The organism is Pseudomonas sp. ASL3 (assembly GCF_056680425.1).
This window is the reverse complement of record NZ_CM155281.1, coordinates 2,739,418-2,854,760: the sequence shown is the minus strand read 5'-3', so window position 1 is coordinate 2,854,760 and position 115,343 is coordinate 2,739,418. Positions and strand designations below refer to the sequence as shown.

The 115,343-nt window shown below is 60.0% G+C and carries 102 protein-coding genes (2 of these 102 only partly in view); 41 read left to right on the top strand and 61 right to left on the bottom strand.

Features of this window, described 5'->3' with window-relative positions; genetic code table 11:
* The 3 genes from AC1MEE_RS13095 to fdhA all read left to right on the top strand — a co-directional run.
* On the top strand, positions 1–209 hold the end of the coding sequence (locus AC1MEE_RS13095) for a methyl-accepting chemotaxis protein (RefSeq protein WP_480415749.1). The gene continues 1,750 nt to the left of window position 1, outside the view; only the last 209 of its 1,959 coding nucleotides appear in the window; its start codon lies beyond the left edge, outside the window; its stop codon occupies positions 207–209.
* Positions 210–331: 122 nt separating this feature from the next.
* Positions 332–1,183: a TauD/TfdA dioxygenase family protein gene (locus AC1MEE_RS13090; protein WP_480415748.1), complete on the top strand. Its 852-nt coding sequence runs from the start codon at positions 332–334 to the stop codon at positions 1,181–1,183.
* 57 nt (positions 1,184–1,240) lie between these two features.
* Complete coding sequence (fdhA, locus tag AC1MEE_RS13085) at positions 1,241–2,440, top strand: formaldehyde dehydrogenase, glutathione-independent (RefSeq protein ID WP_480415747.1); 1,200 nt, start codon at positions 1,241–1,243, stop codon at positions 2,438–2,440.
* 371 nt (positions 2,441–2,811) lie between these two features.
* Here fdhA and AC1MEE_RS13080 read toward each other — a convergent pair whose 3' ends face one another.
* The 10 genes from AC1MEE_RS13080 to AC1MEE_RS13035 form a co-directional block, all read right to left on the bottom strand.
* Positions 2,812–3,639: a helix-turn-helix transcriptional regulator gene (locus AC1MEE_RS13080; protein ID WP_480415746.1), complete on the bottom strand. Its 828-nt coding sequence runs from the start codon at positions 3,637–3,639 to the stop codon at positions 2,812–2,814.
* A gap of 213 nt (positions 3,640–3,852) precedes the next feature.
* Positions 3,853–4,035, bottom strand: coding sequence for a hypothetical protein (locus tag AC1MEE_RS13075; protein WP_480415745.1), 183 nt, complete (start codon positions 4,033–4,035; stop codon positions 3,853–3,855).
* Positions 4,036–4,161: 126 nt separating this feature from the next.
* Entirely contained in the window at positions 4,162–5,487 is a 1,326-nt protein-coding gene (locus tag AC1MEE_RS13070; protein ID WP_480415744.1) for an MFS transporter, read from the bottom strand.
* Positions 5,488–5,517: 30 nt separating this feature from the next.
* Complete coding sequence (locus AC1MEE_RS13065) at positions 5,518–7,185, bottom strand: GMC family oxidoreductase (protein WP_480415743.1); 1,668 nt, start codon at positions 7,183–7,185, stop codon at positions 5,518–5,520.
* 44 nt (positions 7,186–7,229) lie between these two features.
* Complete coding sequence (locus AC1MEE_RS13060) at positions 7,230–7,763, bottom strand: 2,4'-dihydroxyacetophenone dioxygenase family protein (RefSeq protein WP_480415742.1); 534 nt, start codon at positions 7,761–7,763, stop codon at positions 7,230–7,232.
* 47 nt (positions 7,764–7,810) lie between these two features.
* The gene (locus AC1MEE_RS13055) at positions 7,811–8,461 is read right to left on the bottom strand and encodes a nuclear transport factor 2 family protein (protein WP_480415741.1); all 651 of its coding nucleotides are present in this window, start codon (positions 8,459–8,461) and stop codon (positions 7,811–7,813) included.
* A gap of 199 nt (positions 8,462–8,660) precedes the next feature.
* Entirely contained in the window at positions 8,661–11,138 is a 2,478-nt protein-coding gene (locus tag AC1MEE_RS13050) for an efflux RND transporter permease subunit (protein WP_480415740.1), read from the bottom strand.
* On the bottom strand, positions 11,135–12,286 hold the full coding sequence (locus AC1MEE_RS13045; protein ID WP_480415739.1) for a WD40/YVTN/BNR-like repeat-containing protein: 1,152 nt from the start codon (positions 12,284–12,286) through the stop codon (positions 11,135–11,137). The genes AC1MEE_RS13050 and AC1MEE_RS13045 overlap by 4 nt, the downstream gene beginning before the upstream one ends.
* Before the next feature lie 40 nt (positions 12,287–12,326).
* On the bottom strand, positions 12,327–13,682 hold the full coding sequence (locus AC1MEE_RS13040) for a DUF1329 domain-containing protein (RefSeq protein WP_480415738.1): 1,356 nt from the start codon (positions 13,680–13,682) through the stop codon (positions 12,327–12,329).
* 14 nt (positions 13,683–13,696) lie between these two features.
* Entirely contained in the window at positions 13,697–15,298 is a 1,602-nt protein-coding gene (locus AC1MEE_RS13035; protein ID WP_480415737.1) for a DUF1302 domain-containing protein, read from the bottom strand.
* A 243-nt stretch (positions 15,299–15,541) separates the two neighbouring features.
* On the opposite strand from AC1MEE_RS13035, the gene AC1MEE_RS13030 reads away from it, so the two are divergent.
* The 7 genes from AC1MEE_RS13030 (at position 15,542) to AC1MEE_RS13000 (ending at position 22,411) form a co-directional block, all read left to right on the top strand.
* Complete coding sequence (locus AC1MEE_RS13030) at positions 15,542–16,075, top strand: nuclear transport factor 2 family protein (protein ID WP_480415736.1); 534 nt, start codon at positions 15,542–15,544, stop codon at positions 16,073–16,075.
* A gap of 10 nt (positions 16,076–16,085) precedes the next feature.
* On the top strand, positions 16,086–16,550 hold the full coding sequence (locus AC1MEE_RS13025; protein WP_480415735.1) for a nuclear transport factor 2 family protein: 465 nt from the start codon (positions 16,086–16,088) through the stop codon (positions 16,548–16,550).
* A gap of 63 nt (positions 16,551–16,613) precedes the next feature.
* Positions 16,614–17,555, top strand: a complete 942-nt coding sequence (locus AC1MEE_RS13020) for an SDR family oxidoreductase (protein WP_480415734.1) — start codon at positions 16,614–16,616, stop codon at positions 17,553–17,555.
* 325 nt (positions 17,556–17,880) lie between these two features.
* Positions 17,881–18,711 carry a p-hydroxycinnamoyl CoA hydratase/lyase gene (locus AC1MEE_RS13015; protein ID WP_480415733.1) on the top strand — a complete coding sequence of 277 codons (831 nt, stop codon included), beginning with the start codon at positions 17,881–17,883 and terminating at the stop codon, positions 18,709–18,711.
* A 210-nt stretch (positions 18,712–18,921) separates the two neighbouring features.
* On the top strand, positions 18,922–20,826 hold the full coding sequence (locus tag AC1MEE_RS13010) for a feruloyl-CoA synthase (RefSeq protein WP_480416225.1): 1,905 nt from the start codon (positions 18,922–18,924) through the stop codon (positions 20,824–20,826).
* A 348-nt stretch (positions 20,827–21,174) separates the two neighbouring features.
* The gene (locus AC1MEE_RS13005) at positions 21,175–21,777 is read left to right on the top strand and encodes a helix-turn-helix domain-containing protein (protein ID WP_480415732.1); all 603 of its coding nucleotides are present in this window, start codon (positions 21,175–21,177) and stop codon (positions 21,775–21,777) included.
* A complete protein-coding gene (locus AC1MEE_RS13000; protein ID WP_480415731.1) occupies positions 21,722–22,411 on the top strand; it encodes an ISL3 family transposase in 690 nt (229 codons plus the stop codon). The genes AC1MEE_RS13005 and AC1MEE_RS13000 overlap by 56 nt, the downstream gene beginning before the upstream one ends.
* A gap of 45 nt (positions 22,412–22,456) precedes the next feature.
* Here AC1MEE_RS13000 and AC1MEE_RS12995 read toward each other — a convergent pair whose 3' ends face one another.
* Positions 22,457–22,948, bottom strand: coding sequence for a MarR family winged helix-turn-helix transcriptional regulator (locus AC1MEE_RS12995; RefSeq protein ID WP_480415730.1), 492 nt, complete (start codon positions 22,946–22,948; stop codon positions 22,457–22,459).
* 78 nt (positions 22,949–23,026) lie between these two features.
* Entirely contained in the window at positions 23,027–24,799 is a 1,773-nt protein-coding gene (locus tag AC1MEE_RS12990) for a sigma 54-interacting transcriptional regulator (RefSeq protein WP_480415729.1), read from the bottom strand.
* A gap of 292 nt (positions 24,800–25,091) precedes the next feature.
* On the opposite strand from AC1MEE_RS12990, the gene AC1MEE_RS12985 reads away from it, so the two are divergent.
* From AC1MEE_RS12985 to AC1MEE_RS12960, 6 genes are all read left to right on the top strand, one after another.
* The gene (locus AC1MEE_RS12985) at positions 25,092–26,567 is read left to right on the top strand and encodes a benzaldehyde dehydrogenase (RefSeq protein ID WP_480415728.1); all 1,476 of its coding nucleotides are present in this window, start codon (positions 25,092–25,094) and stop codon (positions 26,565–26,567) included.
* Between the two features lie 67 nt (positions 26,568–26,634).
* Positions 26,635–27,402, top strand: a complete 768-nt coding sequence (locus AC1MEE_RS12980) for a coniferyl-alcohol dehydrogenase (RefSeq protein WP_480415727.1) — start codon at positions 26,635–26,637, stop codon at positions 27,400–27,402.
* A 77-nt stretch (positions 27,403–27,479) separates the two neighbouring features.
* Positions 27,480–29,129 (top strand): DUF1302 domain-containing protein, encoded by a 1,650-nt coding sequence (locus tag AC1MEE_RS12975; RefSeq protein ID WP_480415726.1) that lies wholly within the window; start codon positions 27,480–27,482, stop codon positions 29,127–29,129.
* Positions 29,130–29,144: 15 nt separating this feature from the next.
* On the top strand, positions 29,145–30,506 hold the full coding sequence (locus AC1MEE_RS12970; RefSeq protein WP_480415725.1) for a DUF1329 domain-containing protein: 1,362 nt from the start codon (positions 29,145–29,147) through the stop codon (positions 30,504–30,506).
* A gap of 70 nt (positions 30,507–30,576) precedes the next feature.
* Entirely contained in the window at positions 30,577–31,680 is a 1,104-nt protein-coding gene (locus AC1MEE_RS12965; RefSeq protein ID WP_480415724.1) for a WD40/YVTN/BNR-like repeat-containing protein, read from the top strand.
* A 211-nt stretch (positions 31,681–31,891) separates the two neighbouring features.
* Entirely contained in the window at positions 31,892–34,315 is a 2,424-nt protein-coding gene (locus AC1MEE_RS12960) for an efflux RND transporter permease subunit (RefSeq protein WP_480415723.1), read from the top strand.
* 117 nt (positions 34,316–34,432) lie between these two features.
* On the opposite strand, the gene AC1MEE_RS12955 is transcribed toward AC1MEE_RS12960, so the two are convergent.
* The 13 genes from AC1MEE_RS12955 to AC1MEE_RS12895 form a co-directional block, all read right to left on the bottom strand.
* Positions 34,433–35,593, bottom strand: a complete 1,161-nt coding sequence (locus tag AC1MEE_RS12955) for an alpha/beta hydrolase family protein (RefSeq protein ID WP_480415722.1) — start codon at positions 35,591–35,593, stop codon at positions 34,433–34,435.
* 43 nt (positions 35,594–35,636) lie between these two features.
* Entirely contained in the window at positions 35,637–36,614 is a 978-nt protein-coding gene (locus AC1MEE_RS12950) for a VOC family protein (RefSeq protein ID WP_480415721.1), read from the bottom strand.
* Positions 36,615–36,837: 223 nt separating this feature from the next.
* Positions 36,838–37,581, bottom strand: coding sequence for an SDR family NAD(P)-dependent oxidoreductase (locus tag AC1MEE_RS12945; RefSeq protein ID WP_480415720.1), 744 nt, complete (start codon positions 37,579–37,581; stop codon positions 36,838–36,840).
* A gap of 46 nt (positions 37,582–37,627) precedes the next feature.
* The gene (locus tag AC1MEE_RS12940) at positions 37,628–38,866 is read right to left on the bottom strand and encodes an ISL3 family transposase (protein WP_480410596.1); all 1,239 of its coding nucleotides are present in this window, start codon (positions 38,864–38,866) and stop codon (positions 37,628–37,630) included.
* Positions 38,867–39,117: 251 nt separating this feature from the next.
* Positions 39,118–40,560 carry a carbohydrate porin gene (locus AC1MEE_RS12935; protein WP_480415719.1) on the bottom strand — a complete coding sequence of 481 codons (1,443 nt, stop codon included), beginning with the start codon at positions 40,558–40,560 and terminating at the stop codon, positions 39,118–39,120.
* Positions 40,561–40,740: 180 nt separating this feature from the next.
* Positions 40,741–41,979, bottom strand: a complete 1,239-nt coding sequence (locus AC1MEE_RS12930; protein ID WP_480415718.1) for an MFS transporter — start codon at positions 41,977–41,979, stop codon at positions 40,741–40,743.
* 55 nt (positions 41,980–42,034) lie between these two features.
* Complete coding sequence (locus tag AC1MEE_RS12925; protein WP_480415717.1) at positions 42,035–42,976, bottom strand: NAD-dependent epimerase/dehydratase family protein; 942 nt, start codon at positions 42,974–42,976, stop codon at positions 42,035–42,037.
* Positions 42,977–42,978: 2 nt separating this feature from the next.
* Positions 42,979–43,965 carry a fumarylacetoacetate hydrolase family protein gene (locus AC1MEE_RS12920; RefSeq protein ID WP_480415716.1) on the bottom strand — a complete coding sequence of 329 codons (987 nt, stop codon included), beginning with the start codon at positions 43,963–43,965 and terminating at the stop codon, positions 42,979–42,981.
* Positions 43,962–44,417 (bottom strand): VOC family protein, encoded by a 456-nt coding sequence (locus tag AC1MEE_RS12915; protein ID WP_480415715.1) that lies wholly within the window; start codon positions 44,415–44,417, stop codon positions 43,962–43,964. Before AC1MEE_RS12915 ends, AC1MEE_RS12920 begins: the two co-directional genes overlap by 4 nt.
* 14 nt (positions 44,418–44,431) lie before the next feature.
* Positions 44,432–45,184 (bottom strand): SDR family NAD(P)-dependent oxidoreductase, encoded by a 753-nt coding sequence (locus AC1MEE_RS12910; RefSeq protein WP_480415714.1) that lies wholly within the window; start codon positions 45,182–45,184, stop codon positions 44,432–44,434.
* Between the two features lie 12 nt (positions 45,185–45,196).
* Positions 45,197–46,480 (bottom strand): histidinol dehydrogenase, encoded by a 1,284-nt coding sequence (hisD, locus tag AC1MEE_RS12905; protein ID WP_480415713.1) that lies wholly within the window; start codon positions 46,478–46,480, stop codon positions 45,197–45,199.
* A gap of 52 nt (positions 46,481–46,532) precedes the next feature.
* The gene (locus AC1MEE_RS12900; RefSeq protein WP_480415712.1) at positions 46,533–47,549 is read right to left on the bottom strand and encodes an SMP-30/gluconolactonase/LRE family protein; all 1,017 of its coding nucleotides are present in this window, start codon (positions 47,547–47,549) and stop codon (positions 46,533–46,535) included.
* A 25-nt stretch (positions 47,550–47,574) separates the two neighbouring features.
* Positions 47,575–48,702: an FAD-dependent oxidoreductase gene (locus AC1MEE_RS12895; protein ID WP_480415711.1), complete on the bottom strand. Its 1,128-nt coding sequence runs from the start codon at positions 48,700–48,702 to the stop codon at positions 47,575–47,577.
* Positions 48,703–49,028: 326 nt separating this feature from the next.
* On the opposite strand from AC1MEE_RS12895, the gene AC1MEE_RS12890 reads away from it, so the two are divergent.
* The gene (locus AC1MEE_RS12890; RefSeq protein WP_480415710.1) at positions 49,029–49,946 is read left to right on the top strand and encodes a LysR family transcriptional regulator; all 918 of its coding nucleotides are present in this window, start codon (positions 49,029–49,031) and stop codon (positions 49,944–49,946) included.
* Here the strand turns inward: AC1MEE_RS12890 and AC1MEE_RS12885 are convergent.
* Positions 49,937–50,380, bottom strand: coding sequence for a winged helix-turn-helix transcriptional regulator (locus AC1MEE_RS12885; RefSeq protein ID WP_480415709.1), 444 nt, complete (start codon positions 50,378–50,380; stop codon positions 49,937–49,939). The genes AC1MEE_RS12890 and AC1MEE_RS12885 overlap by 10 nt on opposite strands.
* Before the next feature lie 160 nt (positions 50,381–50,540).
* Between AC1MEE_RS12885 and AC1MEE_RS12880 the strand changes: the two genes are divergently transcribed.
* Entirely contained in the window at positions 50,541–52,133 is a 1,593-nt protein-coding gene (locus tag AC1MEE_RS12880) for a phytoene desaturase family protein (RefSeq protein ID WP_480415708.1), read from the top strand.
* Between the two features lie 2 nt (positions 52,134–52,135).
* Complete coding sequence (locus AC1MEE_RS12875; protein WP_480415707.1) at positions 52,136–52,381, top strand: hypothetical protein; 246 nt, start codon at positions 52,136–52,138, stop codon at positions 52,379–52,381.
* 477 nt (positions 52,382–52,858) lie between these two features.
* On the opposite strand, the gene AC1MEE_RS12870 is transcribed toward AC1MEE_RS12875, so the two are convergent.
* From AC1MEE_RS12870 to AC1MEE_RS12850, 5 genes are all read right to left on the bottom strand, one after another.
* On the bottom strand, positions 52,859–54,400 hold the full coding sequence (locus AC1MEE_RS12870) for a DHA2 family efflux MFS transporter permease subunit (RefSeq protein WP_480415706.1): 1,542 nt from the start codon (positions 54,398–54,400) through the stop codon (positions 52,859–52,861).
* Entirely contained in the window at positions 54,393–55,607 is a 1,215-nt protein-coding gene (locus AC1MEE_RS12865) for an HlyD family secretion protein (protein WP_480415705.1), read from the bottom strand. Before AC1MEE_RS12865 ends, AC1MEE_RS12870 begins: the two co-directional genes overlap by 8 nt.
* Positions 55,600–56,064 carry a MarR family winged helix-turn-helix transcriptional regulator gene (locus AC1MEE_RS12860; protein ID WP_480415704.1) on the bottom strand — a complete coding sequence of 155 codons (465 nt, stop codon included), beginning with the start codon at positions 56,062–56,064 and terminating at the stop codon, positions 55,600–55,602. Before AC1MEE_RS12860 ends, AC1MEE_RS12865 begins: the two co-directional genes overlap by 8 nt.
* Positions 56,065–56,242: 178 nt before the next feature.
* Entirely contained in the window at positions 56,243–57,442 is a 1,200-nt protein-coding gene (locus AC1MEE_RS12855) for a DUF1501 domain-containing protein (protein WP_480415703.1), read from the bottom strand.
* A 74-nt stretch (positions 57,443–57,516) separates the two neighbouring features.
* Positions 57,517–59,055, bottom strand: a complete 1,539-nt coding sequence (locus tag AC1MEE_RS12850; RefSeq protein ID WP_480415702.1) for a DUF1800 domain-containing protein — start codon at positions 59,053–59,055, stop codon at positions 57,517–57,519.
* A 230-nt stretch (positions 59,056–59,285) separates the two neighbouring features.
* Here AC1MEE_RS12850 and AC1MEE_RS12845 point away from each other — a divergent pair, with 230 nt between their 5' ends.
* Positions 59,286–59,633 carry a YXWGXW repeat-containing protein gene (locus AC1MEE_RS12845; protein ID WP_480415701.1) on the top strand — a complete coding sequence of 116 codons (348 nt, stop codon included), beginning with the start codon at positions 59,286–59,288 and terminating at the stop codon, positions 59,631–59,633.
* 20 nt (positions 59,634–59,653) lie between these two features.
* Here AC1MEE_RS12845 and AC1MEE_RS12840 read toward each other — a convergent pair whose 3' ends face one another.
* On the bottom strand, positions 59,654–60,559 hold the full coding sequence (locus AC1MEE_RS12840; protein ID WP_480415700.1) for a LysR substrate-binding domain-containing protein: 906 nt from the start codon (positions 60,557–60,559) through the stop codon (positions 59,654–59,656).
* Positions 60,560–60,714: 155 nt separating this feature from the next.
* Between AC1MEE_RS12840 and AC1MEE_RS12835 the strand changes: the two genes are divergently transcribed.
* The 4 genes from AC1MEE_RS12835 to AC1MEE_RS12820 all read left to right on the top strand — a co-directional run bounded on the left by AC1MEE_RS12835 (position 60,715) and on the right by AC1MEE_RS12820 (position 65,847).
* Positions 60,715–62,460, top strand: coding sequence for an amidohydrolase (locus tag AC1MEE_RS12835; protein ID WP_480415699.1), 1,746 nt, complete (start codon positions 60,715–60,717; stop codon positions 62,458–62,460).
* Entirely contained in the window at positions 62,460–63,407 is a 948-nt protein-coding gene (locus AC1MEE_RS12830) for a CobW family GTP-binding protein (RefSeq protein WP_480415698.1), read from the top strand. Before AC1MEE_RS12835 ends, AC1MEE_RS12830 begins: the two co-directional genes overlap by 1 nt.
* A gap of 5 nt (positions 63,408–63,412) precedes the next feature.
* Positions 63,413–64,195: a class II aldolase/adducin family protein gene (locus AC1MEE_RS12825; RefSeq protein WP_480415697.1), complete on the top strand. Its 783-nt coding sequence runs from the start codon at positions 63,413–63,415 to the stop codon at positions 64,193–64,195.
* A 692-nt stretch (positions 64,196–64,887) separates the two neighbouring features.
* Positions 64,888–65,847 (top strand): alpha/beta fold hydrolase, encoded by a 960-nt coding sequence (locus AC1MEE_RS12820; RefSeq protein WP_480415696.1) that lies wholly within the window; start codon positions 64,888–64,890, stop codon positions 65,845–65,847.
* Positions 65,848–65,905: 58 nt separating this feature from the next.
* Here the strand turns inward: AC1MEE_RS12820 and AC1MEE_RS12815 are convergent, their stop codons facing one another.
* From AC1MEE_RS12815 to AC1MEE_RS12775, 9 genes are all read right to left on the bottom strand, one after another.
* Positions 65,906–66,397, bottom strand: a complete 492-nt coding sequence (locus AC1MEE_RS12815; protein ID WP_480415695.1) for a MarR family winged helix-turn-helix transcriptional regulator — start codon at positions 66,395–66,397, stop codon at positions 65,906–65,908.
* Positions 66,398–66,591: 194 nt separating this feature from the next.
* The gene (locus AC1MEE_RS12810; RefSeq protein ID WP_480415694.1) at positions 66,592–67,209 is read right to left on the bottom strand and encodes an RraA family protein; all 618 of its coding nucleotides are present in this window, start codon (positions 67,207–67,209) and stop codon (positions 66,592–66,594) included.
* Complete coding sequence (locus tag AC1MEE_RS12805) at positions 67,206–67,601, bottom strand: RidA family protein (protein ID WP_480415693.1); 396 nt, start codon at positions 67,599–67,601, stop codon at positions 67,206–67,208. Before AC1MEE_RS12805 ends, AC1MEE_RS12810 begins: the two co-directional genes overlap by 4 nt.
* 58 nt (positions 67,602–67,659) lie before the next feature.
* A complete protein-coding gene (locus AC1MEE_RS12800; RefSeq protein ID WP_480415692.1) occupies positions 67,660–68,985 on the bottom strand; it encodes an OprD family porin in 1,326 nt (441 codons plus the stop codon).
* An 85-nt stretch (positions 68,986–69,070) separates the two neighbouring features.
* Complete coding sequence (locus AC1MEE_RS12795; RefSeq protein WP_480415691.1) at positions 69,071–70,405, bottom strand: MFS transporter; 1,335 nt, start codon at positions 70,403–70,405, stop codon at positions 69,071–69,073.
* 177 nt (positions 70,406–70,582) lie between these two features.
* Entirely contained in the window at positions 70,583–71,821 is a 1,239-nt protein-coding gene (locus AC1MEE_RS12790) for a Zn-dependent hydrolase (protein ID WP_480415690.1), read from the bottom strand.
* 22 nt (positions 71,822–71,843) lie between these two features.
* Positions 71,844–72,773: a 2-hydroxyacid dehydrogenase gene (locus AC1MEE_RS12785; RefSeq protein ID WP_480415689.1), complete on the bottom strand. Its 930-nt coding sequence runs from the start codon at positions 72,771–72,773 to the stop codon at positions 71,844–71,846.
* The gene (locus tag AC1MEE_RS12780) at positions 72,770–73,528 is read right to left on the bottom strand and encodes a class II aldolase/adducin family protein (protein WP_480415688.1); all 759 of its coding nucleotides are present in this window, start codon (positions 73,526–73,528) and stop codon (positions 72,770–72,772) included. The genes AC1MEE_RS12785 and AC1MEE_RS12780 overlap by 4 nt, the downstream gene beginning before the upstream one ends.
* A gap of 12 nt (positions 73,529–73,540) precedes the next feature.
* Positions 73,541–74,836 (bottom strand): MFS transporter, encoded by a 1,296-nt coding sequence (locus tag AC1MEE_RS12775; protein WP_480415687.1) that lies wholly within the window; start codon positions 74,834–74,836, stop codon positions 73,541–73,543.
* A 156-nt stretch (positions 74,837–74,992) separates the two neighbouring features.
* Between AC1MEE_RS12775 and AC1MEE_RS12770 the strand changes: the two genes are divergently transcribed.
* Positions 74,993–75,988: a LysR family transcriptional regulator gene (locus AC1MEE_RS12770; protein ID WP_480415686.1), complete on the top strand. Its 996-nt coding sequence runs from the start codon at positions 74,993–74,995 to the stop codon at positions 75,986–75,988.
* A gap of 36 nt (positions 75,989–76,024) precedes the next feature.
* On the opposite strand, the gene AC1MEE_RS12765 is transcribed toward AC1MEE_RS12770, so the two are convergent.
* Positions 76,025–76,657: a response regulator gene (locus AC1MEE_RS12765; protein WP_480415685.1), complete on the bottom strand. Its 633-nt coding sequence runs from the start codon at positions 76,655–76,657 to the stop codon at positions 76,025–76,027.
* 69 nt (positions 76,658–76,726) lie between these two features.
* Positions 76,727–78,085: a cache domain-containing protein gene (locus tag AC1MEE_RS12760; RefSeq protein ID WP_480415684.1), complete on the bottom strand. Its 1,359-nt coding sequence runs from the start codon at positions 78,083–78,085 to the stop codon at positions 76,727–76,729.
* Between the two features lie 243 nt (positions 78,086–78,328).
* On the opposite strand from AC1MEE_RS12760, the gene AC1MEE_RS12755 reads away from it, so the two are divergent.
* From AC1MEE_RS12755 to ltrA, 3 genes are all read left to right on the top strand, one after another.
* A complete protein-coding gene (locus AC1MEE_RS12755; protein ID WP_480415683.1) occupies positions 78,329–80,386 on the top strand; it encodes a carbon starvation CstA family protein in 2,058 nt (685 codons plus the stop codon).
* 39 nt (positions 80,387–80,425) lie between these two features.
* Entirely contained in the window at positions 80,426–80,629 is a 204-nt protein-coding gene (locus tag AC1MEE_RS12750; RefSeq protein ID WP_480415682.1) for a YbdD/YjiX family protein, read from the top strand.
* A 614-nt stretch (positions 80,630–81,243) separates the two neighbouring features.
* A complete protein-coding gene (gene ltrA, locus AC1MEE_RS12745) occupies positions 81,244–82,527 on the top strand; it encodes a group II intron reverse transcriptase/maturase (protein WP_480412114.1) in 1,284 nt (427 codons plus the stop codon).
* Positions 82,528–82,986: 459 nt separating this feature from the next.
* Here the strand turns inward: ltrA and AC1MEE_RS12740 are convergent, their stop codons facing one another.
* Together AC1MEE_RS12740 and AC1MEE_RS12735 are read right to left on the bottom strand one after the other, a co-directional pair.
* Complete coding sequence (locus AC1MEE_RS12740; RefSeq protein ID WP_480415681.1) at positions 82,987–83,706, bottom strand: glutathione binding-like protein; 720 nt, start codon at positions 83,704–83,706, stop codon at positions 82,987–82,989.
* Positions 83,699–84,316, bottom strand: a complete 618-nt coding sequence (locus AC1MEE_RS12735) for a TetR/AcrR family transcriptional regulator (protein WP_480415680.1) — start codon at positions 84,314–84,316, stop codon at positions 83,699–83,701. The genes AC1MEE_RS12740 and AC1MEE_RS12735 overlap by 8 nt, the downstream gene beginning before the upstream one ends.
* A gap of 200 nt (positions 84,317–84,516) precedes the next feature.
* On the opposite strand from AC1MEE_RS12735, the gene AC1MEE_RS12730 reads away from it, so the two are divergent.
* Entirely contained in the window at positions 84,517–85,224 is a 708-nt protein-coding gene (locus AC1MEE_RS12730; protein ID WP_480415679.1) for a glutathione S-transferase family protein, read from the top strand.
* Positions 85,225–85,395: 171 nt separating this feature from the next.
* Entirely contained in the window at positions 85,396–85,821 is a 426-nt protein-coding gene (locus AC1MEE_RS12725) for a 3-isopropylmalate dehydratase (RefSeq protein ID WP_480415678.1), read from the top strand.
* A gap of 31 nt (positions 85,822–85,852) precedes the next feature.
* Here the strand turns inward: AC1MEE_RS12725 and cynS are convergent, their stop codons facing one another.
* Together cynS and AC1MEE_RS12715 are read right to left on the bottom strand one after the other, a co-directional pair.
* On the bottom strand, positions 85,853–86,323 hold the full coding sequence (gene cynS / locus AC1MEE_RS12720) for a cyanase (protein ID WP_480415677.1): 471 nt from the start codon (positions 86,321–86,323) through the stop codon (positions 85,853–85,855).
* Between the two features lie 55 nt (positions 86,324–86,378).
* Positions 86,379–87,041 (bottom strand): carbonic anhydrase, encoded by a 663-nt coding sequence (locus AC1MEE_RS12715; protein WP_480415676.1) that lies wholly within the window; start codon positions 87,039–87,041, stop codon positions 86,379–86,381.
* Positions 87,042–87,372: 331 nt separating this feature from the next.
* Here AC1MEE_RS12715 and kdpF point away from each other — a divergent pair, with 331 nt between their 5' ends.
* Genes kdpF through kdpE form a run of 6 tightly spaced genes read left to right on the top strand, consistent with a single transcriptional unit; the run spans position 87,373 to position 95,318 of the window.
* Positions 87,373–87,465, top strand: a complete 93-nt coding sequence (kdpF, locus tag AC1MEE_RS12710; protein ID WP_480415675.1) for a K(+)-transporting ATPase subunit F — start codon at positions 87,373–87,375, stop codon at positions 87,463–87,465.
* Positions 87,462–89,234, top strand: a complete 1,773-nt coding sequence (gene kdpA / locus AC1MEE_RS12705; protein WP_480415674.1) for a potassium-transporting ATPase subunit KdpA — start codon at positions 87,462–87,464, stop codon at positions 89,232–89,234. Before kdpF ends, kdpA begins: the two co-directional genes overlap by 4 nt.
* A 10-nt stretch (positions 89,235–89,244) precedes the next feature.
* Positions 89,245–91,323 carry a potassium-transporting ATPase subunit KdpB gene (kdpB, locus tag AC1MEE_RS12700; RefSeq protein WP_480415673.1) on the top strand — a complete coding sequence of 693 codons (2,079 nt, stop codon included), beginning with the start codon at positions 89,245–89,247 and terminating at the stop codon, positions 91,321–91,323.
* A 12-nt stretch (positions 91,324–91,335) separates the two neighbouring features.
* Positions 91,336–91,908, top strand: a complete 573-nt coding sequence (kdpC, locus tag AC1MEE_RS12695) for a potassium-transporting ATPase subunit KdpC (RefSeq protein WP_480415672.1) — start codon at positions 91,336–91,338, stop codon at positions 91,906–91,908.
* A gap of 24 nt (positions 91,909–91,932) precedes the next feature.
* Positions 91,933–94,632: a two-component system sensor histidine kinase KdpD gene (kdpD, locus tag AC1MEE_RS12690; RefSeq protein WP_480416224.1), complete on the top strand. Its 2,700-nt coding sequence runs from the start codon at positions 91,933–91,935 to the stop codon at positions 94,630–94,632.
* On the top strand, positions 94,629–95,318 hold the full coding sequence (gene kdpE / locus AC1MEE_RS12685) for a two-component system response regulator KdpE (RefSeq protein ID WP_480415671.1): 690 nt from the start codon (positions 94,629–94,631) through the stop codon (positions 95,316–95,318). The genes kdpD and kdpE overlap by 4 nt, the downstream gene beginning before the upstream one ends.
* A 12-nt stretch (positions 95,319–95,330) precedes the next feature.
* Here kdpE and AC1MEE_RS12680 read toward each other — a convergent pair whose 3' ends face one another.
* The 11 genes from AC1MEE_RS12680 to AC1MEE_RS12630 form a co-directional block, all read right to left on the bottom strand.
* Positions 95,331–96,737 carry a lipid II flippase MurJ gene (locus tag AC1MEE_RS12680; protein ID WP_480415670.1) on the bottom strand — a complete coding sequence of 469 codons (1,407 nt, stop codon included), beginning with the start codon at positions 96,735–96,737 and terminating at the stop codon, positions 95,331–95,333.
* A complete protein-coding gene (locus AC1MEE_RS12675; RefSeq protein WP_480415669.1) occupies positions 96,737–97,558 on the bottom strand; it encodes an acyltransferase in 822 nt (273 codons plus the stop codon). Before AC1MEE_RS12675 ends, AC1MEE_RS12680 begins: the two co-directional genes overlap by 1 nt.
* A complete protein-coding gene (locus AC1MEE_RS12670) occupies positions 97,555–98,952 on the bottom strand; it encodes an O-antigen ligase family protein (RefSeq protein ID WP_480415668.1) in 1,398 nt (465 codons plus the stop codon). Before AC1MEE_RS12670 ends, AC1MEE_RS12675 begins: the two co-directional genes overlap by 4 nt.
* Complete coding sequence (locus tag AC1MEE_RS12665) at positions 98,952–100,055, bottom strand: glycosyltransferase family 4 protein (protein ID WP_480415667.1); 1,104 nt, start codon at positions 100,053–100,055, stop codon at positions 98,952–98,954. Before AC1MEE_RS12665 ends, AC1MEE_RS12670 begins: the two co-directional genes overlap by 1 nt.
* On the bottom strand, positions 100,046–101,260 hold the full coding sequence (locus AC1MEE_RS12660) for a glycosyltransferase family 4 protein (protein ID WP_480415666.1): 1,215 nt from the start codon (positions 101,258–101,260) through the stop codon (positions 100,046–100,048). The genes AC1MEE_RS12665 and AC1MEE_RS12660 overlap by 10 nt, the downstream gene beginning before the upstream one ends.
* Before the next feature lie 25 nt (positions 101,261–101,285).
* Complete coding sequence (locus AC1MEE_RS12655) at positions 101,286–102,638, bottom strand: cellulase family glycosylhydrolase (RefSeq protein WP_480415665.1); 1,353 nt, start codon at positions 102,636–102,638, stop codon at positions 101,286–101,288.
* Positions 102,635–103,816 carry a glycosyltransferase gene (locus AC1MEE_RS12650; protein WP_480415664.1) on the bottom strand — a complete coding sequence of 394 codons (1,182 nt, stop codon included), beginning with the start codon at positions 103,814–103,816 and terminating at the stop codon, positions 102,635–102,637. Before AC1MEE_RS12650 ends, AC1MEE_RS12655 begins: the two co-directional genes overlap by 4 nt.
* Positions 103,816–105,804, bottom strand: a complete 1,989-nt coding sequence (locus AC1MEE_RS12645) for a GumC family protein (protein WP_480415663.1) — start codon at positions 105,802–105,804, stop codon at positions 103,816–103,818. The genes AC1MEE_RS12650 and AC1MEE_RS12645 overlap by 1 nt, the downstream gene beginning before the upstream one ends.
* A 63-nt stretch (positions 105,805–105,867) precedes the next feature.
* Positions 105,868–106,671: a polysaccharide biosynthesis/export family protein gene (locus AC1MEE_RS12640; RefSeq protein WP_480415662.1), complete on the bottom strand. Its 804-nt coding sequence runs from the start codon at positions 106,669–106,671 to the stop codon at positions 105,868–105,870.
* A 7-nt stretch (positions 106,672–106,678) separates the two neighbouring features.
* The gene (locus AC1MEE_RS12635; RefSeq protein WP_480415661.1) at positions 106,679–107,590 is read right to left on the bottom strand and encodes a glycosyltransferase family 2 protein; all 912 of its coding nucleotides are present in this window, start codon (positions 107,588–107,590) and stop codon (positions 106,679–106,681) included.
* Positions 107,581–107,889, bottom strand: coding sequence for a hypothetical protein (locus AC1MEE_RS12630; protein WP_480415660.1), 309 nt, complete (start codon positions 107,887–107,889; stop codon positions 107,581–107,583). Before AC1MEE_RS12630 ends, AC1MEE_RS12635 begins: the two co-directional genes overlap by 10 nt.
* 211 nt (positions 107,890–108,100) lie before the next feature.
* Here AC1MEE_RS12630 and AC1MEE_RS12625 point away from each other — a divergent pair, with 211 nt between their 5' ends.
* Both AC1MEE_RS12625 and AC1MEE_RS12620 read left to right on the top strand, forming a co-directional pair.
* The gene (locus tag AC1MEE_RS12625; protein ID WP_480415659.1) at positions 108,101–109,333 is read left to right on the top strand and encodes an MFS transporter; all 1,233 of its coding nucleotides are present in this window, start codon (positions 108,101–108,103) and stop codon (positions 109,331–109,333) included.
* Between the two features lie 445 nt (positions 109,334–109,778).
* Positions 109,779–110,816, top strand: a complete 1,038-nt coding sequence (locus tag AC1MEE_RS12620; protein ID WP_480415658.1) for a zinc-dependent alcohol dehydrogenase family protein — start codon at positions 109,779–109,781, stop codon at positions 110,814–110,816.
* A gap of 189 nt (positions 110,817–111,005) precedes the next feature.
* Here the strand turns inward: AC1MEE_RS12620 and AC1MEE_RS12615 are convergent, their stop codons facing one another.
* Together AC1MEE_RS12615 and AC1MEE_RS12610 are read right to left on the bottom strand one after the other, a co-directional pair.
* Positions 111,006–111,335 carry a DHCW motif cupin fold protein gene (locus AC1MEE_RS12615; protein ID WP_480415657.1) on the bottom strand — a complete coding sequence of 110 codons (330 nt, stop codon included), beginning with the start codon at positions 111,333–111,335 and terminating at the stop codon, positions 111,006–111,008.
* 33 nt (positions 111,336–111,368) lie between these two features.
* A complete protein-coding gene (locus tag AC1MEE_RS12610) occupies positions 111,369–111,674 on the bottom strand; it encodes an NIPSNAP family protein (RefSeq protein ID WP_480415656.1) in 306 nt (101 codons plus the stop codon).
* A gap of 100 nt (positions 111,675–111,774) precedes the next feature.
* On the opposite strand from AC1MEE_RS12610, the gene AC1MEE_RS12605 reads away from it, so the two are divergent.
* The gene (locus AC1MEE_RS12605; protein WP_480415655.1) at positions 111,775–112,788 is read left to right on the top strand and encodes an alpha/beta hydrolase; all 1,014 of its coding nucleotides are present in this window, start codon (positions 111,775–111,777) and stop codon (positions 112,786–112,788) included.
* Here AC1MEE_RS12605 and AC1MEE_RS12600 read toward each other — a convergent pair.
* Positions 112,748–113,509 (bottom strand): GntR family transcriptional regulator, encoded by a 762-nt coding sequence (locus tag AC1MEE_RS12600; protein WP_480415654.1) that lies wholly within the window; start codon positions 113,507–113,509, stop codon positions 112,748–112,750. The genes AC1MEE_RS12605 and AC1MEE_RS12600 overlap by 41 nt on opposite strands.
* Positions 113,510–113,654: 145 nt before the next feature.
* On the opposite strand from AC1MEE_RS12600, the gene AC1MEE_RS12595 reads away from it, so the two are divergent.
* Complete coding sequence (locus tag AC1MEE_RS12595) at positions 113,655–114,494, top strand: ABC transporter ATP-binding protein (RefSeq protein ID WP_480415653.1); 840 nt, start codon at positions 113,655–113,657, stop codon at positions 114,492–114,494.
* Positions 114,491–115,343, top strand: partial view of an ABC transporter substrate-binding protein gene (locus tag AC1MEE_RS12590; protein WP_480415652.1) — the 5' portion only. Its footprint extends 149 nt past the window's final position; 853 of the gene's 1,002 nt are visible here — the first part of the coding sequence; the start codon lies at positions 114,491–114,493; its stop codon lies off the right edge, out of view. The genes AC1MEE_RS12595 and AC1MEE_RS12590 overlap by 4 nt, the downstream gene beginning before the upstream one ends.

Here is a 115,343-nt window from a genome sequence, read left to right as displayed (position 1 = left end):
TGTCCACCATCGAGCAGATGAACCAGCAGATTGCTGCCAGCGCCGTGCAGCAAAGCAGCGTCGCCGAAGAAGTCAGCCGTAACGTCACCCAGGTCCGCAACGAGGCTGAGCGCTGTGCCTGGGCCAGTGACCGAATGGTTGCGTCCAGTGATGACCTGATCCACCTGGAGCATGAGTTGCACCAGGCGGTGGCGCAGTTCCGGACCTGAGCTCGATGGCGTGCATTTCTTCAGTCCCTTTTACAGAGGACAGCAGCCCCTGCGGACTGTCCCCAAAATAGCCGGGCGCCTTACCCCTTGGCGTCAACCGCTCTATCCAAACGGAGATGTCCATGAGTTCGAACAGTACAACAATAAAAGTCAGACCGTTGCCTGCAGGCTTCGGTGCTTGGGTTGAATTCGATACCGGCAGCCCGCCGAATGAAAGCGAGGCGCAAGAGATCGCCAAGGCCTTTCATGCCCATCGGGTGCTGATTTTCGAGAAAGCCAATCTGACACTGGCGCAGCTGGCGGCCTTTGTCCGTGCATTCGGTACCCATGATGACGGCAGTGGCCGCCTGGCCAGCGACACCAATGAATATGCCGGAATCCGTGTCGTCGAAAATGTCGAGAAGGGCAAGTTCGGCCCTCGCAGCAATAGCGAACTGGATTGGCACTCCGATCGTTTCTACGATCCGGTGGTCGCCGGCCTGTTGAATTCGGTGGTTGTGCCGCAAGAGGGTGGGGACACCAGTTTCAGCGATCTGTACCGGGCACTCGACGAGTTGCCGGTAGCGCTGCGCCAAGCCATCGAAGGTCGGTGTATCAAACAGGACGTGGTGTTCGACGCGCAAGGTAAACCCGGTATGCGTCCGGGCGGTGTGACCGTCGAGGATGTGATGAACTCGCCAGGTATCGAGACCGATATCGTTCAGCGTCATCCCTTCACCCGCAAACCGTTCCTCTTTCTGGGCAATCGCCTCAATGCCTATGTACCGGGTTTACCGCTGGCTGAAAGCGAAGACTTGCTGGATGCACTCTACGCCCATGTCGACAGGCCAGAATTTCACTACCGGCATCACTGGCAAGCCAATGAGTTGATCCTTTACGACAACCGCTGCTGCATGCATCGACGTGAGACGTTCGATGTGAATGCCGAGCGCAAGCTGTACGCATCGGTGGTGGATCGCTCGAATATTCTTTAACGCTTCAATATGGCGTGGCTGCGGGCCGCGCTTGTGAACAACAAAGGAGCATTACCTATGTCTGGTAATCGTGGTGTCGTGTATCTCGGCAATGGCAAGGTCGAAGTGCAGAAAATTGACTATCCAAAAATGCAGGACCCGCGCGGCAGGAAGATCGAACACGGTGTCATCCTGCGGGTGGTTTCCACCAATATTTGCGGCTCGGACCAGCACATGGTGCGCGGCCGCACCACCGCCCAGACTGGTCTGGTCCTGGGTCACGAGATCACCGGTGAAGTGATCGAGAAGGGCAGCGATGTCGAGAATCTGAAAATCGGCGACCTGGTATCGGTGCCGTTCAACGTCGCTTGCGGCCGCTGCCGTTCCTGCAAAGAGCAACACACCGGTGTCTGTCTGACGGTCAACCCGGCACGTGCCGGCGGTGCCTACGGTTATGTCGACATGGGTGACTGGACCGGTGGACAGGCCGAATACGCGATGGTGCCGTATGCCGACTTCAACCTGCTTAAACTCCCGGATCGCGACCGGGCCATGGAAAAAATCCGCGACCTGACCTGCCTGTCGGACATCCTTCCCACCGGCTACCACGGCGCTGTTACCGCCGGTGTCGGGCCAGGCAGCTCTGTGTACATCGCGGGTGCGGGGCCTGTCGGCCTGGCCGCTGCCGCCTCGGCACGCTTGTTGGGTGCTGCGGTGGTCATCGTCGGTGATATCAACCCGGTGCGCCTGGCGCACGCCAAGTCGCAAGGTTTCGAGGTGGTCGATCTGTCCACGGATACCCCGCTGCACGAGCAGATCGCTGCGTTGCTGGGTGAGCCGGAGGTGGATTGCGCGGTCGATGCCGTAGGCTTCGAAGCGCGTGGTCACGGTCATGCCGGCGTCCATCAAGAGGCTCCGGCTACGGTGCTCAACTCATTGATGGGGGTGGTCCGGGTCGCCGGCAAAATCGGCATTCCCGGTCTTTACGTCACCGAGGATCCAGGCGCGGTGGATGCGGCCGCGAAGATCGGTAGCCTGAGCATCCGCTTTGGGCTCGGCTGGGCCAAGTCACACAGCTTCCACACCGGCCAGACTCCAGTCATGAAGTACAACCGTCAGTTGATGCAGGCCATCATGTGGGATCGCATCAACATCGCTGAAGTGGTCGGCGTGCAGGTCATCGGTCTCGATGATGCTGCGCAGGGCTACGGAGAGTTCGATGCGGGCGTACCGAAGAAATTCGTCATCGACCCGCACCGGTTGTTCAGCGCGGCTTGATGGATCATCACTAGGTCAGCGATGCTGGCTTGCAAAAGCACCGAAAGAGCAGATTGATTTCAATCTGCTCTTTCGGTGTTTTGCCAGGTAGGAGATCCCACCCCGTCTTCGACGCCGGGCTGTCGCGCAGCAAACACAATCCCGCTTCTGCCCAAGGCGTAGGAGAGACCGGGACGCGCAGTCTTGTCTGCGAAGACCATACGGCGCGATCTGTCAGACCCACCGCGTTGAATGGCCTTCGCAGACAAGTCAGCTCCTACATGGGATGGTGTTTGACTTAAAATATATGTTTTATTTTTCAATGACTTATAAGTTGTTTGAGGGGCCCGTACCTGGGATCACTCCATCTCGAGTCGTAAGCGCAAGCTGGCCTAGCGTGCCGCCACACTGCGTTTGCGCAGTACAGTGGCAAACAGTTCGCGCCGCGACGATACGCCGAGTTTCTCGTAGGCCCGGGTGCGATAAGTAATGACGGTGGTCGGTCGGATATTCAGATCTTCGGCTATCCGTTCAGTGGTGGCGCCATCGAGAATCCGCTGCACCACCTCGCGCTCGCGTACCGTCAGTTGCGGGCATATCTCGCTCAATTCGTCGGTGACCGCCCCGCGAAAGCTCGACTCGCCGTCGGTATCGAAAGCATAGTGGCGGGCGATGCAACTGGCTATCAGGGGGGCCAGGCCGAGCAGGTGCTGGATATCCGTTTCGCTGTAGTGCCCGGCGGAGCGGTCGCGGTAGAAGTTGACCGCCAGCGATTGGGATTTGGCGACGCGTACCAGGACTGTCAGGCGGTCGATGATGTCGACGTTCTCATAGCACTGTGCACGGTAGTCCGGACATTCGATATCTTCCAGGCGCTGATGGTGCACAATCACCGGCGGCGCCTCGAAGCCCGCCGGGTAGCGTGCGATCACTCGCAGAAGATCATCCTGGCGGAAAAACGAATGGGCGTAGGCCGAAGCGGCATTGAACACATGCCAGGCGCTACGCACGCTGGCGCCAGAGAGTAAACGCGGATTGCGGTCACCCTCGAAGCTGAGCATTGAACAATGATGGGCCGATATCTGGGTGCGAACCAGATCGAGGGCCGCGCTGGCCATGGAGCTCTGATTGGTCGAGCCGATCGCACCGATGAGGCGCGAAAGGGCCGTGATGTTCAGAACGAGACTGGCGGTGCCAGGTGTGACGGTCCAATGCTGCATGTGATCTCCTTCATGGCGCCTGAACGCCTTGGAGTATTGTTATTCGACCTAACTAAATATACGCCGCGCTTCATTTTGCTACTACCTGCGTGCTGTCCCCTGAGCTGCCTGGATGACCCCGTTTTCGAGGGTTTCCGATGAGTGGATGCGCAGCCCCGGGAAAATCGCTTGATGGCAGCCATGGAGATGTTTGCCCGACTTGGGGCAGGCGATTCAGTGGAGGTTCGGCCAGCCGCTGGTAATGACCAACTGTTGAGTACAAATGGTCGGCGCGTAGGGACAGGAACTCAAGCTCGCAATGAGCTGCGAACCTGCTGGCTGTGGCCAGAGCACAAAGACAGCGCTGGCCAGTACGGTTGTGAAGGCGATACCCACGACGATTCTTGTTGTTTTCATTGCCATGTCCTGCGCTAGGTTGACTGACAGGTTTATCGATACTGCTGTATGGGCGATTCGCGAACTCCTTGTGCCCAATGTCGTCCTCTTTCTTTCAAGCAATCGAGCCTACGGCGAACCCACTGTTCAGTGGGCCTGCCATTGGCTGCGCATCAACAGCACGCTAGCGGCACAGAGCAATGCGGGCACGCAGAGCAACGCCAGGATGCTGGTGGCAGGCAGCCCCTGGCCGATAATCCAGGCGCCGGCCAACGGTGCGCTAATCGAACCGCAACTGCCGACGACACCGGCCCAGCTCATGCCCGTGGCCTTGATGGCCGATGGGTAATAGGTGGTGCACAGGGCGTTGAGAGACAGTTGGGCACCGGTGATACCGCCGCCGGTCAGCAGTAACAGCGGGATCCAGCCCGCGCCAGAGGGCACCACCAGAAACAGCCCCAGGCACAGGGCTGCGATCAGAAAGGCGACGAACAGCGCCGGCAGGGTTTTGCCCCGGTCGAGGAACAGCGCCAGCAGGATTCCGCCGATCACGCCGCCTGCCTGGATCAGCACCGCCGCGCGCAGAGCTGCGGCAGGTGCCCAGCCAGCGGACTGGAGCAGGGTTGGTAGCCAACTGATCAGTACGTAAAGGTTGAACAGGTTGAATACCAACAGGCCCCAGAGCACCAGGGTTCTGCTGCGGTAGACCGGTGTCAGCAGCGCGCGGACAGAAACCCGGGGAGCGACTGGCAGTGTCCGGCTGACCAGCTCGACCTTTCGGATATCGATGTCCGGGGCGATACGGGCGAGGGTGGTAGCGATACGTGGGTCCCCTGGATGCCGGGCATTGAGAAATTTCAGCGATTCCGGCGCCCAGCGCCACAGCAACAAGGCCACCAGCACAGGCGTTACCCCGGCCAGCAGGAAAATCCCCCGCCAGCTCCAGGCTTCGATCACCAGGGGCGCGATGAAGCCGGCACTGAAGGCGCCGATCCCCATGGAAGCATTGATCAGTACCAGGACCATGCCGCGACGACGTACCGGTATGTATTCGGCCGCCCAGGTGTTGCAGATGGGGATCGACACGCCGAGACCGAGACCGGTCAGCAGCCGCCAGATCACGAACGGCTCGGGACTGCTGGCCATGGCGGTGCAGGCGGTGCTCAGCCCGACCACAACCAGGGCGCTGATCAGTGCCGGACGTCGGCCAAAGCGGTCACCCAGGGGGGCGAGCATTGCCGCGCCGAAGGTCAGTCCAACCATCGAAGCGGACAACGCGATGCCGAAACGCGCAGCGGGCACGCTCCACTCCAGGGCCAGAGACGGCACGCTCAGGGCCATGACCTGGATGCCGAAGCCATCGATGAACATGGTCGCGCCGCACAGTACCGCCAGCAGGATCTGCAAGGGCGTCATCGGGCGCTGGTCGAGCAGATGCTCTATGTCCAGTGCTTGGGTCAGGGTGTGGTTCATGTCTGCGGTTTCCGGTGATCGGTAGAGGGTTCAGGACGTGATCAGGGGGCGCGCGGGGACGCCGACCTGTTCCTGGGCTGACGGTTCTGCTGGCAGCAGCGGGCGACCGAGGATCAGGTCCGCAGCCTTTTCCGCGATCATGATGGTGGGTGCGTTGGTATTGCCGCTGACGATGTCCGGCATCACCGACGCATCCACCACGCGCAAGCCTTGCAGACCGTGAACCCTGAGCTGTGCATCAACCACTGCGTACTCGTCGGTACCCATGGCGCAGGTGCATGCCGGGTGCATGCCGGTCTGGAGGGTGGCCTGGATGTAGGCGTCCAGTTCGGCGTCGCTGCGCACCTGAGGGCCCGGTGCCAACTCTGCCCTGACCATACTGGCCAAGGGCTCAGTGGCGAAGAAGCGGCGCAGGAACTTGAGCATGTCCCGAGCGATGCGCCGGTCCTCCTCGTGGAGACCCAGCCCAAGTCGGATTCTGGGGGCGGCCAGAGGGTCCGCGGAGCGCAGGGTGAGTTCGCCGGTGCCGTGGGGGCGCAGGCTCAACACGGCTGCGCTGAACTGGTGGCCGGCGCCTTGGCGCCAGCCAGGAAACCAGGGCCGGGCGAGCATTGAGACGTGGCTGATATGGAACTGCATATCAGGCCATTGCAGTTCAGGTTGTGAGCGGACGAAGCCCTGGATCGACAATGGGTTGATGGCCAGCGGCCCGGTGCCGCTCATGGCCCAGCGCAAGGCAGATAACACCAGACGATCGAGACGCAGGACCTGGTCGAAGGTGTTTACGCTGTTCGCCTGGTAGACGCCCCCCACTAACGGGTGATCCTGCAGGTTCTTGCCGACGCCCGGAAGATGATGACGAACCGGGATACCCAGGGCCTGCAGCTCGTCCGCCGGACCGATGCCGGATAGCAGCAGAAGTTGCGGCGAATTGAACGCACCGCCGCTGAGGATCACTTCGCGGCTGGCGCGGGCATTGTGCAGGCTGTTTCCCTGAGCGTACTCAACGCCGATTGCGCGCTGTCCGTCGAACAGGACCCGGGTCACCTGTGCATGGGTAATGACGGTCAGGTTCGACCGCCAGCGAGCTGCGTCCAGAAAGGCGGCCGCCGTGCTTTCGCGTCGTCCGCGGCGAATGGTGAAGTCAGGCAGGCCGAAGCCCTCCGCCTGCTCGCCATGGAAATCGTCGAGGTTGGCATAACCCAGGCGTGTCGCGGTTTCCAGCATGCGCGGGGTGATCTCGGGATGGGCTGGTTGGCGTGACACCGCCATAGGTCCGGAATCGCCATGAAACCGATTTGCACCGCGCCAATTGCTTTCCGAGCGTTTGAAGTAGGGCAGCACTTCGGCATAGCTCCAGCCATCCAGACCACGCGCCTGCCAACGGTCGTAATCGCCAGCATTGCCGCGGCTATAGAGCATGCCGTTGATCGATGAGGTGCCGCCCAGCAGCTTGCCACGGGGTTGCGGCAGAGCCCGCTGGTTGACCCCGGCTTCCGGTTCGCTGTTGTAACCCCAGCCCAGCGAGGGCAGGTTAGAGGCCGGCATCCAGGCCACGGGCATTGCCACCATGGGATGACGGTCGCTGCCGCCGGCTTCGAGCAACAACACTCGGTTGCCGGAATCCTCTGACAGGCGATTGGCTAATACGCAGCCGGCAGAACCGGCGCCGACGATGATGAAATCGAACTCTGCCATCTTGAAAACCTTACTGAAGATGAATGCCTGCTGCCTGAGGCTGCTCAGGGCCTGGAGTAATGCACGTGGCCGCCCTCGATAATCGATGGCACCGGCAAGCCTTGTGCGCGCAGGGCGGCTGGCCAGTCATGCAGATGACTACCTGCGTCGAGCTTGGCGACGATGTTGCCGGTCTCATCCTGAATCAGCATCGCGCCATAGATAATGAACAGCACGTCGGTTTCGCCGTGGTTGTGATCGGCGACCTTTAAGGTATGGCTGGATCCTGGTGGTTCGAACAGATAGGAACCGGCACGGCTGGGCGGCGTATCGGCATGTTCGAGGTAGCTCCATTCGCCGCTCAGGGTGAACGCATGGACTGCACCGGTATGGTGATGCGGCGGCAATTGCACGCCAGGTGCAAAACGGATGCGCACGGCGAACATTGCCCCTTCGACATCGGCGCTCAGCAACTTGAGACGCACGCCCGGAGCGCCGAAGTCCTCGGCGAAAGGCAGGTCGTCGCTGGCGATATGCAGGGACGAAATCACGAAGGCGTCGCTATGACTGTTTATTGGGGTAGGGCTAGGATGGTTCATCACATGATCCTCATTGTTGTTTTTCATGCGCCGGGCGGCAGACCGGCTCAGGGCTTGGAGGTCACACGGGTGACTGCTGCGCCAGTAATCGGATGCGGGTAGTGGTAGGGCACGAACGTGCGACCGAGCGCCGGGTTGGGTTCGGCCGAATGCTCTTGTGGTGGCAGGCTGTCGCTCGCCGGTGTACTGGCGAAGGCCAGGCTGTCGCAAGGGTGGGTGGTGTAGAAGGTCGGTACCCACCAGAGCTGGGCGATCTTCCAGACGCCGGCTTCCTTGACGTAGGTATTTTCGTAGACGCCCTCGGCCCAGAACATGCTGTGGCTGCCCGCTGGCGGGTTACCCTGGATCAGCGCACGCCAACGACCTTGAGCATGCAGGCCATCGCCTATTAGAGTGACGACACCCTGCAATTGCATGTGGTTGATGAACTCATCGCGCAACAAACCGCTACGACCCTGGCCCAGCACTTCGACAAGGAAATCCTCGATGTTGTGCTTGCCGAGGTAGCGGCCGCGCTGGCCGATTTCCATAACGGCCTCGCTATCGCTGAACAGCTCGGCCATCTCCGTCCACAGGCGGTTGTCGATGTAGTAGCCGTACATGCGTTGCAGGCGTTTGATCTGCTCGATGTCTTCGAGCTCGATGAGGCGCGTTTCCAACTGTTCGATGCGTTGCTGCAAGTGTTCCTGAGTCGACATCTGTGGCTCCTTTTGTCGCCTTCCCTACGCGTTGCGTCGAGTGGCTCTTGTTGTTGAGGGGCGTCTGTTACCGAATACTATCTGGCGTCTGGAGGGGCTAATGTCCTACGTGAAGAGGACGCCCGCCGGGTAACCCGCCCGGGCACATAGGGCACATAGGGCACATAGGGCACGGGCACGGGCGGGTGATCTGGAGGACTCAGATGGGCTCTTTCAGCGTCTGTTGCGGGTTGCGTTCGGCTTTGCGGTTACGAACGGGCTGCGCGAGCTGTGCGCTGTCATGTTGGTCGTCGGCCTGCTGCCGGCGCATCGGCTTGAGCAGGAAGCTGGCCAGAGCCGGTAGCAGAATCAGCGCGCCGAGCATGTTCCAGAGGAACATGAAGGCCAGCAGGATGCCCATGTCGGCCTGGAACTTGATAGGCGAAAACACCCAAGTGGCGACGCCGATGGCCAGGGTCGCACCGGTCAGCAGCACGACTCGGCCAGTGAACAGCAGCGAGCGGTAGTAGGCGATGGACAATGACTCGCCGTTGCGCAGGTGCAAAAGCAGGATGCTCAGCACATACAGCGCATAGTCGATGCCGATGCCCACGCCAAGCGCGATCACCGGAAGCGTCGCGACTTTTACCCCAATGTCCAGCCAGACCATCAGCGCTTCGGCGAGCACCGAGGTCAGCATCAATGGCAGGATCGCGCAGGTCACCGCGCGCCAGGAACGGAACACCAGGAAGCACAGCAGGATCACCGCGCCGTAGACCCACAGCAGCATTTCGCGGTTGGCCTTGTGCACCACGCTGTTGGTCGCGGCCTCGATACCGGCGCTGCCGGCCGCCATCAGGAAACGTTCATCGCCATGGTCGTTCGTCGCCGCGAAGGCCTGCACCTCGGCGACCAGCGCCTGCAGGGTTTCGGCTTTGTGGTCGCGCAGGAACAGCCGAAGCATCGACAGGTCGCAGTTCTGGTTGACCAGGCTCTGTGGGGCGTACTTGACCAGATTATTGATCACCGCCTGGTTGGGCAGCAGGCCAATCCACTTCGGATTACCCTCGGTGAGCTGGCTGGTCATGACCTTGATGAACGATGCAAAGGAGTCGCTGGCGACGACACCGGGTTGTTGGCGCAGGCGCCATTCGAGACGATCGATGCGGTCGAGCAGGGCATAGTTCATGCATTGTTGTGGCGCCGAGGTGACCATGACGATGAACACGTCGCTGCTGCTGCCATAGTTGGACGTGATGTAGGCGTTGTCCTGGTTATAGCGTGAGTCAGTTCGCAGCTCCGGGGCGCCGGGGTCGAGGTCACCGATCTTCAAGTGCAGGCTCACCATGAAGCCGCCAATGCCCAGGGCGAGGGCGGCGAGCAGGGTTGGCGCGGCGACCTTGCGTCGAGTGAACAGGTCGAGGAAACGCCACAGTGGCGGGCGGATCTGTTCTCCCTCCTGCGCCTGCTCGCTGCGCAGGCTGCGAGCTGCGGCCTGGCGTCCGACACCCATGTAGCTGAGCAGGATCGGTAGCAGGATCAGGTTGGTGAAGACCAGAAACGCGACACCCAGGCTGGCGGTCAGCGAGAGCTGACGGATCACCTCGATCTTGATCAACAGCAGCACGGCGAAGCCGACGGCATCGCAGGCGAGTGCCATGAGCCCGGCCATGAACAGGCGGCGGAAGGTATAGCGCGCGGCGATCAGACGGTGAGTGCCGCGACCGATGTCCTGAAGGATGCCGTTCATCTTCTGCGCGCCGTGACTCATGCCGATGGCAAACACCAGGAAGGGCACCAGAATGGTGTAGGGGTCCAGTTCGTAGCCGAGCAACGGCAGGCTGCCGAGCAGCCAGATCACCGCGATCAGTGAGCAGAACAGCACCAGCAGGGTGCTGCGGATGCAGCGGGTGTAGGCGAATACCACCAGGCCAGCGATCAGGATGGCCGCGGCGAAGAAAGCCAGCACCTGGGCGAGCCCCTCGATCAGATCACCGACTACTTTGGCGAAGCCGACGATATGCACGCGGATGTTGTCGCTCTGGTACTTGGCGCGGATATCCTCGAGCTTCGAGCCGAACAGCCCATAGTCCAATGGCCGCCCGGTTTCGGTGTCGATGTCCAACAGTGGCACCAATAGCATGCTCGACTTGAAGTCGCCGGCGACGATGCTGCCAATCTCCCCCGAGCGCTCGATGTTCAGGCGCAACTGTTCGAGGCTTTCGACTGAACCATCGTAGTGCGAGTCGATGACCTGGCCTTCGTCGATACCTGACTCGGTGATGCCGTGCCAGCGCATGGTCGGGGTCCACAGCGACTTCATGTAGGGCCGGTTCACCCCGGCGAGCAGGTAGACCTCATCGCTGATTTTCTGCAGGGTTGCCAGGTAATCCTTGTCGAGAATACTGCCCCGGGTGTTCTCGACCACCACCCGTACTACGTTGCCCTGGCCCGCGAGGCTGTCCTGGTTGGCCTGGAAATTGATGACGAAAGGGTGTTCCTGGGGAATCATCCGCTGGAAGTTGGCGTTCAGCGTCAGCTTCGGGAACTGGGCGATGAAGAACCCGGTCAGCAGCAGGCAGATCAGCATCAGCCAGGGGCGGTGGTTGAACAGCAGACGTTCGAGCAGTGAGCCCGAGCGGGTATCGAACTGGCTCAGGTCAGCGATGACCGGAGCTTCCTCGTGAGCGGCTTTCATTGACTGGGCTCCTGGGCGATCTTCGTTTGCGCGACAAGTTTTCCAGCCGGCAAAGTGACGATGCCGGCCAGACTGGTGAGGACCAGGCTGCCGTCGGTGGCTTCGGCCACGGCGGTCAGCGGCGCGCCCCAGCCGAACGGCACTGCCTGGAAGCTGCGGCCCTGGTCCCGGCTGGCATACACCCGACCTCCTTGATCAAGCAGGACGATGCTGCCGTCGCTGCGTACCAGGCCAGCATTGAAGCTGGCCCTGGCGCCGCTGATGGTGATGCGCTGCCAGTGCTGTCCGGCATCCTCGGAAAGAAACACATTGCCGCGCAGGCCGAACAACAGGAGTCTGTTGTCCGCCAGTGGCAGCAGGCCGAAGTAGCTGCCCTCGTAGGGCGAGATCAGGCGTTTGAAGTGCCCGTCACTGGCGTCGGCCGCCAGCAACAGACCTTGCTCACCGGCGGCAAACCACCTCTGACCCTGATGTTGCAAGGCATAGAGGTGTAGGCCGTCGGGATTCTCCAACTGACTGGAGAACGCCTGCCAGGTCTTCCCGCCGTCCTGGCTGCGCAACGCCAGATTGAAGGCACCGACCACATTGATTCGATCCGGGTCGTCGAGCTGCAGGGCCAGGAAAGGCTTGTCCGGGCCATCCTCGACCAACCGCCGTGCTGCCTGCAGGTAGTCGTCACGGGCAGCTTCGTCGAGTTGGCCGGCGTCCTGCCCGGCCTGAGCCAGGACCAGGCCCGCGGCCTGGACCCCATCCAGCCGCTTGCGCCAGTGTTCGCCGCCATCATCGCTGGACAGCACCACACCCTGATGACCGATAGCCCAACCGTGGTGTTCGTCGGCGAAGGCCACGGCGGTCAGGTTGACATCCACCGGAACCGCCGCCTGATGCCAGGTCTGAGCGTTATCGTCGGACCAGGTGATCAGGCCGTGCTCGCCGACTGCGACCAGGCGCTGCCCCGCACGGACGATGCCGTTAAGCAGTGCGCGTTGCGGTTGCACCACACTGGCAGCAGGGCGATTCAGCGGATCTGCCGTGGTGTTTGCCACGGCGATGTCGGTGGGTGTTGCCCCCGCTGCGGCCGACGTCGTTTGCACGACGCCGAGCGCGAGGACGCCGAAGAGCATATGTCTGAGCAGAAGACTTGCCATGGATGCATTCCTGCGGCAGGGACGAAGGGCGGCGCGAGTCTTAACGGACACCTGAGCGTTCCAGCGATTGCGGGGTGAACATGTTGCTCGGTAGTTCGTCGAACTTCACCGACCCCTTGTCGTTGATCAGGTTGAGCGCCGCGTAGTCCTTGGCTTGCAGGTTATATACAAAGGTGCTGGCGTTGTAGGTCACTGGCAATTGCGGATAGACGAACATTGTCAGGTTGTGGGTTTTCCACAGTTGGCCCTTGGCATCCCATTGATCGGTCACCAGGACCTGCCAGGTATCTTCGTCCAGGTAGAAGCGCCGTTTAGGCACCACATGCCGTGAGCCGGCTTTCAGCGTGGCATCCACGACCCAGACCCGATGCAGTTCCCAGCGCAGCAGATCAGGGTTGGCGAATTTCTCGCCGACGAGATCTTCCGGTTTGGCATAGGCAAGATCGTTGTTGTTATAGGGCACATACAGTTCTTGTTTGCCCACCAGTTTCCAGTCGTAGCGATCCATTGCTCCGTTGAAGCCGTTGCCATCGTCGAAGTTGATCACCCCGGAGGTGAAGTTGTTCGGCACGTCATATTGCACGTTGGGCGCTTTGCGCAGACGCCGTTGACCGGTCAGGTAGCTCCAGGCGTTAGTGGCCTGGTGGACGTTGTCGGAGGGACCATGGATCAGCAGTTTCTCGCCGGCGGAGTAGGCCGGAGCGGTACTGGCGACGATGACCGCACCTAGCAGTTTGCCGTCCCAGGGATCTTTACGTCCCGGAGCATAAGCCCAGGGGAAGGAGTTCTGGATGATATTGCCCGCTGTCATTGCGCGTTTGCCGGACGACGAAACGAACCAGGTGTAGGCATCGAGCGTGTTATCGGCACCACGCCAGTTCCACTGGTGATTGAGCATGGCCTGCTCGCCGTTCTGTGGAATCGGGAAGGGCGTGCCGCCATGGAATTTATCGAAACTCAGCGTGTAGTCCGCAACTTCCATGCTTGTGGCGTTCTGCCGGGTACGGTCATAAATATATTGCGGAGCCATGGCGGTACGATGGGTCGGATAGATATCCATTCGATAGCCAGGGTAGTTCTTCAGCATGTAGAGCGAGCCTTCGGAGAGCTTGCCGGCATACTGTGTGGCGTTCCCTGCATTGAGGCTCAGCAGGGGCTTTTCATCGCTGAACAGCTTGCCCGGCAAGCGTTGGTCCGTGACGGGAAGGGGCTTGCTCAGCCCACCATCCCAGGCTGGGATAGTGCCGTTGGCATTTGCGGCACGCTCCGCACCCAAGGGCGTCAGATTCTGGCCAAGGTGGGCAGCCTGATCTTCACTGACGGCGGCAAAAGCGGGCAGGTTGAACAAGGACGCGACACACAGAGCAAGCGATGTAATTTTCTTATTGGGGGTCATGGCCAATCTCCAGATCAGAACGAATAGGCTGCGTTCAACAAGACGAAGTCCCGGTCGTGGTAAGCATTATTTTTATCTTCGCCGAGGTAGTGGGTGTAGTTGATGCCGCCGCGCAGATTGCCGGCATACTTGAAGTTCAGGCTGGCACCGATATCGCCGCCATGGGCAGCACCGGTAACGTTGAAACCAGGGTCTACGGCCGAGCGCCCGGTGAAGTTGTAACCCAGGGTCACCGGTGAACTCAGATCGATACTCGGTAGTGCCTGGTACCAGGTCGGCTCGAACTGGACGCGGAAACCGGCGGCGGTGCGAGCCGTATCTTTGTCGAGGGCGTCTTCGTTTTTGGTGACCTTGTACAAGTGGTTGGCGCCCAGCTCACCGACCAGTTGGGCGTTGTCATACCAGGCCGCTCGCGGCAGTACCCAGATCGTCGAGACTTGTGCGTGGATGGTCTGGCCGACGGCGTAAACCTCGTCGGACTGATCACCTATCACCGACAGCGGGCCGCTGACCAACGGCATGTTGTCGCGGAAAGACACCTCGCCGGCGACGTTGGCATCGCCGACTTTGCTCGAGAGGCTCAGGCCGTACATCTGGATCTGTTCCGGATATTTGAAGAAGTACTCGTCAGGCGTCAGCTCGGGCGTCAGGTGAACGATGACCTGCGGTGTCTTGGCGGTGTAGCGCAGGTAATACATCCCGTAATCCATGTCGTGTTCATAGTCGCGGTACTTCAGCGCGACGCCCCATTGGCCGCTGTGCTCTGGCGGATTCTCCTGGGCGCCGCGAGGCAGGAGCACGCCGGGTGCCAACAGCAGGTTTTCGCCACCCTTGAAGCCGCCATCGAAAATGCTCCAGTAAGTGCCTGGCGCCGGGACGCGGGTTTCGCGGTATTCCAGTTGGTAGTAGCTTTCAAAGGACAGGTTATCGGTCAGCTCCAGCGCCATGGACAGCTGGTTGACCGGCATGAACACTTCCTTGGCCAGGGTGCTCGGTACCGACAACGCCTTGTAGGCATCGTTGGGCGCCTGGCCGGTCGCAATGCCATTGGTGGCGAGGAACAGGCTTTCGCCCCAGAGCAGGGTATGCCGGCCCAGACGCCAGGACAGGTTATGGCCGGCGACATCGAAGCTGCTGTGGACGAAGGCGTCCAGCAGCTCGACGTTGCGTCCGGCCTGGACCTTGGCATCGTTGGTAAAGGCCTTGTTACTGACCGAGGTCTCGTTGTAGGAGTCCTGGGGGATGCTGCGGTGGTCGCCGTCATAGACGTTGTCGTACCAGCCTGCCGCACTGACACGTAGCCCGCTGTTGGAAGCGTCCTTGAGGGTCAGGTCGAACTCGGAGAGGACGTCGACCCGGTCGGTAATCAGGTCGTTGCGTTTGAAGGCGCCGTCGCCGTCGTTGGCATTGATGTTGTTCAAATTGAGCGAAGAGGGACTTTCGGTCCGCATGCCGATTTGGTATTTCAGGGTATTGTCCCAGCGAATCTGATAGTTCCCGTTGTCCACCAGTTCAGCGGCCTGTAGACAAGGTATGGCGCTGCCACACATGGCCAGGGCGAGTAGGTGGGGAGCGGGATGCTGGCGGATACTGAGGACGCGTGTTGTTATTTTCATTTTTTCTCCTCTGGCTGCGTGCTTTATGTTTTTTATTGGCAGCGGCGGTTGGCAAGGCAGGTTGGGGTGTTGCGCTGGATACAGTGTTTCCCAATAGCCGTTACTTATGCTGTCGTATGAAAGACCGACAGCGCCCCCACGTCCTTTTTGCAGAGGACAGCAGACCCTGCGGAGATGCCCTAAGGTTTGCTCAGAACAGGGCGACACGTGGCTTGGTGCCGGTGTCGCCGACAGGAGATACAGATGAGCGTTGCCATCCCTCTGACAGTTGAAGATCGTTTCGCCATTAAGGATTTGCTGGTGCGCTATGCCTGGGCACTGGATACCGCTGATGCCGACGCCCTGGTGGGTTGCTTTACGCCCGAGGGGGTCATGATCGAAGAGGTGTTTGAAGACAACCCCGATGTCTGGGAGGGCGAGGCCGGTCTTCGCCGGCTGGTGGCCTACTATGCGGCAATCCCCAACTTTTCCGCTCGTCAGCACTACGCCGCCAATACTTTGGTGGAGGGTGGCGACGGCCTTGCCCAGGCCAAGTCCTTTGCACTGGTGACTGAATGCCTTCACGAGGCACCGCATAATGTTCGCTTCTGCGGTTACTACGATGACCAGTTGGTGTGCCAGGAGGGGCAGTGGTTGTTCGCCCGACGGACTCTGCGTTTGTGGGACGGCGAGGTACTCAAGCGCTTTCCCGGCTATGAGTCCCCGACACCCCGTCGTCGGCCGCCGGAAATGACCCTGGTGCCAAAGACCCCGCCGCGCTCTGGCGATGTCGATTGAGGAGGCCAGAATGACAACCCTGCACAGCTTGAGCGCCGCCGACCGTATCGACATCGAGGATCTTTATTCGCGCTACGCCTGGGCGCTGGATACCGGAGATGTGGAAGGTTTTGCCGACACTTTCGTGCCTGAGAGCGTGGTGGTGGTCTGTACCTATACCCGGATACCCAACCGCTATGAAGGTCGTCAGGGCGCCATCGACCTGGCCGAGAGCCTGCGGGTCTGGGATCGCTTTCCCGGTTGCCAGCACTACACCGGTCAACTTCAGGTGGTGAGCGATAGCCTCGGACATTGCCAGGCACGCTCCTATACCTTTATGACCGACTGCCGCGGTGATGCGCCCTATCAGATTCGCTTCGCCGGATGCACCCGGGATCGCCTGGTCAAACGTGCCGGAATGTGGTTGTACGAAGAACGCCTGATCCAGCTTTGGGAGGGCGATGTGTCACAGGGGTTTCCCGTTCCCGGTTTCTGAGCCAGTAGGCAAACGAAACCTTGCATCACCAACAGCCTTCATCAGAACAAGGAAAACAATAAGATGAAAATTCTCGTCACCGGCGCCTCAGGGCAATTCGGCCGGCGCGCCGCTGAACTGTTGCTCGAAATCCTCGAACCCAGCGAACTGGTGTTGATCAGCCGCCGACCGGAGGGTCTGGCCGACTTCGCCAGCCGCGGTGTGGAGATCCGCACCGGCGACTTCGACCGGCCGGAGACTCTGGACGTGGCGTTCGCCGGTATCGATCGTGTTTTACTCATCAGCACCGACAGCGTCGGAGCCAAGCGTCGCCGCCAACATGGCAACGCGATTGCTGCTCTGGAGCGGGCCGGCGTCGGGCATATCGTCTATACCTCGTTCGTCGGCGCGAGTGCCGACAACCCGGCCATCAGCGCCTCGGAGCATGCCGCTACCGAGGCCTTGCTGCTGGCCACCGGAATTCCCTGCACCTTCTTACGCGACAGCCAGTACAGCGAGGCCATAGCTCTGTTCGTTGCGCCAGATGCATTGCTCACGGGGCGTTGGCTGGCGAGTACGGGGGAGGGGCAGATCGGTCTGGTTTCGCGAGAGGATTGCGTGGCCTCGGCGGTGGCAGTGCTGACCAGCAGCGGACATGAGGGCAAGGTCTACGACCTGACAGGGCCTGAGCTGCTGACTTATCGTGATTGCGCGCACTTGACTGCTGAATTCGGTGGTCGGCCCGTGGAGTATGTCTCCTGTAGTCAGGAAGAGAAGTACGCCTTCTTCGACGCTCTGGGTGTGCCCCGGCGGATCGTCGGCGACGGGCCGATAGCGGGGCCGATTCCCTGGCCGAGTGAGGAAATGGTCAGCTTCGAGCAGGCGATTCGAGAAGGTCGTTTCGCCATTCTCAGCAATGACGTGGAGAAGCTTACCGGGCGCCCACCGACATCATTGCGCCAGATCTTTGAGCAGTATGCAGCGACTATCCAGGCGGCCGTCGTTTCTCAATCAAGCGCTCATTGATCTCATCGTCTTTGCGACCGCTTTGCGGTTGATCGCAGCCTGCGGCAACGCCTGTGTCGCAGGCGTGCGCCCGTGACGTCAGGGCGAATGCCCACCTTCCAAAGAAACTGCCGTCGGCTGCGATAAGGCCCCAGGCAGTCTGTCCGTGCGAAACCATGACCTGTTTACCTACACCCTCTGCTGCCGCTCGTTTTGAGCGCTGCTTGGGTGGCGGCTGTGCTTCACTGTGGAAACAAGTTAATTAGCATAATAGTTAATTGACATAACTATATTGGCGGGATAGTTTTGTCTCATCCACAGCGAACAACAACAGAGGGTGTGTGAAATGAGCAATTACGATGGCCGTTGGCAGACCGTTAAAGTCGAAATTGAAGAAGGCATCGCCTGGGTCATTTTGAACCGGCCCGAGAAACGCAATGCCATGAGCCCGACCCTGAACCGGGAAATGGTCGAAGTGCTCGAGGTGCTTGAGCAGGACGCGGATGCGAAGGTGCTGGTGTTGACCGGCGCCGGTGAAGCCTGGACCGCGGGCATGGACCTCAAGGAATACTTCCGCGAGGTCGATGCCGGGCCGGAGATCCTTCAGGAAAAAATCCGTCGCGAGGCGTCGCAATGGCAGTGGAGGCTGCTGCGCATGTACAGCAAACCGACCATCGCCATGGTCAATGGCTGGTGCTTCGGCGGTGGCTTCAGCCCATTGGTGGCCTGCGATCTGGCCATCTGCGCCGACGAGGCGACATTTGGTCTGTCGGAGATCAACTGGGGGATTCCGCCTGGCAACCTGGTGAGCAAGGCCATGGCCGACACCGTGGGCCATCGTCAATCGTTGTACTACATCATGACCGGCAAGACCTTCGGCGGGCAGAAGGCTGCCGAGATGGGGCTGGTCAATCAGAGCGTGCCCCTGGCGCAACTGCGTGAAGTCACCGTCGAGCTGGCACAGAACCTTCTGGAGAAAAATCCGGTGGTACTGCGTGCCGCGAAGATTGGCTTCAAGCGCTGCCGCGAGCTGACCTGGGAGCAAAACGAGGATTATCTGTATGCCAAACTCGACCAGTCGCGTCTGCTCGATAAGGAAGGCGGACGCGAGCAGGGCATGAAACAGTTCCTCGACGACAAGAGCATCAAGCCTGGCCTGCAGACCTACAAGCGCTGATAGCGGCGCAGATTATTGAGGGAGCGTTCCCAAGGTTCCCTTGATGGTCGCCATCCCAGGCACATGCCTGGGCTGACTTGGATGTTCGAATAATCACAAAAACAGGCTGTTCAACAAGGTCATAACAAGAACAAGGTGGCGGCATTGAGCCGCCATGCCCTCCGGATTTTTTGCCCTTGCGAGCAAGTGTGAATCGGAGCGCAACCCTTGATGGAGGAAGGCGAAGTGAGTGTCGAGCCCCAATCGCAGCCGGTATTGTCTACCGCTGCACAGCCGATTTACCGGCGCGTATCCATCGGTCATCCGCCGATCCAGGTACGCGAGGACGAGAGCGGCATCCTGCACATGCGTGCGCTGGAGCCTTTGAGTCCTCTGCCTGACCGTTTGCTTGACCGCTTGTTGTACTGGGCCGGCGTGTCTCCGCAGAAAACCTTCATTGCGGCGCGTCAGCAGGGGGGAGAGTGGCGGCACATCAGTTATGCGCAGATGCTTCAGAGCACACGCGCCATCGCCCAGCGCTTGCTCGGCTACGGACTGTCCGCCGAGCGTCCGCTGGCGATCCTCTCAGGCAATGACCTGGAGCACATTCAGCTGGCCTTCGCCGCGATGTACGCGGGCATTCCCTATTGCCCGGTGTCCCCGGCGTACTCCCTGCTGTCGAAAGACCTGGCCAAGCTGCGGCACATCTTCGATCTGCTCCAGCCGGGCCTGGTGTTCGCCGCCGACGCGCAGCCGTTCCAGCGCGCGATTGAAACCCTGCTGCCGGACAGCATTCCACTGATCTTCACCCAGGGCCAACTGGCCGGTCGCAAGAGTGTCTCTTTCGACAGCCTGCTCAGTGAGCCGGGGGGCGCCGAGGCCGATGCAGCATTTACCGCAACGGGCCCCGACAGCATCGCCAAGTTCCTGTTCACCTCCGGTTCGACCAAGCTGCCCAAGGCGGTGCCCACCACCCAACGCATGCTCTGCGCCAACCAGCAGATGCTCCTGCAGACCTTTCCGGTGTTTGGTGAAGAACCGCCGGTACTGGTCGACTGGCTGCCGTGGAACCATACCTTCGGCGGCAGCCACAACGTCGGCATCGTGTTGTACAACGGTGGTAGCTTCTATCTGGACGACGGCAAGCCGACGGCCCAGGGGTTCGCCGAGACCTTGCGCAATCTCAAGGAAATTTCGCCGACGGCTTATCTCACCGTACCCAAGGGTTGGGAAGAACTGACTCGCGCACTGGAGTGCGACAGCGAATTGCGCGAGCGCTTCTTTGCCCGGATCACGCTGTTCTTTTTTGCCGCCGCCGGCTTGTCGCAAAGCATTTGGGATCGCCTTGACCGGATCGCCGAAGCGCATTGCGGCGAACGTATCCGCATGATGGCCGGATTGGGCATGACGGAAGCCGCGCCGTCCTGCACCTTCACCACCGGACCGTTGTCGATGGCCGGTTATATCGGGCTGCCAGCGCCGGGCTGCGAGGTCAAGCTGGTACCGGTAGACGGCAAGCTCGAGGGCTGTTTCCGTGGGCCGCACGTGATGTCGGGCTATTGGCGGGCCCCGGAACAGAATGCCGAGGCCTTCGATGCCGAGGGTTACTTTCGCTCAGGCGATGCGATCAAGCTGGTCGATGTCGACCATCCACAACTGGGGTTGATGTTCGATGGCCGTATCGCCGAGGACTTCAAATTGTCGTCGGGGGTGTTCGTCAGTGTCGGCCCGTTACGCAACCGCGCAGTCCTGGCGGGCGCGCCCTATGTGCAGGATGTCGTGGTTGCGGCGCCTGACCGCGAGTGCCTGGGATTACTGGTCTTTCCCCGGCTGGCGGACTGTCGGGAATTGGCCGGGCTCGCCAGCGATGCCACGGACGCCGAGGTGCTGGCGGCAGCGCCGGTGCGCCATTGGTTCGCCAACTGGTTGCGCAGCCTGAACGCAGAGGCCACGGGCAACGCCACACGCCTGGAATGGATCGCGCCGCTAGCGGAGCCGCCTTCAATCGATCGCGGCGAGATCACCGATAAGGGATCGCTCAACCAGCGAGCCGTGCTGCAATGGCGTGCTGCTCAGGTGGAGGCGCTGTATCGCGGCGAAGACCACAGCCTCATCTACGACCGCAATGGCGTTTAGCTCAGCGCCCGGCGGTCGATGATGCAACATCATCGGCTGCCGGGTAGGAGGGACCGCCCCGTCTTCGACGCTGCGCTGTCGCGCAGCAAACTGGGGCTCGATTCTGCCCGGAGGGCGTAGGAGAGACCGGGACGCGTAGTTTTGTCTGCGAAAAGGGCCGAAGGACCTTCCAGCGATATCGTGTCCAGCCCATTTACGACTGCTTCGCAGCCGATCGCAGACAAGTCAGCTCCTACAGGGGGTCAGCGTTAGGCTGAAAATTGCATAAAAATTATGCTTTATTTTCAATGATTTATGCGTTGTTTGAGGGGCTTCACCGTTTTGAGTGGGTAATCTATTCTCCTCCCCATGAGAGATATTGATTTATATGCCCAAATTCTTGGGCTCCAGGCTCCGTGGAAAGTGGTCGCAGTTAACCTTGACCGTGCGTTGGGGCAAGTCGTTGTCGGCGTTGGAGTATCTGATGCTGCTGCGTTCACCTGTCCGCAATGTGGCCTGCACGCTTCGCGTTATGACAAACGCAAACGTCGTTGGCGGCATCTTGATACGTGTCAGTTCGTGACCATTCTAGAGGCTGAGGTGCCCAGAGTTCATTGCGCCGAGCATGGCGTGGTGACTGTCGAGGTCCCGTGGGCAGACGCTGGTTCAGGTTTCACCTTGATGTTTGAAGCATTGGTGATCAACTGGATCCAGGAAGCCAGTATTCAGGCGGTCTCGCGTCAACTCCAGACGAGCTGGGGCAGCATTGACCGGATCATGGCTCGCGCCGTCAGACGCGGATTGGCGCGTCGAAAACCGTTATCACCGACCCAGATATGCGTGGACGAGACTTCGTTTCAAAAGCGTCGCGAGTACGTCACCGTGGTGACCGACCCCGCAACGGGTCAGGTTGCATGTGGAAGACGGCAACCTTACACAGAGCCTGGAAGCGTTTTATACGAAGCTCAATAGTGACCAGAAGCAAGCAATTACAGGCGTTTCGATGGACATGTGGCCCGCCTTCATCAGCGCGACCCAACGTCATATTCCTGATGCCATGCACAAAATAGCGTTCGACAAGTTTCATGTGGCCAAGCTGTTGAGTGAGGCGCTGGACAGGGTGCGTCATATGGAGAACCGCGAGTTGCTAAAGGCAGGCTCCACGGTGCTCAAGAACACGAAATACGTCTGGCTTAAGCGGGCCGAAAACATGACCGAGCGGCAACAGGCAACCTTCGAGTCGTTGCGAGAGGGTTCGTTGCGTACAGCCAAAGCTTGGGCGATCAAGGATCTGGCCATGCAGTTGTGGCGAGGTAAGGATCGGGATGAGGTCGAACAACAGTGGAACCACTGGCTGGAATGGGCCTTGAACAGTGGGCTGCCACCGATGTGGAAAGTCGCCAAAACGATCAAGCGACGACTGTGGGGCATCGTCAACGCCATCGTGTTGAACCTGCATAACGGCCATGCAGAAAGCATGAACGCACGCATTCAACGGCTCAAGCAACGCTCTTGCGGGTTTCGAAATCGGGAGCGTTTTCGCAATGCCATTTACTTTCATTTTGGTGGTTTGGATTTATACCCGGAACGTCTCCAAAACTCATAACACCCACTTGATCCGGTGAAGCCCCTTGTTTGATGAGAGGTGGTTTCAATCAGCGCTTTCGCCGCGATAGACCTTATGCAGCAACCCCAGGAACTGTTGGCGTTCGACGTCACTCAGGGCAGAGGTGGCCGTCACGTCGCTTTGTGCCGCGATGTCCTTGAGTTGTTTGAGCAGGATTTCTCCGGCCTTGCTCAAGAAGATGCCGTAGGAGCGTTTGTCCGGCTTGCAACGAACCCGTACCGCCAGACCCCGAGCTTCCATTTTGTTCAGCAAGGCCACCACTTGCGGAGGCTCTATGGCGAGTGTGCGGGCCAGGTCGGTCTGCATCAATCCCGGCTCACTCTCAATGATCGCCAGCGCCGCGAACTGCGCTGGACGCAGGTCGAAGGGTTTCAGGTCTTCGATCAGTTGCTGGAATACTTTCAGTTGCGCACGGCGCAGGGCATAGCCGATCAGTGAATCCAGAGAGCCGTCCAGCGGGGCGCCTTCGTCAGGAGCGACAAGTGTTTGAGTGATGGCGCCAGGCTTTTTCGGCATGAGGCGGGAGTCCTTGAGCTTGATAGTTAACATTTGTAATGATTTTCGCACTATTCAGCGTGCACTGGCCAGCCTGAATCAGGCCGATGCCTGTCGGTACTTCTTCAGCCGGTAGGCAAACTGCGCACGGCTCAATCCCAGCAGTCGTGCAGCGGCGGCCAGATTGCCTTCGCTCTGTTGCAGCGCTTCGTCCATCAAGCGCGATTCCAGTCCTTCAATGGAGAAATCCTGTTCCAGGCGGCTCAAGGTTTCCAGCAACGCCGGGCGAGGCTGCGCACTGGAGGGAAGTTGGTCGATTGCCGCGAGGCTGCCGTTATCGTCCAGAGAGTACACCTCCTGTGGCAATGGCTCGTTGCGGAACAGGTGGACCAGGTCGATGGCTTGGCCGTCCTCGCTGGCGATCAGACCGCGCTCTACCAGGTTCTGCAGCTCACGTACATTGCCGGGGAAGTCGTAGCGCAGCAGCACCTTGAGCGCACGCATGGTCAGGCCGGCGGGCTTGCGCGCGTAATCCTGACAAAAGCGCCGCAGGAAGGCGTTGACCAGCAACGGGATATCGTCGCGTCGTTCGCGCAGCGGCGGCAGGGTGATGGGGTAGACGTTCAGGCGGTAGAACAGGTCCTCTCGAAAGTCTCCGGCCTCCACGGCTTTGCGCAGGTCGACATTGGTGGCCGCCACGACCCGTACATCAACCTGGATCGGCTGGCTGCCGCCGATGCGTTCGACCTCGCGCTCCTGTAGGGCACGCAGCAACTTGCTCTGGCCGGGCAGGCTGAGGCTGGCGATTTCATCAAGGAACAGGGTGCCGCCGTGGGCCCGTTCGAAGCGTCCGGGGCGCGAATGGGTCGCACCGGTATAAGCGCCGCGTTCGACGCCAAACAATTCCGCTTCGATCAGATTGTCCGGAATCGCGGCGCAGTTGAGGGCCACAAAGGGCTCCCGATGCCGGGGGCTGAACTGATGCAGCTGGCGGGCAAACAACTCCTTGCCTACTCCGGACTCGCCGCTGAACAGCACTGTGGCGGGCGTCGGTGCCACCCGCTGCAAGGCGAGGGTGGCCGCGTTGAACGCCGCGCTGGCACCGATAGGCTTTTGCCTGCCGGGCATTTCGCTGTCGTCACTGGGGGCGGCTGTCAGGGGTGGACGCTGATCAGGGACCACGCGGGACGGGGACGCGCTGAGATAACTCAGGTCCTGCTCGACATCACCCCATTGTTCGGCGGTCTTGCCGATCACCCGGCAGGTTTCGTGGCCCATGCCCCGGCATTCGGTTTCACGGAAGATCACCAGGCGCCCGAACAGCCCACTGACGTAGCCGATGGCATAGCCCAGCTCGGTCCAGCACACCGGGTCCTGGCCGATACCGTAGGCGGCGATATGTTCGTCAGCCTCGCAGGAGTGATGCCAAAGGAACTCGCCTTCATAGAAACCGGAGTCGGCGTCGAACTTGAAGTGTACGGGTTCGACCTTGGTCATGCCTTCGAGGGTGTGCAGGCGAGTGCCGGCCGAGAACACCGCCGCTGCATCGGCCTGAGGCCAACGCTCGCGGATCAGTCGCGCATCGCGTGCGCCGGACAGATAGCCGGTGCGGGTGAACAGACCGCGGGTTTGCTCCAGTCCCTGGCGGTCAATGATCTCCCGACGCAGTGCACCGAAGGAGGAGCTGTGCAGTAGCAGCATGCGCTGGTCGTTGAGCCAGATGCGTCCGTCGGCGGGGGAGAAGAACAGGCATTCGGTCAACTCGGCGAGGGTCGGTGAGTTGCCGTCGGCCAGTTGGGTGCTGTCGCCGCGTGGCGAGAAATGCTCCTCCATCACGGCGAGACCGGGAAACAGCAGGTGGGGATTATTCATTGTTATGCCCCTGAATGGATTGACTGATCGAAATGAGCAACTGGCAAAACAGTTATTAAACATAACCTTCTCATTTGAACAAGTGGCTTTGCATCGGCCGACCACTGCGGCCCTTGTCAAATTCCCGCTCGCTCTTCTTTAACCCGCAGGTCAGAGCCTTCGCCGCTTAAACAACGGAGGGTCGAGGCAAATCGGCACAGCCCTTGCTCTAGTGCTCCTGTGGCGCAGATGTCTTGCTTGATTGAGCAAGGCGGCGTCAGGCGATTACAAACACAAGAGCCGGGAGACCGAAATGTCGGTAAGTGAACCATCTGTTTTTCTGCGGGACGAGCTGTGGTGCGAACGCATCTTCAATGGCGACTGGGTACGTCCATTGGGCGGCACCAATAGCGTACGCGAGCCCGCCACCGGTGAGGTGCTGACAGTCACCGGTCTGGCCGATGCGGCGGATATCGCTTTCGCCAGCATGACCGCAGCTCGTGCCCAACCGGCTTGGGCGGCGTTGGGGCCGCGCGAACGCGCGGAGATCTTCCGCAAGGCCGCTGCACTGGCCCAGCAGCACTTTGCCGAACTGGCGCTGTACGTCGCCCGGGAAAGCGGCGGCAGCCTGTTCAAGGGTGAACATGAGGTGCGTGAGGCCGTCGTCTTGCTGCATCAGGCCGCAGGGCTGCTGTCGCAACCCCATGGTCTGGTATTGCCCAGCGAAGCAGGGCGCTTGTCCTATGCGCGTCGACTGCCCCATGGCGTGGTCGGTGTGATCTCGCCGTTCAACTTCCCCCTGGTCCTGTCCCTGCGTTCGGTGGCACCGGCGCTGGCCGCCGGCAATGCGGTGGTGCTCAAGCCCGATCCGCAGACACCGGTCAGCGGCGGTTTCATTATTGCCCGGTTGTTCGAAGCGGCCGGTCTGCCCAAGGGTCTGCTGCAGGTGTTGCCGGGTGCAGCGCAGGCGGGCGAGGCGCTGTGCCGCGACCCCCATGTGCGGATGATCACGTTCACCGGCTCTACCGCGGCAGGCCGCAAGGTCGCGGAGCTGGCTGGCCGCCATCTGAAGAAGGTGGCCCTGGAGCTGGGTGGCAAGAACTCGTTGATCGTTCTCGAAGACGCCGATCTTGAGCTGGCGGCCAGCAACGCCGCCTGGGGTGCCTGGCTGCATCAGGGACAGATCTGCATGGCCACCGGACGCATCCTGGCCCATGAATCGATCGCCCCGCAGTTGGCTACCAGGCTGGCCGAGAAAGCCAGCGCCCTGACCGTCGGCAATGCCGCTCGCGGCGAAGCGGTGCTTGGCCCGTTGATCAACGCACGGCAGTTGCTGCGTGTGCATGAAATCGTCAAGGACAGCATTGCCGCAGGGGCGCAGTTGGAGGCCGGCGGCTGGTACGAAGGGCTGTGTTACCTGCCCACCGTGCTGTCTGGAGTGCGTCCTGGCATGCGCGCGTTCGACGAGGAGATCTTCGGTCCGGTGGCCACGGTGGTGAGCTTCGCCAGCGACGAAGAGGCCATCGAACTGGCCAATCGTACCGAGTATGGCTTGTCCGCTGGGATCATCTCGCCTTCGGTCGGGCGCGCCATGGCGATTGGCGAACGGCTCAATTGCGGCCTGTTGCATATCAACGATCAGACGGTGGCCGACGAATGCGTCAATCCATTCGGTGGGCGCGGCTGTTCGGGAAATGCCGGCAGCGTCGGCGGCCCGGCTGACTGGGACGAGTACACCCAATGGCAATGGGTGACGGTCAAGGACACAGCGCCGCGCTATCCGTTCTGAAGGGCCAGGGCTGACAAGGGTTGTCGGCCAGCCTCCCGTGCGATCAACAATAATAAGAGGACACAACATGAAGCTCGACAACAAGATTCTGGTGGTGACCGGGGTCTCCTCTGGTATCGGCGCGGCCACTGCAAGCCTGCTGCGCTTGCACGGCGCCACGGTGATTGGCGTGGATCTCAATGCGCCGCACATGACGCTGGATGGTTTTGTTCAGGGCGATCTGAGCAGTGCCGAGAGCATTGACCGGGTTCTGCCGCAGTTACCGGCGCGGATCGACGGCCTGTGCAATATCGCCGGCGTACCGGGCACTGCAGCCCCGCAACTGCTGGCGCGGGTCAACTACCTGGGGTTGCGCCATCTGAGTACTGCGCTGCTGCCGCGGATCACTGCCGGCGGCAGCATCGTCAACATCGCCTCGATCCTCGGCGCCGAGTGGCCGCTACGCCTGGCGCTGCACAAGGAGCTGGCACGGGTCGAGGGCTTCACCGCCGCTGAAGCCTGGCTGGCCGAGCACCCGGTAGCGAGCGAGACCTGTTACCAGTATTTCAAGGAAGCCTTGATCGTCTGGAACTACCTGCAGGCCCAACCCTGGTTTCTCGAACACTCGGTGCGCATGAACAGTGTGGCGCCGGGCCCGGTGTTCACGCCAATCCTTGGCGACTTCGTGAGCATGCTCGGTGAAGCACGGACCCAGGCCGATGCCCATCGCATGAAGCGCCCTGGTTACGCCGATGAGGTGGCGGCGGTGATCGCTTTCCTCTGTGCGGACGAATCGCGCTGGATCAACGGCGTCAATCTGCCGGTCGATGGCGGATTGGCCTCTACCTACATCTGAGGCGCAAGCGGCATCGAAAGGTGAGCAGACCTCAGCGTCTGCCGCCATTCCAAGAATAAAAATAATCAGGAATCCCCATGGACAACATTAAACGTTGCGTTCATTTCAAGCACTGCGCCCTTTTTCTGGCGTTATGCAGCGCCGGTTCGATGGTCGAAAGGGCCGAGGCCATGCAGATGGACCTCGGTGATTCTGACTGGAAACTGCGTTGGGACAATACCTTCAAGTACAGCGAGGCCTGGCGTCTGCAAGGCCAGGACAGTCGCTTGGTCAACGCGCCGACCGCCAACGGCCTGTATCCCTCGATCCAGAGCCAGGGCGATAAAAACTTCAGCAGTGGGCTGGTATCCAACCGTTTGGACCTGTTTTCCGAAATGGACCTCAGCCGGAAAAACTACGGGCTGCGGGTGAGCGGCGCGGCCTGGTACGACGATGTCTACAACCAGGACACCGACAGCAGCGAGCAGCCGCATTTCCTCAGCGAGACGCAAAAGCTTCATGGTCGCGACGCCGAAATCCTCGACGCCTTTGTATTCCTGCGTGGCGATCTGGGTGAAGACTCGCAGGGTGTGGTACGCCTGGGGCGGCATAGCCTGATCTACGGTGAAAGCCTGTTTTACGGCGGTAACGGCATTGCCAATGCCCAGGGCCCGACCGATGTGGTCAAGCTGCTCAGCGTGCCGGGCACCCAGTTCAAGGAGATCTTGCGGCCGGTCAACCAGATCTCCGGGCAGTTGCAGATCAACCCGCAGTTGTCGGTGGGCGCCTACTACCAGTTCGAGTGGGAGCGTTCCAACCTGCCCGGTGCCGGCAGTTACCTGAGCGATGCCGATGCCATCGGTTACGGCAGCGGTTCGCTGCATGAGGTATTTGGCAATGACACGGTGAACGCTGGCGATCTGAAACCGAGAAACTCGGGGCAGGGCGGCATGCAGATTCGCTTCAAACCAACCGGGACCGAGCTGGAGCTGGGTTTCTACGCCGCGCAGTATCACGACAAAACCCCGATTGGCCTATACGCCTACCTCGACGGCCCGGCTGCCGCAGCCACCGGCTTGCCGATCCTGAGTTCCTATCGTCAGGTCTACGCCGAAGATATCAAGACCGCTGGCGTCAGCTTCTCCACCGCCTACGGCCCGTTCAACTTCGCCGGTGAAACCTCCGTGCGCTGGAATGCGCCGCTGGTGAGCAATCTGCAAGTGGTGACCCCGGGGATGGCCGCTGATGGTGGCGACAACTCGCTGTTTGCCCGGGGCAAGACCGCTCACGCCAACCTGTCGGCGATTTATCTGTTATCGCCGACGGCCTTCTGGGACGGCGGTTCGGCACTGGCCGAACTGGCCTGGAACCGAACCCTGAGCATCACCGAGAACGCCGCCGCGCTGGATTCGAACACCACTCGCGATGCCACGGCGTTGCGGGTGCTGGTGGAGCCGGCGTACTTCCAGATTATCGATGGGATCGACCTGACCGTGCCAATCGGCATGGGCGTGGTGCTCGACGGGCGCTCCTCGGCGGTCAACAAATCAGGGTTCGGTAATACCCATTCCGGCGACTGGAGTGTCGGGCTCAAGGCCACTTACTTGCAGCGCTGGGATGTCGGCTTGAACTACGTGAACTTCTTCGGCGCCCCGAAAGCCGGGCTGCGCGAGGACGGTAATTTCAGCTTCGGGCAATCGTTGGCTGACCGTGACTTCATCTCGCTCTACGTGAAAACCTCATTCTAATAAGGTGGATTCGCCATGCAGAACAAAGCTTTTCTGAACACGTGCGCCCTCACGCTGGCGCTGACCGGCATCACCCTGGCGCAGGCCTCGGTGCCGCCCGAACAGGCCGCACGCCTGAAGTCTGAACTGACGCCCCTTGGCGGCGAGCGCGCAGGTAACGCCGATGGCAGCATCCCGGCCTGGGACGGCGGTTACACCAAGGTCGTGCCCGGCTACAAGTCGGGCGATAAACGTCCCGATCCATTCGCCGGCGAGAAACCGCTGTACTCGATCAAGGCCTCGAATATGGAGCAGTACGCCAGCGAGCTGGCCGAAGGCACCAAGATCCTGTTGAAGAAATACCCGGACTATCGCCTGGACGTGTACCCGACCCATCGCTCGGCAGCGGCACCGCAATGGGTGTATGACAACACCTCGAAGAACGCCACCCGCGCCACCCTGGACGTGGCGACCGAGAAAGTCTCCGGCGCCTACGGCGGCATCCCGTTCCCGATCCCGGACAACGGCACGCAAGTGCTGTGGAACTACCGACTGTCCTGGCAGGGCGGTGACACCATCAGCTCGCCCTTCGACACCTGGCTGATGACCGCTGGCGGCAAGAAAGTCCAGGCGACCCGTGCCCAGTACACCTACCAGTTTCCCTACTACTTCGAAAACGGCAGCCTGGAAAATTATTCCGGCAAATATCTGACGGGCAAGCTGTTTACCGAGCTGCCGACGTCCAAGGCCGGCGAGGGCCTGATGACCCATTGGGACCTGGACCCGGCCAATCGTGCGGCCTGGCAGTACCTGGTCGGTCAGCGTCGCGTGCGCCGGGCGCCGAACATTGCTTACGACACCCCGGACTTCGTGACCTCCGGGGTCGGTCTGTTCGACGAGGCTTTCATGCTGTTCGGGCCGACCGATCGCTATGACCTCAAGCTGGTGGGCAAGAAGGAACTGATCGTGGCCTACAACAACAACCGTGCCGGTCTGGCCAAGAGCGACGAGTTGGTCAAACCGGGGTTCCTCAACCCCGATCTGGTGCGTTGGGAGAAGCACCGGGTCTGGGTCGTCGAAGCCATGCTCAAGTCCGGCAAGCGCCATGTGGTCCCGCGTCGGACCTACTACCTCGATGAGGACTCCTGGCAGATCCTGCTGGCCGACGGTTATGACGCCCAGGGCAAACTGGGTCGTGAGATGTATTCGCTGACGCTGCTGGCGCCGGACCTGCCGGCCCTCACTGCGCAGGTCATGTGGGGTAGCTACAACCTCGACACCGGCGCCTACTTCCTCAACTCGTCGAGCAACGATCTGGCGGTCCAGTACCAGAAGGTCGCCAAACCCTCGGCCTCTTACTTCACGCCGGATGCCATGGCCAACGAAAACATGCGTTGAACCTGGGCTGACCGTGGCGGACGCGAGTGTCCGTCGCGGTCGCCTGCGACTTTGCAAGTGGGATAAAAACATGAACGGTCAAAAACGCGTTGCGGGCTTCGGCCTGCGTCGGGGCGCCTTCGTCCTGGCATTCTGTTTGCTGGCCTGCGCGTTCAGCGCTACGCAGGCCAGTACGCTGGCGGTGCTGCAGCAGCCGGCACTGCCGACCGCCAAGGCCCGGGGCGCGGTATTGCTCGGCCTGACCCGGGCCGGCGAGCGTCTGGTGGCGGTCGGTGAGCGCGGCATCGTGCTGCTCTCGGATGATTCCGGGAAGCGCTGGCGCCAGGCCAGTGTGCCGGTCAGCGTCAGCCTGACGGCGGTGCAATTCGTCGACGCCGAGCAGGGCTGGGCGGTCGGTCATCTGGGCGTGGTGCTGCACAGCGAGGACGGTGGTGAAACCTGGCACAAGCAGTTCGACGGTGAGCGTGCCGCCGCGCTGGCGGTGCAGGCCGCCGAGCGCGATGCCCATCAGCCGGGCGGCGCAAGCAGACTGGAACAGGCACGCCATCTGGTGAGCGACGGACCTGACAAGCCGTTTCTCGACCTGTACTTCAGCGATCGTCGCCACGGCTACATTGTTGGCGCCTACAACCTGATCTATCGCACCGAGGACGGCGGACAAACCTGGCAGCCCTGGATGCAGCATCTGGACAATCCGCAGGGCCTGAACCTGTATGGCATCCGTGCGCTGGGCAATGACCTGGTGCTGACTGGTGAGCGCGGTTTGCTGTTGCGTTCGACCGATGCAGGGCAATCGTTCCAGGCACTGCAATCACCTTATGAAGGCAGCTTTTTCGGTCTGCTCGGCACCCGCAATGGCGCCTTGATTGCCTACGGCCTGCGCGGCAACGCCTGGTGGTCCGATGACCGTGGCGACAGTTGGCGACGCCTCGACACCGGCGTCGAGTCGACACTCGCGGCGGCCATCGAACTGGGTGACGGCAGCCTGTTGTTGGCCAGCCAGAACGGTGAACTGTTACTCAGCAATGACCAGGGTCATCACTTCGACAGCCACCAGAACCGCAGCGGTGCGACAGTCGCTGCCCTGCAGCAGGCAGCCGACGGCAGTCTGGCCAGCGTCGGTTTGAGTGGTGTCGCAGCGGGTCAGGACCTGCGGGCACAGAGCCAACCTTGAAATTTCACGGCCTATCGCAATCGCGCAGCAAACGCGGTCTCGATTCTGCCCGAAGGGCGTAGGAGCTGACTTGTCTGCGAAGACCATGCGGCGAGGTATGTCTGACACACCGCGCTAAATGGTCTTCGCAGGCAAGTCAGCTCCTACAGGTGATCGGCGTTAAATATATGATTATTTTTCAATGACTTACAGATTGTTTGAGGAGTCAGACTTGAAAGACGACAAAACCCAAACCGTGATCGGCCGCCTGGAGGACTTTGACCAGGCGTCGGGCAACGTCGCCGAGCGAGCGATCTTCAACCATCGCCCGCTGGTGATCCTGCTGTGTCTGCTGGTGACCCTGGCGCTCGGTTGGCAAGCCACGCGCATCGGGATCAATGCCAGCTATGAGAAAACCATCCCGACCGGGCATCCCTATGTCGCCAACTTCCTTGAGAATCGGAGCGAGTTGAGCGGTCTGGGCAACTCGCTACGGATCGCGGTGGAGGTCAAGGAGGGCAGCATCTTCACCAAGGGCTACCTCGACACCCTGGCCCGGCTCAACGACGAGCTCTACCTGCTGCCGGGTGTCGATCGGCCTTACATGAAGTCGTTATGGACGCCGACCACGCGCTGGACCGCAGTCACCGAGGAAGGTCTGGACGGCGGCACCGTAATCCCCGACACCTACGACGGTTCGGCAGCCAGCATCGAGCAGGTGCGGACCAACGTCGCGCGCTCCGGTGAGATCGGTCAACTGGTGGCCGGCAACCTCAAGTCCAGCGTGATCTTCGTGCCGCTGCTCGAAACCAATCCGCAGACCGGCAAAGCCTTGGACTACGGTGAATTTTCACGGCAACTGGAAGCGCTGCGGGACAAATACCAGACAGACGAACTGCGTATCCATATCACCGGCTTCACCAAGATCGTCGGTGATCTGATCGCGGGGCTGACCCAGGTTCTGCTGTTCTTCGTGGTGGCGGTGCTGGTGACCGTGGTGGTGCTCTATGGCTACACCCGCTGCGTGCGCAGCACCCTGGCGGTGGTGACCTGTTCGCTGGTGGCGGTGCTCTGGCAGCTCGGTCTGCTGGCGAGTCTGGGCTACGAGCTGGATCCTTACTCGGCGCTGGTGCCGTTTCTGGTGTTCGCCATCGGCATGAGCCATGGCGCGCAGAAAATGAACGGCATCATGCAGGATGTCGGTCGAGGCACCCATCGGGTGGTGGCCGCGCGTTATACCTTTCGCCGTCTGTTCGCCGCCGGGATGACTGCGCTGCTGTGTGATGCGGTGGGGTTCGCGGTGTTGCTGTTGATCAATATCCGGGTGATCCAGGACCTGGCGATCACTGCCAGCCTCGGCGTGGCGGTGCTGATCTTCACCAACCTGATCCTGCTGCCGATTCTGCTCAGTTATATCGGTGTCAGCCCGGCAGCGGCGCAACGCAGCCTGAGTTCGGAAACCGCTGAACTGCAAGCGCAGGTCAAGCATCCGTTGTGGCGTGTGCTCGACCTCTTCACCCAGCGGCGCTGGGCCATCGGCGCGATGCTCGCGGGCCTGTTGTTGGCGGCGTTCGGTTTTGCCGTGAGCCTGCACCTGAAAATCGGTGATCTCGACCCAGGTGCCCCGGAACTGCGAGCCGATTCGCGCTACAACCGCGACGCGGTGTTCATGACGGAAAACTACGCAGCCAGCTCGGATATTTTCGTGGTGATGGTCAAGACCCCGGAGGATCAGTGCACCCGCTATGCCAGCTTGTCCGCGGTGGACGAACTGGCCTGGCGGCTGGAGCAACTGCCGGGGGTGGAGTCGACCAACTCCATGGCGGCGCTGAGCAAAATCGCCACCGCCGGTTATAACGAAGGCAACTTCAAGTGGTATGAACTGATCCCCAATGACGGCGCGCTGGGCGCGGTGCAGACCCGCGCACCGCGAGACTTGTTCAACCAGGGCTGCTCGATGCTGTCGTTGTACGTCTACTTGGCCGATCACAAGGCCGACACCCTGAACCGGGTGGTGGAGGCCAGCGAGACGTTTATCGCGGCGCATCAGTTGCCGCAGGTCAAGTTCATGCTGGCGGCCGGTAGTGCCGGGATTGAAGCCGCGACCAATATCGTGGTGAAGAAGTCCATGCACGAGATGTTGTTCTGGGTCTACGGTGCGGTCAGCCTGTTATGCCTGGTGACCTTTCGTAGCTGGCGCGCGACGCTCTGCGCCATGCTGCCGCTGATGCTCACCTCGATTCTGTGCGAGGCGCTGATGGTCGGTCTGGGCATGGGGGTGAAAGTCGCCACGCTGCCGGTGATCGCACTCGGCGTAGGCATCGGCATCGACTACGCGCTGTATGTATTGAGCGTGATCCTGGCCCGGATGCGCGCGGGAGACACTCTGGCCCAAGCCTATTACCAAGCGCTGCTGTTCACCGGCAAGGTGGTGTTGCTGACCGGTATGACTCTGGCGGTCGCGGTGTCGACCTGGGCCTTCTCGCCGATCAAGTTCCAGGCCGACATGGGCATCCTCCTGGCCTTCATGTTCCTGGTGAACATGCTCGGTGCTTTGATCCTGCTACCGGCGTTGGCCTGGCTGCTGCTGCCGCAGAAGGTCTTCGCAAAAAAGCCTGAAGCGAGCGTGCTTGCGCAGTGGGTCAAGGAGAGCTGAAGGGCTCGGCAGTTGGATGCTGATAGCCTAGCGGCATTGCGGCGCGTGGTGGGCGCGCCGATCTTTAACCTTGAAATGAATCCGAGTGCGGCTCAGAGAGCCGCATCGTGATTCAGCTCACTGTGTCACACCACCCAGACGCTCAGCCACCCAATCGGCGATGAACGCACCGGCATTGGCGGTGTTATCCAGACTGCTGTGATGGATGCCGCCTTCGCGCGGGGTGAAGATCTTCAACTCGCGGTCCGGGCTGTTGGTCAATTGGTCGAATGACTGGTGCGCATACTCCAGCGGGATTTGCCGGTCAGCCTCGCCGTGGCTAACCAGGAACGGCACCTTGATGCGCTCCATCACGCCGTTGAGGTGGACGTTTTCAGCGATGCGCATGAACTCGTCCATATCGGTCGCGCCCCAGACCCAGCGTACGTGCTCCCAGTAGTGCGGCACCGGCCGTTCGCCTTCGCGGGCCATGCGGCGCTTCTGCATCTCGCCCCAATTGTGGTTTGCGCCCCAGACGACGCCGAGGGCAAAACGCGGTTCGAAAGCCACTGCCCGTGGGCAGTAATAGCCGCCGAGAGAGACACCCAAAAGACCAATGCGCTGCGGGTCGATCTCGCTGCGGGTCTGCAAGTAGTCGACGACCTTGCTCGCCCACTGCTCGGTTTCCGGCACCGCCGTCATGCCATGCAGGCGCAAGGCTTCGCCAGTGCCGGGCTGATCGATGAACAGACTGGAGATGCCGCGCTTGGCCAACAGGGCCGGAAACAAGCCCGCGCGATAGACCATCTCCTTGGTGCTATCCAGCCCGTTGATGATCACCAGGCAAGGCGCCGGACCTTGAGCGCCTTCGGCCGGGGTGTAGAGCCCGGCGATATGCGCACCGGCGTACGGGATCTCGAATCGTTGGCAGTGTTCGCGGGACAGCTCCACGCCTTGGGCGAAGGTCTTCAGGAACTTGTCATACAGCGCCTTGCGTGGCGCGTAGCCGTGCGCCTGCATCCGCTCGGCGGTGATGAAGTAGACGGCAGCGCGGTTGAGTTTATCCCCGGCGCTGAGCAGGCGACCTGCCGCCTGATCTTCATTGGCCAGTTCGACCAGGTTGTCGCCACCGGCTTCCCAGGATTTCAGGAAGGCTTCGGTGCCTGAGTCGTCACCCTGACGGGCGATGTCGGCCAGGGGGCGGCACATGGCTTCGATCTCGCCGATCTTGCCGCCCATCTCCAGGGCCGCGGCCACGGCCAGGCTCCAGACGTAATTGGTTTCGAAGTATTGGAACATGGTGCAATTTCCTCTTGTTCTGATGGCGCGGACTGCGATCGATTCAGGACCTGCGCATCGCCGGTTCAACGCCCTGGTAGAACGTGACATCCCAGGCGATATCGTCCTGCATGAAGGCCGGCGGGTTGCTCATCCAGGACGCGGTGCCAAAGCGAAATTCCCACTCGCGCGGTACCCAGTTGTCGTCCAGGTAATCGGTGTCGGCGCCGTACTCGGCCTCGCCACCGGTGGGGGAGTTGAAGTAGCAGAAGATCGCTGACGCGATGCGATGCCGACCAGTGCCCAGGAAGCCGTGATTCCAGCCACGCTTGGTCATGTAGTTGGAGCCGATCATGACTTCGTCGAAATCCTCCACGCCGAAACAGGTGTGGTGGAAGCGCGGGATACCGCCGGCGCCTGGCGCCTGATTGTTGAGCAGGAAAGTATTGTGGTGCTCATTGGCACCGTCGGCGCGCAGGTAGGTGCCGACACCTTTCTGGTGATCGGAAAGGCGAAAATTCAACCGATCGCGGAAGAACACGAAGGTCTTCCAGTAATCGTCAACGGCGAACACCGCATGGTTGATGGTCTTGGGCCGGGCCCGGGTGCGCCACTTGCGATGCTGGTTGAGCCGATTGACGTTACCCGAGGAGTTGATCGGGTCGGTGGCGTACACCACCTTCTTGCGAGTGAATACGCGCAGGGCCAGGGCCATGCCGCAATCAGACAGAAAGTGCCAGGCACCATCGTCGCCGAGGCGGACTTCACGGTCCGTCGACAGGTCTGCGATCAGGCGCTCCAGGCTGGCCTGGTTGTCCACGCCCCAGATGGTCTCCTTGACCCCGAAGCCCTGATAGGCGGATTCGGGGATCGAAGGGTGGTCGATGCCGCGCAGGATCACGGTCGAGCCTTCATCCAGACGGTAGAGGGTTTCGTTTTCGCTGGCGCTCAGGCGCGGCAGGCCGAAGTCGTCGAAAAATTGCGTGGCTTTCTGCACATCTTCCACGCCGTACAGCAGTGTATCGATACCAATGATTGCCATGTCAGAACTCCCCGCCCAAGGCAGGCAGCCGGGCGCCAACGTTGATGTTGTTGTTATGCATGATGCTTCTCTCCAGCCATACCACTGCGCGATCGCTGCGCAGAACAGCGTCAGATTAGAAATGTCCGGCGGTCCGGACCAATCGTTTGTAGGCATGCGATCTATCCAGCCGCTGGATACCTCTGGCGCGCTGGCTGTGGGTGGGTAAATGGATACGGCGGATTCAGAACAGAAAGCCGCCATCGACATTGAATACCTGACCGGTCATGTAGCCGGACGCCTGCGAAGCGAGGAAGGCCAGAATTCCGCAGAGATCTTCTGGTTCGCCATTGCGCTTGATCAGCTGGCTGTCGCGGACCTTTTCGAACAGCTCTGCTGGCAAGGCCTGCGCACTCCCGACATGGCGAATCAGGCCGGGTGAAATGGCGTTGGCGGTGATGCCGTGATCGCCCAGTTCAGCGGCCAGTGCACGGGTCAGGCCGATCACCCCCATCTTGGCGGCGATGTAGGCCATGAAGCCTTTCTGCGGGCGGCCGGTATTGCTCGACGCCAGGTTGATGATGCGTCCCCAACCGCGTTCACGCATGCCCGGCACGAAGGCCTGGCTCAGCAGGAACGGTGCGTCGAGGTTGACGGCCTGGGTGTCGCTCCATTCCAGCAAGGTGGTTTCGTCCAGGCCCTTGAGCGGGATGTACGCGGCATTGTTCACTAGCACGTCGCAGCGGCCGAAATGCTCCAGGACTTGCGCGGTCAGGTGCTTGATCTGCTCCGGCATGCGCAAGTCGCAGAGAAAGGCTTGCGCTTCGCCGCCTTCGGCCTCGATCGCTTTGACCACATGCGCAGCATCGACACAGTCGACCACCGCGACGCGGAACCCTTCGCGAGCCAGGCGTTGGGCAAAGGCGTGGCCAAGGCCGCCGGCGGCACCGGTGATCAGCGCGACCGGACGTTGCTGTTGTTCTGTCATGTTGATACTCCTATCAAACAAGGGGCTTCACCGGATCAAGTGGGTGTTATGAGTTTTGGAGACGTTCCGGGTATAAATCCAAACCACCAAAATGAAAGTAAATGGCATTGCGAAAACGCTCCCGATTTCGAAACCCGCAAGAGCGTTGCTTGAGCCGTTGAATGCGTGCGTTCATGCTTTCTGCATGGCCGTTATGCAGGTTCAACACGATGGCGTTGACGATGCCCCACAGTCGTCGCTTGATCGTTTTGGCGACTTTCCACATCGGTGGCAGCCCACTGTTCAAGGCCCATTCCAGCCAGTGGTTCCACTGTTGTTCGACCTCATCCCGATCCTTACCTCGCCACAACTGCATGGCCAGATCCTTGATCGCCCAAGCTTTGGCTGTACGCAACGAACCCTCTCGCAACGACTCGAAGGTTGCCTGTTGCCGCTCGGTCATGTTTTCGGCCCGCTTAAGCCAGACGTATTTCGTGTTCTTGAGCACCGTGGAGCCTGCCTTTAGCAACTCGCGGTTCTCCATATGACGCACCCTGTCCAGCGCCTCACTCAACAGCTTGGCCACATGGAACTTGTCGAACGCTATTTTGTGCATGGCATCCGGAATATGACGCTGGGTCGCGCTGATAAAGGCGGGCCACATATCCATCGAAACGCCCGTAATAGCTTGCTTCTGGTCGCTATTGAGCTTCGTATAAAACGCTTCCAGGCTCTGGGTGAGATTGCCGTCTTCCACATGCAAGACCTGACCCGTTGCGGGGTCGGTCACCACGGTGACGTACTCGCGACGCTTTTGAAACGAAGTCTCGTCCACACATATCTGGGTCGGTGATAACGGTTTTCGACGCGCCAATCCGCGTCTGACGGCGCGAGCCATGATCCGGTCAATGCTGCCCCAGCTTGTCTGGAGTTGACGCGAGACCGCCTGAATACTGGCTTCCTGGATCCAGTTGATCACCAATGCTTCAAACATCAAGGTGAAACCTGAACCAGCGTCTGCCCACGGGACCTCGACAGTCACCACGCCATGCTCGGCGCAATGAACTCTGGGCACCTCAGCCTCTAGAATGGTCACGAACTGACACGTATCAAGATGCCGCCAACGACGTTTGCGTTTGTCATAACGCGAAGCGTGCAGGCCACATTGCGGACAGGTGAACGCAGCAGCATCAGATACTCCAACGCCGACAACGACTTGCCCCAACGCACGGTCAAGGTTAACTGCGACCACTTTCCACGGAGCCTGGAGCCCAAGAATTTGGGCATATAAATCAATATCTCTCATGGGGAGGAGAATAGATTACCCACTCAAAACGGTGAAGCCCCTCAAACAACCTGTAAATCGTTGAAAAATAAATATAAATTTTAAGTCAGGCACCGATCGACTGTAGGAGCTGACTTGTCTGCGATCGGCTGCGAAGCAGTCGCAACTAGGCTGGACACGATATCGCTGGAAGGTCCTTCGGCCCTTATCGCAGACAAGTCAGCTCCTACGCCCTCCGGGCAGAATCGCGACCCAGTCGGCCGCGCTGGACATCAATGATGGGGATTCAAACCGAGCATTTCGTCGAACTGCACATGCAGCACCAGCCCGGTGGCATAGCCGTCGCGCGGGTTGGTGCCGGTGTAGGGGTTGAGCCAGCTGCTGGCGCCCCAGGTGCGCAGGACGAAGGGGCTGATGACGATGCTGTCGGTCAGCACGAAGTTGGCATCCAGACTGGCCCCGAACTCGTTGCGGCCTGGCCGGTAATCACCACCACCAGAAGCCGCATGGGCCTCTTCGAGAAAACGCTGCTCGCGGCTGGTCAGTTGCGCCCAGTTGAGGTTGACCGAATAGCTGTCGAAAGGTCGGCTGCGCCATGGCGCAGACAGAATCACCCCGGCGTTGGCCTGGGTGCCGACGCCGTTGGTCACGTCCTCGTCCAGGGTGTGAGTCACGCTGGCGTAGGCCGACAGTGCAGTCGGGGTGGGATCCTTTGACTGGCCGCCGTCCTGACGCCAGAAGGTTTTCTTCGCGCCCATATAGAATCCGCTCACGCCTTTGCTGGTGGCGGCTGCTGCGCTGGGGTCGGTGACCCTGGAGGTACCGTTGACGGTGAAGAAGGGGTCGGTCTGTTCGCCAGTGTTGTGGAAACCGAGAATTTCATAGGTCTGCGGATAGGCTTCCATGCGGTAATCAGTGCGGTAGGCCAGGTTGGCCAGGTACACCGTGCTCAGGGTGCCCGGGCTGTCGCCCACGGTCCGCTCCCAGCCGTTGGTGAACGGGTAGGCGTTATTGCTGCGCCAGGCGCCGACCTGAGCGCGCAAGGCCGGGCTCAGGTCATAACCAATGCGCGCACCCCAGTTGGCGTAGGGCGGCGGGTTGATCCCGGCACTGTCCTGCAGAATGGCGTTGACGCAACCCAGCGGCATGTTGCATAGCGGCAAGGCGAAATAGTTGCCGGCGTTGCTTTTGCCAAACTCGACGGCCAGCTTGTCATCCAGCAGTTTCTGTTCATAAGTGAACAACGTCAGGTGATTGACCTTGGGGATATAAGGCCCCGGCTTGCCGGCGATGACATCACCGACCTGGCCGCCGTACACAAGATTATGGGTGTAAGGCACATACAGCTCTTCGAAATGCAGCGTGCCTCCCGGGATGCCGACCAGCTTGTCGAGGTTGAAATCCGCGCCCAGGGCGAACAGCGTCAGGGCTTCGTAGTTGCCGGTGTCGAGGCCGACACTGGGGTTGTGCAGATAGATCTCGGTCATCGACAAATGCGGGCTGATGCCATGCTCGTTGAGCCATTCGCCCTGTTTCTCCATCAGCTTGCCGGAGGAGGGCGGTACATTCGGTTCGACGTTCAAGACCCGTGGGCCGATTTTTTCATTGGGGGTTTCGACCCCGGATGCTGCCAGCGAATCGTCCTGCGCTGCGCTGGCATTCAGGGACGTCAGCAAGGTCATCACGGCACAGCCTGCTATCGCTCTTTTTTTCATGGTCCACTCTTCTATTTTTATTTTTGAGGATGAATTTGTCCGCCCCTCGCATGTCGGTGCGAAGGGAAAAGCATTGCCAGATGTCTAGCGGGTCAGTTCAAGAAGTGCAGCATTGACCGATGCCACTGCCGATGCCGGTGACCAACGCCACCGTGTCGGCCAGACGTTGTCCCTTGCTCATCAAGCGTCCTCCAGGTTGGACGCCATCAAGCGCGTGTTCCTGGTCGCCCGGCATTTCACCAGGCTGGCGGCCATCGCCAGTACCGCCACTGGCAGCAACAGCCAGCCGGCCCAGCCGATGGTGGTGATCAGGCTACCGCTGAGCTTGTTGGTGGCGACCACCAGAATCGGGCTGAAGAACATCCCCAGGCAGTAGCTGCCGTACCACATGCCGGTTCCCAGACCTCGGCGCTGCCAAGGCAGTTCGCGCATGTTCCAGATCACCAGCGTCGGCAACATTAGGCCGCAACCCAGGCCGTTGATCAGGGCAATGCCCATGATGCCTTGCCAGCTATGCGCGGTGGGGATCAGCAGGAAGCTGGCGGCTATCAGGCCGAAGGCCAGGGTCAGGCAGTGCGGTGTACGCAAGCCCAGGCGAGTCAACATATGCACGCTCAGTGTGCCGATCACGATCATCGCGCTACAGGCCGACGCGACAATCCCGGCGGTCTGTGGCGAGTGCTCGCCGACGGCACCGAGCAGGTAGGCCATCTGGATCTGTAGCACCATGAAGGCCACGGCGCCGATGAAGGTGACGATGCAGATCCCGAGCAACAGCAGGGGGCGGAAGGTCACCAACTGTGGGGTCTGACTTTCCTGTTCGGCCATCTGCGCGGTCTTCGGTTCCCACAACAGCATCTTGCTGAACACCGCCAGCAGCAGTGGCACGGCGTAGACCACGTAGGGCATGCGCCAGCCAATTTCACCGAGGGCACCGCCGATCATGAAGAACAGGATGGCCGATGACGAAGCGAAGGTGGTTTGCAGCGCCAGGTATTTCTGCCGTTGCTGGCCACTGTAGTAATCGCCGATCAGCATGGTACTGATGGTCACCACCACCGACTCGACACAACCCAAGGCAATCCGGCTGACGATGATCGCGTAGAGCGAGTCGAGCATCATCGGCATCAGGCCGAAGATTCCGTAGCCGACGATCGAGGCCACCAGCAGACGCTTGCGTCCGTAACGATCGGCGAGCATCCCGACCAGTGGACTGAGCAGGGCCACCAGCAGACCGGGAATAGTCAGCGACACCGGAATCAGGAACTCGACGTTGGGCACATCGGCGAAGTGCGCCTGCATTTGCGGCAGGCTCGGTGCTACGACGATCGCCGCCATCGGCGACAGGCAGTTGATGATCAGCAACAGATAAGTGGCTATCGTTGCCTTGGACTGGGTGGTACTGATGGGAGCGTTCATGGCCTCTCCTGATTGTTTTTATTAGGGGGTGTTGCGCACGCAAATCGGGCCTGGATCAGCCGTTCAACGTCCTGTTGATCAATTGCTCGATATCTCCGTCATGTTTGAAACCCAGCGCCTCGGCGGCCGGAGACATCAACGGCGGGTAGGCGCCGAAGGTTGCTTCCAGGCCGGCATCCGGCTGATAACTGACCAGCGCCCGACGCTCTTCACCGAAGCGCTGGCAGAGACCGCTGATGACCTGTTCCATGGTCAGGCGCAACACTGGCAGAGCGAATGAGCGTCGAGCCTGCAGGGCCGAAGCCGGCAGGCGGGCGGCATGCAGCAGGTTGTCGACACAACGCGCTACCGACATCCACCAGGCAACCGCTTTCGCAGAAACCGGGCACTCGAAGCGCTCGCCCTTGGCCAGTTTCCAGAACACATCGCTCATGAATGCCGAGAGCAGACCTGACGGTTGTGGCGGACGGGCGACGATGCCGGGCAGGCGCAGGCTTATACCATCGATCCAGCCGCGGCGGCTGAAGTCTTCAAGCAGAATCTCACCGATCAGTTTCTGTGCGGCGTACGTGAGTTTCGGCTGCAGCGGCGTGCTGTCATCGACCTGTGCTGGCAGCGGCGAACCATACACGGCGATGGTGCTGGCGAATACCACACGTGCCGGTTGCGCCTGGACCTTGAGCCCTTCGAACAGGGTCTGGGTCGCATCGAGATTGACCTGGCGGCTCAGCGGATAATTACGCTCGGCCATCCCACCGGGAATGCTTGCCAGATGGAAGAGCACATCGACCGGCGTTTCCAGCGCGTCGGCCAACAGTGTGGGGTCGGCGATGCTGCCGCTCAGGCAATGCACGCGCGGGTCGTTCAGCGAATTCGGAAAGTCCAGGTCGAGCAGACTCAGCCGGGTCCAGCCCGGCAGGGCCTGTGTATCGTCGAGCAGTCGGCGGACTAGCGCAGCGCCGACAAACCCATTGGCTCCGGTAATCAGGACATGCATGGTCACGCCTCCAGAGCAGGTACGAAACGATGATCGATGGCGCCAAACAGGCTTTGCCCATCGAAGCCGAACATTTCAAAACGCAAACGATCGCCGAAGCTCAGGAACGGCGTCTTCGCTTCGCCTTGTTCAAGCACCTCAATCGCCCGCCGCTCAGCGAGGCAGGCGGAGCCGACCTCGTGGTAGTTGCGGTTGGAGAAGGTGCCAGAGCCAAGCACGGTGCCGGCTCGCAGATTGCGGGTGCGCGCCAGGTGCATGATCAGTTCGGGAAAGCTGAAATCCATTTCCGAGCCATTCGGCTCGCCAAACAGCTGACCATTGCATTCGACCCGCATCGGCAAGTTCACCCGGCCGCTGTGCCAGGCCTCGCCAAGCTCGTCCGGGGTAATCGCCACTGGTGCGAAAACGGTACTGGGTTTGGCCCGCAGCGGACCGAAACCGATGCTGACCTCTTTGAACAAATGGGCGCGCAGGCTGACGTCATTGAGCAGCATCAACAGCTTTATATGGTGATTGGCAGCGGCCGGTTGAACGCCCATTGGCACATCATCGAGCACCACGGCGACTTCGCCCTCGAAATCGATCTGGTGTTCTTCACCCGGTACGGGATAGTCATCGCAGGCGCCGAGGAAATCATCGCCCGAACCCTGGTAGATGATAGGGACGCCGGCATCCTTTTTTATGTCCAGATTGTACGCACGCTCCATCAGGCTGCCGTGGTTGAGAAACGACGAGGCGTCGGCCCACTGGTAGGCGCGTGGCAACGGCGCCATGGCCTCGCGTGGCTCGAAGGCGAAGACTTGGGTCGCTTTGCCGGCATTGAGTGCGTGATACAGCGCTTGCAGCAAGGGTTCGCAACGCTGCCAGTCATCCAGTGCGTCTTGCATTGTGGCCGCGACGCCGCTGGCCAGCAGGGCGTGACACAGATCGCGGGATACCACCGCCAGACGACCGTCGCGGCTGCCATCTTTCAATGTGGCCAGTTTCATGGCTGTTCTCCTTGGGTCGACCACAGGGCCGGGTATTGAATGAGTTCCAGCAGGTTGCCGCTGTTGTCGCGCAGAAAGCCCATGGGCGTGCCGTCGATGACGTTCTCGAAAACGATGTCGGCGCCTTTTTCGCGCAGTTCGGCGAACGCCGCCGGCGCATCTTGCACGGCGAAGCACAGGTGCTTGTGGCCGTGGGTGAGCAGGTCCAGGTGTGGCTCGCGGCGATCGTCGGGCAGTGGCTGGGCATGTTCGAGTTCAAACAGTTCGATGCGGTAGTCGCCGCTGCGAATGAACGCGATGTGGGCCGGGATCTGCTCGATGAAGGCGCGGCTTTCCAGCTCGAAGCCGAGCATCTGTACGTACCAGGCAATCGCCTGGTCCAGGTTCGGGACGCTGATCCCGCCGTGGTGCGGCTTGATCGGGAAACCGCTGCAGGAAGTTGCTGCGTGCATGACAGTCATCCTTTTCAGTTCAGCGGGCGACCACCATCCACAGGGATGATGGTGCCGGTGGTGAAGGTCAGGTGGGTGGCCAGGGCCACTACCGCGGCGGCGACTTCCTCGGGCAAGGCCAGCCGTCCCAGCGGCGTGCGTGCCGCCTGTTCGTCACGCCAGGCGCTGTCCAGCCCGAGCACGAACTCGGTGTCGGCCAGGCCCGGTGCGACCGAGACCACCCGAATCTGTGGGGCCAGGGCGCGGGCCAGGGACTGGGTCAGGTTGTCCAGCGCGGCTTTGGAGGCGCAGTAGGCGATGTTGCTGCCCATGGCGGTGCGCGCGGCAATCGAACTGATGTTGACCACCAGACCGTCACCGCTGGCTGCCAGCAGCGGAGCCAGGGCCCGGACACAGGCAATCGGGCCGCGCACGTTGGTCGCCAGGATTGAATCGATCAAGGCGTCGTCCAGCCCCTGCAGATCGGCGTGCGCGACATAGCGCGTGGTACCGGCACAGTTGACGAGGATGTCGCAGCGACCGTAACGGTTTTGCACTTCATCGACCAGTGCGCCCAGCGCAGCGCTGTCGGTGACCACCGCAGGCCAGGCCAGATGCCCGAGCGACGTCTGTGGCAGTTCGGCGAGCAAACGTTCGGCAGCGTCGCCGTTGCGGTTGTAACCGGCGACCACGCTGGCCCCGGCCTGCGCCAGCGCCTTGCAGATCACACGGCCCAGGCCACCGGTTGCACCGGTGACCACGGCCACCTTACCTTCAAGAGTTTTCATTGTGGCTCCGGCTCAGACGCTTTTCTTCAGGCGGCGCACGCGGATGTCCGCCTGCTCCTTGTGACCGGAAAAGTGCTCGAGGGCACACAGCCGCGAGCAGACTTCGCCAATCGCCACGCTCGCTTCATCGGTCAGCACGCGTTGGTAGGTGTGGGTCTTGATGAACTTGCCGACCCACAGACCACCGGTGTAACGCCCTGCGCCCATGGTCGGCAGGGTGTGGTTAGTGCCGATCACCTTGTCGCCGTAAGAGACGTTGGTGCGGTGGCCGAGGAACAGCCCGCCATAGTTGGTCATGCGCTTTAGGAACCAGTCGGGGTCGCGGGTCATGACCTGAACGTGCTCGGAGCAGATGCGCTCGGATTCGGCGAGCATTTCTTCGTCGCTGTCACAGAGGATGATTTCGCCATAGTCGCGCCAGGCCACGCTGGCGACCGGTGCGGTGTCGAGGCGAGCCAGAACTTTTTCGATGGCCGCCGGCAGTTCTTCGGCAATGCGAGCGCTGGTGGTCACGCAGAAAGCCGGGGAGGTCGGTCCATGCTCTGCCTGACCGAGCAGGTCGACGGCAACCAGTTCGGCGTCGACGCTGTCGTCGCAGATCACCATGGTTTCGGTCGGACCGGCGAACAGGTCGATACCCACGCGGCCATAGAGTTGACGCTTGGCTTCGGCAACGTAGGCGTTGCCCGGGCCGACGATCATGTCGACCGGCGCGATGTTTTCGGTTCCCAGGGCCATGGCGGCAACACCTTGCACACCGCCCATCACGTAGATTTCATCGGCGCCGGCCAGGGCCATGGCAGCGATGATTTCCGCTGACGGCTTACCATCGAACGGCGGCGCGCAGGCGATCACCCGTTTGACCCCGGCGACCTTGGCGGTCAGCACGCTCATGTGTGCCGAGGCCAGCAGCGGATACTTGCCGCCGGGGATATAGCAACCGACCGAGTTGACCGGGATGTTTTTGTGGCCGAGGACCACACCGGGCAGGGTTTCCACTTCGACATCGCGCAGCGACAGCAACTGGATCTGGGCGAAGCGGCGAATCTGCGCCTGAGCGAATTTGATGTCTTCGATGGCCTGGTCGGACAGGCTGTCGATGCAGGCCTGAATCTGTTCCTGGCTCAAGCGCAGTGACGGCGGATTCCAGCGGTCGAACTTTTCCGAATACTCACGCACGGCGGCTTCGCCACGTTGCTCGATGTCGGCGATGATTTGCTCGACGGTGCTGCGAACCTGCGCATTGAGTTCGGCCTTGGCCTCAGCCGGTTTGCCTTTTTTCAGATGACGAATCATGCGGTGCTCCTGTGACGAATTCAGTGACTGATTGCCGATAGGCTGTGCTGGGTCAGGCCCAGTGGATCAATGGCTGGCCGGCCACGGGGGCACGAAAGAACGGAATCCGGGTGCCTTGCAGGCTGCCCAGGTAGACGGTGCGCAGGTCCGGGCCACCGAAGGTCAGGCTGGCCATCCAGGGGGCGAGGGTGCCGTGGGCGGCTTGCATGATCTGTGGGGTCAGGGTCTTGTCGGCGTAGTGTCGGTTGAGCAGGGCGGTGGCCTCGGGGTTGCCGTCGTCGAGCAAGGTCAGCACTTCGCCGTCGGGCGTCAGGGCGATCAGCTTGTCGCTCATCACCAGGGTTACCCAGAGGTTGCCGAAGCTGTCGAAGGCGAAACCGTCCGGGAAGCCTTCGAGTTCGCTCGGGCCGAACACTTCACGCTCGCCCAGCGAGCCATCGGCCCGCAGGCGCAGACGGGAGATCCGGCGCACGTTGCTCTCGACGACGTAGAGCCATTCTTCGTTGTCATCGAAGCGGATTTCGTTGGTGCCGCCAAAACCCTCTGCAACGATGCGAATGCCTTTTTCATCGATGACGCCGATATAACCATCGAGCACACCGGAGTTGATCGAGTCGGTCCAGGGCTGCATCGTGGTGGTTACGGTGAACCAGATCCGGCCCTTGGAATCGCGCAACGGGAAGTTGGTCTTGCCCAATGGTTTGCCGTCCAGTTCGCTGTAAAGCACCTGGATTTCGCCGCTGCGATTCAACCGTTCGATACGGTCCAGGCCCCAGTTGCAGATGATGAAGTCGCCCTCGGCGGTCAGCGCGAGACCGTTGGGCAGCGAGGTACCCTGGGACTGCACGTAACGCGCTTCGAAAGACACGTCGTCAGCCGCCTGCTGACGCGGAGCCAGCAGGGTTTGCTCGCCGTTGGTGGCGATGTGCATCACCCCGCCACGGGCATCGGCAGCCCACAGCGAGCCGTCCGGTTGGGCGATGATGCACTCGGGGCGCTGCAGGTCGTGGCCGATGAAGCCGATGCTGTCGCGGTCAACCTGCCAGCCTTTCAGAGGATTAATGGTCATTGGAGGCTCCTTGAATGGGCGTGCGTTAAATAGGCTGCGCAGTGATTTCGATCATCTTGGCGATCAGCCCGGCGAAGTCGGCTTCCGGCACCGGCCGTTGCTCCCACTCACCGATCTGCACCGAGCCTTGGTTGATGAACTTGCAGCGCTCGTAGCGGCGTTGCATGAAGCGGTCGAGTACCTGTTGCAGCGACAGTTCGGCAGCGCACAGCTCGCCCAGTACCACCGCATCCTCGACCGCCTGTGCTGCGCCCTGGCCCATGTGCGGGGTCGTGGCATGCGCGGCGTCGCCGATCAGCAACACCCGGCCGCGATACCAGGGCGCCGGCATCAACAGGGCTTCGAGCGGGCGATAAACGACTTTTGTCGGATCGGTAATCTGCGCGCTCAACTCTGGAATCAAGCCGCCGTAACCTTCGAGGCGTTTGCGAAATTCGGTTGCCAGGGTCTGAGGATCAAAAAACGGGTTGCCCGGTTCTTCGAATACCGAAAGGACGTACAGGCTGTCTTCGGTCAGCGGGGTGTAGCCGGCCTTGCCGCCGGGCTTGCCTTCGAACATGTGCGAGTGAAACAGGTCTGGCGGCCGTGGCAGGTTGTAGCGCCAGACGCCCTGGCCGGTGAATTGTGGCTTGTACTGTTCGCCGAATACCGTCGAGCGGACCTGGGAGTAGACGCCGTCGGCACCGACCAGCAGGTCGTATTCGGCCTCGCTGCCATCGGTGAAACGCACCAGCACCTTGTCCTCGGTCTGTGCGATATCGCTGAAGGTCAGGCCCAGGCGTAGACGGGCTCCACTGGCTTCTACCGCATCGTGCAGGACCTTGTGTAGGGCCGGGCGGGTCAGGCCGAGGTTGGTCGGGTAGTGCTCACCGGCCAGATGTGCGCCGCTGAGTTCGGCCTTGATCTCGCCCTGCTGATTGCAGATGCGCAGGCCCTTGTAGGGAAAGCCGGCGGCGACCGCGCTGTCAGCGATGCCCAATGCCGCCATGGCCCGGATGCAGTTGGCCTGGACGACGATGCCGACGTGATAGACCTTGGCGACCGGGTTGATTTCGACAATGTCGACGTCGATACCGGATTTGCGCAGTGCGATGGCGGTGGAGAGCCCTCCGATGCCTCCGCCGACGACCAGCACTTTTGCGATATCGCTCATGAATAGTCCTCTTTTACTTATTTTTATGGGTTGTCACGCTTGTCTCGAAGGCGGGGGGCTCCGGCGACAGGTGAACATGGAGCCACCTTAAGCAGCGTCCAGATATTCGGGAAATTGTTTGTTCGGATGTCAGGCATAACGCGTATGGATAGCTCGTTGCGTACCTGGCAACGTCAGATCGCGCCTGCTATTTGCGTTTCAACTTCAGCGTTGGCCGTGTATAAATTTGCCAAATGGGCGGCGAGCATCGGAATCTGGATGCGCAATCCGTCCCCTCAAAAACAATAAAGGCGCCGATGGATAGCATCAGGCGTCGGAGAATATCCATGCGTTTCCATGGTCTGGACTTGAACCTGCTGGTGGTGCTGGATGTCTTGTTGGCCGAGCAGAACATCACCCGCGCCGGGGAGCGCCTGCACCTGAGTCAGCCGGCCACTAGCGCAGCGCTGTCGAGGCTGCGCAGCTATTTCGAAGATGATCTGCTGGTGCAGATAGGTCGCAAGATGGTGCGTACGCCGGTCGGCGAAACCCTGGCCCAACCGGTCAGGGATCTGTTGATCCAGATGCGCTCGACCCTGCAGAACCGGGCCCAGTTTCAGCCGGAGCTGTCCAGCCGAAAGTTCACCCTGATGGCTTCGGACTATGTCGGCATGGTGCTGTTGCCGGAGGTCAGTCGGGAGATGAATCGGATCGCACCGCAGTGCTCGATCGAACAGTTTTCACCGACCGACGAAGCCGCGCTGGAGATCGAACGGGGTCACGTCGATTTTCTCCTGCTGCCGGACAACCACATCCTGAGCGGACACCCTTCGACCCCGTTGTTCGAGGACGAGTACGTCTGCGTGATGTGCCAGGAAAACCCCCTGAGCGCTGCGTCGTTGTCGTTTGATAATTACAAATCGATGGGCCATGTGCTGGTGCGCTGGGGTAGCGAACACCGCACGCCAACGGTCGATGACTGGTTCCTGCGCAGCTTCGGATTCGAGCGACGGGTGGAAGTCACCACCAATGCATTCAACAGCGTTCCGGCCTTTCTGATTGGCACTCAGCGGATCGCCACCATGCACCACCGCCTGGCCGAGCGCTGGGTCAATTACCTGCCGTTGAAGATACAGCCAGTGCCCTGGGACGCGCCGAAGCTGACCATTGCGATGCAGTGGAACAAGTATCAGCAGCATGATCCTGGGCTGGCCTGGCTGCGCAATTTGATCATCGAAACCGCCACCGGCATGGCTCAGGCCTGATCGTAGACGGCACGCGCTTGAATGATTGCCGGCGCTTGCACTTCCAGCCAGCCGAGGAAGTCCTCCAGGCGCTCGACCAGTGCCAGACCCAATGGCGTGAGGCTGTATTCAACCTGGGGCGGGATGGTCGCGATGACCTCCCGATTGATCATGCCGTCACGTTCGAAGCCGCGCAGTTTCAAGGTCAGAATCCGCTGTGAGAGCGAGCCGTCGGCCATTGCATTGACCTCACGCTGCAGCTCGGTGAAGCGCAGGGTTCCGTTGCGCAGTACCAGCAACAGCAACGGACTCCAGCGATCACCCAGGCGTGCCAGCGATTCACGGATCGGCCCGTGAGGGTCATTGCCTCCGCGCAGTACCCGTAACCTCAACTGATCCAGCGCCTGCCGTTGGTCGACGTCGATAATGCGCGCCGGCCCTCCACCCTTATGCATGTCTATCTCCGCTGTCGGCGCACCACAGGCACGCACATTCAGGTAACCGGCCCACAAATATGTGCCGTCTTCCGCCCTAGAACATCCCCCTCCTAGAATCGACGCCAGCAGCAGCGGCATTCACCGTCTGCGCGCCCAATAAGAACAACAGATCGGGAAAATGACTCTCATGACACAGTACGATGTCGTCGCCATCGGTGGCGGACACAATGGTTTGGTCGCGGCAGCCTACCTGGCCAAGGCCGGCAAGAAAGTCCTGGTACTCGAACGCAAGGAGTACATCGGTGGAGGGGTCACTACCCGCCAGCTTAACACTCCGGGCTTCTGGCATGACGAGCACTCCAGTGTGCACATCATGATTCAGGGCAACCCGATGATCACCCAGGACGAACTGGGCCTGTTCAGCAAATTCGGGCTGAAATACAACTACTCCGACATTCCCCATGCCTCGCTGTTCGACGACGGCAGTTCGATCATCACCTACCGCGATCTGGACAAGGCCTGCGAGTCGATCGCCAAAATCTCCCCCCGGGACGCCGAAACCTATCGCAAGCTGGCGACCAAAGCCGCCGATTTGCTACCGATGTTTCTCTCCGGCTTCTATTCGCCGCCGCTGCCGATGGGCGCGATGGTCGCGATGCTCGACCAGAGCCAGGAAGGCCGAGAGCTGTTCGATGCGATGCAGCGCAGCACCCTGGAAATCATCGACCGGTTGTTTGTTCACGACAAGGTCAAGATCCACCTGCTACGGGTGATCGCCGAGAACCTGCAGATGCCTGACGAATTGGGCACCGGTATGGGCGTTTACGTGTTTGTCGGAATCATGCACACCTATGGCGTGTCGCAGCCGGTCGGCGGCAGCGGCAAGCTGTCGGAGTCGCTGGCGCGTTGCATCGAGCATTACGGTGGTGAGATTCGCTGCAGCAGTGAAGTGCGCAAAGTGCTGGTTTCGAACGGTCGCGCCAATGGCGTCGAGCTGTACGACGGCGAGCGCATCATGGCTCGCGATGCGGTGATCGGTGCGCTGCATCCGCACGTGCTCAGACGCTTCGTCGACGGTCTGGACGAGGGCGTTGCCGCGCGTGCTGAACGTGCCACCCTGGCGCCGTTCAGCCTGTTCGTCAGCCACTATGACTTGCATCGCCAGGCCGAATTCTACGCCGGCCCCGACGTTGGCCGGGCAACCATGTTGACCATGCTCAGTACCGACAAGCTCAGCGACATGCTGGATGACTTCGATGAACTGCGACGCGGCCGCGTGTCACGCCGGCGTCTGGTGGCCGGTGGTGATGAAAGCATCAACGACCCGACCCGCGTGCCGGCCGGCAAGGGCATGTTCCACGGCATGACGTTCGCCCCCTACAACCTTGCCGAAGGCGGCGCTGCCCGCTGGGACGAATACAAGGAAGAGTTCGGTGACCTGAGCCTGACGGCCTACCGCAAGTTCGTGAAAAACCTCACGTCCGACAACATCATCGCCCGTTCCCTGTGTTCCCCACTGGACCTGGAGCGCAGTTCGCCGAACTCCATGGTCAAAGGCGACGTACATGGTGTCGCGCCGTACTTCTATCAGAACTTCGCTCACCGTCCGACCCCGGACCTCGGCCGTCTGACCGTTCCCGGCCTGGACAACCTGTACCTGGTGGGTCCGTTCATGCACCCGGGCGGTGGTGTATTCGGCGCCGGCCGCGCCACAGCGATCAAAATGTTCGATGACATGAACATCGACTTCGAACGAACCACGAGGAATTGAACATGAAAGTCTTTGGTGGCGACAACAGTGAGTTGATGACCGTCAGCGCCATACAGCGCAGTGGCGACGAGTTGATCCTCAAAGGAAAGATTTTCGGCGCAATGCCGATGATCGCCAAAGTTCGCCCGGAAGAGGCACGCGCAGCACTGCGAATGCTGGACTTCAAGACGGTATTATTTTTGCTGAGTCTGCTATTTCGACCTGCCGTGGGGAAAGCAGGCGCAAAGCGATCAGGAAATACCCGTTGATGGGCCAAGATGAGTGAGGCTTTATGTGCCGGTTTATCACAAGTGACCGGCACCGTTGCGTGGGGTGTGTCATCAATAACACCCTACGCGAGCGATTGGCTTCACCGCAGCGCGTTAAGGTATCGCTGGATGACCTATAGCCTTGAATTTGACCAAGGTGCACTGAAGGAATGGCACAGCTGGGAGCTGCACTCAACTCCCTAAAAAGATGTAACTGATTGAAATATAAGGGTGGATTTTCTACAGTCTGTAGGAGCTGACTTGTCTGCGAAGACCATGCGATGCGGTCTGTCTGGCGCACCGCAGTGAGGCTTTCGCAGACAAGACTACGCGTCCCGGTCTCTCCTACGCCCTTCGGGCAGAAGCGGGACCGAGTTTGCTGCGCGACAGCGCGGCGTCGAAGACGGGGCGGGGCCTCCTATCAAACAAGCAGTAACCCATTGCGGGTGGCGATGAGTTCGACAATCTCAAGCAGCACTATTCCATGACCGGTACTGACTCGCTGTGCGGTTGAGGCGCCGGGGCTTTGATGATGAACAGCAGCGGCATGACGCTGAGCGAAAGCACCATCAGCAGCTTGAAGTCATCCATGTAGGCGACCCAGCTGGCTTGAACGTTGATCATGGCATCGAGTGCCGCACGGCCCGCAGCGGTTAAAGGATTCAAATAGCTGGTCACCGCCCAGTCGTTGAAGGCCCGGTTGAACGGCGTGACGTAGGCGCCGATCTCCGCATGGTTGACCTGAATGTTCTGTGCGAGCAGCACGGTCACGATGGAGATTCCGACGCTGGAACCCACGTTGCGCGACAGGCTGTAAAGGCCGGTGCCTTCGGCCCGCAGGGACACCGGCAAGGTGGCGAAGGCGACAGTGGTCAGCGGCACGAACATCAGGCCCAGGCTCGCGCCCTGAATGAAGCCGACATAGACGATGGTTGGCATGGACACGTCCGGGGTCCAGCCGGTCATCAGCCACATCGACAGTGCCGACAGGGACAACCCGTAAAACAGCAGCCAGCGGGTGTCGACTTTACCGATCAGCCGACCGGCGAGAAACATGGTGCCCATGGTGCCCAGACCGCGTGGCCCCATGACCATGCCGGCGGTCAGCACCGGGTAACCCATCAGATTCTGCAGATACGGGGTCATCAGCGCCAGTGAGGCAAGGTAGGTGATGCCGATGATGAAAATGAACACCACGCTGACCGAGAAGTTGCGGTCCTTGAACAGTTTGGGGCTGATGAAAGGTTTGTCCGCAGTGAAGGTGTGGACCAGAAAGATGTAAGTCGCGGCAAACGCGACGACCGCCTCGATGAGGATTTCACCGGAAGAGAACCAACCCAGTTGTTCGCCGCGATCCAGAAACAGTTGAATCGCCATGATCGCCACGCTCAGCGAACCAAACCCTAGCCAATCCAGTCGCGCCGCTTTGTCGGTGGGGGTCTCTGTCACATAGCGGATGATCCCTGCCAGGGCCAGCAGGCCAATCGGCAGGTTGATGAAAAACACCCAGCGCCAGCTCAGGTTCGCAGTCAGCCAGCCGCCCAGCATCGGGCCCAGCACCGGGCCGACCATGACCGAGACACCGAACAGCGCCATGGCGGAGCCGCGTTCCTCCAGCGTGTAGATGTCCAGCAGAATGCCTTGGGACAGCGGCACCAGAGCGGCGCCGGCCAGCCCTTGCAGCAGCCGGAACAGAATGATTTCGCCGAGCGATTGCGCGATGCCGCAGAGAATCGACGACACCACAAAGCCGACGATCGCCCAGAGCAACACCTGCTTGCGGCCGAACCGTCTGGCGAGGAACGCCGAGGGCGGGGTCATGATGGCTGCGGCGACGATATAGGACGTCAGCACCCAGTTGATCTGGTCGGAGCTGGCCGAGACGCTGCCTTGTATATAGGGCAGGGCGACGTTGGCGATGGTGGTGTCCAGCGCCTGCATGATCACCGCGAGTACCACGCAAACGGTAATCATCATGCGATTGGCAGACGGGGCGGTCTGCCTGGCCGTGTCACTCATGTGCGTCTGCCTTGTGGGCGAACAGTCCGGCGAAGACCTCGGGAAGGCCACGAGCATGACCTGTGTCGATATCGGCTTCCACGCTCATGCCGTGACGCAGGGGCGGTTTGCCTGCCGCGTCGTCGATGCGGATACGCAGCGGAATGCGTTGCACCACCTTGACCCAGTTGCCGGTGGTGTTCTGCGCCGGCAACAGCGAGAAGCTCGATCCGGACGCCGGGCTGATGCTTTCAACCGTGCCGTGCCAGGTCACGCCCGGATAGCTGTCCACGCTGATTTTGACCGGCTGGCCAGCCTCCATATGGGTCAGCTCGGTTTCCTTGGGGGAGGCGGCGACCCAGATGTGGTCGGTCGACACCAGACTGAATCCCGATTGCGGCGGTTGCAGGTAGGCGCCTGTTTCCAGCGAGTCAACGTTGGTGACGATGCCATCGAAGGGCGCCTTGACCACGGTATTGGTCAGGTTGCGCCGGGCCTCGTCCACCGCTGCTTGCGCCTGCAGATAAGAGGGTTGTTGCTCGACCGGCGTATCCACATGTCCGCCGAGCTGTGCCAGTACCGCTTGCGCCTGAGCCTTGGCGACGGCGATCTTTTGCTGGGTGCTGTCCAGGTCATGCCGGGCGTCGTCGTAATTGGTTTTGGAGACGGCGGACACGGCGAGGAGCTTTTCCTGGCGCTGGAAGTTGGTCTGGAAATACGGCAAGTCGGCCTGGGCCTGATCGATCTCGGTCAGTGATTGGGTGTAGCTGGCCTTGAGGTTCATGATCTGGTTACGCACGGTGCCCAGTTGCGCCTTGGCACTGGCGAGAGCGATCTGAAAGGGCTCGGGCTTGAGCCTGAACAGCACCTGGCCCTGGGTGACGCGTTGGTTGTCCTTGACCTCGACTGAGGCCACGATGCCCGCCACATCGGTGGACACGCCGACCCGGTCAGCCTGGATGTAGGCGTTGTCGGTGGAAATCACCTGGCCACCCGAAACATAGAGATAGCCGCCCACCAGCAGGGCAATGGGTAGCAGCAGGAACAGCGCGGTGCGGGTGTGCTGGCGACGAGGCCGGGCTGGTGGAAGGCTGGATCGAGTCGATTCGGCCCGATCCGGCTCCTGCAGGCGATGCTCCGCTGGCTGAGGGCTTTCCATCCGCGAAGGTTTCGGCGATTCGGCCCGCTCGGCTGACTCCGGCGGGTTTTTCACGGTGCTATCAACCATGTCGGGCCTCCTCGGATTCGACCGGCAGGCTGCATGCGTCGATCAAATTCACTTTCATGCGCGTCAGCAACTGCAGGAGCTGCGCGCGCTCCGCGTCAGTGAAATCGACCATCGCCTCGTTGCGTGTCAGCTCACCCAGGCCACGCATGATTTCCAGCAATGGAAGTGCTTCGGCAGTCAGGAACAGCAGCGACAGCCGACGATCGGTCGGGTGTTTTCGACGCTCTACGACGCCACGCGCCTCCATCTTGTCGAGCAGACGAACCAGTGTGATCGATTCGATATCCAGCAGGTCCGCCAGACCCTTTTGATGAATGCCTTCATTCTTCGACAGCATCGCCAGAACCTGCCACTGCGAGCGCGTCAGGCCGGAGTTGCGGGCGCGCTGTTCGAAGCGCTTGCGCATCAGTCGCGCCACGTCATGCAGAGCGAAACCGATTGAGGGTTGAGCAGACATACACGCACACCTGAATAAGTAATAAGCATGCTTATGATAATCAGGCTTGTGGCAAGGCTGCTATCTTTATTTTCAGCGATGTTCTGCCTCGAACAAGGACTAACGGAAGTCGTGATACGGCGTAGCGACCCACTCAATGCCGCTAGTCGCCGATGCCGGGAGCGGGCGCGCCACTCGCTCAAACTAACTGCAGCGCATTCGGTCGGGCGCCAGGAAACACGTTCTGAAGTTGTGTGTTGGACAGTCCCCAGGTGCGCCCCATCAATCCGCCAAGCAGGTCGCGGTAGTTATTGAGTACCGGGTAGTCGCGGTTTTGCAGCAAGTTCTGCTGGTTCACCGCCACCTGTTCGCCGACGATGCGTCCGCCGCGAACGTTACCGCCAAGTACCCAGTACACCGTGCCATGACCGTGGTCGGTGCCTTTGTCGCCGTTCTCGCGGAAGGTGCGGCCGAACTCGGAGACCACCACCACGGTGGTGTTATTCCATTCGTTGCCGAGCGCATCGGCATAGGCGGCCAGGCCCTGGCCAAGGTTGCTCAGGTTGTTGGCCAGCGCCCCGGTGGTGCTGCCCTGGTTGACGTGGGTGTCCCACCCGCCGACGTCTACGAAGCCGAGTCGATACTGGTCACGCATCAGGGTCGCGATACGCCGGGTTTCGGCGGCAAAATTCTTCGCCGTTGGCGCACCGCGATTTGCCGGCATCATGTCCTCCTGAAGGTCCTTTGACACCTGCTGGCGCAGTTCAAGGCCACCGGCCGCGGATGCGGCGAGCGACGTGCCTTTGTACATCCCCGCAAGAATCGATGATTGCCGGTCGTCGAACGCGGGCCTGGATACGCCGCGCAGCGAGATATTCGGAATGTCCTTCCCGCCCTGAAAACTGAGCGGCAATGCATCGGTGAAGGCAATCGGCGAGCTACCAGGGACGACGCGGGACAAGCGGGCGAGGAAGCCTGAGTCGTAATGGCTGCGTTGCTGGGTAGGCTGGCCTGATTCGATGTTGTCCTGGGTTTCGAAGTGGCTGCGCGACAGGTCGTCGGTGCCGGCGAACGGGACGAAGGCGATTTGTTTGCGTTGCCACAACGGATAGATCGAATTGCGTAGCACCGGGTTAAGGCCCCAGTGCGCATCGAGCGCAATCGCGCTGCTGGCGTTGTTCGGGTCGGGTCTGGCGATCGCCAACGTCGGGCGCGACTCGTAATAGAAATCGCTGGTATAGGGCACGAGCAGGTTATTGCAGTCGTAACCTCCGCGCAGGAACACCACTAGAAAGCGCGGGGTCGAGGCGGGCGCGGCGAATAATGTGCCGGAAAGCGACAGGATCGGCAGGGCCGCCGCGGCGGCAGCGGTCGCAAAAATAAACTCTCGACGATTCATGGCAGCACCTCATGACAAGTTGGATCGCGATAGAGGTCAGTTCGACGTTGGACATGTTCTTGTGAGCCGCCGCGTCATCGGCTGTTGAAGTCGGGCGAGGCCAGCAGATACGTGTTCCATTCCTGCTGCGAGGCGGCCTGATCCAGGGCACCTCGCGTGGCGGCAGAGAGGTTCGGAGCGATCGCATCGTAGAACAGCCGTGTAGTAATCATCGGAAAGCCGATCCCGATTTTAGGGCTGCCTTCAGGGGTGAACAGTCGGTTGTCGCCCCTGCCGATCACCCGCGCGATCTCAAAACGCTTGGACAGCTGCCCCGAGCTTGACCAGCCGATAGCGTCCAGCGGCCAGCCATCCGGGGTCAGACGACCGAACACCGGCTCACCCATCTGGTTGAGCCAATTGACCATCGGCTTCGCATTGGCAAGGGACTTGCCGTCATAGGCGAGGCGTACCGACGACACGACGAACTGAGTCGGGTCCTTGAACTTGGAGCCGGCGCTCTGCAGAAGTTCTTTGGATTCAAACATCGTACGCATCACTTGGGCGATGTCGCCATCGCTGTGCTGGAAGGTGTTGGTCATCCGCTCCACGAGCGCTTGCGGCGGATTGTCGGCGACAAAATATTTGGCCAGCTGGCGCGAGATAAATTGCGCGCAGGCTTTCTGGCGGGTGATCAAGTCAACGGCCTGGGTGATTTCGTCAAAGCCCGTGCCCTTGATCGGCCGGCCCAGCAAGACCTTGTCGCTAAAATCGTGGCGCCGCGGATTGAACTCGAACAGTCCGTCGCGCACCACCATCGACGCAAGCCGCGGTGGGAACTTTTGCACTCGGCCATCCAGCGGGGCGAGGCCGGCGCCGGTAAGAATCAAGGCCAACTGTTGCACATCCTGCTGTGTGTACCCCGACCCGACACCGAGGGTGTGCAACTCCATCAACTCGCGGGCGTAGTTTTCGTTGACCTTGCCTTGGGCGTTTTGCGCATTGTCCAAATACTCAAGCATCGCCGGGCTTTTGAGCGTCGCCATCACCAGGTCCTTGAACTTGCCCAGCGCATGCGGACGGATCACGTGTTCTTCGTAATCAGCCGCCACCAAGCGCACGCGCCCCTTGCCCAAATACACACTGAAATGGTTGAGCCAGAACCATACCAACTGCTCCTTGAGTTGGTTCGGCCCATAGACGGCACGCAACATGACGATTTCCCGCGCCTGGTCGCCGAGGGCATTGGCTTGCTGCTGCAAGGCCTTCCTGGCGTCGACTTTGGCGTCACCGTCAGGCATTGCGTTGATCTGCTCCTGTTGTTGTTTGAAGGCGAGCATTGACAATTCGGGCGTGGACGCGAGGACCGGGTAGCTATGCAGTAGCGCAGTGATTGCCGGGGGCAGTGGATCGGCGATGCGATCGGCCAGTTGCGCCTCGAGCAGACCTGAGCGACCCATGGACCGAAAGCGCGCCACGCTCGCTGCGTCCAGATCGAAACCGTCCCGGCGCAGCCACGCCATATCGCTGGGGCTTAATGGGGCAGGTGCGGTTGCCATGGCCAGGGAGGGAAGAAGTACCAGCAGGCAAACCGACAGACACAGAGGGCGCAGAACGGCAGTTGGCACTGGCATGAAAGCGGTATCCGAGTGTTGAAAGAGACGTCAAGGACAGTATCCGTAATTTCACTCTTTTCCGTGACCCGAAGCTGACGATCCAGCGTGCATCAGGGATCATGTTGGGCGCATATTCATGCCTCGGCAAGCCGTCCATTGTCAGTTGTAAAGGACCGGTAAAGCCGCTGTAAGTGGGTTGTCGAGTGCGGTAGGTTTACTCCATTACCGAATGGTTTCGAGGAGGCACAATGTTTTTGCGTTACGTGGCGGTGATAGCGGTGGTCGCAGTGACTACCGGGTGTGTGGAAGAGCGAGTGGTCCATGAGCGACGCGTGGTGGTTGAGCGTCCAGTGCAGCAGCGCCAGTACGTCGAAATCGTCGCCCCGCAGCCACCACCGGAACGTTTCGTGGAAGTGGAACCCGCGTTTCGACCTGGTTATGTCTGGGCACGCGGATACTGGCGTTGGGATGGCGCGCGCTATGTCGGCGTCCCTGGCCACTGGGAACCGATACGTCCGGGTTATCGCTTTGTGCATCCCCACTGGGAGCGCAGGGGGGATGGCTGGCACTGGCGTGATGGCGGTTGGGTCCATTGAGTGACTGCGCCCAAAGGCTCTCAGAGCGTGTCCTGCCAGCTGTGATGTGAAGATTGCAGTTGGGTTTTCACCCAGTTGCTGAACGCCTTAACCGCAGGTCGCTCGGCCTTTTGCGGGTCGGCGACCAGGTAGTAGCCGCGGTGCAGGTCGATGGTGATATCGAAAGGGCGCACCAACAAACCCCGGGACAAGGCATCACCGCTGATCAGGGTGTCACCGATGGCGATGCCCTGGCCCGCGATGCAGGCGGCCTGCGCGCAGTGCGCGTCGGAGAACAGGATGCCGGTGCCGGCGTTTACGTTCGAGGCCCCGGCAGCCGTCAGCCAGACCCTCCAGTCCGAGTAGTCGGTCATGTGCAGCAAGGGGAAACCGCTCAGCTCCTGCGGAGTTTTCAAGCCATTGAGAGCGTTGATCAGGCGTGGGCTGCACACCGGGAAAAAGCGCAGCGCGACGATCTGTTCGACGACCAGTTCGGGCCAGTCGCCGATCCCGTAGGCGATGAACAGATCGGCATTGGGATTGTCGGTGTTATCCGATGTGCTCGGGGAAATCAGCTGCAGTTGCACCTGCGGATACTGACGCAGGAAGGCGCCAATGTGGTGACACAGCCAGTAGCTGGCAAAGCCCGGGGCGCAACTGACGCACAGTCGACCGGAGATGTTCTGATCGTCGAGCAGTTGACCGGCTTCCTGCAAATCCAGGAGCAATCTGTGCACTTCGCGGGCATAGCGCTCGCCTTGATAAGTCAAACCTATCCCTCGGCCAATACGCTCGGTCAGGGTAAAACCAACACATTCTTCAAGCTTGCTGATCTGGTGGCTGATGGCGCTGCGGGTGAGGTTCAGTTCACGGGCTGCGTCCGAAACACTGCTTAGGCGGGCCACCGCGTCCAAGGCGCGCAGGGCGGTCATCGACGGAAAACGCATAAAGGGTCTCGGCGAGGTGGTGGGAGGTCAACGCGTGAGAAAAATCGAACAATCAAGTCAAAAAAATTCGATTGTTGTATTGCTTGATTCAACAATACTAACTCAATGCACTCTATCCAAACCCCCCTGTTGTTCTGAGTTCAAAGGTGGCCTACATGGCTGAGTCCGACAACTTTACCTCTACCCATTCTGCCAAAGGGCATTACGCCGACCTGATCCTCTGCAACGGCCGTATCAACACCCAGAACCCGACGGAGCCCTGGGCCGAGACCGTGGCGATCCGCGGCGGCAAACTGATCGGCGTTGGCCGCCTGACCGAACTGCGGTCGCTAAAGGGACCGCATACAGTGCTGCATGACCTGGAAGGTGCGTTCTGCATGCCCGGCCTGCATGACATGCACACTCACCCTGATCTGGCGCTGGCACCGCGCTATAGCGACGACCTTGATGTCGGCATCGAAGATCCGACCCCGGAACAACTGTGCGACAAGATCCTCGCCTACGCCGATGCTCACCCTGGCGACGGCTGGATCTACGGGCAGTACTGGGTGCGTTACACCTTCCGCGAGGCGGGGCTGACACCGGGCCGCGCATGGCTCGACAGCATCATGCCGGATCGCCCGGTGGCGCTGCTCGACCGCATGTGGGGAACCATGATGGTTAACTCCAGGGCACTGGAGCTGGCCGGAATCGATCGCAATACCCCTGATCCGCGCAACGGCTACTTCGAGCGCGACGAACTCAGTGGCGAGCCCACCGGCCTGATGATCGATGGCGCGTACGCGATGATCCACGCCGCCATGCCGCCGACGCCGGTCAGCGTGCTGCGCCGCGCCTACCGCGACGGTGTGCATTTCCAAAGTTCGCGCGGGGTGACGGCCAGCAAGTATGTGCATGTCTGCGAACAGCGCTTGCAAGCATTGAAGGCGCTGGATGACAGCGGCGAGCTGACGGTTCGTATCGAAGCGGCGATCAGTTGGCAGGACGACATCTTCCCGGTGCGCAGACGTTGGGAACTGCTCAGCGGCGAGCGGCATTACTATCGCAGCGCCCGGCTCAGCGCCAATGCCGTGAAGTTCCATTTCGACGGCACCGTCGAGCCGCGTTCGTCCTTCCTGCTCACGCCCTGGCCCCAGGAGTCGAGCTGGCGCGGCAAGCTCAATCTGACCCCCGAGCACATCACCGACATGGTGGTGGACATGGACCGTCAGGGTATCCGGGTGATCGCCCATTGCACCGGCGACGGCGCCTCCGATGTGTTCCTCGATGCAGTGGCTGAGGCCCGTCGACGCAATGGTTTCAGTGGCGTGCGCCACCAGTGTGCGCACAGTACCTTGTTGCATCCGGGCAACTTGCCGCGCTTCAAGGAGTTGCAGGTGATTGCCGAATTTTCTCCGGCGGCCTGGTACCCGACGCCTTTCTCCAGCGGCGCGCGCTCGGGCTACGGCCAGGAGCGCCTGAAGCGCATCTACGACTTCAAGGGTGTGCTGGAGGCGGGCGGCACGGCGGTCATGGGCACCGACTGGCCGGTGGCGTCTATCGACCCGTGGCTGGCGCTGGAAACCATGGTGACCCGGCAGAACCCCTGGAACGACGACCCTGTCTGCTTCGGCGAACCGATCAGCCTGGAGCAGGCATTGAGCGTTGTCACTTGCAATGGTGCGGTGGCCATGGGGCTGGAACAGAGTACCGGCAGCCTCGAGGTGGGCAAATCGGCAGACTTGATCGTCATCGACCGCGATCTGTTCGCCGCGCCGCCGCGCAACTACATCCACCGTACCAAGGTGCTGCTGACCTTCGTCGAAGGGCAACTGGTCTACGATCGCCATTCGACCCTGGCGTCGGCGGGATTGAACGCTGTGTGGCAGGGTGAGCCACCGGTGCTGGAGGGCAAGGCCTGATGGACATGCCGCGGATAGCCGTAACGGTGGTATCGGGTTTTCTCGGTGCCGGCAAAACCACCTTGCTCAACCGCATGGTGCGCCGTGCGGACGGGAGCAGGTTGGCGGTGATCGTCAATGACTTCGGCGAGCTGAACATCGATGCGGCCATCGTCTCCGAAATCACCGATGCGGTGTACAGCCTGCAAAACGGTTGCATCTGTTGCACGGTGCAGGAAGACCTGCTGGCGCAGCTCGCCAGCCTGGCGCAGATGCAGCCCCGCCTTGAGCGCATCGTTATTGAATGCAGCGGTGTGTCCGACCCCCAGCGCATCGTGCAGACCCTGGCCTACCCGCAACTGCGCAATCAGTTGCAGCTGGACATGGTCATCACGGTGGTGGACGCTACACGCCATCTACAACTCGATGGCGAATACGCGCGATTGGCCAGGGCGCAGGTGGCGGCGGCAGACCTGTTATTGCTGAACAAAACCGATCTGGTCAGCCGCGAAGAATTGCAGACGCTGCGCAGCGCCCTGGGCCCCAACGCCCGTGTGCATGTTAGTGTGCAGGCCGAATTGCCCGATGCCCTTTGGCTGGATTCAGACCCGGGCCCGGACCGCGAATCGAGGCCAGCCAAACCGCTGACACCGGTAGCGACCGACGATCACAGTGAGATGTTCAGCCGTTGGCTCTGGCAGGGTGTCGGCAGCCTGAATGTCGAACGCTTGCGGGCATGGTTGGCTGCGCTGCCGGCCGATGTCTTCCGGGTAAAGGGTCTGGTCGTGTTGGACGAAAGCGGCAAGGCCTATTGGTTGCAACACGTCGGCAGTCGCAGTCAGTTCCTGCCGGCCACCGCCGAAGCCAAGGCAGCCGGTATGCGCCTGGTATTCATTGCTCGACGCGGTTTTAGTGGATGGGAGGCGCTTGGCCAGGGCTTGTCTGAATGTCGGATCAACGGGGAGTGATAACAATGAGCGAGATGGAACAATCGATCTGCATGCAATCAGCAGAGCAGCGTTTGCGTCAGGAGTTGGCTGCCTGCTATCGGCTGGTCGCGCACTTTCGCATGAGCGATCTGATTTTCACCCATATCTCGGTGCGTTTGCCTGGGCCCGAGCATCATTTTTTGATCAATCCGTACGGGTTGATGTTCGACGAAATCACCGCCTCGAATCTGGTCAAGATTGGACTCGACGGGCGCGCGGTTGAAGCCTGCGCTTATCCCGTCAATCCGGCGGGCTTTGTGATTCACAGTGCCATCCACGGCGCCCGCGAAGATGCCCAGTGCGTGCTGCACACCCACACCAAGGCCGGTTGCGCAGTGGCGGCGCTGGCGTGCGGGCTGTTGCCGGTCAATCAGATTTCCATGGAGTTCTACGGACGGGTCGCTTACCACGACTATGAAGGCATCGCCCTTGATCTCGGCGAACAACAGCGTCTGGTTCGTGACATGGGCGACAAGTCGGTTCTGATGCTCCGCAATCATGGCCTGCTGACCGTAGGCGAGACCGTAGCCCAGGCGTTCCTGCGCATGTACTACCTGGAAAAGGCCTGCGAAATTCAGTTGGCGGCGCAAGCCTGTGGCGAGCTGGTGTTGCCGCCAGCGTCCGTTTGCGCGCATACCGAGCGTCAGTTTAACGAGCCGGGTCGGCCGTTGGCAGAAGGCGAGTTGAGTGACCCGGACGGGGTGCAGTTGGCTTGGGCGGCAATGCTGCGGCTGCTCGACCGTGTGGCGCCAGGTTACCGGGATTAAACGGGCTCCGTCTCGCATCATGCCAGGCGGCACAGGATAGCCACACAGCATGAATGTTTGCCGCAAAGGGCGAAAAGCTCGGGCCGGAGCTTTTCGCCCTTCGGCCTCTATTTTATGTCATTGCTGGTATTCGCTCCCGCCGCTTCCTGTGCCAGTTTCGGTTGAGGGAGATTTGCTGGCGGGGGTGTGAGTGGAATGGGCTCTCTTTTTACTGTGTTTTTTGTGCTTATGGGATGTGGTAGTGCCCTGTTTGCTCCCGTTTGAGTCCATCCGCTGCGTTGTGGACGCCTTGCCGTTGTCCGTCGGATAGGTCGAGTCTGATGATTGCGCAAGGGCAGCCATTGAAGCGGCCGAGAGGAGGGTGGCAAAAGCGATGGTCGTGACATTTTTCCTGATCATGGTTTGTCTCCGTAATTGAGAGTCGTACATGACTTTGGTGCTGTCACCGTCCGATTAGTGCGCACGGAGGCGACGGACGGCAGCGTGATTTTTTCACTTGAACCGTGTCGTGGGAGCAGGCTTGCCTGCGAAGAGGCCAGCGGCCCAACAAAGACCTGTCGGGCAGTGGAAGTGTCACCGCCCCGTCTTCGACGCCGCGGGATCTCCCACGGGTCAAACATTCGCGGTTTAAATAAGGATATCTGCAGGACGATACCTGCGGCACAGTAAGCCTCCGTCCAGGAGGCTTTTGTATGAGTGCGTTTGATCATCAACTGCTCGAGGTCAATGGCATCACCCTCAGTGTGTACAGTAGCGGTCCGAGCGATGGCTATCCGGTGTGGTTGCTGCATGGGTTTCCCGAGTGCTGGCACTCGTGGCGTCATCAGATCGGCGTATTGGCCGAAGCGGGATACCGGGTCATGGTTCCCGAGATGCGCGGCTATGGTCGCAGCAGTGCCCCGATCGACCCGCGTGCGTACGATGTATTCACTATTTGCGCGGATATACAGGCGGCGATGGATGCGCTTGGGCAGCGCAAGGTATGCATGGTCGGGCATGATTGGGGCGCTCAGGTCGCCTGGCATCTGGCCTTGCTCGAGCCGCAGCGGGTTGAGTCAGTCGTCGGGATGGCCGTGCCTTTCGGTGGACGTGGCAAGAAGCCGGCCATCGAAACCATGCGCCAGCTGCACCCGGACAGCTTCCATTACATTTTGTATTTCCAGCAGCCTGGCATCGCCGAGCGAGAGCTGGATAGCGACATTGCTAAAACGATGCGAATGATGATGCACAACAGTTCGGCGGCGGTGCCCAAGGATTTTTTCCTGCAAGCCAAACCCGCGGGTGCGACGCTGTTCGACGGGATGCAAGATCCCGGCGCACTTCCCGATTGGTGCACTGACGAGGCGTTTGCCGAGTACGTGAAAACCTTCGAGGGCCGGGGGTTTCATGGTGCGCTGAACTGGTACCGCAATTTCGAGCGCAACTGGGAACTGTCCGCATCATTTGCCGGGAAAAACATCGAGCAACCGGCGCTGTTTCTGATCGGCGACAACGATCCGGTGGCGACCCTCGAAGCCTACACCCTCAAGCGCATGCCGGAATGCGTACCGCGATTGGAGCAGCACGTACTGAGTGATTGCGGGCACTGGATTCAGAACGAAAAAGCGGAGGAGGTTAATCGGTATTTGCTGGGGTTTTTGCGGTCTGTTTGATGCGGCCCGTCAGATACACCGCTTACGCGTCCCGCTGCGAATGGTTGTGCCCGTTTTGCTAATCGTTCGAGTTGAGGCGCCTGGCAATGACCTCGGCAAACTGCTCTGACGCGATAAAGTCCAGCGTTTCCCGAAGACGGACCGCTTCCTCAAGACCGTAGGTGTCATCAAAAATGTCGCGCATCCGCTTCCAGATTATCCGGGCCTCTTCATACTTCCTCAATCCGACCTCAGTCAGATGGACTCGCCGACAGCGGCGATCATGCTCATCCACCGTGAGTTCCACAAACCCGTCGCGCACCAGCGGTTTCAGGGTGTGGCCCAGGGCCGATAGATCCATGACCAGTTCTTTGGCGAGGGTGCGCATGGTCGGCCCCTCGCAGTGTACGATCTGCGACAGCAGAGAGTATTGAGTCGCTTTAAGTCCGCAGGGCGCGAATGCGTCATCGTAAATCTGCCCCATGCGCCGCGCCGCTCGCCGGATAGCGCCATTGGAACAGCCGCTACCGGGGATGATGGCAGGGTTGAGTAAAACTGGTTTTTTGGCCATTTGACTCACTGACATAGGGGTATATGCCGTAATTATGCTTGGGCATGCCGAAAGGGCAAGGCTAGCAGGTTGAAGACACTCTCACCCTCATCTCAGGGCTCGGTGCAGCATTGAAGGATCAGCACGATGCCGCAGACGCCGCTCAGTACTCGGAAAATCTTGCACTGGCGCGCTACCGTCAAGGCGCGGCCAGGTTACTGCACACGCAGCACCGAGCCTATCGGTTCCCCGGCTTCCAGGCGCTCAAGCAGGTGGGGCTCGGCCAGGTCGCTGCTCAGGGCCTGATCGATGACTTGGGCGAGGGCCTGGCTGTCAATTATCAGCAAACCGTTGTCATCGCCCAGCACCAGATCCCCCGGTCGGACCTGAACGCCGCCGCACTGGACGGGCACATTCAGGTGGCTCTCGGCGTTGTCATGCAGCTTGGTGGTCAACAAGCTGGTGCCTCGGGCGAATATAGGCAGTCCGGCTTCGCGCAGTTCACAGATATCAGTCACCAGACCGTCAACCACGATGGCCTGGGCGCCTCGCGCCTGTGCCGCGCAGGCGGTGACCGTGCCGACGCAGGCATGGCGTTGGTCACCGTTCATGTCGATCACCAGTACGTCGCCGTCTTCCAGACTGGCCAGGGCGCGGTTGACCGCGATGGCGTTGGCGTCGACCACACTGAGCGTCACGGCGCGGCCCACCACCTTGACGCCGCTGAGCATCGAACGGATGTCGCTGCTGACAAAACCGTCCTCAAGCAAGTGGCCGAGGGTAGCGAAGCTGACCCGACGAAGCTTTTCAAGCAGTTGGGCATGGCTGTTCATGCGTTGTTGCTCCCGGTTGGATCGATGAGTTCTGCCACGCAATCGATTTCCAGCGCCACGCCCCACAGTTCGACACAGACCGTGGTGCGCGCCGGTGGCGCATGCCCAAGCACTTGGGCATAGACCCGGTTGAAAGGCTCCAGTTGAGCCGGATCAGTGAGGTAGCCGTTGACCTTGATCACGTGATTGAAGTCTGAGCCTGCGGCGATCAGGATCGCTTCGAGGTTGCGCAGGGTCTGACGCACCTGTTCTTCGAAGTCCTCGGGTTGTTGGTCAAGTCCGCCCAGTGCGGGGATCTGACCGGCAGTGAAGACCAGATGGCCGCTGACGACCGCCTGAGAGTAAGGGCCGACCGGGCCGATGGTGCCGGGTGCTGCCTTGATTCGTTTCATGTGCGAGCCTCGCTGAGATGTGCGCCCGCCGACCTTGCCGGTGCGGCGGGCCGGTAAGTCAGAACAGTGCCAGGGTGTAGCTGACGATCAGACGGGTCTGGTCCTGATTGGAATCTGCGTTGGAGTTCAGCACGCCGTAGCGCCAACCGAAACCGACGCCCTTGAAGGTGCCGTCCTGAATGACGTAGTCCACGGCCAGGTCGCGCTCCCATTCCCTTTGGTCGCTGCCGGCGGTGGTCTTGATGTCGGCGCCTTTGAGATAGACCATTGAGGCGCGCAGACCGGGAACGCCCGAAGCAGCGAAGTCGTAGGCGTACTGACCGAACCAGGTGCGTTCGCCGGCGCGGTTGAAGCTGGCGAGCATGCGGTCGGTGAACAGATAGAGGCTCGAGCCACTGGCACCTTTGTCTGGCAGCGATCCCTGATTCAACTGGACGAAGTTGCTGTCGTCGGAAACGCTCTGGTAGCCGGCGGTCAACCCGTGGCCGCCGAGGCTGTAGGTGAACATCGCACTCCAGGTGCGGTTGTCGATCTCGCCTGAGCCATTGCGGGTAAAGCCGCCGACCCGGTAGCCCTCGGCACGCCCGCTGGCCGAACCATTGGCGCCATCGGAGCCGGTGTTGAAATAGCGCAAGTCGGTTTTGATCGACTGACCGTCACCCCAGGCAAGCACGTGTTGCAGCCCAAAGAATTGCTGAGTGTAGTAGTCCTCCAGGTTGGCCAGATAGTACTGGGCGGTCAGGTCCTTGGTGACTTTGTAGTCAGCGCCGGCGAAGAGAAACTGGTTGCTCTCCTGGCTTCCACCACTGACGGCCAGGCCCGTTCTATCGCTGGAACCGCGACCTGTGGCGTGTTCAAGGCGGCCGGCGGTGAGGGTGAGTTTGTCGATGTCGTTGCTGGTGATCTGACCGCCTTCGAACGTTTGCGGCAGCAGGCGACCGTCGTTCGCTTGCAGAATGGGCAGCTTGGGCATCAGCGTGCCATAGCGAATCTCGGTCTTGTTCAGACGTGCTTTGGCGGTCAGGCCCAGGCGGCTCCACTGATCCGTGGCGTCATCACCGTCACTGGGAATCATTGAGCTGCCGCGATGGCGGCCGTCGCCGCTGTCCAGGGTCAGGCCCACCAGACCGAGCGCATCCAGCCCGAACCCGAGTGTTCCAGCGGTGAAGCCGGAGGTGTAATTGAGCATGAACCCTTGGGCCCATTCCTCGGTCTTGCTTTGTCCGGCGCTACCGGGTTGGTTACGGTAATCGTTCTTGAAATAGAAGTTGCGCAATCCCAGAGTGGCTTTGCTGTCATCGATGAAATCAGCTGAAGCCCCCTGGCTCAGGGTCAAAAGACAAGCGCCGGTGCTCAGGCCAATCAGGTGCAGGGATTTTTTCATGTCGTGTCAGTCCAGACGAATTATTCGGTGCGTGAATGGCAGCGGGGTCAAGTTCAGGTGTCGCTATTGTTGTTTTTGGGGGAACTCAGCTTTTGGGCGCCGATGCACCGCTCAAGTCGCGCTTGAAGGTTTCGGTCAGCATCAATAGAGCGATGAGCGAGATGAGCGCCGAACCGATCATGTACCAGGCCACCGAAGAGCCCTTGCCGGTCATCGCCAGCAGGGCGGTGGTCACGATGGGCGTCGCTGCGCTGCCTAACAGTCCGGAGAGCATGTAGGCCACCGACAGTCCGGAATAACGCACGCGAGTGCCGAACAGTTCGGCGAGAAAGGTTGCGATAGGCCCGTAGTTGGCGGCGAAGGCTGTCATCAGGAGGCCGTAGCCGAGCAATACCAGCGGCAATTCACGGGTGTCCATCAGCCAGAACATCGGGAAAGCGACCAGCGCTTCGCCGACAATGCCGGCAATGATCACTGGCTTGCGGCCGATGCGGTCGGACAGGGCGCCGAAGGCTGGCAATAGCACGATGCACAGCGCGCAAGAGGCCAGCACCACGCTGAGCATGACGGCGCGACTGAACCCCAGGGTTTGAGTGCCGTAGGTCAGACCGAAGGCGACGATAATGTTGAAGGAGGCACCGGTGGACATGGTCGCCACGCCGCCGAGCAAGACTTGCTTCCAGTATTTGCGAAAGACTTCGGCCAGCGGCAATTTGACCTGAACCTCAGATGCCTTGGCCTCGTTGAATGCAGGCGTCTCTGTGATGTTCAGGCGGATGTACAAACCGACTGCGATCAGCAATGCACTGGCCAGGAAGGGAATCCGCCAGCCCCAGGCAATCAGGTCCTCGGTAGACATCAGCCCGGAGATCGCGAGGAAGGCCAGGTTGGCGATCATGGTGCCGGCCGGCACGCCGATCTGCACCCATGAGCCATACAAACCACGCTTGTTGGCCGGAGCATGTTCGACGGCCATCAGCACCGCGCCGCCCCATTCCCCACCCAGCGCCAGGCCCTGGATGATACGCAGGGCCAGTAGCAGGATTGGCGCCCAGATACCGATGCTGGCGTAACTCGGCAACAGACCGATGGCAAACGTCGCCGCACCCATGGTCAGCAGTGAAATCAGCAACATCGATTTGCGTCCCAGCTTGTCGCCAAAATGGCCAAACAAAGCTGCACCGACGATACGTGCGCCGTAAGCCGACGCGAAGGTGCCGAACGCGAGCAGGGTGCCGATCAGGGCATCGAACGCGGGGAAAAAGATCTTGTTGAAAACCAGGGCAGAAGCCGTGGCGAAGACGAACAGGTCGTACCATTCCACCGTGGTACCGATGACGCTGGCCACGGCCACTTTTTTCATGTTGACGCTGGAAACGGCCGGAGTATTACCGACCTGGATGCACGCAGAACTGTTCATGCCTTTTATCTCCAAAGTGAGCATCAGGCTCAGCGGATTGATTTATTGGTTGGCAGTGTGGGTAAGGGTGGAGCTACCGCTGGGTCTCGGATTTATTGTTTTTCAGGCGCAAACGGGCCCTCTCTCTGAGGCCGCGCAGGTAGCACGGCCACAAAGATTCGGTTTTGCTTCGCTAGATCAGTCGGTTAAATGTTGCGCTCGCCGGAGTACCGCGTTCAGCAGTACGTCGCAGCCCATGCGCACATCCTCGGGGAATGCGTCTTCGGCTTCGTTGTGGCTCAGGCCTCCGACACAGGGGATGAAGACCATGGTGGTGGGGCAATGCCGGGCGAGGTGGATGGCATCGTGGCCGGCACCGCTGACGATGTCCTGATGCGGATACCCCAGGGCTTCGACCGCCGAGCGCACGGCCGCTACGCAATCAGCATCGAAAGGCGTTGCCGGGCTGAACCAGTGGCGATCGATTTCCAGGCTCAGGCCACGTCTTTGGGCCACGCTCTGCAGGCGTTCATGCACGGCTTGTTCCATGGCCGCGATCTGTTGGTCCTGATGGTGGCGCAGGTCGACGGTGAAGTTGACCTTGCCAGGGATGGTGTTGCGCGAGGACTTGGCGATGTTCAGTTGGCCAACGGTGACCAGCCCCTTGGGCGCAAAGTCCCGGGCGATTGCTTCGAGCACGGTGACCATTTCAGCCACGCCGAACAGCGCGTCCTTGCGCAGCGGCATCGGTGTGGTGCCGGCGTGGGCACTGACGCCGCCGACCTGTACGTCGAGCCAGCAAATTGCCTGGCCGCCCGTGACGACACCCACCGGCAGGCCGTTGTCTTCGAGGATCGGCCCTTGTTCGATGTGCGCTTCGAAATAGGCGTCGAAGGGACGCTGAAACGGCAGGTCACCACCGTGACCGATATCTGCCAGGGATTCGGCGACGCTGATGCCCGCAGCGTCACGTGAATCCAGTGCGGTTTGCAGGGGCAGAATGCCGGTGAACACCGCCGAACCGAACATGGCCGGCGTGAAGCGCGCACCTTCCTCGTTGGTCCACACCGCGATCTCGATGGGCTGACGGGTTTCGATGCCTTGGTCGTTGAGGCAGCGCACCACTTCCAGACCGCTCAGTACTCCGTAGATACCATCGAAACGGCCACCCTTGGGCTGAGTGTCAAGGTGGCTGCCCATGACGATCGGCGCCAGGCTCTCGTCCTGTCCTGCTCGACGGGCGAACAGGTTGCCGATGCCGTCGAAGGCGATACTCATGCCGGCTTCCCGGCACCAGGCCATGAACAACTCGCGACCGGCCAGATCTTCTTGGGAAAGCGCCAGTCGACAGTTGCCGCCGCGCTCGGTGGCGCCGATTTTGGCCATCTCCATCAGGCTGTCCCAGAGACGATCACCGTTGACTTTGGATACGTTCATCATTCACCTCTTGTCGCGTGTCTTAATAGCCCAGGGAAGTATCGACCGGGTTGTTCAGGGGCTTACCCAGCGCCAGAAGGCGTGTGTTTTCGGCAATCTGAAGGGCGATGCAATCGTGGGATGCCGCCGACGCCATGTGCGGTGTGACGATGACGCCGGGCATGCTCCACAGGCGATCGTCAAGCGGCAACGGCTCACGCTCGAACACGTCCAGCACCGCACCGCGCAACTGGCCGCAGACCAGCGCCTGCAGCAGATCGTCGACCTGCACATGTTGGCCGCGGCCGCAGTTGACCACGACCGCGCCTTGCGCCAGGGACTGGAAGGTTTCGCTGCAGAGAATCCCCCGGGTGGCCGGGGTCAGGGGCAACAGATTGATCAACAGGTCGAGGCCGTCGAGAAAACCGCTGAACTGTGCGTTGCCACTGTGGCAGGCAACACCAGGTAGATTTTTCGCACTGCGAGCCCAGCCGCGAACGCTGTATCCGGCAGTCGCCAGATCGCAGGCAATCGATGCACCCAGAGAACCCAGTCCCATCACGCCGACCTTGAAGTCTTTGGCCTGCAGTTGCAGCGGACGTTGCCAGTGATGATCGCGCTGTTGCCGCAGGACCTGATCGAATCCGCGGTGATAGTGGATCACCGACCAACGCACGTACTCGGTCATGCCCTGGCGGTGAGCGGGGTCGACCACGCGACAGATCGGCAGGTCCGGGCAGCTGGGGTCGGTATGCAGATGATCGACACCGGCCGCGACCGAATGCACCAGTTTAAGATTGGGCAATGCGCCAAGACTGTTCGCCGGAGGAAACCAGCAAGCGGCGACTTGGGCCTGGCTCGCGTCGGGGTCGCTGGCCAGTACCACATGCATGTCCGGCGCCGCGCGGGCAAATGCTGCTTGCAGTTGGCCAAGCAGGACCGTGTCGGACGACAACAGGACGATGGTGTTCATGAGCAGTAGGACTCGCGCTGGTCTTCAATCAACGTCAGCGCAGCGTTCCAGCTGAGGTCTATGATTTCCTCGGCTTCGTCGCGGCCAAACTGTTCGGCGGTATGCAGGCACACCTCCTCGCTCGGATAGAGCAGCTTGCTTGCCCCGGCCAGCGCCTGGACCTGGGCCTGACAGGCACGCTCGAGAAAGTGGATCTCGTGGAACGCTTCGGCGACGCCGCCACCGGCGGCCAGCAGGCCGTGGTTACGCAGGATCATCGCCTTGTGCGGCCCCAGGTCGGCGATCAGTCGCTCGCGTTCGTCCAGCGACAACGCGATACCTTCATACGTGTGGTAAGCCAATTTGCCGTAGAACTTCAGGGCGTGCTGGCTGATCGGCAGCAAACCTTGCTCTTGAGCGGCCACCGCCATCCCTGCCGCCGTGTGGGTGTGGATCACACAATTGAGGTCCGGGCGAGCCATGTGGATGGCCGAATGGATGACAAAACCTGCCGCATTGACGCGAGTCACTGCGCTGGCTCCACCCACTACCTGACCATGCTGATTGATACGCACCAGGTCGCTGGCTTTCATCCGGTCGAAGATGATGCCGTAGCGATTGATCAGGAAGTGATGCTCCGGGCCGGGAATGCGCAGGGTGATATGGGTATCGATCAAGTCGGTCATGCGAAAGTGCGCGACCAACCGATACAGGGCCGCCAGTTCGCAGCGCGCCTGCCATTCTACGGGATCGATATTATTCTCGGGTTTGAACATGTGAGCTCCTTGTTAAAGCGCAGGATGAGCGATGGCGGACGTTTCCCCACGCAGACGGGCGAGGCCGCAGACCCCGATCAGCGACAGGGTTGCCAACAAACTGAAGAAGATCGCCAATGGCAGCCATTGGCCGGCGAAACGACTGGCCAGCAGGGTGCCGATAATCGGTGTCGAGCCACCGGCGATGGCACAGATCAATTGATAGGCCATGGAGATGCCCGAGTAGCGCAGGTGGGCAGGGAAGGCTTGAGCCATATAGCCGGCGATCACCGCATAAAGCCCGGACAGGGTTACCACGGCCATCGCGATGCCCAGGGTCATCAGCACAATATTCTGTGTGCCGACCAGCACGAACATCGGGTAGGGCACCGCGATGCAGAGCAGGGCGGCCAGCTTGAGGAAGCGGCCTTCGCCTATGCGCTCGGCCAGCAATGCACTGATCGGTTGCGAAATGAACTGCAGCACCGTGACCACGAACAGACAGTCGAGAATGGTCGACCGTGGAATGCCCTGATACTGAGTGACGTAGGTAATCATGAAGGTGCTGGTGAAGAAAAATCCGGCCGAGCCGATGGTCACCGCTGCCGCTGCAAAGAGGATCTGCCGCCAGCAAGTACGGATGACTTCCAGCACTGGGTATTTGACGGTTTCACCCTTTTGCGCGACGTCCTTGAATTCGGGTGACTCCTGCACGCCAAAACGGATCGCCAACCCGATCATCATCAGCACGCCGCTGGCAAGGAACGGCAGACGCCAGCCCCATTGCGCGAATTGCTCGGGCTCGAGGGACGTCACCAGACGAAAGGCGATCAAGGCCAACAGCAAGCCAGCCGGACTGCCCAGTTGGGCGAACGAGGCGTAGAAGGTTTTACGGTTGGCCGGTGCATGCTCGCTGGCCATCAGTACTGCGCCGCCCCATTCACCGCCCACCGAGATACCTTGAACAATGCGCAGTGCGATTAAGCCGATGGGTGCCCAGATACCGGCACTGGCGTAGCTGGGCAACAGGCCGATGGACAGGGTCGCCAGGCCCATCAGCAGCATGGTGAACAGCAGCATTTTCTTGCGTCCCAGGCGATCACCCAGGTGGCCGAACACCATCCCGGCCAGAGGTCTGGCGATAAAGCCCACGGCAAAGGAGCCGAAGGCCGCCAGCGTACTCAGCGCAGGGTCGCTGTTGGGAAAGAAAACCTGGCCAAGGATCAGCGCTGCTGCGGTGGCATAAATATAGAAGTCGTAGAACTCGATAGTGGTGCCAATAAAGGCGGCCGCCGCCGCTCGACGTGGCTGGCTGGTATGAGTACGCATGCAAGGCCCTTTTATTTTGGAATTCTGGCAGGGTTTAAGGCGATTAACGGGACGCTCTGTGGCGCTTCCATGCTTTATCGCGCACGGCCTATAATTAATCAATTTGCTAATACTTATCTAAAGAATTAGCAGCGCTAATAATGAGAACGTGACGGTATGCAAGAGCTGGAAAAAGACTTGGCAAAGGACAAGTGGGCAGGGCGCCGTTTCCTCAATGACCGACTGGACTGGAACCTGCTGCGGACCTACCTCGCGATCGGCCAGGAAGGCAGTATCAGCCGCGCCGCTGCCCGACTGTTCATCACACAATCGGCGGTCAGTCAGTCGCTCAAGCGGCTTGAGGAGCAGTTGGATTGCGCGCTGATATCACGCAAGGGGCCGCGTTTCGACCTGACCCAGGCCGGCGAGGAAGTCTTGCGGATTGCAGGCGAGATCTATGGCAACGTATCGCGCCTGGGCAGTGCCATCGAGGGGCCGCAGGATGATGTGGTCGGCAAGGTCAGGCTGTTGTCGATCAGCCAGGTGCAATCGGCAATCTATGATGAGTTCCTTACAGCGTTTCACCTGAGCCACCCCCGCGTCGAACTGGAGATCGAGGTGCTGCGCAGCTCGGATATTCTCAGTTCACTGATGCAGAAGACGGCCACTGTCGGTGTTGGCCTGTGTCGCTTTCCCCAGGCGAAGCTGGAACGCCGCCTCCTGATGCGCCAGCGCTATGCATTTTTCTGCGGTAAGCGTCATCGGCTGTTCGGTCAGCGAAAGCTGCCTTTGGAAACCTTGCAAGGGGAGAACTTTGTCAGTTTCACCAGCGATCAGATCGGCGGCAATCTTTCACCGCTGACGGTTTTTCGCGACCAGCAGGGTTTCACCGGCAAAATCGTCGCCTCATCCTCGAGTTTCGAGGAAATCCGCAGGTTGATCATCGCCGGGTATGGCATCGGTTGCCTGCCCGAACACCTGCTCGATACCGATCTGTACAACGGATTGCTCTGGCGATTACCGCCAGCAGAGGGTGTCGTGGATGTGGATGTGCATTTGATGTGGAACCGGGAGCAAAAGATGACCCGTGCGGAGAAGATTTTTCTAGAGGGCTTTCAGCAGGCCATTGCTGACGTGAGTCAACAGGACAACGACGCTGCTGACCCCGCATAGTTCATTGGCGCTTTGACGCTGGATGACAGCGCCGGATCAATGGGGTAACAGGCCATGCTCCATCGCGTACTTGACCAGCCCCGCGGGTTTGTCGACGTTTAGTTTGCGCCTGATGCTCAATCGATGGGTTTCAACGGTACGCACGCTGATGTCGAGTTCCCGGGCGATGGTTTTGTTGTTCAGGCCTTGCGCCAGGCCGATCAGGACCTGGCTTTCCCGTGGCGTGAGTTCGGTTTCGTCGGGTTTTCGGGTGGCCAGTTTGAGCGCCACTTCGGCGCTGTAAAAGGTTCCTCCCGTCGCGATCGCTTCGATAGCCGCCACGAGTTCCCTGGACGGTGCGTTTTTCAGCACATAGCCGCTGGCACCTGCCCGAATGGAGGTGGCGATGTACTCATGGTTGTCGTACATGCTCAGGATCAGAATTTTGATGCTCGGGTATTGAATGCGCAGCAGTTTGGTCAACTCCAGGCCGTTCATCTCCTTCAAGCCGATATCGACCAGCAAAATATCGGGCGAAACCCGGCCGCACAGGTCGAGCGCTTCCGGCCCATCCTCCGCTTCGCCGACCACGTCGAACAAAGGACTGACGGCGAGCAGTGCGCGTATGCCGTCACGCACCAACGCATGATCGTCCACCAAGGCAACACGGATGGGGTATGAGGTGTTCATGATCGCGCTCTGGTCACTTTTTGGGATTATTTTTTGGAGGGCTGCTTTTTTCGGATCGTTGTCTGGACACTACACGACTGTACGAAGTCGGCTGGGCAGCGTCACGATCAGTTCGCTTCTGCCAGGGACCGAGGACAGGCTGAATTGGCCATTGAAGTGATCGACCCGTTCCCTGATGTTGCGCAGACCAATGCCGCCTTGTATCTCTTCGAGCCGATTGATCTTGAAGCCGACGCCATCGTCGCACACCGACAATCTCACCTGGGCCGAGTCGCTCTCCAGGTCAATGTATACGCTCTTCGCCTTGGCGTGACGTTCGATATTGGTCAGCGCCTCCTGCAGGATTCTGAACAGCGCCACAGGGGCACCGTCCACCAGTTGGCAGTCGCCGAGGTTGTTCTCGTAGTGAATGGTCAAACCGCTGCGCAGCTCGAACTCCGCCACCAATTGAGTGACGGCAGCGGCAAGCCCCAAGGTGTCGAGCAGTGAAGGGCGCAGGTCATGTGAGATGCTGCGAACCTCGCCTATGGCGTCTGCCAGCCTGTCGATTCCCTTATGCAGGATATCCAGGCCTTTGTCGCGGCCGGCTTCCAGTTCGAGGCCGGCCAGTTCGAACTGAAACTTGATGGAAACCAGCACCTGGCTGATACCGTCGTGCAGTTCGCGCGAGAGCCGTGATCGCTCTTCCTCCTGAAGATTCACTATGCGCTGAGTCAAACCCTGGAGCTTTTTATCGGCCAGGCGATGTTCGCTGGCGTTCAAGGTCAGCCCGCAGGCGAAGACCAGCAACACGGCGATGAGGGCCACGATACCGATGGCGAGCATGGTGGTGTGGATGCCCCTGGCCACTTCCTCACGTGCCTGTTGAGTGGCGCGCTCGACGTCCTCGAGATAAATCCCGGTGCCCAGCATCCATCCCCAGCGGTCGAGCATCACCACATAGGCGAGTTTGTCGGTGACTTGTCCGGTGGAGGGTTTTTCCCAGGCGTAATGCTGAAATCCATCGCCGGACTGAGCGCTGTTCAACAGCGCCTGAATCACCGGCAAACCATGGGGATCGGTCATGCTCCACAAGTCCCTGCCCACCAAGTCGGCTTGCCGAGGGTGCATCAGGTTGCGGCCGTTATGGTCGTAAACGAAGAAATAGCCGTTTATGCCAAAACTCAGTTTTTCAAGTTCCTTCAGCACTTGTTGCTTGGTGTGCTCATCGTCCAGACCGCTTTTATACAGAGGCGCCAGCGAGCTCATGGCCATTTCTACGTAGTTCTTTAGCTCGGCACGCTTGCTCGCCAGAATGCTGTCTTCGATCAGTTGTGCCTGTTGTTCACCCAGCCGCTGGTTCTGAAAGATGACCAATGCACTGATGACCGCGACGGCCAATATCAGGGGCAGGATGCCGAGTGCGACGATCTTGTATTTGAGTTGCATGGCGAGTGAATCCAGGCTGGCGGGCTTGCCTACATAGGGCTAGCCACGAATTGTTGAACGGCTTTTCGGCACATGGTAGCCGTGTGCAGCGGCAATTGACCCACGTAGTTCTACGTAGAGCGCCTAGTAGTATTGCGCATGTTTATACCCACGTTCTGCGCGGATAGTAGCGGGGCCCGTCTTACAGGGCACAACAATAACAATTATCGCCGCAGGGCCAAGGTCCTCGGCAGGAGAGCCACAATGACTCGACTGACCAAACATCTTGCTTGGTTTGCCGTTGCCTGCTTGGGGGCAATTGCGTTGGGTGTCGTCGCGCTGCGCCGCGGTGAAGCCATCAATGCACTCTGGATCGTGGTTGCCGCCGTCGCGATCTATCTGGTTGCCTACCGCTACTACAGTCTGTTTATCGCCACTAAAGTGATGCAACTGGACCCTAATCGCGCCACCCCTGCGGTACTCAATAACGATGGTCTGGACTATGTGCCGACCAACAAACATATTCTTTTCGGTCACCACTTCGCTGCCATCGCTGGCGCCGGCCCTCTGGTCGGCCCTGTGCTGGCTGCGCAGATGGGTTACCTGCCCGGTACACTCTGGCTGATTGCCGGTGTGGTATTTGCCGGTGCGGTGCAGGACTTCATGATCCTGTTCCTGTCCACCCGTCGCAACGGTCGCTCCTTGGGCGAGATGGTGCGTGAGGAGATGGGCAAGGTGCCGGGCACCATCGCCCTGTTCGGTTGCTTCCTGATCATGATCATCATCCTCGCGGTGCTGGCGCTGATCGTGGTCAAGGCCCTGGCGGATAGCCCATGGGGCATGTTCACGGTGCTGGCTACGATCCCGCTCGCGATGTTCATGGGCATCTACATGCGCTACATCCGCCCGGGTCGGATTGGCGAGATCTCGGTAATCGGTGTCGTTCTGCTGCTGGCGTCGATCTGGTTCGGCGGGCAAATCGCTGCCGATCCGGTCTGGGCAAAAGCCTTCACCTTCACTGGCGTGCAAATCACCTGGATGCTGGTGGGCTACGGCTTCGTCGCTGCGGTATTGCCGGTCTGGCTGCTGCTGGCACCGCGGGATTATCTGTCCACTTTCCTGAAAATCGGCACCATCGTCGCCTTGGCGATTGGCATCCTGATCATTGCGCCTGAGCTGAAAATGCCGGCCTTGACCCAGTTCACCGACGGTACGGGTCCGGTCTGGAAGGGCTCACTGTTCCCGTTCCTGTTCATCACCATCGCCTGCGGTGCGGTGTCTGGCTTCCACTCGTTGATCGCTTCGGGCACCACGCCGAAGCTGCTCGATAGCGAAGCCAACTCGCGTTACATCGGTTACGGCGCGATGCTCATGGAGTCCTTCGTGGCGATCATGGCCATGGTTGCGGCTTCGGTCATCGATCCGGGCGTGTACTTCGCCATGAACAGCCCGGCAGCGATTGTCGGTGGTGACGTGGTTTCGGTGGCGCAAACGGTCAGCAGTTGGGGCTTCGTGATCACGCCAGATGCGTTGATCGCAGTGGCCAAAGACATCGGCGAAACCACCGTGTTGGCCCGTGCCGGCGGTGCACCGACCTTAGCCGTGGGTATCGCGCAGATCCTGCACCAGGTGCTGCCGGGCAAAGACACCATGGCGTTCTGGTACCACTTCGCGATTCTGTTCGAGGCGCTGTTCATCCTGACGGCGGTGGACGCGGGCACCCGTGCCGGTCGTTTCATGCTCCAGGATTTGCTCGGCACCTTCGTCCCGGCGCTCAAGCGTACGGAGTCGTGGACGGCTAACCTGATCGCGACTGGCGGTTGCGTGGCGATGTGGGGTTACTTGCTCTATCAAGGCGTGATCGACCCACTGGGCGGGATCAACACCTTGTGGCCGCTGTTCGGTATCTCCAACCAGATGCTCGCCGGCATCGCGCTGATGCTCGCCACCGTCGTGCTGATCAAAATGAAACGCCAACGTTATATCTGGGTCACCTTGCTGCCAGCGGTGTGGCTGCTGATCTGCACCACCATGGCGGGCTACATCAAGCTGTTCGATCCGAGCCCTGCGGTGGGTTTCCTCGCACTGGCGAGTAAATACCGCACAGCACTGGACGCGGGTCAGGTCCTGGCCCCGGCCAAGACTATCGATCAGATGCAACATGTGATCTTCAATGCCTACACCAACGCGACCTTGACTGCGCTGTTCCTGTTCGTGGTGTTCAGCATCATGTTCTATGCGATCAAGGTCGGTGTGGCGGCTTGGGGCACTAAAGAGCGTACGGATAAAGAGGCGCCGTTCCAGGCGTTGCCGGAAGCATGATGAGCCCGGGTTCAACTGGCCTCAATGGAGGAGCTGCCTATGTTCAATGACCTGAGTCGCCTCGGGAAATACCTCGGTCAGGCCGCGCGCCTGATGGTGGGCATGCCTGACTACGACAACTACGTCGAACATATGCAGATCAAGCATCCGGACAAGCCGTTGATGACCTACGAGGCGTTCTTTCGTGAGCGTCAGGAAGCTCGATACGGCGGTGGCAACGGACAATCTCCACGCTGCTGCTGATCGGCTGCATTGATCGACCCAACGCGCCACGCTTAGTCGTGGCGCGTTGCATTTGCAGGGAATGGCTCGATGCGGTGTGTCAGACACGGCCCTTTCGCGAATAAATTCGCTCCCAGTGTGCCCGGCATGGGCCAAAACCAGCCATCTGAAAGCGATGGCCAGACTAAGTGACGACAACTGTAGCGAAACGCAAGGTGGACGCCGTGAGGCCAAGCTGAAAGAAGCGCGTAGCAAAGGCACGACCGTAGGAACACGAACAGGCAGCGAGGCTGGATGCGGGCGATTAGTGTGCTGGGAACCACGAAATCCGACTGTCACCGAAAGACGCATTCAGTAGAGCCTGACGGCACGGGCCGATGGTTTTGGCACCTTACCCGGGGAGATCTCGCACACGTCAGTGAGCGAGAAGTCAGCAGAGGCCGTAGTAGCGAAGATGAGCGGTAATGCGCTTGGAGCAAAGGGCCGAAGGATAAACAACACCCGTAATGGACTTCTTACATTGAGCCAGAGCTCTTTGAAACCGAACCCGGAAAAGTGCAGTGACACCGACGGGTTGGCCGGACATGAATGCCCGGGTGGATTCCCGGAGAACGCATGAAAGGAAAGAGCGAGTGATGTGTCAGACGGAACAGGAAACTGGAGACGTGTTGAGCGAAATCAGCGTGGAGCAGGTTGTCGAGGCTGACAACATGCGCCGTGCGTTCAAGAAAGTCCGGGCCAACAAAGGTGCGCCCGGGGTTGACGGTATTAGCACTGAAGACCTCGAAGCGCACTTGGTCAAGCATTGGCCGGGCATCAAGGAAAAGCTTCTGGCCGGGAGCTACCAGCCCGGTCCGATCAGGGGTAAAACGATCGGCAAACCCCAAGGCGGAGAACGGCTGCTGGGGATTCCCAACACGCAGGATCGAGTGATCCAGCAAGCGGTAAGCCAGCAACTGACGAAGCTTTGGGACGGTGGTTTCAGTGAGCACAGCTACGGGTTCAGGCCCGGGCGCAGCAACCTTGACGCGATCAGGGCGGCGAAAGACTTCGTGCTCAGCGGCAAGACCTGGGTTGTCGATGTGGACATTGAAGCGTTCTTTGACGAGGTCAATCACGACCGACTCATGACGCGCATCACCCGCGACATCCGGGACAAGCGGCTGAACAAGTATCTGGCGTCGAACCTGCGTGCGGACATGGTCCTGAACGGCCAACGGCACAAACGCATGGCGGGCGTACCGCAAGGTGGTCCGCTGAGTCCGCTGCTGGCCAATCTGTATCTGGACCCGCTGGACAAGGAGCTGGAAGCTCGAGGGCTGAGCTTCTGTCGCTATGCAGACGACCTGATGATATTTGTCGAAAGCGAGCGCAGCGCAGAGCGAATACTGGAAAGCATCGTGGCGTGGATCGAGAAACACCTGAAGCTGAAGGTCAATGCCAGCAAGAGCGGCACGGGTCGTCCTTGGGAACGCGATTTTCTGGGTTATCTGATCGACGAGGAAGGCAACAATCACCTGTCGGGCAGGACGGTCAAACGATACCGCAAACGCGTTCGTGAATGTTGGTCAGCCAGACAGGGACTCACCTCCCGGGAACTGGTTGAGCAATGGAGAGGTTATCTTCTTGGCTGGTTTGGTTATTTCCGGCTGGCCACGGAGCGAAACTTCACGCAGCTCTCACAATGGACGCGGCGCCACATGCGCAAGTGCTTTTGGCAGCGGTGGCATAACCGCAAGGGTCGTATGGCCCAACTGCTGAAGATGGGCATCTCGAAACGAGGGCTTGCGCGAGTGAGTTTTCACGACGGAGCTTGGAAAGCGGCGGCACATCCGGCCATGCACCAAGCCTTGAACAACAAACGCTTGAAGCAATATGGCCTGATCACCGCGCAGGATCTCGCCTCAGCACAATGCTGAGCAGTCCAACCGCCGGATGCGGAAAACCGCACGTCCGGTGGTGTGGGAGGGGTAACGGGCTAGTCCCGTTACCTCGACCCGATCAGAGGATCTCTGCCAGCCACAGATTGATGAATCGACCCCGAACCCTGTGGGAGCGAATTCATTCGCGAAGGCGTCGGTACATCCGGCATCGTCGGCGCCAGACAGACCGTATTCGCGAACAAGACTGCGCGTCCCGGTTGCTCCCACAGAGGGTCCGCCAGCCACAGATTGATGAATCGACCCCGAACCCTGTGGGAGCGAATTCATTCGCGAAGGCGTCGTTACATCCAGCATCGTCGGCGTCAGACAGACCATATTCGCGAACAAGTTCGCTTGTACAGAGGATCTCTGCCAGCCACAGATTGATGAATCGACCCCGAACCCTGTGGGAGCGAATTTATTCGCGAAGAGGCCAGCCCTGTCAGTAAAGCTCCCTCAGGCATGCCGTGGGTCTGTGGAGCGGGTTTGCACAGCGGTTTGCCCAAACAGGATCTTCTTGCCTTCCTCGGTCACGGCGGGGCGGTTGGCGAAAGGTTCGGCTTTGGCATACGCCCGTATCGTCGCCGGTCGCGCTTGCATGGCTTCGAACCAGCGACGCAGGTTCGGGAAATCGTCCAGGTTCTGCTGCTGACGTTCCCACGGAACAATCCAGGGGTAAGACGCCATGTCGGCGATGGTGTACTGCTCGCCGGCAATGAACTCACGCCCGGCCAGCCGACGATCGAGCACGCCGTAGAGACGGTTGGTTTCGTTGACATAGCGATTGATCGCATATGGAATCTTTTCCGGCGCGTAGAGGCCGAAATGATGGTTTTGCCCGGCCATGGGCCCAAGGCCGCCCATTTGCCAGAACAGCCATTCAGTCACGGTCTTGCGGCCGCGAACGTCTTTGGGCAGAAAAAGCCCGGTCTTCTCGGCCAGGTACAGGAGAATCGCGCCGGACTCGAAAACCGTCACGGGCTCGCCGCCATCGGCAGGTTCAGTGTCGATGATGGCGGGCATTCTGTTGTTGGGCGAGAAGGCCAGAAAGTCCGGATTGAACTGATCGCCCGCACTGATATCGACAGGGTGGAGGGTGTAATCCAGACCGGCATCTTCCAGAAACATTGTGATTTTGTGGCCGTTGGGTGTTGGCCAGTAATAGAGCTCAATCATCGGTGATTTTTTCCTGTGCAGGGCTGTGGCTGTCGAGTAGCGCAAAGGCCGGGCGCACCAGGCCTTCCAATAAATCTCGCTCTGGCCGTGCGCGGGCGAGGACACGAATGCCCAACAGAATCCCCAGCAGCAGGCGGGCCAGGTCTTCGGCAGGCTGCGCGGCGGAAATGGCTCCGCTCTGCTGACCGGCCGTTACGCAACGGCGAAAAAAAGCTTCGATCTGGATCAGGACGTCAGCAATGACGCGTTGGAACTCCGGGTCATGGGGCGCGACTTCGAGCGCTGCGTTCACCAGCATGCAGCCTTTGCGCTGTGGATCACCCAGGGAGCGCTCGATGATCTCATCGAAGAACGCAGCAAGCGCCTGGCGTGGTGGCAAATGCTCTTCGAGGCGGTTGACGCGATCCATGGAGCTGCGCTCGACGTAGTGATCCAGCGCACGCTGATAGAGCGAACGCTTGTCGCCAAAGGCGTTATACAGACTGGCGCCAGTGATCCCCATGTTCTGGGCAAGATCACGAATCGATGTGGCCTCGTACCCGCGCGCCCAGAAGCATTGAACGGCCGCATCGAGTACCGCTATCTCATCGAATTCTCTTGGCCGAGCCATCAGGCTTTTCCTCACAGTCAGGGCGACGAAGGCGTTGCCCCTTTTTTCGTTCCGCTCTATTCTAAATCAGTCGTTCTAAAATGCAACGGCGAGGCATTGAAGGTACCGCGAGCGGCAAATTTCGCGATCAGTGTGATCGTTGTCGAGCGGTGGATGCCTGCGTGAAATTTCCCTCACACATCTCACGAGAGCTGAACCCCATGATCCGCTTCTATTTCAACCTCGCACCTAACCCGGCCAAGGTCGCGCTCTTGCTTGAAGAGGTGGGCCTTGCCTACGAGGCCGTGCCCGTCGACACGAGCAAAGGCGAGCAACACACCCCCGAATTTCGCGCTATCAATCCAAATGGCAAGGTGCCGGCAATCGTCGACACCGAGGGGCCGGGCGGAGTCGAGGTCAGCGTATTCGATTCGAGCGCGATCCTGCTTTACCTGGGCGAAAAAACCGGGCAGTTCATGGGCTCGCCAGCGGATCGGCCGGAGTTGCTGTCGTGGCTGTTTTTCATCGGAACGGGCCTGGGCCCTTTCTCAGGCCAGGCCGTGCATTTCCAATACGCAGCACCCGAAGGCAACCTGTATGCGGTGAACCGCTATCGGCGTGAAATTGAGCGGCACTATCGGGTTCTGGATGATCGCCTCGCCGGACGCGACTACATCGTCGGCGATGACTACACAATCGTCGACATGTCAGCCTGGGGTTGGCTGGATCGAGCGTCCCGCGTGATGAAAGGCGAAGCCGATCCATTGGCTCCCTTTGCCAACCTCAAGCGCTGGTTCCAGGCGATCGATGCTCGCCCGGCGGTGATTCGAGCGCGAGCCGTCGGAAAGGATCATGACTTCAAGAAGGAGCTGGATGAGCAGGCGCGGCGCGCGCTTTTCCCTTCGAATTACCCGCAAAGCACGGATTGAATGACGTCCCTCTGCTCGAACTGATTCCGCGCTTTTAGCGAGCTGGCAGGCCTTCTAGGAAGGTCTGCTGTGCTAAATGCTGTACTCAGGCCGGGGCGCGAAGGCCGTATCGACGAAATCAGCTACAGTTCCCCGAGGATCCCCACCGATCATCCGCCCAAGGAAACCTCGATGCAATTGATCTGTTTAGCACTTCCCTTACTGGCGCTGGTGGGTTGTTCATCCCATAGCGGTTCCCCTGACAACGTCACCCAAGTCCCAGCGGAGCGCCTGCTGGCCTATCAGCAGCCTGTCGAAGGTGGTGGCCAGATCGTGGTGAGCCGCGACATTAGTATGCTCGGCGGCGGTTGCTACATGGCCCTTCTGATTGATCGTAAAGTCGCCGCGCGTATCGGCATCGGTGAGGAGGCCCGCTTCCAGGTGCCACAGGGCGCCCGTACCGTCGGCATCGGCCTCGATGAACAGGATGACTCACTCTGCAACAAGGGAGGGTTGCACCGTGAACTGGCGGTTCAGATGGCAGGCGGTGAGAGCCAGCATTTCCGCATCGTCAGCGAGTCTAAAAACGGCTTTGCGATTCGGCCAGAAGCACATTAATGCCCCAGCCGGACCGCGAGCCGTTATCGACTTAGAACGGTTTGAACGGCAAGAACTTGCCATCCAATGTAATGACCGCACGGGAGCCGCCTTCCGGGTCTTCGACTTTCTTGATGTCGAGTTTGAAGTTGATCGCACTGATGATGCCGTCGCCAAACTGCTCATGAACGATGGCTTTCAGGGTGGTGCCGTAGATCTGGATCATTTCGTAAAAGCGATAGATCGTCGGGTCGGTCGGAATGCCACCGGGGATGCTGCCGCGCACCGGAATGATTTGCAGCCGGGCGACGGCGTCGGCATCCAGTTCCAGGCGTTCGCCGATCAGCTTTGCAGCGTTTTCTGGCAGCGGATGTTGGCCGAGCAGGGCGGCGGTCACGTAGGCCAGGCTCAGGCCGGTGCCGTCGGTGAGGTCCTGCCATGACAGGTTCTTGCGCGCTTTACTCGCGAGGATGTCGGTGGTCAGGGCCAGGCTTGGATCTTGGTAAGCGTGAGTCTGTTGCATGGGGGTAACTCCAGTGAGGTAAGTAATAAGCTAAGTAAGTTAAGTCAGGAAAAGGTTAAGCGGCTGCAGTCATGGTTTTGGAGCGATTGGCGCAAGTGAAGGGGTGTTCGGCCAGAGAAACGAACTGGTGGGTATCGCCGTCCAGTGTGTCGACCGAGCCGCTTTCGATGTCGTAGACCCAACCGTGCAGATTCAGCTGCCCTTGTTGCTGGGCCAGTCTTACGCTGGGGTGCGTCTGGATGTTGGCCAATTGGGCAATCACGTTTTCACGCACCATCGAACTCAGCCGCGCCGCATCGGAGGCATGTGAGCGAGACGCGTTGATGACCTTCGCCGAGTCGGCGTGCCGCAGCCAGCTGGCGACGGCGGGCAAGTGATCCATGCATGTGCAACTGGAGAGGGCGGTCATCGCTCCGCAATCCGAGTGCCCGCAGACCACGATGTCGGTGACACCCAGGACGGCGACGGCGTACTCGACGGTGGCGGAAACACCACCTGGCTCAGGACCGTAGGAGGGGACAATGTTGCCGGCGTTGCGGATGACGAACAGTTCGCCGGGTTCTTGCTGAGTCAGCAGTTCGGGGACGACCCGGCTGTCTGAGCAGGTGATGAACAATGTGCCCGGGTGTTGCGTGGTGGACAAATGTTTGAACAGGTCGGTGCGTTGTGGAAACACGTCTTTCTGAAATTTGAGAAACCCGTCGATAAGCGCTTTCATGCTGAGGTACCTGGTCGGTTGCTGTGGAACCCATAGTGGTTCGCTTCAGCTATAACGTCCAAGACCCATAAATAATACAAACTATAAGTTCAGCCTATAGGTCGCGCTCAACAGCGCAGGCAACTAGATGGGCTCTATCTCTGTTCCGTCTTTTCGAGATCTTTATCCAGCGGCTGATAATCTTTGCAACATCTTGATAGTCGAGTCACTAGCATTGTCCCATCACAGGAGGAATCGTGATGGACCTTGTCTTTCTAGGGCTCAGTGCGCTGTGCTTCGTAACCGTAGTGGGTTTGGCCCATGGTTGTGCCGCGCTGAACAGGAGGCGCCCATGAGTGGCTTCTACTTCTTGGGCGGACTGGTGGCGCTCGGGTTGCTGGTCTACCTCATCGCCGCGCTGCTGTTTCCGGAGGACTTCCTATGACGATCCAGGCCTGGACGTTACTGGTCGTCTATCTCTTGGTGCTGGTTGCGTTGGCGTGGCCGCTCGCGAGTTGGCTCACCACGGTGGTGGAGGGCCGATTCACCTTTGGCTCACGCATCGAGGCCCCCCTCTATCGCCTCGCGGGTGTCAAGGCTGACGCCGAAATGGGTTGGCTTCAGTACGTGCTCGGGTTGTTGCTGTTCAACATTCTCGGGCTGCTGGCCGTCTATGCGCTGCAACGGCTGCAGGCTTTCCTTCCCCTCAATCCGCAGGGCTTTGGCGCCGTCAGTCCCGATTCGTCGTTCAACACAGCGGCCAGTTTCGTCACTAATACTGACTGGCAGGGCTATGGCGGCGAGTCAACGATGAGCTACCTGACCCAGATGCTCGCGCTGACGGTGCAGAATTTTCTGTCTGCGGCCACGGGCATTGTGGTCGTGATAGCCCTGATCCGTGGTTTCGCCCGCCACAGCGCGGCCAGTATCGGCAATCTTTGGGCTGATCTCACCCGTGTCACCGTGTGGGTCTTGCTGCCGCTGTCGTTGATACTCGGGCTGTTCTTTGTGAGTCAGGGCGTGATCCAGAATTTCGATCCCTACAAGGAAGTAACGACGCTTGAGGTGATGCAATACCAATCGCCCAAGCTCGACGCTGCTGGCCTGCCGGTGATGGATGCACAAGGCAACCCGGTCATGCAGGACCATACGAGCAACACGCAAACGCTGGCGATGGGACCTGTGGCGTCACAAGAAGCGATCAAAATGCTCGGTACCAACGGCGGCGGTTTCTTCAACGCCAACTCGGCGCATCCCTACGAGAACCCGACTGCACTGACGAACTTCTTTCAGATGATCGCCATCTTCCTGATCCCGACGGCGTTGTGTTTCGTGTTCGGTCGCGTTGTGGGTGATCAGCGCCAGGGTTGGGCAGTACTGGCGGCGATGACAATCATTTTTGTCATCGCGGTTATGGCGGTCACCCATTACGAACAGCTCGGCAATCCGCAGCTCTCTGCGCTGGGCGTCGATGCTTCCGCTGGCAACATGGAAGGTAAGGAACTGCGCTTCGGCATCGCAGGGTCGAGCTTGTTTGCCGCCATCACTACGGCGGCTTCGTGCGGGGCGGTTAACGCCATGCATGATTCATTTATGCCGCTCGGTGGCGCCGTTCCACTGGTACTGATGCAACTCGGCGAGGTGGTGTTCGGCGGTGTGGGCTCTGGCCTGTACGGCATGCTGGTGTTTGCCATTCTCGCGGTGTTCATTGCGGGTCTGATGATTGGCCGTACACCGGAGTATCTGGGCAAGAAAATCGAGGCTTACGAGATGAAAATGGTGTCCATCGCCATCCTCGTGACGCCGCTTCTGGTGCTGTTTGGCACAGCTATCACCGTGATGGCTGACGCTGGTCGGATCGGCGTCGCCAACCCCGGTGCCCATGGGTTCTCCGAAATCCTTTATGCCTTTACCTCGGCCGCCAACAATAACGGCAGTGCCTTCGCCGGTCTGTCAGCCAACACGCCTTTCTACAATACGATGCTCGCGATCGCCAGCTGGTTTGGTCGCTTCGGCGTCATCGTACCGGTACTCGCGATAGCGGGCAGTCTTGCGGCCAAGAAACGACTGGCCGTGACGGCCGGGACGATGCCCACGCATGGTGTGCTGTTTGTCGTTCTGCTGATCGGCACCGTTTTGCTGGTCGGCTTGCTGAACTACGTGCCGGCGCTTGCGCTGGGACCCGTCGTCGAACACCTCGTATTGTTCAAGTGAGTCCAGGAACATGAAACGGAAAGCGTTCTCTTTGTTCGACCCAACCTTGGCCAGACCCGCCATCGTCGACTCCTTTCGCAAACTCAACCCCAAGGTGCAGTGGCGCAACCCGGTGATGTTCGTCGTCTACGTCGGCGCGATCCTCACCACAGGCTTGTGGGTTCAGGGGCTCAGCGGCAAGGGCGAGGCAAGCAGCAGCTTCATCCTCGCGGTGACCTTATGGCTGTGGTTCACCCTGCTGTTCGCTAATTTTGCCGAGGCCCTTGCCGAAGGTCGCAGCAAGGCTCAGGCAGCTTCCCTGCGTGCCCTCAAAAAGGAAAGTTGGGCCAAAAAACTGCTTGAACCCCACTATGGCGCGCAATGGCAGCTGGCTCAGTCCAGCGGTCTGTGCAAGGGTGACGTGGTGGTCGTCGAAGCGGGTGATCTTGGCGATTCGCTGATCCCCGCCGATGGAGACGTTATTGAGGGCGCAGCGTCGGTGGACGAGTCCGCGATCACCGGCGAATCAGCACCGGTCATCCGCGAATCCGGCGGCGATTTCTCTGCGGTGACCGGCGGCACGCGAGTACTTTCTGACTGGATTGTCATACGCGTCACGGCGAACCCTGGCGAAACCTTCGTCGACCGCATGATCGCGATGGTCGAGAACGCCAAGCGGCAGAAGACCCCGAACGAAATCGCGTTATCGATCTTGCTGGTTGCACTGACCATCGTGTTTCTCGGCGTCACGGTCACCTTGCTGCCGTACTCGCTGTACGGCGTCGAGGTGGCGAAGTCCGGATCACCGATCTCGATCACCGTTCTGGTCGCGCTGCTCGTGTGCCTCATTCCCACGACCATTGCCGGCCTGCTGTCGGCAGTCGGTGTGGCAGGCATGAGCCGTATGATGGAAGCCAATGTGATCGCCACCTCGGGGCGGGCTGTGGAGGCCGCTGGCGATGTGGATGTGTTGCTGCTCGACAAGACCGGCACCATCACCCTCGGCAATCGCCAGGCATCGGCCTTCCTGCCGGCGCCGGGCGTCAAGGAATCGGAACTGGCCGACGTTGCGCAACTCGCCTCGCTTGCCGATGAAACCCCCGAGGGACGCAGCATCGTCGTGCTGGCCAAGCAGCGGTTCAACCTGCGCGAGCGCGACATCCACACGCTCGGTGCGCACTTTGTTCACTTCTCGGCGCAGACGCGTATGAGCGGCGTCGACATGGCATCTCGGCAGATACGCAAGGGCGCGGCCGAAGCGATCCATAAACATATCGAGACCCTCGGAGGCAATTTTCCGGAGAAAGTGCAAGCCCTCGTCGAAGACGTTGCCCGTCGTGGCAGTACACCGCTGGTGGTGGCGGATGGCACCAAGGTACTCGGTGTCATCGAACTCAAGGACATCGTCAAGGGCGGCATCAAGGAACGATTTGCCGAACTGCGGCGCATGGGGATCAAGACCGTGATGGTGACCGGTGACAACCGGCTCACCGCAGCGGCGATCGCCGCGGAGGCGGGGGTTGACGACTTCCTGGCCGAAGCGACGCCCGAGGACAAACTGCGACTGATCCGCAGCCACCAAAGCGAAGGTCGGCTGGTCGCGATGACCGGCGACGGCACCAACGATGCGCCCGCGCTGGCTCAGGCCGACGTCGCGGTGGCGATGAACTCGGGTACCCAGGCCGCCAAAGAGGCCGGCAACATGGTCGACCTCGATAGCAACCCGACCAAGTTGATCGAGGTGGTGGAAACCGGCAAGCAGATGCTGATGACCCGCGGCTCGTTGACAACCTTCTCGATTGCCAACGACATCGCGAAGTACTTCGCGATCATACCGGCGGCCTTCGTCACCACCTACCCGCAGCTCTCCGCACTCAACATCATGGGGCTCAGCAGCCCAAACTCAGCGGTTTTGTCTGCGGTGATCTTCAATGCACTGATCATCATTTTTTTGATTCCGTTGGCGTTGAAAGGGGTCAAGTATCGCGCGGTCGGTGCAGCATCGCTGTTGCGCCGGAACCTGTTGGTCTACGGACTGGGCGGCGTGATTGTGCCGTTCATTGGAATAAAACTGATCGACATGACCTTGTCGGTTGTCGGTCTGACGTGAAGGAGCGCTCATATGTCATCCTTGCTCCGTCCAGCGTTAACGCTGCTGATCGTCCTCTCTCTGATCACCGGCGTGGCCTACCCACTGGCCATGACTGGCATCGCCAGGCTGGTGTTTCCCCAACAGGCTGCGGGCAGCCTGATCCTGAAGGACGGCAAGCCGGTCGGCTCTATGCTGATCGGCCAGGCCTTCAGTGATCCCAAGTATTTCTGGAGCCGTCCTTCCGCCACCAGCCCTATGCCTTACAACGCAAGTTCCTCGGGTGGGTCGAATCTGGGCCCCTTGAACCCGGCACTGGCCGACGCCGTCAAGGGCCGAATCGCAGCGCTGCGCGCTGGTGACCCCGGTAACAGCGCGACGGTGCCTGCCGATCTGGTCTACAGTTCGGCCAGTGGACTCGACCCGCATATCAGCGTGGCGGCGGCCGACTATCAGGCGGGTCGGGTTGCTCGGGCGCGCAACCTGCCGCTCGAGCGGGTGCACGCACTGATTGTCGAACACTCCGAAGGCCCGCTGCTCGGATTTCTGGGTGAGCCTCGGGTCAATGTCCTGGCGTTGAACCTGGCACTCGACACGACACGCTGAGAGCCAAACTCGTACACGGTGGCTCTGATGGACGAACGCCCTGACCCGGACCGACTGCTGGCGCAGATTCGCGAGGAAGAAGCGCAGGCAAAGCGTGGCCGGCTGAAGATTTTTTTTGGCGCGAGCGCCGGTGTTGGCAAGACTTACGCGATGCTTGCCGCTGCCCGTGCGGCGCAGGAGCAGGGTGTCGATGTCTTGATCGGTGTGGTCGAGACCCATGGTCGCGCCGAGACCCAGGCACTGGTCTCCGGGCTCGAACAGCTGGCACTGAAACAAGTCCTCTACAAGGAGCGCACGCTGACCGAATTCGATCTCGACGGCGCTCTTGAACGCAAACCAGCGCTGATCCTGATCGATGAACTGGCGCATTCCAATCTCGCTGGCTCCAGGCACCCAAAGCGCTGGCAGGATGTGGAAGAACTGCTCAATACCGGCATTGATGTCTGGTCGACGATGAACGTTCAACATCTCGAGAGTCTGAACGACATTGTCGGCGGTATCACCGGGATCCGGGTGTGGGAGACCGTGCCGGATCACGTGTTTGACAGTGCAGACGAGGTGGTCATCGTCGATTTGCCGCCCGATGATCTGCTGCAGCGTTTGAAGGAGGGCAAGGTGTACCTTGCGCATCAGGCCGAGCGCGCGGTGCAGAATTTCTTCCGCAAGGGCAACCTCATCGCGCTGCGAGAGTTGGCGCTACGCCGGACTGCCGACCGGGTCGATAACGAGATGCTGCAATACCGCCAAAGCGGTGCAGTGCAGCCCGTTTGGGGGACGCGCGACTCGCTGCTTGCCGGCGTCGGCCCCAACGAACACACAGAGAAGATCGTGCGCTCGACCGCGCGCCTGGCGGCCCAACTCAACGTGCCGTGGCACGCGGTGTATGTGGAGACGCCGGCATCGCAACGCCTGCCCGATATAACCCGTCGTCGTGTTTTGAGCGTCCTGAAGCTCGCTCAAGAGATGGGGGCACAGATTTCGACCTTGGCCGGCCAAGACATTGCTGAGGCCCTGGTCAAGTACGCACGGCAGCACAATCTCTCCAAAGTAGTGCTTGGCCGTGACGACACCCCGCGCCGTTGGCCTTGGCGACGGCTGCTGGCGGATCGTGTCGGTGAACTCGGCGCCGACCTGGATGTGGTTCAGATCCCACTCCCTGCGGCGCAACGGACACGACCCAAGGCGGCGGTCGCCGGGAACGAGAGTCGCGTAACCTGGCCGGCCTATGCCATGAGTGCTGTGATCTGTGCGGCTACCACCTTGCTCGCCACGCCACTGTTACGGGTGTTCGAACTGGCAAACATCGTGATGTTGTTCCTGCTCGCGGTCGTTGGCATCGCGGTTCGCTACGGCCGCGGTCCGGCTGTTCTCGCCGCATTCCTCTCGGTCGGTGCGTTCGACTTCTTCTTCGTGCCACCGCGTTTTTCGTTCGCCATCAGTGACGTCCAGTACTTGGTGACCTTCGGCGTCATGCTGGTTGTCGCATTGGTGATTGGCCAGATGACTGCCGGCCTGACCTACCAGGCGCGGGTTGCTCAACGACGCGAAGATCGCATACGAGCGCTGTATGAGATGTCCCGACAATTATCCGCAGCGCTAATGACCGAGCAAGTCGCCGAGATCGGGACGCGTTTCCTTGCAGACGAATTCAACGCACGATCGGCCTTGCTCGTCGCGGACGACAACGACAAACTGCAGGGGCCAATGACCTCTGGCGATGCGCCTGAGGTCGACTCTGCCATTGCCCAATGGTCCTTCGACAAAGTCGAGGCCGCCGGACAGGGAACCGATACGCTTCCGGCGAGCCCGGTACTCTATCTGCCACTGTCGGCACCGATGCGAGTGCGCGGAGTATTGGCGGTACAGCCGCGTGATGCCACTCGATTGGGCGTTCCGGAGCAGCGACGTCTGCTCGACACGTGCGCGTCGCTATTGGCCATCTCGCTCGAAAGAATCCATTACGTCAATGTCGCTCAGGACACCACGGTTCAGATGGAGTCGGAACGCCTGCGCAACTCGCTGCTCGCGGCGATCTCGCACGATCTGCGAACCCCCCTCGCGGCGATGGTCGGCTTGGCAGAGACCCTGACGCTGACCAAGCCTCCGTTGAGCGGCGAGCCGGTTGAGATCGCCCATGCGATACGTGAATCAGCGCTGCGCATGAACGTTCTGGTTAACAATCTGCTCGACATGGCGCGGCTCGAATCCGGTGCTGTTGAGCTGAATCTCCAGTGGCAGCCTCTGGAGGAAGTAGTGGGTAGCTCGCTGCGGGCCATTCGTCCGGCGTTGGGATCACGCCCCGTGCAGGTTGCGCTTCCTGAAGACCTGCCGCTGGTGAAAATCGACTCGGTTCTGATCGAACGCATACTCGTCAATTTGCTAGAGAATGCTGGCAAGTACACCCCTCCCGATACGCCCATCAGAATGGGTGCCGAGGCCAGCGGTGACACCGTTGAGTTATGGGTCGACGACTATGGTCCTGGAATACCGCGGGGGCACGAGGAAGCGATATTCAGCAAGTTCGAGCGCGGCAAAAAGGAAAGCGCGATACCAGGCGTCGGCCTGGGCCTTGCCATCAGCCGAGCCATCGCCCAGGCTCATGGAGGAGCGATTCGCGGCGTCACACGTCCGGATGGCGGTGCGCGCTTCACCCTGTGTTTGCCACGCGGAGAGCCACCGATCATCGAACCGCCGTCGGAGCAGACGGACGAGGGCCAACCATGAGCGAAACGGCGCTGCATGTCCTGATCGTCGAGGACGAAGCCGAAATCCGCCGCTTCGTGCGCATGGCGCTTCAGGCCGAGGGCCTGGTGGTGTACGAGGCAGACTCGCTTCAGCGCGGTCTTATCGAAGCCGGAACACGACGTCCCGACCTGATCGTGCTGGATCTCGGGCTGCCTGACGGCGATGGCGTCGACCTCATTCGCGACCTGCGGACCTGGTCGCACGTTCCGATTATTGTCTTGTCGGCGCGCAGTGCCGAGTCCGCCAAGATCCTTGCGCTGGATACCGGTGCCGATGACTATCTGGTGAAGCCGTTCGGTACCGGTGAACTGCTGGCGCGGGTCCGGGCCCAGTTGCGCCGGAGCACGAAGAGTGTTGAAGGCTCCTCGACCGTGACCTTTGGTGACGTCCGGATCGACATGGAGCGGCGCGTCGTGGAGCGCGCTGGCGTCCCCGTACATCTGACGCCATTGGAGTACCGCCTGCTGATTCATTTGTGCGCCCATCCGGACCGCGTACTGACCCATCTTCAATTGCTCAAAGCGGTCTGGGGACCTATGCATGGAACAGACACGCAGTATCTGCGAGTGTTCATGGGTGGTCTGCGCAAGAAGATCGAAGCTGACCCGTCGCAGCCACGTCACCTGGTCACCGAGACCGGTGTTGGCTACCGTTTTCTTCCTTGAGCGTGTTGTGGCTCACCTTTTCCATGGCTTGAACCAGAGTCCAAGACCGAGCAATGCCAGCACGCCTGCCACGCTGCTCAGACCCAGTTGCAGCCACAAGTCGCGCAGAGGATGCAGCAGCAAGGCCGCCAGGCTCAGCAGCACAATGCTGGCGCCCCATTGCATCGGCCAGGCCAGCCGTGCGAACAACTGTTGGCGCTGCATGAGCAACAGATTGGTGAGGATCACTCCCCCCAACGCTGCCAATGGGATCCCGCGCAAGCCGAGGGTGGCGGGTAACAGGGCGAGCAGGGCGGCGTTGAACAGACTTCCGAGCAACTCACAGTGCAGCGGCATTCGGGTGTCGCCAGCGGCATAGGAGTAACGCGCCAACATGGCATTCCATGCGCCGAATATCAGCGGCGTGGCGAACCATCCAAGCAGCTCCGGCAGTGGACCGCCAGCGGCCTGCGCGGGCAATAGCAGTCGTATGAGTGCCGGGCTGGCGCCAATCAGGCCCAGGGAGGCAGGCAGGCTCAGCAGGGTCGAGGCGTCCAGGCCGCGTCGCAGCAACGCTAGGCGCTGCTCGCCGTGTTCACCGCTCATCAATCCGAGCAGCACCTGGTTGAGGCTCATCAATGCGATCATCGGCAAGTTGATCAGCTTGCGTGCCAGGTTGACCCAGGTCACTGCGCCTGCGCCGAGGTAGCTGGCGATCAGCCGTTCCAGCAGGGCCAGCCCCTGGCTCGCCAGATTGCTGACCAACAGCGGCCCGATGCGCTCGAGCAGCTCTCGCCCGGCCAGCGCTTCGCCACGCATTCGCCAAGGCCGCCAGCCGGATTGCCAGATCGGGGGTAACAAGGGCAGGCACATCAGCAGGCTGCCGACAAAACAGGCCATCGACAACTCGGTGCTGACGCTGGCCTGGCCACGAAAAAACAGATAGAGCACGGGCGGAAGATTGAACAGCAACGAGCCAAGCCCAGGCAGGACGAAGCGTTGTCGGGCCTGCAGGGGGATGCTGAACAACCCATGGATGACCAGGCCTGGAGCGCTGGCCGCCAACCAGTGCAGGTTGGCGGTGGCCTGGGCTTGCGCATCGATGTCGAGCCCGGGGCCAATCAGCCGCACCCACAGGGGGGCACCCAATGCCAGCAGGGCATACAGCGCCAGACCAAGGCCCAGCAGACGCGGTGTCAGGCCGGCGAGCCAGGCGCGTCGATGCTCATCGTCGCGTTGTTGATAGAGCGGCAGGGCCGCCGCGGCGAGCAGGCCACCGGCGAGCGTCATGCGCAGTGCTTCGGGGATGAACACCGCAACCAGAAACGCGTCGCTGCGGCTGCCCGCGCCCCAGGCCGCCACCAGTAGCCATTCGCGAGCGAAACCCGCGACCAGACCGGCCAAGGTCGCCAGGGTCAGCCAAAGGGTACTGCCGAACATCAGTAAAACAGGGTGAGCAGGCCTTTGCCGCCCACCTTGTAGTTCAGGTCGTGTGGGCGTTCACCCATGAGTTTGGCGCCGCTTCCGCCGACGATCTTGTAAGGTGCGATGCTTTTCGCCACCAGGGTATTGGCGGTCACTACCGCGCCACGACCGATGCGCAATCCGTGGCCGATCATTGCGCGACTGGCGATCCAGACGTAGTCATCAATGTAGACCGGACCGGCGATCGACCAAAACTCTGGTGCGGTGAGGTCGTGGCTGCCGGCGAGTATCAGCACATGGGAGGCGATCGCCACGTGGTCGCCGATCACCACGCCAGCGCGGGCATCGATCTGGCAATGCCAGGCAATCACGCTGTCCACGCCGATCACCAGATTCTCGACACCGAGGACTTCGGTGTTGCGCCAGATACTCGAACCTTTGCCGATTTTTGCGCCGCCCAGGCGCAGCCAGGCCAGGCGCACATGATGGCTGGGAATCTTGTTGATGAGGATGTTGTAGGTCTGCTCCCAGGCGCGTAGCCAGCGATCTTTGAGGGTCACCCAGTTTTTGCCGTAGAGCGGCACCAGGGTGCATGGAAGATCTTGCTTCAAACGGTGGTATAGGCGCCGCGCCAGGGGGTGTTCGATGCGCCGCTCCAGATCCAGAGACGAAATGCTGTAGCGCGCCTGTTCGCCTTCTCCATCCTCGAACAGCACATTGTTGGCCAGACCCCAGGCATAGGCCGCCTGCAGGTCTTCCACGTTGACCCCCAGTTCGCCGGCGAGGGTCGGCAGGCGCTGGGGTAGATCTGAAGAGTGAATGACTCGGTGTTTCATCGTCGAGTATCCTTGGGCACTATATAGGGGAGAGTGATCGCCGGGTTCAGGCGGACCTGCTGCAAACTGAGGCCCATCAGCAGCCAGAACAGCCCGATAAGTACGAAAGTGAAACTGAAGTAGTGGTCGAATATCCCGGTCAACAGCGCTGCCAGAATCCCGGCCATATAGCCCAGCCATAACGAATTTTCGCGGGTGATCTTACGGATTTCCCCGATCGGCCGAATTTCACGCCACCAGAGCAGCGTGACGCTGATGAACAGCAGCATGCCCGGAATACCGATCTTGTAGACAACGTTCAGCCACAGGTTGGAGATGCCCGGCAGTCCGCTCCCCGCCACCGGCGGTTCTACCTTGAAACCGATTCCCAGCGGATAGCGTGCCATGACCTCAGGGAACCGCGCGTACTCAGTGAAGCGTATTTCGGTACTGGCATTGGTGGCGGAAAATATGGTCATCAGGCGTGTCTGCAGGGGCGGATAGAACAGCACCAGGGCCACTGTGAGCGCGATGCCGATGCCGATTAACCGACCGCTATAGGGCACCCGCCTGGAGGTCAGCCAGATGAGCACCAGTGCCAGGGCGAGAATTGCCCCGCGAGAAATGCTCAGCAACAGGCCGACGCAGCCGAGCACCGCAACCGCAATACCGAGGGCGCGGCGCAGCCCCGATCGCGTCAAGCCATAAAGCAGCGCCATGGGAAGGAATAACACCAGGACGCCGCCGGTGACATTCGGATGTATCCAAGGCGAAGCCATACGCTGGTAGTTGCCCGAAAAGTTGTCCCGTATCGCTTCCGGGTGGGCGTACTTGAGGTCGGTGAGAATCGGGATCATCGACAACGCGTTGGGCGACTTGAGGAATATGAAGATCGACAGCAGCAGCATGGCCAGGTTGCCCAGCAGTAAAGCGATGACCAGCCGATCACGGTCGGTATCAGTGCGCAATAACAGCGGCACCAAAAACAGCAAAGACAAGTTCATCATCCAGCGCACCCAGTTCACCGGACCGTTGCCTTCGGCGCGGATAACGATCATGCCGGCCACGAAGGGGATTACGCTGAACAACATCAACCAGCCCAGGGCACGCTCGGTAGGCTGCCACTGCACAAAACCGCGGGTCTTGCCGATGAAGGATTGCCAGAATACACCTGCCCACGTCAGCCCCAGTACTGCTTCGCAGAGGGTGGTCCGGATGCCGAGCTCCAGCGTGGTGTAGGGAATGCTGGTGGCCAGTACGGCAAAGATAAGCAAGCCCCAGAGAGGCTTGCGCATTAACGTCAACGCCGCAGCGAAGCCCGCGGCAACCAGGATGACTTTCGCCGGCGAGAGCGTCCAGAGCAGCGCACCGAACAGCAGGCCAAGCAGGACGCCGACGAATTTTCCTGGCAGCATTAGCGATGTAACTCCTTGAGTAAGGCGTCCAGGCGCTGACGGTAGGTCGGCTCGGCGAATTGGCGTGCCCAGACGCGCAGCGGTTCCGGATCGGGCACTGCATCGGATTGCGCCAGCTCAATCATCGCGGTCTTGAGCTGGGTGGCATCATGCGGGTCGAAACGCCGCGCCGAATGGGGTGCCACTTCGTCCAGAGACGAGCCCCGGGCAACCGCCACCGGCGTACCCACGCTCAGTGCCTCGACCACTGGCATGCCGAAGCCTTCTGCATAAGACGGATGCCAGAGGCACTCGGCATTGGCGTACAAGGCCTGCAACTGTGGCTCCTCCAGGTCGCTGATCCAATGCAATCCCGGCAGCTCGGCCAGTGCAGACGGCACATCGGCGGCATGACCCACTATCACCAACTCGGGCACGTGTGGGTTTTGCAGACGACAGGCATGCCAGTTCTCGATGAAAAACACGACGTTCTTGCGCGGCTCGCGGCTACCCACCACTAGCCAGTAGCGGGCGGGCGTGCCGCTGGGTAGCTCACCCGGCGCTTCGCGGTATTCGGGTACCAGGTGGTTAAACACTCGAAGCTTCGCCTTGGCCCAGGGGAACAGCCGGGCGGCTTCGTTGCGGGTAAATTGTGATGGGCACCAGACCTGATCGGCGATCCACATCGACCAGGCGATGGAGGCCGCGTCGATGACCCGATACGCCAGCGCGATGAATCGCGAGCGATGGTAATTGTGCTGGGTCAGTTGAAACAGATCATGCAGGACCAGCACATAACGCGTGCCAGCCGGCTTGCGTCCGATAGGCAAACCCATATTGGCGGTGGCGATGAACAAGTCGATGGCTTGTCGGTGCATCTGCGCTGGAAGAAATTTGCCCTCGAAGCGCAGGCGCATTTGCGGTCTTTGCAGGCCCAGCACTGGGCTGTACCACTCCGGACAGTGTGCCTTCTGACGGTGCGGGTGATCCAGCGGGGCGTCGCTGAACAGCACCAGCTCAGTGTCGGCGCGCTGCAGCAGCGCCTGCTCGAGCCCTTGGATCTGGCGGGAGATGCCAGACCAGGGGGAGATCGTCGTGGCGCGATAATCGATGCCTATGCGCATGCTTGATTCTCCTGATGCGACTGCCATGAGCGGTAGAGGCTCTCCAGTTCATTGGCGGCAATTTCCCAGTCGTGATGACTGCGGGCATAGTCTCGGGCGGCTTTGGCCAGGCTCGCCGCCAGTGTCGGCTCGGCGAGCAGGCGCAAAACGGCGTCGGCCAGGGTTTCGGCGCTTTCGCCTGCCAGATAATGTTCGTCGGGCGTGACGGCAAGGCCAGAGGCGCCTTGCCCGGTACTCACCAGCGGCAGGCCGGCGGCCATGGCTTCCAGCACTTTAAGCTTGGAACCGCCGCCTTGACGAAGCGGTGCGATAAACACCGCGCAACGGCTTTGCAAGGCACGCAGGTCAGGGACAAAACCGAGCCATTCAATACGGCTGTCGGGCCAGCGCTCATGCCATGTTTCAGGCAACGCATAACCCACCACCGCCATGCGAGCGCCGGGGCAGTTTTCCCAGACCCGGGGGAATATGTCATCGAGTAGCCATTGCACCGCATCCACGTTGGGGGCGTATTCGTAGTTGCCGACGAACAGCACGCGCATGCTCTGCGGGTCTGGCAGGATTTCGCGAAAGCTGCGGCTGTCGACGCCGTTGACCACCACTTTCACCGGCGTCGCCGTCAGGTTGCGCATGGCCTGGGCGTCGGCCTCGGTGACCGCGATGATTTGTCTGGCGGTGTCAAAAGCCTTGGATTCCCAGCGCTTGTAGCGTCGTTGATCGTAACGTACGAACGCATCTGTCCAACGCGGGAAGCGGCCATAGGTGGCGCCGCCCACGCTTGATTCCAGGTTGGTTTCGGTCAGAAAAAACCCCTTCGCTTGATGGATCAAGGGTTCGAGATAGGGTTGCAGGCTGTAGCTGTGTTCGATCTGAATCACATCCCAGGGCTCAAGCAGCAGTTCGTTGAACTGTTGGCGCAACGCCCGTGACAGGCCATTGACCGTTGCCAGCAGCGGCCATGGCGCAAACAGCGCGGCGAGCAGCGTCAACGGGTGCTTGAGCGGGCGCCGTGGCAACACCACCAGGCGTTCGAGCAGGGGATCGAGGGCAGCACGCGTCTGCGCATCGACCGCAGTCTTTGATTGCACCAATAACGTAATACGGTGGCCCCGTTCGCTTAGCGCACGCAGCAAGTGAAATTGTCGGGTCTTTCCGCCGCTGGTCATTGGCCAGGGCAGGTAGGGCAGGATCCAGAGAATCTTCAAGTGCTGCGCTCCATGCCTGGGCTTGCTACCACACCAGGATTTGCAAGGTTGATTTAACGATCGGCTGAATGCCATCGCTGCCCTGAAGCGTTGTATGTTTTCCGGTAAGGGGGTCGTAAAGCTCGGCCTCGGGAACCTCTGGCAGCGTCAATGTGGTACCGCTGGCGCTCCAGAACATCCACAGGTGCTTACCGTCCGCTCGCGTCCAGGCCACGCTGTAAAGCGTGTTCGGTGCGCCGCTCAGGACCGGCGTCGTTCCAGGTGTCAGGGTCGGTCCGGTAATCTCGAGAAACCGTGCAAGTGCCTGATACACCGGCTTCGGCTCGCCGTTGAGATCAAGCAGGCCGTAATCTCGGTCACGCACCGTAGCGCGTTTGTCGAGATCGGAAAGCGCGAACAGGAATATCCGCTGATAATCCTGGGTGCTCATCAACGCCAGGCGGCGCAGGGTGTAATCGGCCTGGCCATCGCGACCGATGATGTCCTGCAGTTCCTTGGGGCCGGAGTAACTCGACCAGCCCCATTCAGTGGCCCAGACATCGGTGATGCCGGCGTCATGCAGCACGTTGTTGAGCTGGTTGCCGCGCAACAGCACTTCATTCTTGCCGGGTTCGTCGGTTTCCGGGGTCATCGAGTAAGGGTGGTAAGCCGCCACCGCGCCCAGTGTCTGGACACCATGTCGACCGAGCGCCTCGAACATCAGGGCACCGCCATGGGTGGGCATTTGGCTGTAAAAAGCCATGCCTCCGATCACTTGGGTCTTGTCCGGGGCCGCGACACGCAGGGCCTGGGTGGTCGCCAGCAGCAGCCGACCGTAGGCGTCGGGATCTACGTTGGGGCGCCAGTTGTTGGGCAGGTTCTGTTCGTTCCAGATCTGCCAGGCGTCTATGTTCGGGTAACGACTGGCCAGCATCGCCATGCTTTGGGCATACACCGCAGGGTCCCGTGGCGGGTATTGGTCCTGGAACGGCGCACCGACGGGTGCGGTCGTGCTGAAGGGTGCTGAGCCGACCATATAGAACAAGGACTTGAGCTTCGAGGCGGTGAGCGTCTGGTTCAACTGGTCAAGCTCGTCCAGCCGGTAGTGGCCCTCGGTGGGCTCAATGAGATTCCAGTGCAGATCGACACGCACCCATTCGAGCCCGAGCTTTTGGTACTGGCTGATCTGCTTCTGGTACTGCTCGGGGGTGAACCACAAAAGATGCGCATTGACCCCCAGGAAATCTTTCCAGACCAGGGTCTTTTGGGGGGCGAGGTTCACCGGGGTGGCATCAGCCGATTCGCTTGGCAGCAATACACTGGATAGAGCCAGCATCGCCACGACAGGTGAGTAGCGCAGCAGTGGGCGAAGACCACCAAACAGGGCGCGCAGGGTCATTGAGCCAGCCCTCCACAGGCGGCATTGAACAGGTCGGCAAACCGCCTGGCCGTTTCCGGCCACTGCCGTTGTTGGCCGATGTTGTTGGCCTTGGCCGCCCATTGACGGGCCAGTTGGGGATCAAGCACTAGGCGCGTCAGGCAGTTGCTCAGCGCCTCGACGTTTCCCTGTGGGTAAGTGATCCCGTTGCCGCCAGCGACTTCTTCTGCGAAGGCGCGCGCATCCGAGGTGATCACGCCGCGACCGCAAGCATTGGCCCAGGACAGGGCGCTGCTGGTGCTGCGCATTGCGCCTAGCCAGCCGAGCTTTTTCGATTCGCGGTAGGGCAATACCATCACATGGTGAGCCTGGATGGTGCTGGCGATGTCATCGGAAGGCAGATTCAGCTGCCAGTCCACCGCGTCTTCAAGCTTCAATTCGTGAATTCGTCGACGCAATCCGGTCAGGTAGTTGCCCGCCGGGTCGGACTTCATGTCTGGCGCGGCTCCGCCAGCGAGCGTGAGGCGTACATGACCCACGCATTGAGGGTTGCTCGTGAGGGTTTGCGCGAAGGCTTGCAGCAGGTCTTCAATACCCTTGCCTCGGTAGATGAAGCCAAAGTACAACAGGCGCAATGGCTCCGGCACCGGCAAGGCAACTGCCGGAATGGGCAGATTGCCGATGGCAATCACCGCCACCTGGTCGGCGCGCAGGCCCATGCGCTGGCGCAGGCAGTCGGCGCCAAGGCGGGTCAGGGTGATCAGGCGGCTCATATGTCTGGCCAATTGGCGTTCTTCATACAGGGTCAGCGGGTCGGCGAGCAGCGCCGCCGCCTGAGGCAGAGGGTGCGGCAGACGCTCAAGCAGGGTCAATGGCCAGAACAATCTTGCGCGATGCCAGATCAGCCGTTCTGGATCATGCACAGTGGCGGTCAACGGCAGTCGCGGTAGCTGCCGGCTGAGGTAGGTCAAGGCCTGGAACTCGCCAAAGCGCCCGCCGCCGAGCTCGGCATGCACGAGGTCGACGCTGGTCCAATCGAACGCTTGCAAACGGTTTCGCTGCTCGACCGGGTCATGACAGCCTGCAAGTGGGGTGACCACTTCGATCCCGATCCCCCGCAGCGCGTTCCTGAAATGCGCGGCGTAGTCGGCGATGCCGGTTTGATCCGGTGGCAATGGAGCCAGCAGCGCGATCCGCATCAGGCCGCTCCATGCCATTGGTTGATCCATGCAAGGACGTTGGCTGGCACTTCGAAGCGACGACGGTTGAGAATAATCCCATCGACTTTCTTGAACGCGGTGAGCAGCAGTGAAAGGGCGTTCTCGATCATCGGCACGGTACTGGTACGCGCCTCAATCACCAGGGCGATCAGGTCGGCGCGGCGCAGGATCAGAAATGCTTCCTGATTGGACAGCAACGCCGAGGCGTCCAACAGCAACACTTCACCAGGCAGCGCCGGGCCGACGGTGTTCAGCTTGACGGTGTGGCCACGCTCCTGGAGCAGTCGGTGCAATTGCTGGATGATAAAACTGACGCCTTCACCGTGCCGCGCCGAGGTCAAGCCAATCGCCAATCCTTCGGTTTCGATACGCTCGATCGGCAACAAGCCGTAAATCCGGTAGATGCTCGCGGTCAGCTGGTTGTTGCTTGCGGGTGTTCTGTCCTCGATGTCCGGCACGCTGCCCCACAGTGGCACGTGGAAAATCTCTTGCAGGCGCGCACCATCGTGGATGCGCTGGTCCAACAGGTAGCAGACATAAATGGTCAGCAAGCCCACCGCGATGCCGGCGGGAATCGCAAACAGCAGAATCATCAGGCTCTTGGGGAAAACCCGTGTCGGGTTAAAGGTGGCCAGTTCAATCAGTGCGATGTTGCTGATCTGGCTGGTATCCAGCGCCTGGTCGATACGTGCCTGTTCGAGGTTCTCGGAATACAGCGCGAAACTTTTTTCAGCGGTAGTCAGTTGCAGCGTGAGGCGGTTGAGTTCGGGCTCATCGGTCATCACTTGGTCCCGATCCTGGCGCAGTCCAGCCAGGGTTTGGTCATAACCACCGATTTGCCCGGTCAATTGCTGTTCTTGCAATTCGGCATCGATGATCTGTTGCTTGACGTTCATGGCGAGGCTGTTAGGCGCAGAGTTCTGCGCGCGCTCCAGACGTGTCGCCGCCTTGTCGCTCAACGCTTCCAGGTCGCTGATGTTCTGTTCTATCTCTTGTACCGTTTTGGCTTCTGGCAGATAGGTACGCAAAAGACGTGCGCGCTCGACTTGCAGCGTATTGAGCTGGCGTTTGAGGTCGAGCTGAGTAGGGTTGAGACTGGTCTCGCGGGAAGTGACCATTTCCATTGGCTGATTTCTGAGTTGATCGTGGGCGCTGTTCAGAAAGTTCCAGAGGCCAGCCAACTGATTCAGTGCGTGGACCCTGGCGTCGGTAATCCGATCGATTTGGTTGGTCAGGTTCTTCAGCCGCGCCTCAACGCTGACCGAGTCGATCTGTTTCAAGCGGCCCTGCAACTGTTGCCTGAGGGTTTGAATCTGGTTGGCGACCTTGTTGCTCTCGGTTTCATAGAAGGCATAGAGGCTTTTGCGGCCTAGCGCGCGAGCCCGCTCCTCAAGGTAAGCGTTGACCCAGGTCTCGACGACTTTCTGAGCGATGACCGGGTCATCCCAGGTAAAGCTGATTTCGATCACCGAAGAGCCGACTTCATGGCTGGCGGTAAAGTTCTTTTCCAACAGGCTCGCCAGGCGTTCGAGGTCGCTTTGCTCTTCGAGGATACCGAACAGCTGCAAGAGGCTACGCACGGCTTCGATCACTGCGCCTTCGGCTTTCTTGATGTAGAACTTGATGGTTTTCCAGACACCTTGCGGCGATGTATTCGCCATCTCCAGGTAGCGCTCGGCGACCAGGTGCACGATGGGGCGACCGGTGAGCATCTTCTCTTCATCGACGATCGGGTCATGCTGGGTGCCCGAGGCAACCAGGGGCTGTCGACTACCGGCCTCGATAGGCACCGTGGTGCTTTCGCGACCGGGCTTGACCAGCAGTCGCGCATTGGACTCGTAACGCGCCGGCAAGAGGAACGCGCCCAATACGGCGATCACGATGGTGGTGATCAACGCCAGTTTGAACTCACGGCGGAAGATGAAAAACAACCGCAGCAGGTCGCGTAGGGAACGTATTTCGATCACAGGCTCACTCCGTTGATAATGCGGTGAAAACTGACCAGAGAAGGCATGGTCAAGTGCAGCTCATTAAGGTGTAGTTGTATTTCTTACGGTCGTGCTCGTGCTCTGCTGGTTGAGTTCGTAGTTGAAGCCCATGCTAATCCCCTTGTTGATCGGGAACAGCTTGGTGAAGTACATGTCGACGGCTTCAACCGTGCTGCCGATCGTCGACTGCGGCACGTAGATCAGGTCACCACGTTGCAAGGTCACCACCGGATGCTGCGGGTCTTTGAGCATCATGCTCAGGTCGATGAAATACATTTTGTAGCGGCCGTCGCTGCCGACGCGCAGCAGGGCGATGTTGGAGCTGTCAGCCGAGGACAACACGCCGCCGGAGCTGAAGAGCGCCTGCTCGACTGAAACGGCGCCGGCCAGGTTGAAAAAGGCCGGATTGACCACTGCGCCGCCGACGAATACACGGTTGCTCGGGGCAACTGCGATGTTCACGGTCACGTTGGGTTCACGAAAGGTGCGTGTGTTTCTCTGGCTGATCTCCTGGCCAAGGTCTTCCGGCGTCCGCTGGGCTGCCTTGATCCGCCCGACATAGGGCATCGAGATAAAACCGTCAGGGCGCACCACGAACAAATTCATGTCATCGGGGGCGTTGACCGGTTCCTGGGCATCGCGAACGATGCGAAGAGTGTCACCGGCCTGGATCAGCACTTGGGCGGGCGGCAGTTGGGCGAGCGTCAGGGCTGCCTGATGACCGGCCTGGAGCGTTTTACTGTCCGGAAGCGCGACATGCGCGGGGGTCGAGCAGCCGCCGAGCAGTATCGAGGCGGTCAGAATGCTCAACAGACAAAGCCGGTAACGCAGGTTAATAGTCATCATTAACAGCTCACGTCCAATAGTTGGAAAACATACTGAGGCGGCGCTTGAATCTCGTCGGTAGATGCCTTTCATAGTGGCCGAGGCGAAAGCCCAGCAACTTCAGTATGGTGCGCAACAGCGCTTCCGGTACTCGGTGCAACGCGCCGGCCTCACGAAGTGCGCATAATTCAGCGAGCACGTATCGTTTGCCTTCGCCGCTCGCATCGCCAAACGTCTGACAAATCCACTCCTCGCGACCGTAGAACACGCCAATATCGAAATAGCGGCGAAATTCGTCGATCAGGCTGTACCCGTGAGAATGTTCGACGCATGCACTTGCAGCGTAGCGTACAAGGCGTCCGTTGATGAGCATGCGGGCGGCCACATAGGCGTCCTCACTGCCGATAACATCCATAGGGAAGCCACCGACGGCCTCCAGCGCGGAGCGTCGGTAGATCGAAAATGAGTCCGAGCTAAAGCAGGTCTTGATTCCCAGTTCGGGGGCATCGGCCAGGCTTTTACTGCGGCTTTGATCCGGGTAATTGAAGTATCGTGACTGAGCCTCCAGCACACCTGCACCGGGGCGCGGCAGTTGCCGGCCGTAGGCGACACCAATTCGAGGGTCTACTTGCAGCTCGTCGAACAGATTGGCGAACGTCTGCGGGGTGGCCGGGATCGCATCCTGGGTAAGAAAGATCAGTACATCGGCGTCTACCTGCTGGCTGGCCCAGCGGCGCGTGCCACCATGATTGAACGCCGCTGCTTCAATCATTTCGACCCGGGCGCCAAAATCGCGAAACCGACTGACGGTAGCGTCGTGAGAGCTGCTATCCACCACCAGTACCGTGTCCGGTTGCAGCATTTGCGCGGCAAGCGCGGGTAACAACCGGTCGAGATGCATCGCCGCATTGCGGGTGGGAATGATCAGAGCTATGCGCATGAGCCCTTCGACTCCGTGCGCATGAGGCCATAGGTGTCGTCAACCCGCACGCCGAGGGACTGAAACAGGCTGTCTATCGATTTAGCACGCATTAACATCCCTCGCCGCACCACCGGGTGTTCCCGGTTCGGTCGCAAATAGATAGAAAACGCTGGACTTCCTTTTTCGGCGTACTGCAAATCGAACAAATTTTCGCTAGAGAAAATTGCCATCACATTTTTATGTGTAAGGAAAACGATCTCGTCGCAACAGGCATGATTGTCAAAATATGGAATTGTGTCAAGTGTTTGACGATCCATAGAAATGTTCTTTCTAGGTGTCAAAATACGACGTTTTATTGACGAATAATTTTCTGACTATTTCTAACATTGTGAAGTGTTGTGTAGGAATACAAGTGAACTGTATGACTGGATCTGCAAGCCAATTTGATATTTTTAGTTACTTTTCACCTGCTCAGGATGAAGTCATGCCCCTCTCAGTCAGCTTGCTTTCGATCCAAAGCGAACGGTCATGATCGACCGTCCGCCGGGAAGTGCGTTGCCGTTGAAAGGCCTGTTCGGCTTTTTTTGCCTAGGCAGTTATCTGCTGTCAATGTCGTATGGCATGCTCTTTTTACTGGCGCTCATGCTCGGCTCGCATGGAGGAAGTGAGGCCGACGCCGGCACTGTTATTTCCGTAGCAATGCTGAGTACGCTAGTTGCCGTGATCTTTTCCGGGCATTTGACTGATCTGATGGGTGCACCCAAGGCCATTGCAGGCAGTGGGTTATTCCTCGCCATCGCCTGTCTGGGTTTTGCTTCGACGCCTTCGTTCGGTACTACGCTGATGGCGTTCGGTCTGGTCCTGGGGTTTGGTTGGGGCGTTTTCTACGCGTTGGGCCCGATCATCGTGGCAATGATTATCGAGCCAGCACGGCGAGTTCAATATTTTGCCTTGCTCTCGGGCAGCATGATGGCCGGGATCGGCACAGGCCCCATGGTAGGGCGCGCCACTACTGCGCTAGGGTATTCGGTTGAATCGGCTTTTTATGTCGCCGCGGCAGCCAGTCTGGTCGGTGGGGCGGTGTTCTTCTTCCTTGGGCCACTCATAAAACGTCAGCAATCCACACTGGGTACCGTCGCGGTTTGCAAGATTTCGGGAGCTGCGGTTGGCGCTGTCATGAGCTCCAAGGCCGTCTTCGCAATTATCATGGTGGGGCTGGGCGGTTGCATTTTTGGGGGGCTTTCCAGTTTCCAGACGTCCTACGCCGCTTTGCACAGTCTGGATTACTCGCTGTTTTTCCTCGGGTTCATGTGCGCCGCCATTTCCTGCCGCCTGTTGATCGCTGGCTTTATCGTCAATCGCGATCCGTATGTCACCTCCTGTGTGTTGACCGCGTTGACGGTGATCTCGATTCTGATGTTTATCTTTTCGGTCGGGTCGCCATTCAGCTATCTGCTGGCGGCCGTCACTCTGGGGGTGGGTTACGGACTTACTTATTCGGTCATCAACGGCCTGGCGGCCAACGAGGCGCCAATGGGGCTTACTTCCCAATCGTTGCTGCTTTTCAGCCTTTCATATGTCGTAGGTGTGTTCGGTTTCCCGTTGTTGGCGGGCAAAGTGATTGTCACCTACGGAATGTCAGTCCTGCTTTATACAATTCTGACCGTGTCCGTTCTCAATTGGGCAATCACGGCTTTGCGCTGGGGCTTGCGCAAAACTGCACTCGCAAAGAGGCTCCCCATGACCCACGTCAACGATTGAAACAATCAGCCTGCTATAAGTAGGGGCCTGTGTTGCACGTAAAATTCGGGTTTTCAGTTCGATGAAGGGGTGAGGCATGCCCCTTTAGCGGTGTTGGTACTTGGAAGATTCCGCCCCGTCTTCGACGCTGCGCTGTCGTGCAGCAAACTCGGTCTCGATTCTGCCCGAAGGGCGTAGGAGCTGACTTGTCTGCGATAAGGGCCGAAGGACCTTCCAGCGATATCGTGTCCAGCCATTTTGCGACTGCTTCGCAGCCGATCGCAGACAAGTCAGCTCCTACAGAGGGTCAGCGTTTGGCTGGAAACTTAACAACATTTATTCATTATTTTTCAACGGCTTATGCGTTGTTTGATAGGAGTTTGTACTCGGAAACCCAAGTGTCCAGGTGACGTATCGGCTATGCGCCCGACTGGATGGTTTGCGTCTTAGTTGAGGAGTGACAATTGTGAAAGCGCTCGTTTATCAAGGTCCTGGCGAGAAATCCTGGGAGGACAAACAAAGCCCCGTGGTCGAAAAGCCCACGGACGCTGTCGTGCGAATCACCCACACCACTATTTGTGGTACTGACCTGCATATCCTCAAAGGTGATGTCCCCTCGGTGACGAAAGGTCGGACCTTGGGCCATGAGGGTGTCGGTGTGGTGGAGGCAGTCGGTTCGGCCGTACGCAATTTCAAACAGGGCGATCATGTCCTGATTTCGTGTGTCACCTCCTGCGGCAGTTGCGCCAACTGCAAGCGTCAGCTGTATTCGCATTGTGCTGATGGCGGCTGGATTCTGGGTCATATGATCGACGGTACCCAGGCGCAACAGGTGCGAATTCCTCACGCGGACAATAGCTTGTACCCGATTCCTGCCGGGGCGGATGAAGAAGCACTGGTCATGTTGAGCGATATCCTACCCACCGGTTTCGAGATAGGGGTACTGTCGGGGAAGGTAAAACCGGGTGATTCCGTTGTGGTGGTGGGTGCCGGTCCGGTCGGATTGGCCGCCTTGCTCACCGCCCAGTTCTATTCTCCCGCCATGCTGATCGTGGTGGATGCCGACCCAAATCGACTGGAAGTCGCGAAAAAATTTGGCGCCACGCACACCATAGACATCAACGTGGAAAACGCGGTCGAGCGGATCTTCGAGTTGACCGATGGCATTGGCGTGGATGTGGCCATTGAAGCGGTCGGCATTCCCGCGTCCTTCGACACCTGTCAGCAGGTGATTGCTCCGGGTGGGCATATCGCCAACGTCGGTGTGCATGGCAAAAGTGTGGAACTGCATCTGGAAAAGCTGTGGATTCAAAACATCAATATCTCCACCGGTCTGGTCAATACCAATACCACTCCGATGTTATTGAAAACGGTTCAGTCCGGAAAAATAGAACCGGGTCAGCTCATCACGCATCGCTTCAAACTCGACGACATCCTGCAAGCCTATGAGGTCTTTGCCAACGCGGCGAAAGAAAAGGCCATAAAAGTGATTCTGTCTCAATAGAGGGTCTTCGATGACGGTCCCAGGAGGTCGCATGGATGATCAGGCACTTGTCTCATTGCGTCCGCCCTCCGAGGGGCTGTTGCTGGTGGTGAACGCAGGTTCCTCAAGCATTAAATAACCCGCTGGCAGGGCTGATCGTTCCTTTGGAGGTTGGCCTCATCACCTGGCAGTTGGCGCCTGCGCAAGTGATCAATCGACAATAAACAGCCGCGCACCCTGTTCGGAGGAGGAGCGATGCGGCTCCGCATCATCGGCCACCTGATAGCTCATGCCCGCCGTCAGAGTGAATTGGCGACCATCCTCAAGTTCCGTATGCAGTTCGCCCTCCAGGCAGAATAGGATGTGGCCTTTGACGCACCAATGGTCAGCCAGGTAGCCCGGTGTGTACTCGACCATGCGCACCCGCATCGACCCGAATTGCCGGGTACGCCAGTAGGCGAATCCCCGTTCTCCCTTGTGTTCGATTTTTTCGATCTGTGACCAGTCGGTGATGCCGAACGGAATGTCGTTTATCTGCATGAAAGCTTCCACAGGAAAGAGGGGATGTGAGGCTCAGGCCAGCACGGGACGTAGAAAAGTGCGCTCATAGTTGAGAATGAATTTCTTCTCTACAACCGAAGCTACCAGCGCCTTGCTCTCTGAGTCACTGACAGCGATGTGACGGTAGGATTCATAGTCAGCCAGGGAAGGAAAGCTGAACAGGCAGTAAGCGATATTGCTGGCGCCTTCGGAGGGCAGGAAATACCCGTGATGAGTCCCACCCAAGCGCTCGACAACTTTTATCCAGGCTTTTGAATAGCTTTCGAAATCGTCAAGCTGGTAGGGATCAATGACATATTTAACGTGGCAGGTTATCACCAGGGACGCTCCAGACAGTAAGTAGGCAGGTTGATGGTTGGCGCTTATGATTCATGGGGTATTGATCACCCTATTATGAAAGGCGAAGCGGAGCCAGAGGTTGAAGACAGATCAACATTATGAGGTCCAAACATATTGGAAGCAGTATCAAGCCTTCTTCCCCGCACGCGCGCAGATAACGACCGACAATGCGCCGGATGAAGCGTGGTATTCCTGGCGCAACGCGTCGATTCACCTGGATCGGTTCCTCTGCGCAACGTCGCCGTTGACGATCATCGTGATTCACGGGGGCGGGGGTTACAGTAGGTTATTAGCACCGATAGGACGCCTGCTGCACGCTGGCGGCTACGAAGTCATCATTCCGGATCTCCCTGGATACGGTCTTAGTCAAGCGCAGGGTGCAATAGTCTCCTATGAGGCATGGGTCGATCTTATATGTGACATTGCGGCTACCGAATTTCGTCGCAATGGCCGGCGTGTCGTTCTATGCGGTGGTAGTTTGGGCGGCTATTTGGCTTATCTATGCGCTGCGCGAATGGACGAGAAGCTGATCTGCGGAATCATTGCGACGACCCTGGCCGACCCACGATCATCACGGGTAAAGCGGCAGTTCGCACGCAACGCAGTCGTGCGCTACACCATGATGCCCCTGATGCCTTACCTGACGCCTCTCATCGGTAAACTCCGACTGCCTGTGAAGTGGTTTACCAGAATGGATGCCATGTCGAACAACCCGGTGCTGAACCGCCTCATCGCCAGAGATCCTTGTGGCGGTGCCGTCCGCGTGCCGATCAACTTCATGCACTCGATATTTACAACAACACCGGACATCGAGCCTGAGCAGTTCGATAAGTGTCCTGTCTTGTTGGTCCATCCTGCCAATGATCGCTGGACCAGCATCGACTCAAGTCTGCCTTTCTTTAACCGTCTAAGGGGGGAGAAAGAATTGGTGATGCTTGAAAACTGCGGGCACTTCCCGGTGGAAGAACCCGGTATTTCACAACTTGAACACGCTGCAATGAAATTTCTCACCGCACTGGGTAACCCTATCGTCCCCAACAGGGAGGGGGCTGTTATGGCGTCAGGACAGGATCCGTTGTCCGAGTGTTCTTGAAGACGCCACTGAGAACGAATGCATAGCGCTCCGGCCGGATAAAAAAGGTCGTACGGTCGCAGCACTGGCCATTGGCAAACCAGGATGTCCGCTCCATCACCAGCAGTGCAGCTCCGCGTTTGACCTGCAGGGCGCTGGCCAGACTTTTGTCGGCCTCTTGCGCACGAATTGCCAGGTCGGCGCGGGCCACCGCCGAGCCGGTGATTGACTCGAGAATGGAGTAAATCGGGCGATGCTCGACTTCAGTCCATATCACGTCAGCCATCTCGGCAGGCAGATGACTGCGTCCCAATGCGATGGGTTCGTCGTCAACAAAATGCAGCCGCTGCAGAAACAGACACTCGTCAGCGTCGCCAAACAGGGTGCGCAGCAGGTCCGGCACTGGCTGCAAGTCATGGCTGATAACACGCATGCCTGGCTTGAGACCCTGTAGCAATAAGGCTTCGTGAAAACTGCGCAATGCATCGAGGTCATGGCGAACCTGTTTGGCGGCAACAAAGGTGCCTTTGCCTTGTTTGCGTTCCACGACCCCGTCGTCACTGAGCTTACCCACCGCCAGCCGAACCGTGACGCGGCTGACCGCAAAGCGTTTTCCCAACTCCGCTTCTGACGGAAGTTTGCCGGTGGGTTCGTAATCGCCACGTTGAATTTCTTCGAGCAGCTGGTGGGCGATCTGTTCGTAGAGCGAGGTCGTGCTGTCGCGAAAAATGGGCATGGACACGGGTGGATTCCATTACCAGAGAAGCGGGGCGGGTAGGGCCTTGAGCCTTCACTTCTAAGGTTATAAAAATAGGTTATTGGGACTACTTGTATTAATACGTATTATGTCAGGTATTCCCATTGTAAACGACCTGACCTCACTTGCCATGCCTGAAACCAATCCTTATACACATCAGCAAGCTGACGCACTGACGGTCGATGACATCAGTTTCAGCTACCCCAATGGGCATCGCGTATTTTCCTCGTTCAGCCTGAACGCCAGGCCTGGAGAGTTCGTCGCGATTCTGGGCCCGTCCGGTTGCGGGAAAACCACACTGCTGAACCTGTTGTCAGGTTTTCAGCAACCCGAGAGCGGTCAGGTCCGCATCAACCAGACCGCCGTGCGACCGGAGCGTTCGGAGCTGGGCTACGTGTTTCAGTCGCCACAGCTGTTTCCCTGGTTGAGCGCCTTGGAAAACGTCCGTTTCGGTTTGCGAATGGCCGCTGAAACCAGCGAACTGGAGCAGCACGCCCAAGCCCTGCGCTACCTGCGTCTGGTCGGGCTGGAGCATGCCGCGCAGCGCTTGCCGCATCAGCTGTCCGGCGGCATGCAGCAGCGGGTCTCACTGGCCAGGACTCTGGCGCTCGAACCCAGCGTATTGCTGATGGACGAGCCGTTCGCTGCGCTGGACGCCATCAGTCGCAACAGCATGAATGAAGAAACCCTGCGGATCTGGGCCGAGCTGGGTCAGACGGTGCTGTTTATCACCCACGATATCGACGAAGCGGTGTTTCTGGCAGATCGCGTCATTGTCTTGAACATCGCCCCCGGTGGTATCCATAGCGAGCTGAAGATCACTCTGCCGCGCCCTCGCTTTAATCTGAAGACTCGCCGCTTGCCGGCCTTTCTGGACTATCGCAATGAGCTGATGGAGCGCATTTCCCAAGTCATGGAAACGTCCAGCGCTGTCGTTTTGCCCACCCGCCAACCTGAGTTGATCGCATGATTAAACGTACGCTGCTTGCCCTTTCATTGTCTGTTGCCGCAGCGGCAAGCAGCACGTTTGCCATGGCCGACGATGAGAAACCGCTGCGTGTGGGTTATGTCTTCGCCATGGCCAACGCCCCGGCATTGATTGCCGACAAGCAAGGTTTTTACCGCGAAGAGGGCCTGACTGTAGACCTCAAGGCGTTGGGCGATGGTCCGGTGATTCAGCAGGCGCTGGCGGCGGGTGAACTGGATGTTGCGTATGTCGGTACGCCACCGGTGTATCAATGGTTTTCACGGGGCTTGCAAAGCCGGATTCTGGCCAAGGTCAACTACGGTCAGGCCGCGGTCATCGTCAACAGCAACAGCCCGATCACCCACCTCGACGAGCTCAAGGGCAAGAAACTGGCGGGCGTCAAGAAAGGCAGTGGCATGGACGTGTTGTTGCGCGGTTATGTGCTGAAGGAAAAGGCTGGGCTCAATCCTGACAAGGACCTGGACATCATCGATATGCCACCGGGCAATATGAATGCGGCGCTGGATCGAGGGATCGTCGACGCCGCGTTTTCCTGGGAGCCCTTTGTCAGCCAGGCGTTGCTGCGCGGGTCGAGCCGGATCCTGCTCGATGTGAACCAGGCGCTACCCCAATACCCGTGGTACGTGGTCATCGCGCTGCCCAAAACCTTGCAGGAGCGGCCGGACGACGTGGTGAAACTGCTGCGCGCGCACCGCAAGGCCATCGCTTTCCTCAACGAGCATCCCGCCGAGTCGAACCGGATCATCGCCGAGGCGTTCAAGCTTGAGCCGATACAGGGAACGGACGGCCAGACCATCGCCCCGGAAGCGATCGTTGCTCAGGCACGCACGC

Coding starts and splice junctions, on each gene's coding strand:
- AC1MEE_RS13090 (WP_480415748.1), top strand. CDS start 332: ATGAGTTCGAACAGTACAACAATAAAAGTCAGACCGTTGCCTGCAGGC.
- fdhA (WP_480415747.1), top strand. CDS start 1,241: ATGTCTGGTAATCGTGGTGTCGTGTATCTCGGCAATGGCAAGGTCGAA.
- AC1MEE_RS13080 (WP_480415746.1), bottom strand. CDS start 3,639: ATGCAGCATTGGACCGTCACACCTGGCACCGCCAGTCTCGTTCTGAAC.
- AC1MEE_RS13075 (WP_480415745.1), bottom strand. CDS start 4,035: ATGAAAACAACAAGAATCGTCGTGGGTATCGCCTTCACAACCGTACTG.
- AC1MEE_RS13070 (WP_480415744.1), bottom strand. CDS start 5,487: ATGAACCACACCCTGACCCAAGCACTGGACATAGAGCATCTGCTCGAC.
- AC1MEE_RS13065 (WP_480415743.1), bottom strand. CDS start 7,185: ATGGCAGAGTTCGATTTCATCATCGTCGGCGCCGGTTCTGCCGGCTGC.
- AC1MEE_RS13060 (WP_480415742.1), bottom strand. CDS start 7,763: ATGAACCATCCTAGCCCTACCCCAATAAACAGTCATAGCGACGCCTTC.
- AC1MEE_RS13055 (WP_480415741.1), bottom strand. CDS start 8,461: ATGTCGACTCAGGAACACTTGCAGCAACGCATCGAACAGTTGGAAACG.
- AC1MEE_RS13050 (WP_480415740.1), bottom strand. CDS start 11,138: ATGAAAGCCGCTCACGAGGAAGCTCCGGTCATCGCTGACCTGAGCCAG.
- AC1MEE_RS13045 (WP_480415739.1), bottom strand. CDS start 12,286: ATGGCAAGTCTTCTGCTCAGACATATGCTCTTCGGCGTCCTCGCGCTC.
- AC1MEE_RS13040 (WP_480415738.1), bottom strand. CDS start 13,682: ATGACCCCCAATAAGAAAATTACATCGCTTGCTCTGTGTGTCGCGTCC.
- AC1MEE_RS13035 (WP_480415737.1), bottom strand. CDS start 15,298: ATGAAAATAACAACACGCGTCCTCAGTATCCGCCAGCATCCCGCTCCC.
- AC1MEE_RS13030 (WP_480415736.1), top strand. CDS start 15,542: ATGAGCGTTGCCATCCCTCTGACAGTTGAAGATCGTTTCGCCATTAAG.
- AC1MEE_RS13025 (WP_480415735.1), top strand. CDS start 16,086: ATGACAACCCTGCACAGCTTGAGCGCCGCCGACCGTATCGACATCGAG.
- AC1MEE_RS13020 (WP_480415734.1), top strand. CDS start 16,614: ATGAAAATTCTCGTCACCGGCGCCTCAGGGCAATTCGGCCGGCGCGCC.
- AC1MEE_RS13015 (WP_480415733.1), top strand. CDS start 17,881: ATGAGCAATTACGATGGCCGTTGGCAGACCGTTAAAGTCGAAATTGAA.
- AC1MEE_RS13010 (WP_480416225.1), top strand. CDS start 18,922: ATGGAGGAAGGCGAAGTGAGTGTCGAGCCCCAATCGCAGCCGGTATTG.
- AC1MEE_RS13005 (WP_480415732.1), top strand. CDS start 21,175: ATGAGAGATATTGATTTATATGCCCAAATTCTTGGGCTCCAGGCTCCG.
- AC1MEE_RS12995 (WP_480415730.1), bottom strand. CDS start 22,948: ATGCCGAAAAAGCCTGGCGCCATCACTCAAACACTTGTCGCTCCTGAC.
- AC1MEE_RS12990 (WP_480415729.1), bottom strand. CDS start 24,799: ATGAATAATCCCCACCTGCTGTTTCCCGGTCTCGCCGTGATGGAGGAG.
- AC1MEE_RS12985 (WP_480415728.1), top strand. CDS start 25,092: ATGTCGGTAAGTGAACCATCTGTTTTTCTGCGGGACGAGCTGTGGTGC.
- AC1MEE_RS12980 (WP_480415727.1), top strand. CDS start 26,635: ATGAAGCTCGACAACAAGATTCTGGTGGTGACCGGGGTCTCCTCTGGT.
- AC1MEE_RS12975 (WP_480415726.1), top strand. CDS start 27,480: ATGGACAACATTAAACGTTGCGTTCATTTCAAGCACTGCGCCCTTTTT.
- AC1MEE_RS12970 (WP_480415725.1), top strand. CDS start 29,145: ATGCAGAACAAAGCTTTTCTGAACACGTGCGCCCTCACGCTGGCGCTG.
- AC1MEE_RS12965 (WP_480415724.1), top strand. CDS start 30,577: ATGAACGGTCAAAAACGCGTTGCGGGCTTCGGCCTGCGTCGGGGCGCC.
- AC1MEE_RS12955 (WP_480415722.1), bottom strand. CDS start 35,593: ATGTTCCAATACTTCGAAACCAATTACGTCTGGAGCCTGGCCGTGGCC.
- AC1MEE_RS12950 (WP_480415721.1), bottom strand. CDS start 36,614: ATGGCAATCATTGGTATCGATACACTGCTGTACGGCGTGGAAGATGTG.
- AC1MEE_RS12945 (WP_480415720.1), bottom strand. CDS start 37,581: ATGACAGAACAACAGCAACGTCCGGTCGCGCTGATCACCGGTGCCGCC.
- AC1MEE_RS12940 (WP_480410596.1), bottom strand. CDS start 38,866: ATGAGAGATATTGATTTATATGCCCAAATTCTTGGGCTCCAGGCTCCG.
- AC1MEE_RS12935 (WP_480415719.1), bottom strand. CDS start 40,560: ATGAAAAAAAGAGCGATAGCAGGCTGTGCCGTGATGACCTTGCTGACG.
- AC1MEE_RS12930 (WP_480415718.1), bottom strand. CDS start 41,979: ATGAACGCTCCCATCAGTACCACCCAGTCCAAGGCAACGATAGCCACT.
- AC1MEE_RS12925 (WP_480415717.1), bottom strand. CDS start 42,976: ATGCATGTCCTGATTACCGGAGCCAATGGGTTTGTCGGCGCTGCGCTA.
- AC1MEE_RS12920 (WP_480415716.1), bottom strand. CDS start 43,965: ATGAAACTGGCCACATTGAAAGATGGCAGCCGCGACGGTCGTCTGGCG.
- AC1MEE_RS12915 (WP_480415715.1), bottom strand. CDS start 44,417: ATGCACGCAGCAACTTCCTGCAGCGGTTTCCCGATCAAGCCGCACCAC.
- AC1MEE_RS12910 (WP_480415714.1), bottom strand. CDS start 45,184: ATGAAAACTCTTGAAGGTAAGGTGGCCGTGGTCACCGGTGCAACCGGT.
- hisD (WP_480415713.1), bottom strand. CDS start 46,480: ATGATTCGTCATCTGAAAAAAGGCAAACCGGCTGAGGCCAAGGCCGAA.
- AC1MEE_RS12900 (WP_480415712.1), bottom strand. CDS start 47,549: ATGACCATTAATCCTCTGAAAGGCTGGCAGGTTGACCGCGACAGCATC.
- AC1MEE_RS12895 (WP_480415711.1), bottom strand. CDS start 48,702: ATGAGCGATATCGCAAAAGTGCTGGTCGTCGGCGGAGGCATCGGAGGG.
- AC1MEE_RS12890 (WP_480415710.1), top strand. CDS start 49,029: ATGCGTTTCCATGGTCTGGACTTGAACCTGCTGGTGGTGCTGGATGTC.
- AC1MEE_RS12885 (WP_480415709.1), bottom strand. CDS start 50,380: ATGCATAAGGGTGGAGGGCCGGCGCGCATTATCGACGTCGACCAACGG.
- AC1MEE_RS12880 (WP_480415708.1), top strand. CDS start 50,541: ATGACTCTCATGACACAGTACGATGTCGTCGCCATCGGTGGCGGACAC.
- AC1MEE_RS12875 (WP_480415707.1), top strand. CDS start 52,136: ATGAAAGTCTTTGGTGGCGACAACAGTGAGTTGATGACCGTCAGCGCC.
- AC1MEE_RS12870 (WP_480415706.1), bottom strand. CDS start 54,400: ATGAGTGACACGGCCAGGCAGACCGCCCCGTCTGCCAATCGCATGATG.
- AC1MEE_RS12865 (WP_480415705.1), bottom strand. CDS start 55,607: ATGGTTGATAGCACCGTGAAAAACCCGCCGGAGTCAGCCGAGCGGGCC.
- AC1MEE_RS12860 (WP_480415704.1), bottom strand. CDS start 56,064: ATGTCTGCTCAACCCTCAATCGGTTTCGCTCTGCATGACGTGGCGCGA.
- AC1MEE_RS12855 (WP_480415703.1), bottom strand. CDS start 57,442: ATGAATCGTCGAGAGTTTATTTTTGCGACCGCTGCCGCCGCGGCGGCC.
- AC1MEE_RS12850 (WP_480415702.1), bottom strand. CDS start 59,055: ATGCCAGTGCCAACTGCCGTTCTGCGCCCTCTGTGTCTGTCGGTTTGC.
- AC1MEE_RS12845 (WP_480415701.1), top strand. CDS start 59,286: ATGTTTTTGCGTTACGTGGCGGTGATAGCGGTGGTCGCAGTGACTACC.
- AC1MEE_RS12840 (WP_480415700.1), bottom strand. CDS start 60,559: ATGCGTTTTCCGTCGATGACCGCCCTGCGCGCCTTGGACGCGGTGGCC.
- AC1MEE_RS12835 (WP_480415699.1), top strand. CDS start 60,715: ATGGCTGAGTCCGACAACTTTACCTCTACCCATTCTGCCAAAGGGCAT.
- AC1MEE_RS12830 (WP_480415698.1), top strand. CDS start 62,460: ATGGACATGCCGCGGATAGCCGTAACGGTGGTATCGGGTTTTCTCGGT.
- AC1MEE_RS12825 (WP_480415697.1), top strand. CDS start 63,413: ATGAGCGAGATGGAACAATCGATCTGCATGCAATCAGCAGAGCAGCGT.
- AC1MEE_RS12820 (WP_480415696.1), top strand. CDS start 64,888: ATGAGTGCGTTTGATCATCAACTGCTCGAGGTCAATGGCATCACCCTC.
- AC1MEE_RS12815 (WP_480415695.1), bottom strand. CDS start 66,397: ATGGCCAAAAAACCAGTTTTACTCAACCCTGCCATCATCCCCGGTAGC.
- AC1MEE_RS12810 (WP_480415694.1), bottom strand. CDS start 67,209: ATGAACAGCCATGCCCAACTGCTTGAAAAGCTTCGTCGGGTCAGCTTC.
- AC1MEE_RS12805 (WP_480415693.1), bottom strand. CDS start 67,601: ATGAAACGAATCAAGGCAGCACCCGGCACCATCGGCCCGGTCGGCCCT.
- AC1MEE_RS12800 (WP_480415692.1), bottom strand. CDS start 68,985: ATGAAAAAATCCCTGCACCTGATTGGCCTGAGCACCGGCGCTTGTCTT.
- AC1MEE_RS12795 (WP_480415691.1), bottom strand. CDS start 70,405: ATGAACAGTTCTGCGTGCATCCAGGTCGGTAATACTCCGGCCGTTTCC.
- AC1MEE_RS12790 (WP_480415690.1), bottom strand. CDS start 71,821: ATGAACGTATCCAAAGTCAACGGTGATCGTCTCTGGGACAGCCTGATG.
- AC1MEE_RS12785 (WP_480415689.1), bottom strand. CDS start 72,773: ATGAACACCATCGTCCTGTTGTCGTCCGACACGGTCCTGCTTGGCCAA.
- AC1MEE_RS12780 (WP_480415688.1), bottom strand. CDS start 73,528: ATGTTCAAACCCGAGAATAATATCGATCCCGTAGAATGGCAGGCGCGC.
- AC1MEE_RS12775 (WP_480415687.1), bottom strand. CDS start 74,836: ATGCGTACTCATACCAGCCAGCCACGTCGAGCGGCGGCGGCCGCCTTT.
- AC1MEE_RS12770 (WP_480415686.1), top strand. CDS start 74,993: ATGCAAGAGCTGGAAAAAGACTTGGCAAAGGACAAGTGGGCAGGGCGC.
- AC1MEE_RS12765 (WP_480415685.1), bottom strand. CDS start 76,657: ATGAACACCTCATACCCCATCCGTGTTGCCTTGGTGGACGATCATGCG.
- AC1MEE_RS12760 (WP_480415684.1), bottom strand. CDS start 78,085: ATGCAACTCAAATACAAGATCGTCGCACTCGGCATCCTGCCCCTGATA.
- AC1MEE_RS12755 (WP_480415683.1), top strand. CDS start 78,329: ATGACTCGACTGACCAAACATCTTGCTTGGTTTGCCGTTGCCTGCTTG.
- AC1MEE_RS12750 (WP_480415682.1), top strand. CDS start 80,426: ATGTTCAATGACCTGAGTCGCCTCGGGAAATACCTCGGTCAGGCCGCG.
- ltrA (WP_480412114.1), top strand. CDS start 81,244: ATGTGTCAGACGGAACAGGAAACTGGAGACGTGTTGAGCGAAATCAGC.
- AC1MEE_RS12740 (WP_480415681.1), bottom strand. CDS start 83,706: ATGATTGAGCTCTATTACTGGCCAACACCCAACGGCCACAAAATCACA.
- AC1MEE_RS12735 (WP_480415680.1), bottom strand. CDS start 84,316: ATGGCTCGGCCAAGAGAATTCGATGAGATAGCGGTACTCGATGCGGCC.
- AC1MEE_RS12730 (WP_480415679.1), top strand. CDS start 84,517: ATGATCCGCTTCTATTTCAACCTCGCACCTAACCCGGCCAAGGTCGCG.
- AC1MEE_RS12725 (WP_480415678.1), top strand. CDS start 85,396: ATGCAATTGATCTGTTTAGCACTTCCCTTACTGGCGCTGGTGGGTTGT.
- cynS (WP_480415677.1), bottom strand. CDS start 86,323: ATGCAACAGACTCACGCTTACCAAGATCCAAGCCTGGCCCTGACCACC.
- AC1MEE_RS12715 (WP_480415676.1), bottom strand. CDS start 87,041: ATGAAAGCGCTTATCGACGGGTTTCTCAAATTTCAGAAAGACGTGTTT.
- kdpF (WP_480415675.1), top strand. CDS start 87,373: ATGAGTGGCTTCTACTTCTTGGGCGGACTGGTGGCGCTCGGGTTGCTG.
- kdpA (WP_480415674.1), top strand. CDS start 87,462: ATGACGATCCAGGCCTGGACGTTACTGGTCGTCTATCTCTTGGTGCTG.
- kdpB (WP_480415673.1), top strand. CDS start 89,245: ATGAAACGGAAAGCGTTCTCTTTGTTCGACCCAACCTTGGCCAGACCC.
- kdpC (WP_480415672.1), top strand. CDS start 91,336: ATGTCATCCTTGCTCCGTCCAGCGTTAACGCTGCTGATCGTCCTCTCT.
- kdpE (WP_480415671.1), top strand. CDS start 94,629: ATGAGCGAAACGGCGCTGCATGTCCTGATCGTCGAGGACGAAGCCGAA.
- AC1MEE_RS12680 (WP_480415670.1), bottom strand. CDS start 96,737: ATGTTCGGCAGTACCCTTTGGCTGACCCTGGCGACCTTGGCCGGTCTG.
- AC1MEE_RS12675 (WP_480415669.1), bottom strand. CDS start 97,558: ATGAAACACCGAGTCATTCACTCTTCAGATCTACCCCAGCGCCTGCCG.
- AC1MEE_RS12670 (WP_480415668.1), bottom strand. CDS start 98,952: ATGCTGCCAGGAAAATTCGTCGGCGTCCTGCTTGGCCTGCTGTTCGGT.
- AC1MEE_RS12665 (WP_480415667.1), bottom strand. CDS start 100,055: ATGCGCATAGGCATCGATTATCGCGCCACGACGATCTCCCCCTGGTCT.
- AC1MEE_RS12655 (WP_480415665.1), bottom strand. CDS start 102,638: ATGACCCTGCGCGCCCTGTTTGGTGGTCTTCGCCCACTGCTGCGCTAC.
- AC1MEE_RS12650 (WP_480415664.1), bottom strand. CDS start 103,816: ATGCGGATCGCGCTGCTGGCTCCATTGCCACCGGATCAAACCGGCATC.
- AC1MEE_RS12640 (WP_480415662.1), bottom strand. CDS start 106,671: ATGATGACTATTAACCTGCGTTACCGGCTTTGTCTGTTGAGCATTCTG.
- AC1MEE_RS12635 (WP_480415661.1), bottom strand. CDS start 107,590: ATGCGCATAGCTCTGATCATTCCCACCCGCAATGCGGCGATGCATCTC.
- AC1MEE_RS12630 (WP_480415660.1), bottom strand. CDS start 107,889: ATGGATCGTCAAACACTTGACACAATTCCATATTTTGACAATCATGCC.
- AC1MEE_RS12625 (WP_480415659.1), top strand. CDS start 108,101: ATGATCGACCGTCCGCCGGGAAGTGCGTTGCCGTTGAAAGGCCTGTTC.
- AC1MEE_RS12615 (WP_480415657.1), bottom strand. CDS start 111,335: ATGCAGATAAACGACATTCCGTTCGGCATCACCGACTGGTCACAGATC.
- AC1MEE_RS12595 (WP_480415653.1), top strand. CDS start 113,655: ATGCCTGAAACCAATCCTTATACACATCAGCAAGCTGACGCACTGACG.